The organism is Paenibacillus sp. MT124, from assembly GCF_058792755.1.
In genome coordinates, this window is the sequence record NZ_CM179500.1 from 3,917,033 (window position 1) to 4,032,375 (window position 115,343).

Here is a 115,343-nt window from a genome sequence, read left to right on the forward strand (position 1 = left end):
TGGTTTTCTCTGCTCGTGGTGGTTCGGGTTTGGCTAGTATTCCTTTAATCCGTTTCCATACACTCATACCCATTACTCCCGTTCGTTATCTTATAAACAAGCTGCAATAATTAATGCGCCCACGATGTGCAAGGCACCGGAGAACAAGCCATATCCGGTCTTCCCTTGCTGGATTCCTGTGTCCAAATCAAGATTGGCCCATGTGCGAATCATAAAGTGCACAACGCTCTCCAGAATAAGCAGGATGACAAATGAAACAACTGATACAAGCAGCGCTTCACCCAGATGACCCGCTGTCGAAATCGAAGTTGCAAGCACATACCCTTGAGCAAAGAGCTTCATGACCATCCGTGTCGTAACCGCCATGTTCCCTGCCTTAACTTCCGCAAAATCCTTATACTTCGTAAATAATGAATCCACATACATCAATACAAAAAGCAAAACCGAGCCAGATAATGTCCAGACCAGCATCGCCAAAATGTTCAAATCCATTTACACAGCCCCCACTTATCAACATGAACCGCATTTAAAAGCGAAGGAGAAACGCTGTCTCTCCTCCGCTAGTGAACCCTGCCTAAGATGCAAGGTTTAGTTCTTATTTTCGTACTGCTTCATGAGTGCCGCCAGTTCATCCTCAACGGCCTGATCCTTGCCAAGTTTCTCGAACTCTTCATCCAGTGATTTTCCTTTGGAAGACATTTCGTTGCTCGCTTCAGCCTGTGCTTCCATTTGCATCATTTTTTCTTCCATACGTTTCATGCCAGCACTAGCTGTGTCGGAACTAAATCCGTTCAGCGCTTTGTTGATTTCGGTTTGTGCTTTTGCTGCATTGTAACGCGCTACCAACGTTTCACGCTTGTTTTTCATTTGTGTCAATTGCTTGCGCATTTCATCCAGCTTGCCGCGCAAATTGTCTGCCGAAGCCTTGTTTTGATCATAGCTTGTTTTATATTCTGCCATTTTTACTTCAGCAGCTTTTTTCTCTTCCAGAGCCCGGCGCGCCAGATCCATGTTCTGTGCACGTGCTGCGGTATGAGCTTGCTCCTCACGTTTCTTCACCAATGCTTCCTGTTCCTCGAACAGCTGCTTGAATTTTTTCTCAATCGCGATTTGTTGAGCAACAGCCTTCTCTGCATCTTCCAGATCTTCCTGCATATCACGGATATATTGATCCGTCATTTTGATTGGATCTTCTGCCTTGTCAATAATGGCATTAATGTTAGACATCGTTAAATCACGCAAACGTTTGAAAATGGACATTATGGTATTCCTCCTAGTCGATATTACATCCTTGTATATAATCATACATACGTGGTAACTTTCATCCCGTTTCAATTTTACCAAAAAAAATCATAAAACACGATTCCGGGTCAACCAAAATCTACTATTTTATATCATTCACCAGGGTTAAATGGTCGCCCAGCAGCTTCTCCGCAGTCTGTACGATCTCATCGATCTGTACACGTGTAATGGCATCAAAATGAATGCCCATAATAACGGTTACGGTCACCTTGAGGGAATTTGCGGCCTTACGTGCAAGGCGCTCACATAATTCCTGTTCCTTATGCCCCGGAATATGGACTGCCGTTCCCACCACGCGTTCTCTTTCGGGATAAAAGGTCGCCACAGCCCCTATATGAGCTTTCCCACCCGTGATCAAAAATATCTTATCCTCTCCAGCTTCAATGACCTGCAAACGAACCGATTTCAAATCATACGTACTCATCCTAGTCCACCCATCCTTTGTGTGTATATGTAATGGTGGAATTATGAGCTTATCGACTGAATTGGACAATGAAACTTCTCACATTTATGCATAATGGACCATCACCGCGGGCATACCAAAGAGAACGCAATTTGACAAAGGAGGCTGTATCATGCGTATTCGCCTCATCGCATTCTCCATGTTGATCCTTATGTTTATGAGTGGAAGCTATTCACCTGGACAACTGCTGGCCAAACCCGTTCCAGAGAGCATGCCTGCTGCAAAGCCGGATCTATCTGAGGATGAACAACTGACACTCGGTCAGCTAAGGCAGAAATATGCCGATACGTTCAAGACCAATGGACCTTCAACCAGACAGGTAGCACTGACTTTTGATGATGTGCCTGATCCGCGCTTCACTCCGCAGGTATTGGATATTTTAAAGAAATATAATGTAAAAGCGACTTTTTTTATTGTCGGCAACCGGGCTGAGAAACATCCCGACCTCGTCAGACGGATCGTTAGGGAAGGTCACATTGTTGGGAACCACAGTTACAATCACCCTGAATTCAGTAAGCTGTCTTTGAATGCTTTTCGCAAACAAATTCTACATACCGGCGACATTATTCGTAAACTGACCGGGTATACACCTAAAATGATTCGTCCTCCATACGGGGACATTAATGAGAAACAGCTACAATGGGCCGCAAGACAGCAATACAGCATCGTCAACTGGAATGTGGATTCGCTCGATTGGAAAGGCCTCAGCAAAGAGCAAGTGAAGCAGAACGTTCTATCTGCAGTCAAGCCAGGCTCCATCATTCTTCAACACGCGGGCGGAGGCGTGGGCTCCAATCTGTCCGGTACCATTGGAGCACTTCCGGAGATTATAGATGAACTTCGATGCAGGGGCTTTAATCTGGTGACTTTGGACGAAATGCTGCAATTGCCAAAAAGCAAATAATACTCGGCTTCGTAAACCAAACACACAAGTTATAGAACTACCAATCTTGCGCGTTTTAATAAAGAAAAAGGGTACCCTTATTTCACGTTAATCGTGTCATAAAGGCACCCTTTTATTGGCGCTGATACTTATTTCAAGATATAAAGTTCAACATCCTGAAAACCAAATGTGCTCACAGACTTCTGGCTTCCAGGAATGAAAATATCAATCCGTTTCCCTTTGATCGCCCCGCCGATATCCCGGGCAGTAGCCACAAATGCCTGCTTAGGCAGCCCCGGATGGGAGTGACCTGTAACAAGAACCTTCGTACCCAGTGGGATCACACTAGGGTCTACTGCAATCGTGCCGAGTTCAAGTGGATTACCGAAGTAATCAACAGGACCCCATCCACCATTTTCGGAAGCGGCTGCAGAGTACGCTGTTGCTTTCACATCAATGGATTTACTGTAATCAAACGTTTTGCCCCAGGCCTGAACGACTTTATCATCAGCATTCACATCAAGGCTAGCTGTCGTAATCGTCTTAGCACCCGTCGAGCTTTTCGCTGCTGGAGCAGCTGAGGCCGTGTTTGCTTTTCCAGGAATCGTAATTTTCAAACCACCATAAATGTTGTAAGGTGAAATATCACTGTTTGCTTTAACCAGAGTGTTCAGTCCAACTCCATATTGTTTCGATAAGGTATAGAAGGTATCCCCCTCTTTGGCCACGTGAACAGAATCAGCGTGAGCTGGAACGGCCTGAATGAGCATTGCTGCTGTCAGCAGGGCTGTTGCTGTTTTGGCTATAGTTCTCTTCTTAATCATGGTCTTCCTCCCTCATTGTGCCTGCGAAGTTAGTTGTCGGATTCGGATGGAGGAAACCACCCTATAGGTCTCTGTTACATTCGTCTTGCGTTATGTACCCCTAATTCACCCCAAGCAGCGTGCGTTACAATCTTCCCCTCCACGGTCTGCATCATTACATCCTCCACACTTCCTCCTCAGGAAGTTTCGGCAGGAACAATATATCACAATTTTGTAACCAGGGTCCGTAGTAAATGTTACCAACTGTCTATAACAACACATTATGATGCTTAAAAAATAAGGATTTTTCTTAAAAAAGAGCGATCAAGCAGCTCTGGAACAATGACAGAAACGTTACTTTTACGACACTGGATCCTTATCCATGCACAAAAAAACAACCCTGCTAACGTGACGTGAGCAAGGTTGTTTAATTTCGTTTTTTTGTTCATTCTATTTAATCCGGTTCACTGACTGGATCATGCTCAAAGGCTATGACAAAACTTTACCGAGAAAGTCACGCGTACGTGGATGCTTAGGTTGACCAAATACTTCATCTGGTGTTCCCTCCTCCACAATTACACCGCCATCCATAAAGATGATGCGATCACCGACTTCACGGGCAAAGCCCATCTCGTGGGTAACAATAACCATCGTCATGCCGCCTTCAGCCAGGCGCTTCATAACGTCGAGTACTTCACCAACCATTTCAGGGTCAAGTGCAGACGTCGGCTCGTCAAACAGCATCACATGCGGCTGCATCGCAAGCGCTCTGGCAATGGCAATCCGCTGCTTCTGCCCACCAGACAGCTGACTTGGATAAGCATCTTTTTTATCCAATAGCCCCACGGTTTTGAGCAAGTCTGCGGCGATCTGCTTGGCTTCCTGTGCAGACTGCTTTTTGACTTTGATCGGGGCAATGGTAATGTTTTGCTCCACGGTTTTATGCGGAAACAGATTAAAGTGCTGGAACACCATCCCCATTTTCTCCCGCGTTGCATTAATGTTGTGTTTGGGATCCGTGATCGATACGCCTTCGAAATTAATTTCACCTGAAGTAGGCTGCTCCAACAGGTTAAGACAGCGAAGGAAGGTACTTTTGCCTGATCCTGAAGGACCAATCACGACAACGACCTCGCCCTTGCCAATTGAGACATCTATGCCTTTAAGTACTTCATTTTTGTCGTAGGATTTGTGTAATTGTCTAACGTCTATCACTTGCACTCAACTTCCTTTCCAGTCGACCCAGCAGCTTGGACAAAATGAATGTCAATACAAAGTATATGGCTGCTGCAATAAGGAACGGATTCATTCCTTGGTACGTAATGTTTTTGACTACACTTGCCTGATACATGATATCAACCATACCAATGACCGAGATAATGGAAGATTCCTTGATGATGGTTACGAATTCATTACCGATGGCAGGCAGTACAGCTTTGAAGGCCTGAGGCAAAATAATAAATCTCATGGCCGCGGCTCTACCCATCCCAAGCGAACGGGCTGCTTCCAGTTGACCACGGTCAACGCCTTGAATCCCTGCACGGAAGATCTCTGCCAGGTAAGCACCACTATTGATGGAAAGTGTTAAAATACCCGCCTGAAGAGGCGAGAACGTAATACCAAATGTCAAGGCAAGACCATAATAAATAATCATCAATTGAACCAGCATCGGCGTACCGCGTATGACTTCTACATATGCCGTACCAATCCACCGCAAAATTGCTGTATCATGCATTCGGAATAAACAAATGATCAAACCGATGATTACCCCGAAGATTACCCCAAGTGCTGACAATAGGAGGGTATAACCAACCCCCGTAGCATAGAAGCTTTTGTATTGCCAAAATACTTCAAAAATATTTGGCGATTTGACCTCACGGTCTGCCATCAATTGACTGGCTTCGGTTACCATCTGATCAATTTTATTTTCACTTTTCAATCGTTCAAGCGTACCATTAACGGCATTCAGCAATTCCGTATTGCCTTTGCGAATACCGATCGCTGCTGCTACCTGCTCTTCGTCCGGAACAGCAGGAGCTAGTCCGATCATATCATCCAGGTATCCTGCAGCAACGGTATCTTCAACGATTGCAGCGTTGATCCGTTTAGTTTGCAGTTGAAGCACAATGTCCGAGATTTTATCTAGAGACGTCAGCTTGGCTCCAGGAATCTTCTGTCCGATTGTTTCCTGAATCGAACCTTTTTGTGCTCCGATCTTTTCATTTTCCAGTTCAGCCATGGTTGGGTATTTGTCTTTATCCTCATTGCGAACCATGATGACTTGTTTCGATTTATAGTAGGTATCCGAGAAGTCGATACTTTTTTTGCGGTCCTCTGTCGGTGTCATGCCTGAAATAACGATATCCACGCGTCCACTCTGCAATGCAGGCAGAAGGCCGTCGAAACCCATATCTTCTATCACAAGTTCTACGCCCAAATCGGCAGCAATCTCTTTGGCAATGGCAATATCAAATCCGACAATCTCATCCTTGCCATTAATAACTTTATGGAATTCATATGGTGCAAAGTCGGCACTCGTGCCGAGAACCAATTTTTTACTGTCTGAAGTGCCCGTAGTTCCACTTGCCAGCGCCGAAGGAACGGCAGCTGTCAATAAAACGACAAAGGTCAACAGCATCATGGTGTAACGACTAATCAATTTCAACCCTGTTCTCCCCTTACAATACATTATGTGCTTCCTCATGTTGATGCCTGAGTCATTATAAAGTACAATGCATGATTATGCAATGAGTTTTCAACTTACAAATCCTGACTTGTTTCTGAAAAAACCAAGCAAACATGATATAATGACTAAATTATTTTCATTTTGCACGAAGGAGTTCACGATGACACATACCAAATCACAAATTTTGTCGGTTATTGATCAATATGCTTCCCGTTTTAAGGAGATTTCATCATACATTGGTGCCAATCCCGAACTCGGGAACGAGGAATACCTTGCTTCTGCCCGCCTAAAGGAAGAACTGATATTTCACGGTTTCGAAGTAGAAGCTCCCGTACTTGGATTGGATACGGCTTTTTTCGGCACCTACGCTGCTGCCAAAAAAGGACCAACCATAGCGCTGTTATGCGAATACGATGCACTTCCCGAGATTGGTCATGCTTGCGGCCATCATCTGATCTGTATGATGAGTCTGGGTGCTGCTGTCGGTCTAAAGTCCATTTTGGATGAAGTTGGAGGAACGTTAAAAGTATTCGGCACACCTGCGGAGGAAACTCGTGGCGCCAAAGTTCCAATGGCTGAAGCAGGTCTGTTTGATGATTGTGATGTCGCGCTAATGGCCCATCCTTATTATGCTTATGAGAAATCGGGCAGCTCTCTGGCCATTGATGCCGTGCAATTTGAATTCCACGGCAAATCCTCCCACGCCGCGGCCAGTCCGCATGAAGGGATCAATGCACTCGATGCCGTCATTCAAACCTTTAACGGTATTAATGCATTCCGCCAGCAAGTGAGAAGTAGTGTCCGGATCCATGGTGTTATTAATAGCGGTGGTCAGGCTGCCAACATCATTCCCGACTATGCTTCAGCCCAGTTTTACGTACGTGCCGCAACCAGAAAAGAGCTTAATATACTAACGCAGCGTGTCATACAAATTGCCGAAGGTTCTGCGCTCCAAACAGGCTGTCGTCTTGTGACTTCAAATTATGAAACGTCATATGATGAGATGGTAACCAATGAATCTTTATCTGCAACATTCACTGAAAACCTCATGGAACTCGGTATTCCACAAGAAGAGATCGTTAGCGGAGATGATCATGGCTCCATGGATATCGGTAACGTATCCTTACGCTGTCCTGCAATTCATCCTTACATTCGGGTCGTTGATGAGGTTCACACCCTGCACTCCATCGAATTCCGCGATCTGGCATTACAGGAACGGGCACTGGATGGCATGGTCTTGGGTGCAAAAGCACTTGCCACAACAGCTTATGATGTGCTAACGAAGCCTGAGCTGCTGCAAACGATTCGAACAGAGTTTGAACAGGCCCTACGATAATATAAGTTTTAAGTAATAGAGACAACCAAAGAGGTGTTCTCTACAGATTGAATGGACATCACCAGGTCTGCAGAAAACACCTCTTTTCTTTATTTTGCATACGTATATTCAAGCCTAACCTGGAGATGCTTGTGAAATGAAATCGATGAAAGTAATGAAAATTTTACTAATTATGTAAACCTTTTATGGTTCATTTGCTGTCTAGCTTGGTTATGTAATGCTATACTCATCTTGATACAGGAGGTGCCGTCATGCTGCTCGAAGCGATGTATCACGTTCCCCGTGACAAGTGGGCTTACGCCTACAACACGTCTACGATTCATCTGCGTGTACGTACGAAGAGAGATGATGTAGACTATGTGACTGCACTGACTGGTGATAAATATGATTGGGACGGAACCTACAGGGAAATTCAACTGGAAAAAGCTGCTTCGGATAGGATGTTCGACTACTGGGAGGCTGCGGTTAAACCCAAATTCAAACGACTTACTTATATTTTTCGAGTCACAGCGGGTCATGAAAATGTCTTTCTGGCCGACAATGGGATTCACCGCGATCCCCCTTACCCTACTGGAGGATATTACGAGTTCTCGTACATTCATGAAATTGATGTGTTTAAGGTTCCCGAATGGGCCAAAGAAGCTGTGTTTTACCAGATCATGACCGAACGGTTCGCCAATGGCAATCCAGACCTCAATCCCGAAGGAACTCAAGCCTGGGGAGGTACGCCCGAGCTGGATAACTACTTTGGCGGAGACCTGCAAGGCGTCCTCGATCATCTGGATGATCTAACCAAACTTGGCGTAAATGCTATATATTTCACCCCCCTCTTTCAAGCCAACTCCTACCATAAATATGACACCATTGATTATAAAAAAGTAGATCCGCATTTTGGAGATAATGATTTGCTCAAAAAAGTCACAGAGGAATGCCACCTGCGTGGTATCCGCGTTATGCTTGACGCCGTTTTTAATCATTGCAGTGAAGATTTTCCGCCTTTTCAGGATGTGCTGCAAAATGGAAAACAATCAAAGTATGTAGACTGGTTCCATATCAATGAATTTCCTGTCAGTATTAAGAACGGTATACCTACCTATGATACCTTCGGTTTTTATGGAAATATGCCGAAATTTAACACGGCCAATCCGGAAGTGAAAGCGTATCTGCTCGATGTCGCCGAATACTGGATTAAGGAGATCAAGCTCGACGGCTGGAGATTGGATGTAGCGAACGAAGTGGATAACCACTTCTGGCGAGATTTCCGCAAAGTAGTTAAAACGGCGAACCCGGAAGCCTATATTGTGGGCGAGGTTTGGAGTGATTCCCTGACATGGCTGATGGGTGACCAGTTCGATTCCGTTATGAACTACCCTTTTGCGGACAAGGTCTTGGAGTTTTTCTGCGGATCCATGGATGGCTACAACTTTGCCAATGAGATGGGGTCCCTCATTATGCGGTATCCCCAGCAAACCAACGAAGTGATCTTCAATATGTTATGCAGTCACGATACCCCTCGTCTGCTCTCCCGATGCGGTGAAGACAAACGGCGATTAAAACTGTCCGTTGTATTCCTGTTTACCTACATCGGTACACCGTGTATCTTCTACGGAGATGAAGTGGGCATCAGCGGTGAAGGAGATCCCGATTGCCGCAAATGTATGGAATGGGACCCTGCCAAGCAAGATCGGGAGCTCTATGACTTCTACCGGCTGATGATTGATCTGCGCAAAAGCAATGAGGCACTTCGCAAAGGGCGCTTCCGCTTCCTGAAAGCGGATCACAACGACCCCTGTATCGTATACGAGCGAATGGATGATCAGCTTCACTTTACCGTTTGGATGAATAACACTCCCGATGTACGCACCCTCTCTCACCCTATGGAGACCAGGGACTGGAGAGATGCACTTACCGAAGATCCGGTTATTCCCACAGATGGCATTATGAACATTAAGCTCGATCCTTACGGTTATCGAATTCTATACAGACAGCTAGATCCTTCATAAAGGAATCTCCTAATTCATCAGATCCATGCACCCTTCATCGATCTGGTGTTTAGGAGGTTTTTTTATGATAAATGCTAAACCTTGGTCCCCTTAATATTCCCATTGGCATCGACAGTGACTCTCCAGCGGGTGGAATTGGGTCCTGTCAGTACAAGGTCGTTCACCAGTTGGTAGACAGAACCGTTGTTGTCCTTAACCACATCAATCACGACGTTTTTTCCATTCGAAAAGGCGCTGGACCCGAATAAATATCGACCAGTGGCACTAGACGATACCAGCAGCACATTATCTTTGATAATGTTATTTTCCACAACCCGATTGGCATTATCAAAATGGACTGCCCACCAATTGCCATCATAGTTCATGCGATTGCCCGTTATAACACTGTTTGATCCACGAATTTTCAGTGATGTGCCTTTACCCGAAATGGAATTGCTTGTGAATGTCACATGATCATTAATGCTGACCATCCGGTCAGGATTGGTCGTGACAAAACCAGGCTGAATGATATTGCCGGTGGCGACTACCCCATTACTCAAGTCCATAGCAATACCTGCTTTGGCAATATAATTGCCTTTGATAATGATGTTTCCATCTGCAATGATCCCCCAATGATTGCCATTAGGAATCACGATATTATCGGAGATAACGCCAATATCCATGCCTTCAATCCCGTTATTGGTTCTTGCCTCAATGGCTGCTGTAGGATTCGACCTCAAAATGGTATCAATATAATTGCCCTGAATCACAAAAATATGGTTGCTCTCATCATTTGGGTTGAATTGGGAAGGGAGAAAGGAGACAGAAACTACAGAGCTGTTTCGAATATTACTGAAGAAGTTGGAAGTGACAAATGCGCCTCTAAAACCGATAAGTCCTACGCCAAAAGCTGTTCCAATCACACTGTTATCATGAATATGCAGGCTCCGGGCCCCTGTCTCGCCACCTTCATTGTTACATGTAATGCCTCCACCTACTTTGGGCACATTAGACCCTTGCTGGCCTGCTGTAAACGTAGTATAGTCTGCATCGGTTGACAATACGGGTGTATGAAGAAAGTTTGTCGTTACAAATACGTTCCAGGTTGCTTTAATGAGGATCCCATCACCCAAGTATCGGTAGCAGTCATTTTGGCTAATGATGACAAAGGCCAGATTGGTCCTCACTGCAATGGGCTCTTCACCCAAGTGGTGAAGCTTGTTGTTTCTAATGATAACATTTCTTGAAGGATTCTCCTGACTGGTTGAACCATTCACGCCAATGCCGTCCGTAAATTTGCTAATATCATTATTCTGCAATATGACATTGCTGGAATTCTCTACGTAAATGCCTGTTCTTCCTTTGGCCCATCCAGCCTGAGTTGTACGCCTTAACGTTAGACCGCTTACTTCAATGTGGTTGCTGTTCTCAAAGCGTAAACCCTGATCCGAAACTTCCAAGATGGCTCCCGGATGAGCTCTAATGGTTACCGCTTTTCCATTAAACGTATAAAACCATCCCGATTTTATGACTTTGTAGTGTCCCGGCGTGAATAGTAAAATATCACCTTCTTGCGCTGAGTCAAAAAAAGCTTTGATCTGTGCGGATTGGTCAGTTCCATCCCCCGGAGCGAAGTTTCTAACGTCAATGATATTTCCAGGGATAGAAGATTCAACTGCTGCAATATTCCCCAAAATCTGACTAAACATTGCGTTCATCTTGAGAGGATCAAATGTTTCATTCCCACCCCATGCCTCCAAATTCGGATTATAAGTGGAGGTGAAATTAATATGATTGGCCATTTTACCAACTCTCTTTCATCCCATTTTCAACCTCATTCACTTCATTCGACCTCTACAGGGCATCCAACATGGCTCCGGATTTATTCTGCAAAAAAGCCACAGTACGATATATACTGCGGCTCCGTGGTTTAATTATTATTTTGTATTCTCAACAGTAATGCTGCGATAAATGTCCATGTATTCATCAGCCGAAACATCCCAGCTGTAATCCCCGTTCATGCCATTTTTCACGATCTTCTTCCAGTGGTCGGGCTCACGATACAACTTCTCTGCACGACGGATCGTATTCATCATGTCATGTGCGTTAAAGCTGGTAAACGAGAAGCCGTTCCCTTCACCGCTGAACTCATTGTATGCCTGCACCGTATCGTTAAGACCACCCGTTTCACGGACAAGCGGCACACTGCCATATCGGAGTGCTAACAGCTGACTTATGCCGCACGGTTCAAACTTGGAAGGCATGAGAAATATATCACTTCCTGCATAGAAACGACGGGATAATCCATCGTTGAACTTGATTTGGGCTGACATTTTCAGTGGGTAACGATAGGACGCCTCCCGGAACCAATGCTCATAGGCAGGATCGCCAGTTCCCAATACGGCAAACTGGATATCGTCGTAGTACAACAGCTCATCCAATATGCGACAAACGAGATCAAGTCCTTTAGAGTCAACAAGACGGGTAACCATTACCATCAATGGTGCATCCGGACGGACAGGCAGCCCAAGCTCCTTCTGCAGCTCAATCTTGTTCTCCGTTTTCTTCGATAGGCTTGCTCTGTACTTAACCGGGATTTTGTTATCCGTCGCCGGATTGTAACTCTTGGTATCAATACCATTCACAATTCCGGTAAAACGTTCGCCTAGCGAGCTAAGCAAACCGTCCAAGCCATAGCCATAATAGGAAGTTTTCACTTCCTGTGCGTAGGTGGGGCTTACTGTTGTTACATGGTCTGAATAGACAATACCTGATTTTAGAAAATTGACATTCCCATAATACTCTGCGCCATCCATGGTGAAATATCGGTCGTCCAGTTCAAGCAGATCGCTGAATACCGAATGCGGGAATACACCTTGATACAACAGATTATGTATGGTGAATACGGTACGTATCTCACTATAGAATGGCTCATGTGCATAATGCGCCTGCAGCAGCAGCGGAATCATTCCCGCATGCCAGTCATGACTATGAAGCACATCCGGCTTGAAGTCCAGCAGCGGCAATACCTCGAGCACCGCGCGATTAAAGAAAGCAAATCTCTCCCCATCATCCATATACCCGTAGACACCGTCACGGCCAAAGTAATATTCGTTATCGACAAAATAAATCGGGATTCCGTCATGGACGAGCATTTCAATGCCGCAGTATTGTCTGCGCCAGCCGAGTGGAACATCGGTCACGATAACCGGCTTCATGGCCTCCTTATATTCGTCAGGGATCCCTTTATATTTGGGTAAAATGACACGAACATCTGCCCCAGCCTTTTTCAAGGCTTGAGGCAAAGCTCCAATAACGTCAGCGAGTCCACCCGTTTTGATAAATGGATGGCCCTCGGCAGCAGCGAATAAAAGTTTCACGCCTTTTTCCCCCTTTTTGATTTGGCAGTGGTCTTATTTGTATTTGTATTTTTGAGTGCTTTTGGTCTGACAGAAGCGACTTCATTTGCTGTCTCATCCGTTTTCCGACGTGTATTCTTTTTTAGAATAACCACGCTTAGCGGAGGCAAAACAATCTCCAGACTGTGGGGATGGCCATGAAAAGGAATCTTTTCGGTAGCTATCTGCATATCATTCAATATACCTGATCCCCCGTAATCGGGATGATCACTGTTCAGAACTTCGGCATACATACCGGGACGCATGACACCAATCCGGTAACGCTCCCGCTTGACCGGCTGGAAGTTAACAAGCACAAGGAGTGTATCCGCAGGTTTTTTTCCTTTGCGTACATATGAAATGACACTTTGGCCATGGTCATCCGGAGTGATCCATTCATATCCGTCCAGGGAATGATCAAGCTCCCACAAAGCTTTTTCGCTCAGGTACAGCTCAGACAGGTCACGTTCAAACTTGTGGAGTTTGCGGTGACTGTCATAATCCAGCAAGAACCAATCCAGTTCATCCTCATCTTTCCATTCAATAAACTGGCCAAATTCTCCGCCCATAAAGAGCAGCTTCTTGCCTGGGAAAGTCATGAAGTAACCTAAGAAAGCTCGCATGCCATCAAACTTTTGTTCGTACGATCCAGGCATCTTGTCCAGCAAGGACTTTTTGCCATGTACGACTTCGTCATGCGACAAAGGCAGCACATAATTTTCAGAGAAGGAGTAAACCACAGGAAATGTCAGCAAATGATGCTTCGACGGACGATCGTGGAAATCGGTTTTCATATAATCCAGCGTATCGTTCATCCAACCCATGTTCCATTTATAATTGAATCCCAGTCCGCCTACGTCCACAGGAGACGTGACCATCGGCCATGCACTGGACTCTTCGGCCATCATCAGCGCATAAGGATAGTACTTAAAGATCGTTTCATTGAGTTGCTGCAAGAAGGCAACAGCTTCTTTGTTTTCCAAGCCTCCGTCTGCATTGGGACGAAATTGGCCAGAATGCTTTTCAAAGTCAAGCCTTAGCATGCTGGTAACCGCGTCTACACGCAGACCATCAAAATGATACATTTCCATCCAATACAGCGCATTGGAGATAAGGAAGGAACGAACTTCCGGTTTCGAATAATCAAAGCTTAGTGTACCCCACCCTGGTTTCTCAGCCAGCAATGGATCTGCATATTCGAACAGCGGTGTGCCATCAAACAAACGCAGACCGTGGGCATCCTTGGCAAAGTGTGCAGGCACCCAATCAAGCAGTACACCTATTCCAGCCTGATGCAGTGTATCCACTAAATACATTAGATCCTTAGGACCTCCAAAACGGCTTGTCGGGGCGAAGAAGCCTGTACTCTGATACCCCCAGGAAAGGTCATAAGGGTGTTCACTGAGCGGCATCATCTCCACATGTGTGTATTTCATTTCTAATAAGTAAGGAACGAGCAGATCCGCGATCTCTCTATAACTGTATAAAGAGCCGTCTTCCTTGCGCTTCCATGTTCCGATGTGCATCTCATAAATATGTAAAGGCTTGTTATATACAGCCCTCTGTTTCCGTCTCCATGCACCATCGTTCCATTTGTATCCCTGGATGGAACTTGTAATGGAAGCCGTGCGAGGCCTAACTTCGGCGTGAAATGCATACGGATCTGCTTTCAGCAGTTCTACTCCGTTTTCCGTTAAAATACGGAATTTGTATAAAGTTCCTTCACTGATTTCCGGAAAAAAACGAGTCCAAAATCCAGAATCGGGTATCTTATATAAAGGTGCCTGTTCACCTTTCCAATCATTGCGGTCAAGAGCCAGCCCTACTTCTTTGGCATTTGGAGCCCAGACGGTGAAGCGATACCCCTGACGATGATCCTGAGTCTCAGGCTGTGCGCCTAATATTCGATAACTGTGATGAAGGTTTCCTTCATGAAACAAATAGATATCCTCCGGCGAAATGGCCGGATCTGCCAATGGTTGAATGGCCAAGAGATCACCTTCTTCCCCTAGAAAATAGATATAACGTTAATCATTACCCCATTCTAGCCAAGTTGAAAAGAAAAATGACGTGTTTAAAAAAATGTTGTAATTTTACAGGAATTTTACAGTATACATCGTTTCAACAGCACCACTTTGCGTTTATGTAAGTACTACACTGGACAAATATCTTGGGAGGGAAACGATTATGTTTAATAAAGATTGCATCGCTATGCTGTTGGCGGGAGGAGAGGGGAAAAGATTAGCCCCATTGACCTCAAGTATTGCTAAACCCGCTGTACCGTTTGGCGGGCACTACCGGATTATCGATTTTCCTCTCAGCAACTGCGTAAACTCAGGAATCGATACAGTTGGAGTATTGACGCAGTACCAAGCTGAATCTTTACACGATCACATTGGTGGAGGAGAACCATGGGGACATGGGAATTCGGAAGAGGCAGGAATCTCCCTGCTTCCATCTTATCATACAGGAAATGACGAATACTTGGGAACGGCGGATGCCATTTATAAAAATATCGACTATATTGACCAGCAAAACCCCGAAAATGTTCTAATTTTGTCGGGAGACCACATTTATCACATGAATTATCGCGACATGCTGGAATCCCATAAAGCCAATAAAGCGGTTGCGACTATTTCAGTCATGGAAGTTCCTTGGGATGAAGCACATCGCTTCGGAATTATGGCTGCGGATGAAAATATGCGTGTGACCGAATTTGCAGAAAAGCCAGCTGAACCAAAAAGCAACCTGGCTTCCATGGGGATTTACATGTTTAATTGGGAGTATCTGAAACGCCATCTTCTGCTGGATGCGGCTAACCCGAATTCCAGTCACGACTTTGGTAAAGACGTTATTCCTCAAATGCTTAATGAAAACAACTCTCTTTTCGTGTATAACTTCGATGGTTACTGGAAAGATGTTGGTACTGTAAAAAGCTTGTGGGATGCTCACATGGATCTGCTGCATAACGAAGAAAACTGGAGCCTGCACAAAGAACACTGGCCGATGTTTACTCGTGACTGGAAAACCAAATTAAGTGCTCACAAAGCTCGTCATTCCCGTGCTGAGCATGCCTCCTCCATGGTCCATGAGTCGTGCGCCATTGAAGGTCGTGCAGAGCGCTCAGTTATCTTCTGCGGTGCTGAAGTAGGAAAAGGTTCTGAAGTCAAAGACAGTGTTATTATGCCAAACGCCCGTATCGGTAGAGGTGTTCATATCGAACGTGCCATTATTGGTGAAGATGCCATTATCAAGGACGGCGCCATTGTCAAAGGCACTGCTGATGAAATTGTCGTTGTAGGCCCTAATGAGGTTGTATCTGCCAAACCGGCAGTCCGCACTCAGCCTGCACGTATTCTGAAAGAAGTATATGAGAAAACCGGTCGCTTGCGCGCTGGCGAACTCTCTTCATAATATACCAAAAAAGGCAAGCCGTTAATGGCTCGCCTTTTTTGGTGCATTCAGAATGTGTCTATGGTAATCGGGTGTTTATTCGCTTTTGCCTGTATCTGAATCCGGATTAATATGTTGTGACCCGCTTCCTTGTTGCGTTTCTGAAGCGAGTTCATTCACCTGATGCTCAGTTACGATCTCTTCTTCCGGCAAAGCGGGCAGTTCTATCGTGACGGTTGTACCCGATCCGAGTTCACTTTGTATCGTAATCGTTCCTTCATGCAGTTCCACGAGTTCTTGCGTAATGGCAAGCCCCAATCCTGTTCCACCATTCTGGTGATTGACCTGGAAGAATCGATCACGTACTTTGATGAGATGCTCCTCGCTAATCCCGATCCCGGTATCCTGCACAGCTGCTATGATCTTCCCGTCCTCTTCTTTTACCGACAGATAAATCCACGAATTTTCGTGTGAGAATTTAATTGCATTATCCACGATGTTCAGGAATACCTGCTTGAGGCGATTTCCATCACCATGCACGTTAAAAGCACGGGTCTCATCTGTGTCCAGCTTCAAATGTATTTGCTTTTGTTCCGCTTTGGCCCAAACGTTCAACATCGTTTCCTGCACAATCTCACGAATGCTGACCGTACCTTTGACCAGCTTCATCTGATTTTGCTGCAGTTTGGAGAAATCCAGCATCTCTTCAACCAGCCCGATTAAGCGTTCTGTTTCTTTCGAGATAATGCTCATGCCAATACGTGTCTCATCCGGATCATATCCGCCTGAATCCAGCGTTTCACTCCAGCCTTTAATGCTAGTCAGTGGTGTTCTGAGCTCATGAGAAATGGATGAGATAAAATCATCCTTGATCTGGTTACTGCGAACAATCTCATGAGCCATAAAATTCAGTGTGGATGCCAGTTCACCAAGTTCATGCTTATAGTTCCCTTTGACTCTGACATCCAGACGTCCTCTCGCCATCTGGGCAGATACCGCGGTAATATTGTTAATGGGACGGACGATGGAGTTCGCCATACCAATGCTGATAATCAGAACAATAGCCATAACGGCAATCCCGACGGCAACGGCAAGCAATCCCATGACAAGCAGCTTCGAGTTTACATTTTCGAGTGAAGTCAGATATCTAACAATGTACGTATTCTCCCCACCCAGATCAAGTTTGTGCGAAACGGCCATGACTTGCTCACCGGTGCCCGGTTGTCTGCCTACCCACCGTCCCGTATTGCCATTTATGGCCTGCATTATATCACTTGTCTGCATTACAGCCCGGTCAGACTCGAAGGCCGCAGAGCTGGCAAGAACTCGTCCATTGAGATCAAGAATTTCGAGCTCTGTGCTGGATAGTTCCAGGTTCGAAAGCAACTTCGACAGATTACCATTATCCGCATTATCCTCGCGGGCGATGGGCTCCAAAAAGTCTTTTGACATGGAAATATGAGAGCTGATGGTATTGTAGATACTCTCGTAATAATACCGCTGCACCGCAAGCATAAAAATAAATTCCACCAATAACAGAGCAAGCAGAACTACGAAAAAATAATGTAGTACGATCTGCCTGGTGATGCCTTTTTTAATCATTGCTCCCGGCCCTTCCATTTATAACCGTGACCCCATACAGTCTGCAGGTATTCAGGTTCGGAAGGATTATTCTCGATTTTCTGGCGTAAGCGGCGAATGTTCACATCCACAATTTTGGGATCTCCCATATATTCCTTGCCCCATACATGATCCAGGAGCAAATCACGGCTAAGTGGTGTATTCTCTTTTTCCAGGAAGAATTGAATAAGTGAAAATTCGGTTGGAGTCAATTCAATCAATTCATTTTGTTTTTTAAATTGTTTGGAGATCAAATCAAGAGAAAACGGCCCCGATTGGAATGTGACCTTAGCTGCAGTCTCCCGATGCACATTTACTCTGCGCAGCAAGGATTGAATTCGTGCGATCAGTTCAGTTGGGCTAAATGGTTTGCTTACATGATCGTCTGCTCCAACAGAAAGAGCATATACCTTGTCCTGTTCCTGAACCTTGGCCGTCAAGAAAATGATGCCCAAACGTTCATTGGTTTCACGGATGCGCCGACACACTTCAAAACCGTCAATTCCAGGTACCATGACATCAAGAAGAGCCAGGTCAATATCTGGTACAGTTTGCAAGATGCGAAGTGCTTCATGCCCATCTCCTGCTTCAAGCACTTCGAACCCGTTTCTCTTCAAATTGATAACGATAAAACTGCGGATGGATTCTTCATCCTCAAGAATAAGTACTTTACTCATTTAGTTCTCCCTTTCTGTTCAGCTGAGACATATTATCAAGTAATCCATCATTACTATCCTGCGCATTACGTGAAGCAATCACCCGGTCGTTTGTTCGGGTAATTTCTTTCCATCTCTTTCCTTTGTCCTGTTCCCACTGAGAAAGCGTGAAATATTTAATTTCACCCACGGTTTCATCCGTGTCAATCATTTTAAATCGAATATATTTTTCCTTTTCCGATTTGGTGTCGATTGTAATCTTGCCGTACCACTCAGGTTTTAAGTTTAAATGAAACAGATTGGCATCATCACGGTACTGGAATGAGACAAATTCCTTTCCATCCTTGCCATCCCATTGATAAAAGGTATAAAACCACATGCGGGAATCAAACACGTAATGTTCCCAGCCTTTTGGCGTTTCCTTTAGTCCAAACTCAATAATACCATCATTGTTGAAATCACCGCTTAAAATTTTGTCATCTCTATAGGTTTGATCAGGTGATTTGAAGGCATTTACCAGTTTGTTATCCTTCACATAGATCAGTTGTGAGAAAGAACTGCGGTCATCCAGCTCTGCGTCCAGCACAATACCCATCTTATCCTTGGCGATTTCTCCTCCAAGTGCATTGTAGATCTCTTTAACGGTATAATCGGTCTGCAGCCGATCAACTTCCTTAAAGCTGCCTTCGTCATACTGATACAACGCTACACTTGCAAACCCACTGTTATTTAGGGCTACAATGGCAAAATCGCTTTTTCCATCCCCATTCAGGTCCAGTGTGTTACCTTGCAGATCATCAATAATAAACTGGTTATAAGGTACTCCACCCAATACCTGCTCAAGTGCACCGCCATTATATGAATACGCCGTCAGTGCTTTTTGCTCTTGCAGACTCACACCGAGTATGATATCCGGGTTCCCATCGTTCGTGATATCCAACACTTTAAAGGATTGCAATTCACTTCCCGGAACGTCAAACGTCAGTTTCTTAACCCACGTATCTCCCTGTTCCTCCAGAAGCATGCCGTGGATACGCACATTCTCATTGGGTGTTTCGTAAAATACGATAGCTTCGCGCGTTCCGTCCCCGTCGAGATCTTCAACACGAATCATGCTGGTATTGTTCATGTCTTTGGGACGAATCAGATTGCTCTCTGGCGGCTGCTCCTTCTGAACAACGTAAAACAATTTTTGTTTGTCCGTGGACAGCATGGGTTTCTTCATCAAGCCCTTGGGGTCGCTTATGACCGTACATCCGCTAAGAACGGAGCCGAGCACCACCGTCACTGCTCCACACGCTAACAGGCGCCCCCATCTTGAGTTAAGCAATTTCATCACTCATTTCAATAGTTTAAATCATGTTTTTTTCCTTCTGTGTCAGTCTACGTCCACGTATATCAAAGGCAATCTTGCCTTCTGCAAGACCCCAGATGCGAGCTGCATGCTTCTCCGCCATCTCGATTGGTAAAACGGCAATAACGGTTGCCCGTTCCTCTTCGCATAGTTTCCGCAGTGTCTCAAGAACGGTATCGGCAGTATGTGGGTCAAGCCCAATTACTGGTTCATCCGCGAGAATGACTTTGGCCCCATGGGCGAGTGCACGGGCAATCGCTACACGCTGCTTCTCACCGCCGCTTAGTTTTTCTGCGGTTTGATGAGCTTTATCCAAAAGACCGAGTCCTTCAAGATAATCCATGGCACCCATATAATCATCGGAACGGACCATTCCAGTCACCATTCTCCACCAAGGCGTCTGACCAGACCGACCAATTAATACGTTTTTGAGTGCTGACTTTCTAGGATAGAGCTGAGGATTCTGTTCCAAGTATGCCCATTCACGCTTAATTTTCCGTTTGCCGGACCAGCCTTCTTTCAAAATTTCGACACCGTCAACCGTAAATCGGCCGCCATCCCATTTCTCCATCATGGCCAGGCACTTGAGCAGCATGCTTTTTCCGCTGCCGCTTGAACCGACTACTGCGATCATTTCACCTTGCTGCATATCAAATCGTATATCCCGCAGAACCGGAACACGGTCCGCTCCAACGGATTTACTCAAATTCTCAACTCTGATCATCGCGATGTCTCCTCTTGTCCATGTTTTTCCCTACTATATAGTGTACTCGGAAATGGACATCAATTTCCATGCGAACACCAGCTTCTATTTTAACACAGAATGAGAACTTGGTTTATGTTGGAACAGGACACCTGCGGCACCAAAAAGCAAATAAAAACAACCAAGCAGGATAAACATGCTCCCGGGTGAGATCCAATTGATCATCTGACCACCCAAATTCGGCCCCAGAATACTGCCTATCGTAAAATGGAACGAGGCCACGACGTTTGCTGCAGGAAGAAGTGCCTTTGGCAAAATATCTGCTGCATAGGCAAGTCCAAGCGAGAAAAAGGACCCTACCAGCCCACCTGCTACGGTCAGTAATACCAGCGTCCACCAGAAGTGAGTTCCGGCTACAGGTACCAGCATGAACATAACCCCGCCTGCAATACCAGCAGACATTAACACTTTTTTACGTCCAAAGCGGTCGCTGAGGATGCCCAGAGGCAGCTGCAGAAACAATCCTCCAATTCCCACAAACGGCAGTAAAGATGAGATCTGATTGGCGTCTAAACCAATCCGTAATCCATATACCGGAAAATTGCTGTTCATCCCGGCTTCCATATAGCCATAAAGTAGAGCCGGTATTAATGCATACCATGCCCAGGCCCAGCTACGACGGAATCGGCGTTCCGGAAGCTGACCATGCTCTGCTTTTTCCGGTTTGGTATCAGGAAGCTTCATTAATACAAGCAGGAGCACAGCCCCCATACAAACGAAAAGAACCCAGAACGGCACTGCCTCGCCAAATCCGAGCAGCTTGATGCCCAAAGGCCCGATACTGAAGCCAAGTCCGTAGGACATGCCATATGGGTGCCGTCACGAGAAGGACCCAGAGCTGAGCAGCATAATGTAAAGCACTATCGCCTATACCAACGACGAGACGAAGAATAAACCATATTTTAATATCCGGTAAATACGGAAAAAGAATCAGGGGAAACATAACAAATAGCAGGCCGCCGACAATCAGCTTTTTAAAACCAACCGCTCCGAGCAGCCGTTCAGCGACCAGAGTCATTGCAAAGGAACCTACATACAGCGCTGCTGCATTAAGGCCATTCAACCCTGGTGATACCCCTTTTTGCTCCAGAAAAATGGATAGTACGGGAAGCAATAATCCCTGGCTAATCCCTGCTACAACTATAACGATGATCAGGATGAAATAGTTGGATGTAGAATGTGATGATTTTGCGACATTAATAGATGACACGAATTTCATTCCTCCTGCGGACAACCAAAAGAAAAATCGCCATCGCTGACGACTTTTCGCATGTTATTCATATTCATATGATAAAGCGCTGCTTCACCGGTACATTTGCCCCGGACTTGAACATTATAGTGGACAACGCCCTGCAAAACAAGCCATAATAGTACATAAGTCGCTGCGTACATTTAGATGTGACGGGAGGATTCTGCATCGTTATGACTTATCATGTCAAGATTGATGTTTCACCGATATATGAAATGCTGAACAGTTTTCTTGTATATGTCACGAAAAAATGGATTCAACATCTGGATGTTGGACCCGAATGGATTCTTGAAGTGGAAGGCAAACTAAGTTCCAACGTACGTGCTGCTCTGGCACCTGCGTCGACTTGGCCTTTTGATGATTTTGATGTTTTGTTCGCATGGGCTGCCTACCGGACCTGCTCTTCAGAGAATCAGGATTTTCTTCATATGCTTGCGAGTCTGCCTGCAGAGGAATTGTTTGCACGTGTATCTCCTCTTCTGCCGAGTATTACTATAGAAGAAACAAATCGTATTCGGGACAGTTACGTGCCGCTTCTACGTCTCTGGGACCAGCATTACTGTCAGAATATAAGTGACGATTATCGCACCTGGCTGGAAGAAGACGCTCATGAGAAGCGAATTCTTTTGGAGAAAATGGGACCTGAACTGCTTATCGAATATGCTACAGCAGGTGTTATTGTGGAGCCAATGCCCGGATTAGATGAAGTGATTCTATTCCCCACAGTACATAACCGTCCGATTAATATTTACTGCTTCTACGAAGGCATGATGATTATGCAATACCCGGTTGATACTCCTGAAGAGAATGAAGATCAGCCGCCAACCTGTCTGCTGCGTTTTACACATGCATTGGCTGATCCCGAACGCCTTCGCTTGCTTCGTTACGTATCCGATGAGCCAAAGTCGCTTGCGGAGATGTGCGAAGAATTGAACAAAGACGAAGACATGGTTAAAGATCAGGTTATGGCGCTACGTGTCGCAGGTTTGCTGCGAACCCATCTGCTCGGCAGTAACCGCAAAGAGAAATACAGTATCCGGCCGGATGGCGTGTCTGAATTGAACATGTTCCTGGAATCCTATATTCGCATATAAATGAGGATGTAACTGGAGTTGCCGGCTGCAAGGAGTGATTTTGAAATGAACACGATTAAACAGCATATCATTTTCGATCTGGACGATACGCTCGTCTATTGCAACAAATATTTCAACTTAGTCCTCGGTGAATTCTTCGAGAACATGCAGGAGTGGTTTGACAAACATGCATTAACCGTTCAGGACATTCGTGATAAACAACTGGAGATTGACGTGACCGGTGTGAACCAGGTCGGATTCGCCAGTCACCATTTTCCACAGTCTCTTATTGATACGTATCGCTATTTCTCTCAGAAATATGCAAGAGCCACTTCCACTGAAGAAGAAACGTTCCTCACGAAGCTTGGCATGAGTGTATATGATCGGGAGGTTGAACCTTACCCTCATATGGTTGAAACACTGGAAAGCCTGCAATCAGCCGGACATGCCCTCTATCTGTATACCGGAGGCGAAACGGTGATTCAACAACGGAAGATTGATCAGATGAAGTTATCCGCTTATTTCGATGACCGTATCTATATAAGGCAGCATAAGAACGTCGAAGCCCTTGAAGGCATTTTATCTTCCGGCCCCTTCGACCGCAAAACAACATGGATGATCGGAAACTCATTACGCACGGATATTTTGCCAGCGGTTACGGCTGGAATCCACAGCATATATATCAAACAACCAAATGAATGGCAATATAACATTGTTGAACTTCAGCCCAATCCGGAGACTACGATGTACACTATCACCGCTCTCGAAGAGGTTCCGAAGATCATACATGAAAATATTCAACAACAGCAACAAAAAAGGACCCTTGGTTAAGGGTCCTTTTTTGCGTACATCGGTGATAATTATTAGTTCGTTCTTTATTCGATTCATTCGTTCACTCGATTCTATGACTCCTGCCTTTCAGCTGACAGCTTGCCCGAAGATTGATCCTGCAGGATGATCCGGGCCTTAACCGTACTCCCGTCCTTACGTTTGAAAGATAGCACCTGTGTGCTTCCTTTCTCAATTAAAGACTTTAACATCGTACTGGTTATTTTTTTGCCAACGTACTCTTTCCAGATGACAAACCCACAGCCTTCCTTAAACCGCGTACACCCATAGCCCTTTTTTCCCTCAATAATCTGACCGGTGCATCCCGGCGAGGGACAAGATGCCAAGGGCTCACGAACACCAGCATTTGCCGAGCTCGCAGATGCAGTCTTTGCTACTGAGACTGCTGTGTTACTCGATTTGGAGACAGATCCTGAAGACTGCCGTGATGATTTGGCAGCTGATGCTGCTGTTCTCGCTGTTGTTTTCGTTCCTGATTTTGAGGATTTTGCTCCCTTGCCTTTGCCACGTCCCCCGCGTGAATCTTCACCAAAGGCATCTGCAGGTGCAGGGGCTTGTACACGCACCTTATCAATGATGGACATGGTGAATTTCTTAACGTTCTCCATAAATTTGTCCTGACCGGCTTCCCCTTTGGAGATCTGATACAATCTTCTCTCCCATTGTCCAGTCATCTCCGGAGAGGTTAACAAATCAACTCCGGCTCGCCGAATCAATTCGATCGCTGTTCGGCCTTTTAACGTCAACTGCATCTTTTTCCCCTGCATCGTGATATAACCAACATTTTTGAGCCGCTCGATGGTTGCAGCTCGTGTTGCTGGCGTGCCCAGACCGCTGTCCTTCATGGCATCTCGCAGTTCCTCGTTTTCGATCTGCTTCCCCGCACTTTCCATCGCTTTCAGCAAAGTTCCCTCCGTATAACTTTTGGGAGGTTGGGTTGCTTTCTCCTTGAACTCGCTCTTGCTGCACTGCACTGGAAGCTCTGGCTGCACAGAGAACGACTTATCCGTCCATTCTTCGGATTCTTCTTCCTCATTATTGTTCTTCTTCGTTTTTTTCTTTCCCGAGCCATTCTGCTCTTGATCTGTAGAAGGCAGAACGACTTTCCATCCGAGTGACAGCAGCTCCTTCACAGAAGTTTTGAACTGATGCTGCTCAACTTCAGTCAGTACGGTATGCTGTTTATACTCTGCAGGCGGATAGAAATGAGACAAAAACCGTCTCACGATCAGGTCGTAGATGTTCTGCTCATCCTTCGATAAGGTACCTGGCCTTTTTAACGTAGGTAAAATGGCATGGTGATCTTCTACCCTGGAAGGATTGCAGACTCCCTTGTTATTCTTATGAACCAATTCAGGTTTTGCACCAATGGCCAGTTCACTATAGGGCCCATTCTTCAGCAGGTTTAATGTTTTGTGCATACCCTCAATATTCTGTTCCGTAACATAGTTGGAATTCGTCCGCGGATAGGAAATAACCTTGTGTTTCTCGTACAAGGCCTGTGCAATGTCCAGCGTCTTCTTCGCTCCGTACCCATACTTGGCATTGGCTTCACGCTGCAGCAGAGTCAGATCATATAGTCTGTACGGATACTCCTTCGTTTGCTTCGCCTCATACTTGGTAATATGTCCGGTCTTGCCCTTCACACTGCTCGCTATCGCTTCAGCAGCCTCCGCGTCTGTGAGCTTGTCTCCTTGGCGTAAACCTCTGTACTCTATACCCTCCTGACGGAACCATGCGGCGACTTCATAAAATGTCTGTGATTGAAATGCTTCAATCTCCATTTCCCGATCATAGATCAACGCAAGAACGGGTGTCTGTACACGCCCCACAGATAACAGCGCGTTATGCCGAGTCGTAAAGGCACGTGATGCATTCATGCCAATCAGCCAATCGGCCTCACTTCGGGCGCGAGCAGCATGAGTCAGATTTTCGAACTCTGATGCATCCTTAAGCCCGTCAAAGCCACGTTTAATGCTCTCTGCAGTCAGGTCCGAAATCCATAGTCGTTTAACCGGCTGACGCAGCTTCAACTGCTGTTGAATCAATGCAAAAATATACTGGCCTTCACGCCCGGCATCACATGCATTTACGATCGATGATGCTCGTTTGGCAAGCTCTCCAATGATCTTCAGCTGATCTTTTGTTCTGGGATTCGGCACGATTTTGAACTGATCCGGAATAATGGGCAGATCCGCAATATTCCATCGTTTGTATTTCGTATCATATGCATCCGGTTCAGCAAGCCCGAGCAGATGACCAATCGCCCAAGTGATAATATAATGCTCACCTTCAAGATAACTGCGATTGTTCTTGGCTCTTGGTTCTATGACGGCGGCAATGGTTCGACCCATATCAGGCTTTTCCGCTATAACCAATGTCTTCATCCGTCCATCTCTCCTCCTTCACCGTCTGCATGACGGCAAAAAGGGGCCTTCCGCCCACGGAAGCCCCTTGCTTCTGAATCCTATTATATCAGATTTTGATTCCGGGAGCATCCTCCGTGGAACAATTAGCCTGCAGCTTGTTCATTTATGGCCTGCTTTTCCCGGCATTCCCTGCATACACCCTGAAAGTCAAGACGATGATCCGTCACGGCAAATCCGTATTGACGTTCAATCTGCTGCTCCAGACGAAGCAACCCATCTTCCATAATTTCTTCCACGGTTCCGCACTCTGTGCAGATCAAATGATGGTGATGATGGGAGCCATCTGTACTCCGCAGATCGAAGCGTGCAGCACCATCTCCAAAATTTATTTTCTCTACAACCTGAAGATCACTTAGCAGCTCTAATGTCCGATATACGGTTGCCAGGCCGATCTCAGGAAACTGCTCCTTCACCAGCAGAAACACTTCCTCAGCACTGAAATGATCCTTTTCATGTTCAAGCAGCACACGTACCGTCACTTCACGCTGTTGTGTCAATTTATATCCTTTGTCTACCAATTGCTTTTTAATGTCAAATATTTGTTCTGAAATGGACTTCTCCCGGTTTCTTGCCATAGCTGTCGCACCTCCGGATTTAAATTCTCTATTTAACAATGTCATTTGTTATCTTATTTATAATTATTATAATCTAATAATAAATCTTTACGACTTAAAAAGCAATGCTATACCGCACACTAGCCCAAATTATTTGCTGTGCAATAGAGTTATGAAATAAAAAAACAACTCCCACTATAAGCGAGAGTTGTTTTTTGTATCACATCTTTTGTTCCGATATAATGTATGAAATTATTGCTTATTACAAATTAAGCAAGAACGGTGGCACCCATCAGGTATTTGTCTACTTCACGAGCGGCTTCGCGTCCTTCATTGATTGCCCACACAACCAGACTTTGTCCGCGACGCATGTCACCTGCAGCGAATACTTTATCCACATTGGTATTGTATTTGCCGTAGCGAGCTTTAACATTGGTCCGACGATCTGTCGCAAGTCCCAGCTGTTCAACCAGCGTTTGCTCCGGACCATCAAACCCGATCGCGATCATTGCCATTTGTGCCGGGAAAACGCGCTCTGTTCCAGGGATTGGCTGGTAGATCTTACGACCTGTTTCATCGACAATACGCTCGATTTGAATCGTATGCAGCTCTTTGAGGTTGCCCTCTTCATCTCCAACAAATTTGGTTGTCATGATGGAGAATTCACGCGGATCTTGCCCGAACAATGCTTTGGCTTCCTCTTGTGCATAGTCCAATGTATAAACGTTAGGGAATTGCGGCCAAGGGTTGTTAATACGATCACGTTCCATTGGTGCTTGGGTATGTGTACCAAATTGAGTTACGGTACGACAACCGTGACGGAGTGATGTAGCCACACAGTCCGAACCAGTATCTCCACCACCAATAACGATAACGTCTTTATCTTTTGCAGAAATGTAGTTTCCGTCCTCCAGGTTGGAATCCAGGTAACTTTTGATACTGCCATTCAGGAAGTCCATCGCGTAATGTACGCCTTTCAAGTCGCTTCCTTCAATATTGAACTCCCTCGGCTTCGTAGCGCCACCACACAGAACGACTGCATCATACTCGTCCACCAATTGCTGAGCAGGAATATCCTTGCCAATCTCGGTGTTTGTCACGAACTGAACGCCTTCCGCTTCAAGCAGATCCACACGACGCTGCACCACTTTTTTGTCCAGTTTCATTGTAGGAATACCATACATCAGCAAACCACCGACACGGTCCGAACGCTCATATACAGTTACCGTATGGCCTGCTTTGTTCAACTGAGCTGCCGTTGCAAGACCTGCAGGGCCAGAACCAACGACCGCTACGCGCTTACCTGTGCGTTTCTCCGGAGGTTGGGGAACCACCCAGCCTTCTTCGAATCCTTTTTCGATAATAGCTTCTTCAATCGTTTTGATGGTAACCGGCTGGCCGATCAGGCCAACGGTACAAGATCCTTCACATGGAGCTGGACAGACACGACCTGTAAACTCCGGAAAATTATTTGTTTTGTGCAGACGATCCAGCGCTTCTCTCCACAATCCACGATATACAAGATTATTCCATTCCGGAATCAGGTTATGCACAGGACAGCCCGACGTTCCGCCAATCATATCTATACCTGTATGGCAATACGGGGTACCACAATCCATGCATCGTGCACCTTGTGTTCTGAGCTCTTCTTCAGCCATATGTTTATGAAACTCTTCCCAATCCTTAATCCGCTCAGCCGGCTCCCTGTCCGCAGGCAGCTGCCGTTTGTATTCCATAAATCCAGTAGGTGTAGACATCTTACGTTTTCCCCCATCCGTTCTCGTCTTAATCCTTTCATTGGCATGGTTCTATATGAAATGGATTACTCATGCTGAGTTTTTTGTCTATTGTATCACAAAAACTTCTCAAAGATATTTCAATTATAGTAGCATTTCGACAACTGAATATTAAATGGATTATCCGCATAATTATTTGTATTTTATACATCATATCGTCAGGTTTACCTGTGGTCAATACCCTTATTTTGGAGCTGAAAATAATGATCAAAAGTCTGATCTAACGTTTATTATGTCGAAAAACAAAAAGAGCGTCATGTAAATGTGAGCTAATTTGCCATTAAATTCAGCAAGTCAACCCTACACACCTCCCAATTCCGAATATTCACTCGAATTTAGGGCTTTACAACGGTAAAAGCCCATAACTTTTATACTTTTTTACTAATTATGTTGAAAAGCTTAATTTTGAGCTCCAATTTCTCATGGTTACAAATGTTATATTCGTGTAAACCACAAATCATGGCAGAGGGCAACCTACATTTTTAAAAATAATAAAAAAAAGACGCTATTCACGAATATTTCGTCAATCAGCGCCTTTTCTATTTTTCATTTCCACACATCAAATTTCTAATGAATTATCAACTCTTACAGGTTAGCTTCAGCGTTTGCGTTCATAAAACTCAAACGTATAGGCGTACACATTTTTCTCATCCTGCTCGCCCTCAATCTGCTCCTTCAGCTCCCATTCGGACCAATCCACATCCGGGAAAAAGGTATCTCCCTCAAATTCCTCATGGATCCTGGTAACCACTAATCGGTCCGCCAGCGGGAGGAACTCACGGTATACCTGTGAGCCACCGATTACACATAATTCCTCTCCTTTGGTAGCCTCCAAACCTTCTTCAATGGAATGCACCACTTCTGCCTGCTCTACCTTGTAGTTCAGATCTCTGGTGACCACAATATTCCGGCGCTGCGGGAGCGGCTTACCACCAAAGGATTCCCACGTATTGCGACCCATAATAATCGTTTTATTTAACGTACGTTGCTTAAAAAAAGCCATATCTTTGGGCAATCGCCAGGGAATGGAGTTGTTCAAGCCAATAACACCATTTTCACCCATAGCCCACACAAGTTCAATACTCAAAATGCTACACTCCTTTTTCGAGTCTGCTTATACCGCAATTGGAGCTTTGATCCCCGGATGATGCTGATAGTTCTCAAACTCAAAATCCTCAAACTTATAATCAAAAATCGAATCCGGCTTACGTTTAATGATCAACTTAGGCAGCGCGAAAGGCTCTCGCTCAAGCTGTGTTTTCACTTGCTCCACATGATTGGAATAGATGTGCACATCGCCACCCGACCAGATGAAATCTCCCACTTCAAGGTCACACTGCTGGGCAATCATATGTGTCAGTAACGCGTAGCTGGCAATATTGAATGGCAACCCCAGGAATGTATCAACAGAGCGCATCGTAAGCATACAGGATAGTTTACCCTCCGCCACATAAAATTGAAACGCAAAATGACAAGGTGGAAGCTTCATGTTGTTAATCTCTGCCACGTTCCATGCACTTACCAGATGCCGGCGTGAATCCGGGTTATTTTTAATTGAATCGATAACTGCTGAAATCTGATCAATTTTCTCCCCGTTTGGTGCTTCCCATGTTCTCCACTGCGAACCGTAAACCGGGCCTAGATCGCCATTCTCGTCTGCCCAATCGTCCCAGATTTTCACTCCGTTTTCTTTCAGATAGGCAATATTCGTATCCCCACTTAAGAACCATAAAAGTTCATGAATGACGGATTTAAGATGGATTCGCTTCGTGGTTACAAGCGGAAAGCCTTCGGACAGATTATAACGAAGCTGTCTGCCAAACACCGATTGTGTGCCCGTTCCGGTACGATCCCCTTTATGAACACCGTTATCCAATATATCTTGTAATAAATCGAGATAGTTTTTCAAGTTGATTTCCCCTCGCATCTCTATATATGTTGCCACTCAGTTCCAGATTGGTCTGAGTACCATCGTGACTGATCATCTTAACAGTTTATCACACTGTGCACGATGGAAAAAGAGTTGAAAACACATTCAATTTTGCCCATGTTTACAACACAATGTACGTGATATAACTCTACGGAAGCCTTCAACACTCACAAAAAAGAGGCGAATAACGCGTTAGCGCTATTCACCTCTTGATTTACGTATGATGCCGGACGAGTCCGAAGCTTAGACGATATTAGCGGGAAATGATGTGGATCGGGTGACCCATAACCAGTTCCGCAGCTTCCATCACGATTTCGCCCAAAGTTGGGTGAGCGTGAATAGTCAGAGCCAGATCTTCCAGAGTAGCACCCATTTCGATTGCAAGACCAAGCTCAGCAATCAGGTTGGAAGCTTCCAGACCAACGATTTGGCAACCCAGTACAAGGCCGCTTTCTTCGTCAGCTACGATTTTCACGAAGCCTTCAGCATGGTTCAAAGATACTGCACGGCCGTTACCCGCATAAGGGAATTTACCTGCTTTAACTTTGTAGCCTTTTTCTTTGGCTTCTTTTTCAGTGTAACCTACGCTGGAGCACTCTGGATCTGTAAATACAACAGCTGGCATACATTTGTAGTCAACTACAGATGGTTGTCCTGCGATTGCTTCAGCAGCCACTTTACCTTCATAAGAAGCTTTGTGGGCAAGTGCCAAACCGGATACGATATCACCGATTGCGAAGATGTGAGGAATGCTAGTGCGGCCTTGGTGGTCAACTTTAACGAATCCACGCTCGTCAACGTCAACACCGATCAGGTCCAAACCAAGCTCACCATCCGTGTTTGGACGACGTCCAACAGTAACAAGCAGGTAGTCTGCAGTTACTTCTTTGGACTCACCATTTACGGAATATTTAACAGTTACATCTTTGTCCGTTTGCTCAGCACTTTCAGCTTTTGCACCCGTTACGATTTCGATGCCTGTTTTCTTCATGTTTTTAGCCACAAGGCTAGTCATGTCTTTATCGAATCCTGGCAGTACAGTATCCAAACCTTCGATGATCGTTACTTTAGCACCGAATTTGGAGTACATTTGACCAAGCTCAGCACCGATATAACCGCCACCGATAACGATCAGGCTTTTCGGTACTTCAGGCAGGTTCAATGCTTCTGTCGAAGACAGAATGCGTCCGCCAAATGGGAAAGGCTTCAGTTCGATTGGACGGGAACCTGTTGCAATGATTGCATTTTTGAATTTGTAACGCGGAGATTCGTGATCGTTGAATACACGCGCTTCGTTTTCGTTGATGAACATGCACTCACCGTTGAAAACTTCAACTTTGTTGCCTTTAAGCAAACCAGCTACGCCGCCAGTCATTTTCTTAACAACGCCGTTTTTGAATTCTTGAGTTTTGCCGAAGTCCACTTTTACGTTTTCAGCAGAAATACCGAATGCTTCACCGTGAAGTGCATTTTCATATTGGTGTGCAGCAGAGATCAGGGCTTTGGACGGGATACATCCACGGTTCAAACAAACGCCACCAAGCTCGGATTTGTCTACAATCAATACGCTTTGGCCCAGTTGAGCAGCGCGGATGGCAGCTACATAGCCGCCAGGACCCGCACCAATTACTAATGTGTCGATATTGAGAGAAGCGTCGCCTACTACCATATCTTACACCTCCATAACAAGCAGCTCAGGGTTAGCGAGCAGCTGTTTAATGTAGTTCATAAAGTTTTGTGCTGTTGCGCCATCGATGATACGGTGGTCAAAGCTCAAGGAAAGAGCCATTACAGGAGCTGCAACAACTTCGCCGTCTTTGATAACCGCTTTTTCGCTGATACGTCCAGTTCCGAGGATTGCAACTTCAGGGAAGTTAATGATCGGAGTGAAGAACATACCGCCAGCAGAACCGATGTTACTGATGGAGATTGTGCTTCCTTTCATTTCGTTAGCGCTCAATTTGCCATCACGGCCACGAGCTGCCAGATCACGAATGGAATCAGCGATCATCCAGATGGATTTGCGATCAGCATCTTTGATAACAGGAACGATCAAGCCGTTGTCTGTATCTGTTGCGATACCGATGTTGTAGTATTTTTTGTAAACAATTTCGTTAGCTTCTTCATCAATCATTGCGTTCAGAGCAGGGAATTGACGGGAAGCTGCAACCAATGCTTTAACGATGAATGGCAGATAAGTAACTTTCGTTCCTTTTTTCTCTGCGATTGGTTTCATGCGAGTACGGAAAGCAACCAACTCGGTTACGTCCACTTCGTCCATGATTGTAACGTGAGGTGCAGTGTAAGCCGATTTAACCATAGCATTGGAGATTGCTTTACGGATACCTTTGAATGGTACGCGCTCTTCTTCAAGGCGTTGGTCAGCTGCTGCCGCTGCTGGTGCTGCGGATTTTTTCTCTTCTTGAGCAGGAGCTGCGGAAGCTGCTGCGGATTGGCCGCCACCATTTTTGAAGGATTCAACATCTTCTTTGGTTACTTTACCGTTGTTTCCAGTGCCGTTAACCTGAGCGATGTCTACACCTTGCTCACGAGCAAATTTGCGCACGCTTGGAGTTGCCAGAACGTCCTTGGCAGGTACTGCCGGAACGCTGTTGTTGCCGCCTTCTTGAGCTGCATCCGAGCTGGAAGCTGCTGCAGAAGAACCACTAGTGTCAGCTCCGCCTTGAGCTGCGTCTTTCTCTTGTGCACCTTGGTCGCCAGCAGGAGCGTCGTCTTGCTCAGGCAGTTCGCCTTCTGCATCGATAACAGCAACTACTTCACCAACGTGACAGATTTGACCGTCTTTAGCGAATACTTCAGTAACTGTTCCGTTAACCGGACAAGGTACTTCTACTACCGCTTTATCGTTTTGTACTTCCATGATGATATCGTCGTCAGTTACTTTGTCCCCGACTTTGATGTGCATCTTGATGATTTCGCCTTCGTGAAGGCCTTCGCCTAGTTCAGGGAATTTGTATTCAAATTTAGCCAACTGAAAAACCTCCTTGATTATGTGCTCAATCCTGAAAACAACCCTTAGCTCCAAGAACTAACTGTTACTGCTAATGCAAATAACTGTCAATCAAGGGGCTAATGGCTGTTTACAGTGCAGCCTGTGCTGCGATGTGAATCACCATACTGCGCCTTGCGGCATGTCAGATGATCAAATTAGAAATTTACGACTTTGTTAACCGCAGCAACAATACGTGCTGGGTTAGGCAGCCATGTATCTTCAATTTGTGCGAATGGATATACAGTGTCCGGACCAGCCACACGCAGAACCGGAGCTTCCAGGTGAAGAATTGCTTTTTCATTGATTTGGGCAATGACTTCAGCTGCAACACCTGCGCTCTTTTGAGCTTCTTGTACAACAATTGCACGATTTGTTTTCTTAATGGAAGCAACAACGGTATCAATGTCGATCGGGCTGATCGTACGAAGGTCGATAACTTCAACTTTGATTCCTTGTTTTTCAAGCTCTTCCGCTGCTTTAACGGAAGTATGAACCATCATTCCGTAAGTGACGATCGTAACGTCGGAACCTTCACGAACAACGTTTGCTTTACCCAGTTCAACCACGTAGTCTTCTTCAGGCACTTCTGCACGGAAAGCGTGGTACAGGTTCAAGTGCTCCATGAAGAATACAGGATCGTTGTCGCGGATGGAAGCGATCATCAGACCTTTTGCATCGTAAGGGTTAGAAGGAACTACTACTTTAATACCCGGAGTTTGCGTGAGCAAACCTTCCAGAGAATCTGTATGCAATTCTGCCGCTTTTACACCGCCACCGAATGGTGTACGGAATACGATTGGAGAATTGTATTTTCCACCGGAGCGGAAACGCATACGAGCAGCCTGAACTACCATTTGGTCAAGTGCTTCGAAGATGAAACCTACGAATTGGATTTCAGCTACCGGACGGAAGCCTTGAATACCCAAACCTACAGCCAAACCACCAATAGCGGACTCAGCCAGCGGAGTATCAAATACACGCTCTTCGCCAAACTCTTTTTGCAGACCTTCCGTTACACGGAAAACGCCGCCTACATTACCTACGTCTTCACCGAAAAGCAGAACGTTAGGATCACGTTTCAACTCAACGCGAAGCGCATCACGGATTGCTTCTTTCATGTTCAATTGTGCCATTTGCTTCATTTCCTCCTTAAACATTGACAGTTCACATTTGAATTCATACATGTATACCGAGACACCAGAGCCGGCGCCGGATGTTTATGCTTTATCGGAAAAAACTTATTGGAAATCAGCTTTTTGCTCTTCCAAGTGCTTAGGCGTTTGTTCGAACATGCTGTCGATCAAGCCTGAAATCGTCATTTTCTCGGTTTTTTCCGCTTTTTTGATCTCTTCATTTACTTTAGCTTTTGCTTCTTCTTTCACACGAGCTGTATCTTCTTCAGTCCAAAGACCTTTTTTCTCCAGATACTTAGCGAAACGTGCGATTGGATCTTTTTCGCTCCATTCAGCCTCTTCTTCTTTTGTACGATATTTGGAAGCATCGTCAGAAAGGGAGTGAGGACGGAAACGGTAAGTTACCGCTTCGATCAATGTAGCGCCTTCTCCGTTACGTCCACGTTCAGCAGCTTCCTGAACCGCTTTGATAACAGCGAAGATGTCCATACCGTCAACTTTAACACCTTTGATACCTGCTGCTACCGCTTTGTGAGCGATGGACAGAGCTGCTGTTTGTTTAGCAAAAGGAGTTGTGATGGCATAACCATTGTTCTGTACGAAGAAGATAACTGGCAGTTTGTATACACCAGCGTAGTTCAGACCTTCATAGAAGTCACCTTCAGAAGAACCGCCATCACCTGTGTACGTAATAACAACTTGCTTTTGTTTCTTCAGTTTATAACCCATAGCAATACCCATTGCGTGCAGAATTTGTGCACCAATGATGATTTGCGGCATCAATACGTTAACGCCATCAGGAATTTGTCCACCATGTTGGTGTCCACGGGAGTACAAGAATGCTTGATAAAGAGGAAGTCCGTGCCACACGAGTTGCGGAATATCGCGATAGCCTGGAGCAATAAAGTCTTCTTTCTCAAGTGCAAACTCACTACCAACCATTGTTGCTTCTTGTCCAGATACTGGAGCATAGAAACCAAGACGACCTTGACGGCCCAGGTTTACTGCACGGTCATCCCAAGTACGGGTAAATACCATGCGGTACATAATTTCTTTTAATTGATCGTCGGAAAGTTTAGGCATCATGTCTTTGTTTACAATTTCGCCGTCAGGAGACAGCACGGACAGAGCTTCTACATCCTCCGTATACACTTCATAAGGAACCTTGCTCATTTTTTTCTTCACCTCAACAAAAAATTTGAATATCAAGTTCCGCTGTTATAATATTATTATACACCTGTTTCACTGCATACGTCAAAGATATCCGTAATTTTTTTATGTTTCCTTCCGGATTGTATGTATAACAGGGGCTTAATATTGGTATAACAGCATAATACATGATTGCGTGTTTGACCTATCCCCGCACCAGGTTAATCTTACCGTATTGCGCGGACGAATGCAAAAATAAACCGAGAAAGGTGACGTTTTATGACGGATTCCCGCTATTTGAAACGTACGATTGTAAAGGAAGAAATCGATAGCCGCTATCTTGGAGAGAAGCGCACACTTCGAATTTATCTTCCACCAGGCTATAACGAATTACTCAGCTACCCTGTCGTTTATTGTCAGGACGGCGAAGAATTCTTTAACTTTGGTCGTATTGCTACGACTGCCAACCGCATTATTCTGGATGAGGGTGCTGAACCTTTCATTATTGTAGGTGTTCAGGTTGATGTCTCCGTTCGAACCCAGGAATATGCTCCATTCGGTAATCGATTCAAAGCATATACCTCATGCTTTGCTGAAGAGATTATTCCCTTTATTGAAGAGAAATATCCGGTAAGACGCTCTCCACAGGAACGCGTTCTGGCTGGCGATTCCCTTGGTGGCAGTGTTTCATTGCATCTGGCCCTGCTCTATCCGGATCTGTTCACACGGGTGATCAGCATGTCTGGTGCCTTCTATTCTGCCTCCCAGGAAATCTATGCAGCTGAAGAAGACTTGTCCTGGCTTTCCATCTGGATGATCGTCGGTTTACAGGAAACTGCCTTTGAGGCAGATACCGGCACTTATGATTTTGTTCAGCTAAACAGGGACACACGTGATTTACTGGAAAAGCGCGGTGCTAACGTCTCTTATCGGGAAAAGGATGGCCATCATCAATGGGGATTTTGGCAAAAGGAACTGCCTGAAGCATTATTATATTTCTTGCAAGAGAACTAGTGTGCTTCATATTATAAGCGGCTGTATTGGCCGCTATTTTTTTCTTTTTTATTTGATAACGCTTACAAAAATCCTCTTAAAAAAAGCAGGAATCCCCTGCTTGTCTATAACCTCATTTTTGAAACGAATCCTGTACCTCTTAGGATTAGGCAAGAGAATGATCTTTTTGAATTTGCTCCAAAAGTACATTGCAACCCGCTTCTACCAGCTTGTACACTTCTTCAAAGTTACCTGTAAAGTATGGATCGGGCACTTCCCGAAGGGATTCATTCGGCAGAAGGTCCATGAATTTCATAATATCAGCCTCTGCTCCGCCAGTTATCTTACGCACATTGGCAACATTGGAATCATCCATGCAGACGATATAGTCAAATTGGTCAAAGTCAGCACTTCCGAATTGCCTAGCAGCCATGTTGGCATAGGAAATTTGGTACGAATCCAGCAGCTTGCGCGTTCCTTCATGCGGAGGCTTGCCAATATGCCAATCTCCTGTACCAGCCGAATCCACCTGAATCAGGTGCTGAAATCCTCTTTCCTCTATCTTGTGACGCAATACCGCCTCTGCCATAGGTGATCGACATATGTTACCAAGACAAACAAACAAAACACGAATCATGATTACTCCCCCTTGCTTAACGTACGCTTAAGCGCTGACTGTGAAGACTGTGATGGAACTGCTTCTGCGCTTACCAAGGAACGGCGAGGAAGCTTCCATTTATAATGTACAGAACACATCCGGAAAAATACAACTGCTGCAAAACATATCAACAGTCCCGCATTCGAGGTAAACCATCCCATACCTATAACAAATCCGGCTGTCATAGCCCATACCGCATAGATCTCGTCGCGGAGGACAAGTGGCTTGCGGCCTGCAAGCAAATCACGAATAATTCCTCCACCGATCCCCGTCAGTACTGCAGCAACGATTACCGCGCTGATGGGATGTCCCATATTAGCAGCATACAGTCCACCCTGGATGGCAAACGCCGCCAGTCCGATCGCATCAAATAGCGCTTCTGTTCTCTTCCAGTGACCGATCCACTTCAGAGGAAGCAAGAACGCTACAGCAACAGATACCAGTGCTAGCATAATTAGTCCACCCTGACTCCATAGCGTAGTAACAGGCACCCCAATCAGTACGTTACGAACAACCCCGCCACCGAAGGCGGTCACCAGCCCCAATACGAGCACGCCCAAGATGTCATATTCCTCTTCCATCGCTACGAAAGCACCAGACATTGCAAAAGCAACGGTGCCTATAATGCTGAACACTTCAAAAATGTGCAAGTCCAACCTGTTCAAACCTCACTTTTCAAGTCATCTCCATGTCGCTCTACCCATTGTATCCGCGAGGACTGAAATTGTGCAACCACATTTTGTGTTTTATACTGAGAGCATTCGCGAATACTGTGAAATGATGTTATACGTTCTACATTAATAGAAAGGATGAATGGAATGACTACGAAACGCATTGTGATTTTTACAGGCGGGGCTCTCTCTCCTCAATTTCTCAAAGAAATTAGACAGGATGATATGGTTATCGCTGCCGATCGCGGAGCACTGTATTTAATTGAACATGGCGTAAAGCCTCATATAGCAGTTGGAGATTTCGACTCGATTACAGAGCAGCAATGGCAAATGGTGCGTGAAAACAGTGAGCGCATGATCACGGTTGATCCTATCGCAAAAGATTGGACAGACACTGAAATGGCCTTTGAGACGGCACTAGACCACGAACCCACCCATATCCTGATGCTTGGAGCTACAGGCACTAGACTGGACCACACCTTGGCCAATGTACATATTATGGTTCGTGCCATGCAGCATCATATCGTCTGTACCATTCAGGACGAACACAACTATATGATGCTGACAACATCAAAATTAGAGGTGGAGGACCGGGGATATGAATACATTTCCTTACTCCCCCTCACGCCAGAAGTTACGGGTATTACATTAGATGGCTTCCTGTATCCTCTTGATCAAGCTACCATACGGATGGGACAATCTTTGGGGATAAGTAATAAACTCCTTGGAGCATCAGGAACTGTATCCATAGACAGTGGATTATTACTTATCATACAGAGCAAAGATTAAACCTATATCCACGATAGTTATTACGTTTTTGTAACCTGTAAAATGTACGGATTATAAGATCATAACTAGAAAAGACCCTTGATTATCAAGGGTCTTTTCTAGTTTTCTGTCCAAACATATAAGTCAACGATTAATTTTTTGACATTTTTAATTATTTTTTAATAAAGAAACCCAAACCTAGGCTGTACAAGGGATTATAGCGGTGTATCCAATTTCTAGGCTGTTACAAACCTGTTATACTCGCTTTAGCAACTTAACGAAAACGAATTTTGGAGGTAACAAACAACATGAAAACAAACATCTTAGTCCAAAAGGCCGTAACCGTCGGGTTGTGCGCTACATTAGGTTTTGGAGCTGTATTAATGACAAATGCACCTGTTGCACAAGCAGCAACTGCATCCGTATCTACTGGACAACAAATTGTAAACTACGGCAAAAAATTTACGGGAACACCATATAAATTTGGCGCGTCAACGTCCACTACGAAAAATTTTGACTGCTCTTCTTTTATGAAATATATCTTTAAGAAGTATGGTGTAGATTTGCCACGTACGTCTGTTAAACAATCCAAAGAAGGTAAGGCTGTATCGAAGGCTAACCTGCGTGTAGGAGATCTGGTATTCTTCTCGAGCGGTAGTCGTTCCACAGGTTCAAACATTACTCACGTAGGAGTATACGCTGGCAATGGCAAAATTCTGCACACTTACGGCTCTCCTGGTGTAACCATCTCGGATCTGAATTCCGGTACTTGGAAAAGAACATATATTAAAGCTCGCCGCGTACTGTAGTTATACTTTAACTTCTACTATAGACAGGCAGTTGGGACCGGATCTTGGATCCGGTCCTTTTATATTTACCCGGATTTCTCAGGATTACAAACAGGCGTATTTTGGTAACTTAAGGTCATATTGATGCTGGGAGTCATTCATTAACTGGTATGAAGCATGTAGCCGATGCCGCGTACGGTATGGATCAGTTTAATATCCCTACCTTTATCAACCTTAACACGCAAATGTTTAATATATACGTCAACTACATTGGTATCCATCGCAAAATCATACCCCCAAACTTCCCTTAGAATTGAACTCCGCGTACACGCCTCATTCACATGCCTGGCCAAAAATTCCAGCAGTTCATATTCTTTTGGTGTCAACATGAGGTATTCCCCTGAACGACTTACCCTGCGTGAACGCAGATTCACTTTAAGATCATGCACAACGATGACCTCCTCATCTGTTCGGGCTGCATTCGAGAAGACGCGGAGTAAATTTCGAATTCTCGCCATCACGATTTTCCACTGAAACGGTTCAACAATGACATCATTCGCGCCTTGATCAAGCCAAGCGACGATCTGTTCCGGGGTTGCCTGTGGTGTAATCACGATAATAGGAACGACGCCTTCCTTATACTCCATTAGCCATTGCAGTTCCTCCACAATTGAATTGTCGTGATCCTCATCCACTATGCCAATAATCATGCTGCAGCTTTCCAGCTGGGCGTCCTGTTCCTGATACAGTTCTTCCCATTTAATATCAAATACGGAGTAGCTCTCGGTACTTAACACTTCCTTAATCGAGTTCGTTCGGTCTTTGGCACCAATAAGTAAAATGGACGTTTTCATTTCGTTTCACCCGGCCTGTCTCAACCGCTGTCAAGGTGAATTCGCTTATCATTTCCACCTGGAGTACAGCAACCTATTGTTTGCTTAGCATGCCGTAAAACGAAAAAGTCCATTCCCCTATAGGGAACAGACTGTTGAATTTAATCATTTAGCCAAAATATCGATGTACGAGTGTACGAGCTTCTGCAGTATCTTTTGTGCCGTGAACCAGAACACGTCCATCCTGAAAAATAACCAATCGATGCAGCCCTGTCGTAAAAGAGATCAGGAACGGATTGACTTCAACGGGTCCTTCATCAAGTCTCCTCAGACGCTCAGCCGTATCTTGAAGATTCAGCTTCATCGAGCGAGAAGGACGAATCTGAACTGTATCCCTACCGCATAACACATCCGTTTTCTCCAGATTTGCAGCGGAAAGGTATGGATAGGAAGCGGTATTTCCGCAGGAAGGACAATCTGCTTTTTTGGCACCATCCACATTAATGGATATGTACTCATTCCGCCATACATCAAACGACAACAGCTTACGCCGCAGCGCACCTTCATTACCGCTAAGCAGCTTCATCGCTTCTGCTGTCTGGTTCGCCGTTACCATCTGCACAGCCTGGGGTATAATCCCCGATGTATCGCAAGTATCTCCACCGAGCGGTACCTCGCCAAGTAAACAGTTCAGACAAGGGGTATCCCCGGGCAGGAACGTATACGTGATACCATAACTTCCCACACACCCTCCATAAATCCAGGGAATGCGGTATTTCTGGGACATGTCATTAATCAGCAGCCTTGTATCAAAATTATCCGTGGCATCCATGATAAGATCTGCATTTTGAATGAGATCCTCCAGCTCGTCTGCACGGACATCCATCACCTTGCCTTCAATGACAACCGAGGAGTTGATATCGAGCAGGCGTTTTTCGGCTGCCATCGCTTTTGGCATTCGCTGAACTGCATCCTGTTCAACATAGAGCTGCTGTCGCTGCAGGTTGCTCCATTCCACATAGTCCCGGTCCGCAATGGTAATGTGTCCAATACCTGACCTGGCGAGCGTCTCTGCAATGCCGGTTCCCAGTGCACCGGCACCCACGATAACAACCCTGCTGTTGTTCAGTCTGCGCTGACCTTCTTTGCCAAGCGGAGCGTATCGTTCCTGTCTCGAATATCGATCACTTTGCTCCGTTGAATTTGTTTCTTCTATCATGTATGAACCATTCCTTCCGCCGGACTGCTGGCTGCCGCATAACGCTTAACGGGTATCATGCCTGCTTCATAAGCAAGTCTTCCCGCTTCAACTCCCATTCGCATCGCTTTTGCCATTTTAACCGGATCTCCCGAACCGGATACCGCCGTATTCAACAGCACACCATCCGCCCCCAGCTCCATGGCATATGCAGCATCTTTGGGGGAACGCAATCCGGCATCCACAATTACAGGAACAACCGCTTGCTCCATTATAATTTCCAGGTTGTACGGGTTGATAATGCCTCTTCCTGCTCCGATCGGTGAAGCTCCAGGCATGACTGCATGAACCCCAAGCAGCTGTAGCCGTTTGGCTAAAATCACATCATCCGAGATATAAGGCAGTACGATGAATCCTTTTTCCAACAGGATCTCGCAGGCCTTGTATGTTTCGATCGGATCTGGCAGCAGTGTGATCCCATCTCCGATCACTTCTACTTTTATCATATCACAAAGTCCTGAGGCACGGGCAAGTTCAGCGATTCGGACGGCCTCTTCTGCCGTGGAAGCACCCGCGGTGTTAGGGAGTAAAGTGAATCGCTTCAAATCGAGTGTATCCAGGAAGTGGCGTTTATCCCGATCTTCCAAGTTCAAACGTCGAACGGCAAAAGTCAACACTTCGGTTCCTGACGCTTCTACCGCTTGACTCTGTACATCCAAATCGTCAAATTTGCCCGTACCCAACAACAATCTAGAATGAAATGAATGGTGTCCTATCTTCAGCATGTTTTAACCGCCTCCCACAAAATGTACGATCTCAATTCGGTCTCCGTCTCTTAATACGGTGGATGCATGGTGTTCCCTCATCAAAATCTGACGATTTAACTCAACCACCACAGTTTTCACCTGCAAATTAAAGGATTGCAGCAACTGATCCACATGATTCAAATCGTCGTCAATGTTCATGCTCTGCCCGTTTACGATGATGTTCACTGCATAATCTCCTTTCTGCTCAAACGCTCTGGACGCAATTCATCAATGCCAAGCTCCTCCGAAGAATGGCCAGCCATCAAATCAGCCATCAGGCTGCCGGTAATTGCACTCAGTAAGATGCCGTTTCTGTAATGTCCAAACGCGGTATATAACCCGGGTATGCTTTTACAAGCTCCCAGATAAGGCAAACCGTCAGGGGTTGATGGTCGAACCCCTGCCCAGGCACGGATAAACTGGGCTTGCTGTATTCGAGGGACCCACCCTGCTGCGGATGCAAGCAGCTTTTGGATGCCTTCAACAGTAACTTCTCGATCTGAGCGTCCCGGTAAACTGGTAGCTCCGATCCAAACTTCGCCGTTTGCTTTGGGGACAATGTATACATTATCTGCATAAACCGTCTTGTCAGGTCTGTAATCTGCATCATGTTTCGGAAATTGTATTGCTGCAATTTCACCTTTTACGGGAAGAGTGGGCAGGTTAAGACCCACCTGCTTCAACATATCTCCACCTTGTAATCCAGCTGTGATAACCACATGTTTACACGTTAATCTTCCAATCGACGTTTCCACACCCTGGATTCCACTCGAATCCGCAGTTAGACTAACATTGTGTACACCTTCGATTACTTTAGCTCCCATTGTTTGAGCTGCTCCCGCATAGGCACGTGCCAAATTGACAGGGAGAAGTTCACTTTCTGAAGCCCTATATAGAGCCCCGAAAGTTTCCTTGCTTATCCATGGGGCTTCACGTTGAAGCTTTGAATGATCCCACCACATTTGCTCTGTAGGCAAAACTGTACTTCTTCTCGAATCGCTATACGTTTTCATCTCGGCTTCATTCCGAAATGGTGTAATAAATCCACTCTGCTGCAGGCCAATTTCAATGCCGCTTAGTAGTTCAAGCTGTTCTTTTTGCTGATACAGTCGTTTTCTACTTTCATATGCTAGCTTTGACATCACAGTAGTATGAAACGTCTCGCTGTCTGCAGCTAACATGCCCGCTGCCGCAGAAGATGTCTCACTTGCAATACGCACACGCTCGATTAAAATCACTTCTTTACCTCGTGAAGCTAGCTCATACGCGATGGCACAACCTATAACGCCGCCTCCCACAATAATAGTTTCCGCATGAAGCTTGCCACGAATATTTCCACGTATTTGGGTCGTACAAGCTGCTCCATTTCGGTAAAGGCTGCCACTTCGTCTTCGGCCTCTTGCTTCTCCGTTCAATCATTCACCTCCGTTATTCATTCTTTCTTTCTATCGTTCAATAGCCCACCTCAAGGCTGCTGCCGCACTTTCCGGATTATCACTGGTCCAGATCGAAGATATTACTGCCGCACCATTTGCTCCGGCTGCACGTACAGCAGCTATGTTTGCCGGTTCAATTCCGCCAATGGCAATTACGGGAATGGAAACAGCTGAGCATATTTCAGACAGTGCATCTATCCCTCTCGGCTTGATCCCAGGTTTACTGCTGGAGGAAAATACATGACCATAAAAGAGATAATCCGCTCCCCGTTCTTCAGCTGCTCTAGCTTCGTGAAGAGAGTGAACAGAGATACCGAGACGAAGTCGATCGCATTTGTTCAGGCTGCTGCCTTGAGTAGTCGCCATATCGGACTGACCCCAATGAATCCTCTCAATGAAAACATGTTTCTCCAACTTATTCAGCTCACATAGACCATTGATTACGATCCTGTCAGATGGAATTCCTGCGTTCAGCAAACTGTGAGCCCATTGAATTTTTTGTTCGGTGGTTAGATGTTTTTCCCGGATGTGGATATAGTCAAGCCAAGGCCATGCATCCGCTGCAATCTTCAGAAAACGTTGTTGATCCCCTACCCCTGGTGAAACAGCATGCAGTTCAAACGATAGTGATTTCACAGGTTTTTTAAAGGTATCCGTTTGGTTTCACCTTCCTTGCCGTCACAATATGTAAGCACAAAAAAGCCACTCCCGTAGGGAGTGGCCGCGATAACATGTCCAGTTAGTTAAATGAGCTTCACATGCCAGTTGTCAGGTATACAAGCTATTAAATCATAGCCCTGATATATACGAGATACCTTCATGTTCCACTTGTGAGCATTCACATTCGCTACAAAATCGAATATTAATTTGCCCATATCATTAACTAAAACGCGCCACTTCCCTACGCTGGTATAATCCAGATCAGGTGCAAAGGGTCCGGAATCGCATTATTCCATCTCAGCCGCATCGAGCGGCCCCCCTAGTGATCGTATGAAGTTGTAGCCTATGTTACCATAGTCACCTTTTTTTGTCACCGTTGATTTTCAAACTCATGTGGCTGAATGTTTTGATTGTAGAGCACTAGATTGCTCCGCAACAACTAGTTTTTCTCAGACCAGGCTTCAACGTCCCATGTCTTGGTGACCCAATCCTGATAAAATTCAGGTTCATGCGAAACGAGCAGCACTGTACCTTTAAACTCTTGTAAAGCTCGTTTTAGCTCCGCTTTTGCTGTTACATCCAAGTGGTTTGTCGGTTCATCAAACAGGATCCAGTTGCTTTCACGCATCAGAAGCTTGCACAAGCGAACTTTCGCTTGTTCTCCCCCACTAAGTGCACTCAGCGGACGAGTGATATGCTCGTTTTTCAAACCACAGCGGGCCAGATGCCCGCGTACTTCATTCTGAGTTAGATGGGAGAATTCGTTCCACACATCTTCAATTGGGGTAATGTTACCAGCCCGAACTTCTTGTTCAAAGTAAGCCGTTTCCAGATAATCCCCCAGGAACGTTTTACCGCTGATCGGCGGGATTTTGCCCAATATGGTTTTAAGAAGTGTCGACTTACCTACACCGTTACATCCAACAATGGCTATTTTCTCACCACGTTCAATGGTCATTGTCATCTTAGGCAGCAAAGGGTAGGAATAACCAATCTCGAAATCAATTCCCTCGAATACTGTTTTGCTGCTGGCACGGGCATCTTTGAATTTAAATGTCGGCTTTGCTGCTTCATCCGGGCGATCAATTCGTTCAATCTTGCCCAGCTGTTTCTCACGGCTTTTGGCACGTCCGGAAGTGGAGGCTCTTGCCTTGTTACGCTGAATGAAATCTTCCTGTTTCTTAATATATTCCTGCTGTTTCTCATAAGCGTCGATATGTTGTGCTTTTTGCATATCGGCCATTTCAAGAAACTTATTGTAGTTGGCAGCATAACGCGTCAATTTAGCAAATTCCAGATGATAAATGACGTTAACGACTTCATTCATGAACTCCGTATCATGTGAAATCAGGATGAATGCATAAGGGTAATCTTTCAAATATCGCGTTAACCATTCAATGTGCTCCACGTCCAGGTAGTTTGTTGGCTCGTCCAGCAAAAGAGCCGTCGGTTTCTCGAGCAACAACTTGGCGAGCAATACTTTGGTCCGTTGTCCCCCGCTTAGAGCAGCGACGTCACGATCAAGCCCAATAGCGGATAATCCGAGGCCATTCGCCATTTCTTCCACTTTTACATCAATCAAATAAAAATCGCCCTGCTCAAGCTGCTCCTGGATTTCACCCATTTCTTCCAGCAGTTTTTCAAGCTGGTCTGGGTCTGCATCAGCCATCTGGTCTGTAATGGCCATCATTTCTTTTTCCAGTTCAAGCAGGGGAAGGAAGGCATCTTTTAAAACGTCGCGGATTGTTTTGCCCGGAGTCAGCTTGGTATGCTGATCCAAATATCCGTAACGGACTTTTGGTGTCCACTCTACTTTCCCGCTGTCTTTCAGCAATTTTCCGGTCAAAATGTTCATTAAAGTGGACTTTCCTACACCATTTGCTCCGACCAAGCCTACACGCTCTCCTGCAAGTAAACGAAAAGATACATTTTTAAATAACGTGCGGTCACCAAAATTGTGACTGACGTTCTCCACTGACAATAAACTCATGAGATGAGGTTGCTCCTATCTATTTAACATTACTTTTTATTCGGTATTGTTGATACCGGTCAAGTTCTGAACTGAAACCCTATTTTAGCACAGGACCTGCCTTTTCTGAAAGCAATGTAGTAAGCGCAGCAGTCTTACTTAGTGAACAACCTTGTTTATGAAACAATTCCCCTCAAAATACCCCGCCGCCGCGGCCTGCTTCGCATCGGTAAAAACTTCTTCAGCTCGGAAGTTATTCTTACAAGTTGCTGGATAATAATACTTTATGCCGGTAGAAGGTTCTATCCCTCCAATGACTGCTGTTCTTTTAACCAACCTTCCTCCACCGATGGCATAGGTGTTTACCTTCTGGATCCCTACAGGCAAGCCTTGAATAAAGGCCATGATCCCCGTATCATTAATCGTATTGTACCAATCCTCCTGAGAAATAAGAGGCAAGGTAAACGTATAGGATATCCCGTTTCTTCTTGCAAACTCATTATGCCGATTAATGACTTCAGCGAGATTCTCCTGTACGCTCATGACGATGCGAGTTTGTCTGACCTGCTCAAACGAATCTGAATTTTGCAGCAATGGAATTCCACTAGTCGAAGCGAGTTCCCTTTGAAAACCTTCAATCCATTTACCCTGAACGGCATCATAAGCATAAACATAACCGTCAAGTGTAAAATTAATGCTGCTGCCGTCTGAATCTGAATATGTATAAGGCATTTTAGGACTCCATACCTGGTGGTACGAATCATCAATCTCACCAGTCATCTCCGCTTCCTTAGCTAAGATATAATAACCATCGTAATCCAGTACAACTATGGCCGGTATGTAATCAAACAGTGCTTGTATTGCCTCTGGATCGTCATGTATGCCCATATTTAAGGCCATCGTCTGAGTGAATGTCTGAAGCGCCAGTTCCTTATCTGCCTTTACGAATTTGGTGGAATCATATCCTGCTTCACTGTTTTGCTTCTCATTCTGATGCATTACGTTTCCCGCGTCCAATACAGCTGTTTGGAGGGCTGATCTATACCTTTGATTAAGAAGCTGAACTTCATCCGCATCATGGGTATTCCGAGAAACCATCCAAAAAAAGGGTAGAAATACGAGAACAAACACAATGGACAAATCAGTAATCTTCATTGAGAACCATGCCTCCATAAGTGGTAAACACTGCTGCCGCAGGAGCCGTACCATTCAGCCACTCGCGAATCAGCATGGCTGATGTCCGATTGGTATTTTTAAGTGTAATCGTGAAAAAGTCACCCACGGTCAGCGTGTATCTACGAAGCGGATCATCGGCTGCGTACGCGCCCGAGACAGGGAACATTTTTTCTAAAATTTGCGCTGAGTAATATGCATCCTGTACCGTCTCATATGTTCCTGTAAATGTACCTTGATCCATCGGATCCGTGTAATGAGGAACATATTTTTTGTGCAGATGCTCCATGGAAATATCATAAACATTGCCTGTTCGCGCCAGCTGTTCTTCAAATTCGGCATACATCCCAGGAGAAATGTAACCTTTCGTTCTGACTGAATCCACAAAGCGGGTAACCGTCTGATATGTGACCATTCGCGCTATATCGTCTTGTCGATCTGCCGTTTCCGCAGTCGGATATACATATAGCAGAAGTACTGCCAGCATAACTGCTAGCAGCTTGGATACAGCATTTATCAATTGATACTGGCCTCCCTCCAAAATGCAATTCGAAGCAATTCCCCGCTATCATCTCTCATAAACTCCGGTTTATAGGAAGCGGACACGTGAACAGGTATGGTCGCACTTCGGTTGATAAGCGGGTCTATCGTATACTTTTTCCCGTCAACCTGCACTTCCACCGCTGTACCCGTCATTTGTCTAACCGTATGTAACACCTCAGCTCCGCTGTAACGAAGGGGTTTGCTTATTCTTAATGTCGTATTTATTCTTCCTTCCATGTCTTCATTCGTGTGCACGCTGGAACTCAAAGCACTGGCCAATACGCTAACGCTTTGTTGTCCATATAGACAGGCTGTTACAAACAGGACAATTGCAGTACAAAACAACATGAGCTGCTGAGTATTCTGGGACAATGGAAACCAACTCCTGTCAGGATTGCTGGAAGATTAGTCCTCTCACCACATTTGATTTGTCTTTAACGATAACGGCCTTGAACTTTCCACTTGGGTTAACGTATTGATTGTCCTTTTCGCTCATCGTCTGATTAATACTGCCCACTTTGTTATCTGGAGCAACGACTGAACCGTAGTCCGCATTATTAATATCCTGAGAAATGTTCAACTCATTGCCATACCACTGACCACCCTTGTTTTTTCCTGTAATGACCTGGATACCAAATTGATCCTTGTCCGCATATTTTCGCAGTGCGTTAGTAACTTGGGAGCCACTGATCGTAGTCCCGTCATACACCGTAAATGCGGCCTGAGACAATTCTGTCTGAATGTCCGCAAAATTGTTTTGCGCTGTTTTGGTCGCCTCCTGAGCAGAAATAAACAGCAGCACTACAATCGTAATAAGGGCAATCGTCAAAAAGATCCCTGCGGCTACCTTTAAAGCACTTGAAGCATTATTCATGTTAAATCCTCCTAAGTTTTGATAAATAAATGTACATCAGCCTGAACGGGTTCAACCTGAACCGCTACAGCTTCTGAATTTGTTCATAATAAATGTTCATTTGCAGGAAGCTCATACCAACAAGCGGGATGACCAGATAGAGAAAAATAAGGGCATACATCGGGGTAAAGCCAATCATTCTGCCCCATGAGGCTTTTACATCTATCATTCTGGTATACTCCTGCTTCCGCTGATCAAAATAAAAAGTCATCATGCTGTCCAGATCATCAAACGCTTCACGAATCGATATTTTACCGAGTGCAAGCTGCAGTTTGTCCACCAAACGCTGAAATTCAGGCAACCCTGCATCCTCTTTCAGCTGCTCGAGTGCATTTTCTGGTCCATGTTCAAAGTGAAGCAGACATTTTTGAAGGGGTCGTTTGAAAATGACGGCAAAGCGATTAAGCCATTCCAAAATCTCTTCAACAGACATCCGGTCCATCTCACGCAAAATGAAGATCACCGTCTGATATTGGTAAATTTCGTGTTTCATGTCCATACTTCGCATTTTACGCTGGAACATCATGAGCCATATGGGCATGTAATATCCCGCCGCGCCGATAAAGATGGCAATCAGCAGCTCCCACCAGTGCAAATACTGCTTGTTGTATACTTCGAGCTTTTGAATAATGCGCAGACTGGTCTCAGTTTGTGTAGCAGAGTCTAGTGGGATGGAGGAAACCTGTTGTAACATGTTAAACACGTCATCATAACTAGTTCCACGTTTCATGCCTAACCGCTCCATTACCTCTCGGTCCAAAGCTGTTTTTTCTGCAGCCTGATTCAGTTCCGCTTCGGCCATTGCTCCAAACATGCGGTCATCTCTTACCGGATCGTATAGAACATGATTTCGTTCAATATGATGAAGCAGTAATATACAACCGATAGCCAGTGCAAAGGAGCACACAAACAACATCAGTCTGCGGATCGCCAGCCACTCGTATTTTAATTCAGCGCTGCTCTCCCTCATCAGCCTTACGGTCTGGGTATAATTTGTACTTCCTGGTTTAGCAGCAAACAACATGGCCAATTTACGAATGAATTTTTGGTTGTACAAAAAACGGTCCATGATGGAAGGTTTGTGCCCTGAGCGGAATCGCGTTTCATCGTAATGCTGAAGTCTCTGCAACAGCAAGTAGGCCAAAATTATGATGATATAGATGGATATTTTGGTTATGAATCCAAGCTTGCTGCGGTAAAACTCATCCATGGTCGGGAAACTGCCTCTCGCCCAGCGTTCAATGGGAGCCGTAAATAATACCGGAGCCAGCGCAATCATGTTTAATCCTTTTAAAAGGTAATCCAACTTGTCCCGCCGTAAAATTTCCAAATGAATTTCCTGAGTCAGGTTTCCCAAACCTTTCAGGTAGATTGAACCTTGAGCTCTGTTCTTGTCCCCAAACTCCATTACCATATAGGAGATGCCAGCAAAAGCCTTAAGAAATCGGTTGGGGGCTATCTCGTAATACCTTTCCAACGCTTCATTGGGATCTGGTGAAGTCAGTGCCTCATAGATTAGCAATACCTGATCGGCTGCTTCACCCACACCAGCTTCTCCAGCTTCATAGAGTGCTTCTTCGATCATCCCGTGCTGGTGGTATCGATGTCGAACGTCCGCAAACAGATCCAACATTTGGACTAGCAGACGTTTCTCTGTGCGATTCAGCCACAAGTCCACGACAAGACTATGGATTACGACAGCGCAAAGTACAGACAAAATGACGAAAGCAATACCTGGTTGCATGAAGAACAGCACAATACTAATACTTCCATATCCTCCCACAACAATCAGAACAACAGTCATGGTCATACGTCGTAAAGATGCTTCGTCTCCAACATGTCTGAATGAGATCCGCTTCTGAATTAAATAGATGTAAGATGCCAAAATCGGCACCCTCGTACCCCAGCGATAGGAGTGCAGCAGAAATGACCTTAACCGGACCGTTCGATTGGCAACAGGTGTTGTTGCTCCAGGAACTCTACCGCTTAAGCCCTTCCCCCTCTTTTGAAAGAATTGGAGAGTCAGGAGCGTAATCACGAGCCCGGAGACACATATACCCAGCAAAAGGATAAGCCACGATTTAGTTGTCATGCATATCACCCCAGTGCCGCTCAATAAACTGTTCAAACTGTGCAGCATCGTGCAATGTCATTTGGTCCCGCATATCCATGATGCAGCTAGGTGACAGGGGAGCGGTTACCACATATTCGCCATCCTTGTATTCAATGACATTCCGAAAAGCAAACCCTGCCCGTTCTTCCACACTGTCCACCTGATCAGCACGAGGCAGGCACTCTGTAATTCGCTCTATGTATCTGCGACCTTCAGGATCCTTTTTCATGTGCACATCAAAATTGATGACACTGACGACCTGTTCCTCAGCAATGTGCTCATGTTGAAACATGCCTGTTTTGAGCAAAGAGTTGCGGAGCGAGAATACCAGATCCCGGAATGTCTTGGCATGGTGGGTAAACAGAGTGAACAAACTCGCCACCTGCGACATTTGAATCATCCAGGCAGCAACCTCATCACTCGCAACCTCTCCCAGTATGTTGACTGTTCCATCTGTTTTTTTCTGCAAATCCAGTCCTTGTTGACCTGAAATATGTTCCGTCTCCCGAAAGCTCAAAATATTACGACGACTGTAGATTCGACGCAGCTGCAGCTCGAATGCCATTTCTTGTACACGCAGAGTGTATGAGGCATAGATATGCTTGACCATCGCCATCAGCAGCGTCGTTTTACCAGATCCCTGAGCACCAGTCACAGCTGTAATACGACTTCCTTTCATGAGGTACTTCAGTAATGTGATTGGCAGTTCGGCATTGCTGCCGGTTATTAATTGCTCAAGCGACGCATTGGGAATATCGAATTTCCGGACAAAAAACGCCCATGATTCTGCAAAAGGAGGCCGTACCACAACGACACGAGAGCCATCCTTCATTTCGTTAACCTTATATCCATTCGCTTCAGATAACTGACCAGGATAATTATATTTATAAATATTCTGACAAACCCTCTTCAGCTCCCGTGTACTGCCAAACGATAAAAATGAAAGATGGATCGACTTCCCCTTGTAAAAAATCCAAACACTCTCCATACCACTTAGCGGAACTTCAACGGGTGTATCCTCCAAGCCATCTTCTAACAGATCATTCCAGGAAGCCGGGTGCTTAACTCCGATATCCTGCATGGCATCCAGCATACCGCTAACCCCACCGCTAACCCCGTCAATTCGCTGGTCTCTGATTTCATCTACAACCGAGAAGCCTTTGTAATGCTGGTATATCCGCTGGACGATAATATCCGTTTTTTCTCTAAATCCGAGTTCACGGTACTCGCATTCAAATACATACCGGATATCTTCCTCGGAAACATAATATCCACCGCCGTCCTCAGCACCATCCTCCAATCGGAGTTTGCCCAGATCGTAAGTGTCAATCAAGCGTGACAAGGCATCGACGCCGAACTGCTGTCGGTACAGGTAAAAGACAATTTCAAACTGGTCTTGAACGGATAACAGCTCGGGTTCCGCAAAAAGGATGACTTCATCCACATTGGTTTTATTCAGACCTATGCTTCGAGTAAGTAAGTCAGCGATCAGGTTCTTTACATAGGTTTTGTCACTTATGCTGCCAGAGACGCAGCCTTTCAGCGCTTTTCTCATCTCGGCACGCTGATTGATTCTCCTGCGATATTCTTCTTCATGAAGACCGATATCCGCAAGCTGACTATGACTTAATTCATGCAGCGAGTTCTTCACCTGTTCAGTCAGCGTTCCAATCGTAAATGCCTCGCGTTCAGGAGTTCCTGCATTTTTTTGCCGATGGAATGATTTCGTTTTGATCCAGATGTATGTCAAAACAGCTATTACAATAAAACTGATCGCTATTGTATTCCAGAGCATTAGAGGTTCAGGCTCCCCTTTCCAGCCTTTTCAGAACAGTGCGCATACCTGCACCGTCCATAATCAGGCGAGCAAGTTCAGCCATACTGGCGGCCATGCTTCCTTTTCGAAGATCTCTACTGTCACTCAATCCTTCAAGCTGCAGATACGTAGCCGTATCCCTCCGATTCACAGCATCCAGAAATGCAGTCGTATAAGGCACAATAGATATGGATCCCTTGTAACGGAAACGTCGGCGAATGTTGTTAAGAGTTGCCCTTGCTTGCGGATCATACTTGTTGATGACAACATGCATGTTTTGATTACTTAAGTGATCAGGTTTGTTGTGTTCAAAAAACAATTCCAGATCACGCATATTTTGTGTCAAATTCACTACAACATAATCAGCTTGAGCCAGCAGAACGGTCGCATCCATTCCCTCACGGTCCACATCCAGCAAAACCATATCGTAGTACTCATTTGCCACTTCCAGCAGTGCTTTCAACGTTTCAATGTGTTCTTTGGGCGTACGTTCCATCTGGTTAATTCTTCCGGTCAATAAATCCAATCTATCCCGTAATAGCGGCTTCGCGTAATCCTTCAAATTATGCTTATTGAGGCTTCCGCTTATATGTAGTCGTTCTACTGCATCCCAACCACCCTCTTCAAATCTGAACAGACTGTCAGCCTGCCCTAATTCCATAGATGGAAGCGGTGCTTCAATACCACTGCCGACTGGACCTGTGTTCACTAATAAAACTCGGGTCCTGTATTGAAGTGCCATGGCGTAGGCGCTAATTATTGCACTGGACGTACTGCCCGAACCTGCAAAAGGACTCCAAAACAAAATGTTGCTCATGCTCTCATCCTTTCCGCTTCCTTTATCGCTCTTCGACTACGAACACTTTCCCATCCAGTCAATTGTTCGAACAAACGACATAGTGATTTCTTGTAGCTCCGTGACAAAGGCCCTAACCGCACCCGACGGTGATGTTCATTTTCCAATTTCACCGCAGCAGTCAGTTCATCCCATGGAAGTATCAAAGATTCGCCTGTCCAAACAAAAGGACTTCCTTCCAGATAGGCCCATAGGTAACGTTCTTCCAATTTGCAGTCAACTGCATTAATCAGAATGCGCTGAAATGAAAGCTCTGTTGGTAATGATTGCTCTTCAAAAAGCCGCCTCAACCAGCCTTTTCCTCGTTCCAGATTGTAACGTTCATAATCACTCACCCAGACTCGAATATCAGCCGTGAGCCATAATTCTCTAGAGGCGAAATGGGAGGTTTCCATGTCATACAGGACAAAATCATAGGATTCCAAACCTTCTCCACTAGCCTCCAGATGACTCTCAACCGCGGCCGAAGTTACAAAGTGACAGGCAATATCAAAACCCTCAAATTCGGTGATACGTAGAGCATGGTGTCCTTCTCCAACCCCGTACCCATACTTTTGTTGTAAAGTTCCGTCAACCAGTAACACCCGCTTGCCTGAAGTGGCTAAAATTTTGCACAGATATAACATAAGATCATTTTTTTCACATAATCCAGCGAAAATCCAAGTGTGCACGTGACACTCAACTCCTTCCTTTTATGCATTAATACGTTGTTATCAGCATTATATTTTTGCATTTCGAATGTCTATTACTCTCCTCCGGTCAACAGGTTTTTCTGTTCATCCGTATATGCGGAAGACTCCGTGGATTGATTGTTTCCATTTGTCGTTTGCTGATTGCTTCCTGATCCGTCATTCCATATGACTTCGTCCGAAATATTGTTAGAGCGAGGTCTGCTGTTATGAGAAACGGATGATTGTGCAACATCTTGCTCAACGCTTTGGGAGGGCGCTGTCATGGAAGCAGCCAGAGAGCTCTCAAGTGAACTCCGTACCTGTCTCGACAACTCCTGTTCTGCCCTTCGAACAATGTTCGGGTCACTTTCAAGCAGTTTCAGCACTTCACTATTGGCAGGGTACGTTGGAATTGCAGCTGTCTGAAACTGAGGCTCAACATACGTTAGTGCATAAATTGAAGCTTTATGTAAATAGGCATCTACGATTGCGCTGGACAGCGACAAAATCTCTTCCTCGGTCATGGTAATCCACAACGTCGCTTCATTCAGGCGCTCTACTTTCTTCTTGGACAGAAGGATATAGTCCTGACCTGTTGGAAATTGGATGCGAATGTCTATATTATCGCCTTGTGCAAGTGAAGTGGGTAATAAAACGACCTGCAGTTCACGATTTCTTAGATCTGGCGGTGCTGGCGTGTCTTCATAAACCATTTCGGTTGTTATGGCTGTTCCTTTTTTCAGTTCTATTTTGGCTACTTGCCCATCCATCTCTTTGGTGCTGGACCATAAATTACGTGGCGCTTGAGCATCAGGTATCGCGATAAGCTTAATATCCTGGGGTAAGATCGGTTCTCCTGCTTCAACGTCACGTACCGTTACCCAGCCTTGTGCTCCTGTGTTCCATTGCTGCAGCAGCTCAGCTTCTTTTTGTTCGTAAGCTGAAGCATACTGGGACTCCATTTCAGATTTGGTGTCATTCATTGTAATCACGTTGTAGATGACATATCCCCCGAATAATAATCCTACTGCTCCCGCACCGGTTAATCCGGCATAGATCATTTGTCGGCTTTGTTTTCTTAATTTGGACAAAAAAGGCTCTCCTTTCACAAGCTCCTCTAATCATGATTTTATTCTTCTTGCAAAAAACGAACGCTTCTTGGGCTGCTGCCCGATCAAATGATTCAATATCTGGGCTAATACCTTGTCTGTCTGAGAATCCCTATCAAAAGGATCAATGTGCAATGGAAGTCCGTACACACTTGATGTATTCAAAGTTCTACGTACACGTTGAACAGCATCTGTGGCTGCAAGCGGCAAACAATAAATCCATTTGTCTCTCGGATAACGATGATGCGAACGAACAAATGCATTAATCTCTGCCTGCTTCCACTCAGCACCTGAGCCCACAACAATAGGCAGGTCTGCTCTCAGAAATTCCTCCAGTCGATTCTGATCCTGACCACTACCCAGATCCATAACGATGAATTGGTAGCTGCCACCCAACAGAGACAAAATGTCTGCTCGTCCGGACTGCTTCCAATAGTGCACTCCGTCTACTGCAAACTGTCTTCCTGCCGATAATGGTTTCCCAGCTTGGGCAACTTGCTGAATCCTTGCAAACGATTGGGAGCGCGGCGACATCTCGATGACTGCCACCTTAAACTGTTGTCTCTCCAGGTAATGGCTAATGGCTATGGCGGTATGCGTCACCCCAACACCGGAAGATGCTCCTGTCAGAGCAATAACTCTAGTTCCACCGCTAATTGTCAATGTTGTCGAATCATTACTCTCCGTTATTCCAGGTCTTCGAAGCAGTTCTTTGCGGACTTCATCGGCAGATTGGAAGCGTTCCTCAGGGTTCTGTCTCAACAATCGCCGTACAACCGGAATGTAAGTGCGAGGTACATCACTGCGTATGGAACTTTCGACGCCTTGTATCCATTCTGTATATGTACCACCCGTCATGAGGTAGAGCAGCAGTGCTCCGAGCCCATACAAATCCGATCTGGCATCCGTCTGTCCGGTACCGTATTGTTCGGGAGCAGCAAACCCTGCCGTACCCAGTTTCACCGTATCCTCTGTATGCTGAGCCTTGAAGCTGCGAGCAATCCCAAAATCAATCAACCTGACTTCATGGTCTGGGGTTATCATAATGTTGGATGGCTTCAGATCGCGATAGATCACTGCTGGATTCAGACCATGCAAATAACTGAGCACGTCAAGTAATTGGAGCACAAAATCTGTCATATGATCGAGGGGAATCTTTCCGCGACATTGCTTGTGATAATCACTCAGTGTCTGACCTTCAATGTATTCCATTACCAGGTACGTGTAGCCCTCTTCATCCGGTACAAAAAAATCAACAATCAACGGTAATCTGGGATGCCTGAGTGAGGTCAAAAGAGCAGCTTCCGTCTCCATACTCGATTCATATGGTACCGTAGCAACACTTTCTTTTATTGCCCAGGTTTTACCTGGCAACTTCATATCTTCTGCCTTATATACGTGACTCATCCCACCTGTACCCAGTACGGACTCGATTCGATATCGTCCTCCCAGCAGGCTTCCGTGTTCCAGCCTCGCCGGATGTCTCATGTATAATCCTCCTTTCTGCATAACAAAAAAGGGAAAGCTTACCGAAGTGCAACAGTCCGGTTATCCGGACTTGTCCACCTCGGGATGCTTTCCCTTGGATTCATTATGGTTAATATTGGTATCATTATAGTATACGCCACAAGATGTTGTAAAGTAGTAAATTTAAAATCTTTACCCGCTTAATATTTAATCATATAAAGTGTTATTTCCTCACGATTGTGAAACAATTGTTTGGATCGTTGAATCTGCATTCGTGAACGCTCAAACGTGTCAATGACTTCCTTGATCAGCGCAAGTGGTTTTTTATGAAGCAATTTTACCGTAACAACCGCTGTTCCACCGGATTGAAGACTGTATAACAAGTCCGAAACGAGTCGGCTCATCAATTTGGGACTCCAGCTCATGTCACAGACAAGCAGATCAAATTCACCTTCACGGAACCGAACATCACCTGCATTCTTTTTCAAAAACGTAAGTTTGGGCGATTCCAGAAGTGTGGCATCCATTTTGGCCGGGTCCACTGCTGTGACTTCTAGTCCTCGTTCCAGCAGAAAGGAAGTCCAACCACCAGGGGCCGCACCAATATCAAGCGCCTTGTGAAACGATGCAAAATCGATGCCAAATGTCTGCTCTGCCTCAAGCAGCTTGAATTTGGCTCGTGAGATCTGGCCTTCCTCTTTTTGAAAGCGTACAGCTCCCCCGTTCCAGTCGGAAAGGTTCTGTTCAGGTCGTGATATGCCAGCATACAATGCATCATCTGCCGCAAACACAGAAATAACAGAGTCTGCATCACGAACAACCCACTCACAGCCTAGTGTATCCAGCTTTTCGGTCAACCATTGCTTCAATGAAGCGGCGTTCTCCAGCCAAAATGAACCTTCCGTTTTACGAACCTGTAATGCCACTTTGGTTCCGGTCAACTCCGTATGGTTTGTAATAAAGGCAATCAGTTTCTCCATCGCCTGATCAGAATCTTCCGTATTCTCCTGAAACTGAACAGGCTGAATGTGACGTAAAAACGTTGGATTTTCCTCAAGGAGTTTGATCGATACCTCTTCTTCTGTTACCGGTAAGCCGGCAAGAAGGACTTCACCCGGTACAAGTACCGTGCTCTTAACAGCACCAAATGTACGGCGCAGTTCTTCCTGAGCATAGGGTGCAAAGCCATGATTGGCTGTGCAGATAAAACGGGAGAAGTTCCCTTCTCCGCTAGACGACTGTGTACTCAACTTGTGTTACCCTCCAGAACGTACGCGAATCCATGGTCGATCGTGATCCCACTCAATGTCGACCGGAATGTCATACGTATGCATAATTGTATCCTGTGTCAAAACTTCATGTTTGTTTCCTGCCGCAGCAATACGACCTTCGCGAATTAATGCTACATGTGTAAATAAGGGCATGATCTCTTCTACATGATGTGTTACATATACTACTGTTATATTGCGCTGACGAAGTCGGTCGATTTCAGCCAACATTTTTTCCCGTTCGTACAGATCGAGTCCAGCGCACGGCTCGTCCATAATTAGTAACTTAGGGTCCGCCATCAGTGAACGTGCCAGCATGACTTTTTTTCGCTCCCCCTGGGAAAGTGTACCGAGCGGGTGATTAGCCAGTTTAGCGAAGCCCATGTCATCCAGAAGATTCAAGGCTCTCGTCTTCACTTCATCGGGAATGGTCTGATAAAAACGCAAAAAGGCAAATGCACCTGTCGCAACTACCTCCCAGACCGGATCTCGCAATGTCAGTTTTTCAATCAGCGTTTGACTGATATAACCAATCTCTTTTCTGACTTCACGAACGTCACATTGCCCATATAAGTTCCCCAGCACCTCAATACGCCCTTGACTGGGGAACATATATCCATTCATCATTTCCAGCAGCGTTGTTTTGCCTGAACCGTTACGTCCCAGAATGACCCAATGCTCGCCCTGCTCAATATGCAGATGAACGTCATCCAGGATCTGATTATCCTCACGGCGGAGAGAAACATGCTCCATCGAAATAATCCTCATTTCAGGACCGCCTTTCGAATTTCATTTAGCAGGTGCTCCACCGAGGACATTCGGTAAATCATTTTAGGTACCTCCTGCTCTCCATCAAACAGCATCACTGCAGGTACGCTTGAAATTTTAAACTGCTGCACAAGATCCGGAATATCATGAATGTTCATTTCAAATAATGTGTTCTCAGGCAACAAATGCTCCGCGATTTCCAGCATTCTTCTCGCTGCAGCACAAGTACCGCATAAAGGGGTGTAGATAAATACAGCTTGAGGAATACCTTCCCACACACCGCGCATCAAAAGCTTCGAATGAATGGGCTTCATCAGCTAAGCTCTCCCGCAGCAACCCGAAGCATAACCTCACCTGTCATCGGACCGTTGTGTACCTTTACAGTGTCAGGTTTATTGGTATATAACAATTCGTACATCTGACGTTTGCCATACATGCTGGAGGTGTGTAAATAAATTTCGCGCGGAAACAGCCCTTCCCGTACAATGGCAGCTGCAACTTCTCCACCATTAGGCGAATCCGGACCCAATTCATAATCCAGGGACAGGATATCCACGTCACCTTCCCTGAGCAGCATCAGACATTCTTCAGCATTGGTAGCCAAGACAAATCCCTTGGGACATGACCGGTAATCATCCAAGAAAACATGCATACGACCACTCCTCTCCCCGTTTACAACCAGGAACGCATGACCTCAATATCATCTTTGTGCGTCCCATCCTCACCTGTCTCGGTTTCCAACACAACGACAGCCCGTTGGAACTCAGGTGAACTCAACAATTCTTGCATCGCTTTGCTTCCTATAAATCCCTGACCGATTCGCGCATGTCGATCCTTGCACGAGCCGGAAGCATATTTGGAATCATTAAAATGCACAGCAGCAAGTGCATCCCAGTACCCAAGCTGTCTGCCTTTCTGAAGCATATCCTGTTCACTATTGCTGTGCCACATCCCTGAAGCAAAAGCATGACATGTGTCAAAACAAAAAGCAATATGCTCCGGATATTGGCTCAGCTTGCGAATCTGAATCATTTCTTCCATGGTCGTGCCCATTGAACCGTGGTCACCTGCCTGATTTTCGAGCAAGATCTTTGCCTCTCCATTCCAGTCTTCCAAAACCGTATCCAAACAATGAATGAGATTCTGATATCCTTCAAGCGGCTGATCACTCTTAAGATGACCAAAATGAACAACCGTTCCTACTGAACCGCACACATCTGCAATGTGCAGATCATTCCTTATGGAAGCTACGGTAGCATGAAACCCCGCCTCTCCACGGGTCATGCCCAAAGCCGGATTCGTCGGATAGGGTGAGTGTGCAATGGACGCAATGCCATTCTCCTCACACCACTCCCGGCACAATTCAGCATTTTTAAGGTCAGGATCTTTCAAACCAAGGCTGCGGGGGTTCTTCGGAAAATATTGAAATGCCGTTGCCCCCATCTCATATGCCCTCTTGGCTGCTTGTAAAAATCCACCTCTCGTGCTGACGTGTGCGCCGATTCCGTAATTAGGCCTCATGCTGACAATTCGGACAGAAGAAAGCCTTCTTCCCCGTAATTTCCACTCGTGCAATCGTGCCTCCACAACGTGGACAGCTTTCCCCTTCGCGATCATATACCCTACATTGCTCATCAAAACTTCCTGTTTTCGTGTCCCCTTGCATCAGCGGCATTTCCATATAACCACCCTCCGAAGCTGCTTCACGGAGCACCGACTGCATAGAACGGAACAAACGCTCTGTGAGTTCTGGTGAACTGGCGATGTTCTGTGTTTTGGAACTAGGTCTCAAACCTGCAGCAAAAGCAATTTCATCCGAGTAACAATTGCCGATACCAGCAATAATGTGCTGATTAACCAGGGTCGTTTTGAGCGTTCCGCGGCGTCCTTTCAGCAATGAAGCAAAACGCTCAGGATTCATGCGTCGATCAAGTGGCTCAGGTCCAAGATCGGCCATGGCTTCTTCCGTTTCCTTGGATGTAAGCAGGTGCAAATAACCCAATCGGAGTCCACTAAAGAACAAGATATGATCACCAAATTGAATCTCAACTTGTGTCGACCGATCGGGACGATCTGCCTCAGTCCCCCAGTAAATCATGCCTCCCAGCATGAGATGGAGCACCAGTCGTTTACCGTTTGCCAAATGGAAAATAAGATGCTTCGCCCGGCGCTCGACAAAAATAATACGATTGCCTGTAAGTTCGCGCGTAAATTCCTCTGGCTCTTTATTGATGGATTTTTCCCGATTAACGACAACACCAGTAATAGGTAAATCAAGTATTTCTGCGGACAATAATGTCCGGTAGTTTTCCATTTCCGGCAGTTCCGGCATCTGTATCTATCCCTTCTTGGATGCTTGGCTCGCTTGTTGCGACAGCCACTCAATCAGTTTATGCAAATCATCAAACACATGATCAGGACGTATCTTGGTCGCGCTAATATGAGTGTCCATATTTTCTTTCGTTGTGACTCCGGTCAATACGAGCAATGTCTCGCATCCAGCTGCTGCTCCTGCTGCAATATCTGTACGCATATTGTCCCCGATCACTGCCACTTCATCAGCCCTTAAATTTAATCGATCAATCGCTGACTTCATAATAATGCTGGAAGGCTTGCCGATTACAGTTGGTGAAACACCTGTAGCCGCTTCGATCGCAGCACCAATGGTACCCGCTCCTGGAGTCAAGCCATCATCAGAGGGGAGCTGCAGATCTGGGTTGGTCAGAATTGATTTTGCTCCATCATTAATCCAGCGCAGTGCCTTGGTTAGTTTTTGGTAGGAAAATTCTCGGTCAATGCCTTGAATGACGTATTCCGGCTTTTCTTCCGTCCTTTGCAATCCTGCTTCATCGATAGCCTGAAGTAAACCAGCTTCTCCAATGCAGGCAACTCTTGCCCCAGGAGATTCTTCAGCTACATATTCAGCAGCAGAAACTGCAGAAGTACAAACTTGAGATGCTTCCGCTGGAATTCCCATTTCGTTCAAGTGATCTGCTACTCCTTGCGGAGTACGTGAAGAATTATTTGTTACAAATAAATAAGGTACTGCCTGTTCATTCAGTGTCTGAATAAGCTTGTCTGCCCCATCAATACGATGTCTGCCATGATAGAGTGTTCCATCCAGATCGATTAGATAGGCCTTAATCATACAGAGCACTTCCTTTCTTTTAGACCATTAACAATTCATGTCCTTAATTACATTTTGATGTTTTTTGATCCATAGCTATGTATTTCAAAAATAATACGGGCTTGCTCGTATGAGCACGCAACACGTCGAACCGAATCGAACCCAGACGTTTTCACTCGCGCGCCTTCTGTACAAGCTTGTCATTTCCTGCGCTTTCCCGGAAAATAATTTGGTTCATTTCCCTGCTCATATTGCCCATCCTACACGCTTTCCGATCAGATTGCAAAAGGGACCTCAGGGCCTTTCCCCTTCAGTCCCGCCTGAATTGCCGTCTTTAAACGAACATTTTTTGAAGTCCAACTGCCTTAATTATAACTGAGATCCATTCTGATGATGAATGACAGGAATTAACTGATGCTCATTCGCCAATCTGGAGTTGGGAAAAACGGCCTTTGCCTCGTCCAAAAGGGGCTGCAGCTGTTCATCATCCTTATAACGAGAGCTAAAATGAGTCATAATCAATTCTCCAACATCTGCTGCTCTGGCCGCCTCAGCCGCTTGCTTAGCAGTGCTATGATAGTACTCATGAGCGGTATCTGCCAAATCGTCCATAAATGTTGCTTCATGTACAAGTACATCTGCATGCTTAGCGAGGGGCAATACATTTGCACACGGTCGTGTATCTCCCAAAATGGTTATCACTTTGCCGCGTTTGGGAGCTCCTAATACATCCTCCGGACGAACAGCTTTGCCGTCATCCAGGGTAATCGTCTCACCGCGTTTAAGACGACCAAAAAGAGGACCCGGCTTCAAACCATACTCTGCCAGCTTGGCTTGATCGAGACTGCCTGGACGATCCTTTTCCGTAATTCGGTAGCCGTAGCTGTCGATCCGATGTTCCAGTAAAGCAGACTCTACAATGAAGCTCTCGTCTTCAAACAGCAAACCACCTGTATGCTCAACAATCTTCAACTCATAGTTAATCCGAGACTGACTTAACTCCATTACGGTTGTAATCATACGTTCTGTCCCAGGCGGTCCATAAACCGTAAGGGGTGTAGTCCCCCCCTGGTAAGCCCTGCTCGAAAGCAGGCCGGGAAGCCCGAATACATGGTCCCCATGAAGATGGGTAACGAAGATTTTCTCCAATTTACTCAGTTTTAGCGGTGAACTCAAAATTTGGTGCTGGGTTCCTTCCCCGCAGTCAAACAACCACAAAGCTCTTCGCTCATCCAACATGCGGAGCCCAATGGAAGTTACATTCCGCTGCAGTGTAGGTACACCAGCGTTAGTTCCCAGGAAATATAGTTCCATCCGGATTGCACCTCTTTCTGTTGCCAGCAAAAAGCCTCCGACGATGCGGAGGGCTCTGCCTGACCTCTTATTGACTATGCTTTTTCAACATTAAAATATTTGGCTTGCGGATGACTGAACACCATCGCGGATACGGAAGCTTCCGGCTCCATCATGAAGCCTTCCGTCAGTTCCACACCAATATCCTCAGGCTGCATCAGCTTGAAGAGTGGCCCCTGATCTTCCAAATCCGGACAAGCCGGATATCCAAATGACACCCGTATGCCTTGGTAACGCGCACCATGACGCTGTTTCATGGTCATGTTCGCCGGATCCGGGAAGCCCCATATATCTCTCATCATATGATGCACTCGTTCAGCTAATCCCTCAGCCACTTCAAGCGCTACAGATTGCAGAGCATGTGATCGAAGGTAGTCCCCTTGCTCCTTCCATGCCGTGGATAGTTCACGAACACCGTGACCGGCTGTTACAACCATGAATCCAACGTAATCCATTTCTCCGGATTCCACAGGCTTCAGGAAGTCAGACAGGCACAGGAACGGTTCAACCTTTTGCCGCGGGAATGTAAAGGTATGCAGAATATTGCTTGTATTCTCGGGATCGTAAATGATGATGCTATTGCCGCTGGATTGTGCTGGGAAGAAGCGATACATCGCATGTGCCTGGATAATTCCATCCCGGACTGCTTCTTGCATAATTCCGTCTACAACCGCTTTGAGATCGGTAGCTTTGGGATCACCCGAAGCGAGCAGCTGCTCCACAGAACCGCGAAGGCCAAGATGATGACCAAGCAGCATCTGCATGTTTACATACGGCAAAATGTGCGACAATGGATAATTACGCAGCGTGTGCCGCTCAAGATCCGGAGGAACAAGAACAGGATTGTCGATTGCGATATCCGACCGCTCTACTCGCGTAAGCTCCGGTAGCGGTTTAACCGCTTCTGTGCTGGACGCATCCGCTTCTTTTTCAGCCTCCATCTCCAGCTGCATGGCTTCACGGGAAACCGGGTTCATCAGCTTGTTAGCCAAATCCAGACCGTCCATCGCGTCCTTTGCGTATACAACCATTCCGTCATATTCAGGACGAATCCGGTTCTTGGTGAATTTGCGCGTAAGTGCTGCTCCGCCCACCATGATAGGTACGTCGATACCCGCTGTACGCAAATCTTGCGCGGTGACAATCATCTGCTGTGCCGATTTGACAAGCAAACCGGATAAGCCGATAGCATCCACTTTTTCTTCTCTATATGCTTCTATGATTCGTTCTGGTGGTACTTTTATACCCAAATTAATGATTCGGTAACCGTTATTGGACAGGATGATCTCCACCAGGTTCTTCCCGATGTCGTGCACATCACCCTTAACTGTTGCCAGAATGATTTTGCCTTTCACAGATGTTTCATTTTTCTCCATGAATTGTTCCAGATAAGCAACTGAGGCCTTCATTACTTCCGCACTCTGCAGAACCTCGGCAACGATCAGCTCGTTGTTGTTAAACAGTCGGCCTACTTCTTCCATCCCCTGCATAAGTGGCCCATTGATGACTTCAAGCGCTGAGTATTTGGCAAGAGCCTGTTCCAAATCTGGCAACAATCCCTCTTTGCTGCCTTCGACAACATAAGAGGCGAGACGCTCTTCTAATGAAAGATTCGAAATTTTCTCTTTCTTCTCAACCTTTTTGTTCCGGAATGCCGCTACGAATGCAGCGAGTGTTTCGTCATTCGTATTATAGAGCAGCTCTTCCGACAATCTGCGTTCTTCTTCAGGGATGGAAGCATAACGTTCCAGCTTCTCCGTGTTTACAATCGCGTAATCGAGTCCTGCCTTCGTACATTCATACAAAAAGACAGAGTTTAGGACTTCCCGACCGGCCTCAGGCAATCCAAATGAGATGTTGCTGATACCAAGAATCGTATGACACTCAGGCATAGCTTCCTTGATAACCCGAATCCCCTCAATGGTTTCCTTGGCAGAACCAATATACTGCTCATCCCCGGTGCCAACAGGGAACACCAAAGTATCAAAAATCAGGTCCTCAGCCTTCAATCCATACTTGTTCACCAGCAGATCGTATGAACGCTTGGCAACCTCCAATTTATCTTCCCGACTAATGGCTTGTCCACGTTCATCGATGGTACCCACTACAACGGCTCCGCCATATTTGTGGATAAGAGGAGTTACAAGCTCGAATTTCTCTTCCCCATCCTCAAGGTTAATGGAGTTAATTATCGCTTTACCTTGAGAGTACTGAAGAGCAAGATCGATGACCTTTGCGTCGGTTGTATCAATCATCAGCGGAACTTTTACTTTTTTGACGACCAGTTCGAGGAATTTTTCCATATCCTCAGCTTCTTCGCGGTCCGGGTCCTGCACACAAACGTCGACAACATGTGCTCCATTTTTCACCTGAGCGCGTGCAATTTCCGAAGCTTCCTCATATTTCCCTTCAACGATCAGGCGCTTGAATTTCCGAGATCCAAGCACGTTGGTCCGTTCACCAACCATATATGGACGATTATCCTGCTCTATATATACGGGATCGATACCGGATAATGCTGGCGGATGTGTTCCGTTCATTTCTCTTGGGGGGTACTTGGCAAGCGTATCACGCATCGCCCGAATATGTGCTGGAGTTGTACCGCAGCAACCTCCGGCAATGTTTAACCATCCCTGTTCGGCAAATGCTCCAATTTTCTGAGCGAGTGAATCAGGTGATTCATGATAATTACCATTTTCATCAGGTAGACCTGCATTCGGATAACAGCTGACTGCTACTGAAGCCATTCCGGAAAGAGAACGGATGTGGTCACGCATAAATTCCGGGCCTGTAGCACAGTTTAGTCCCACTGAAATTGGGTTAAGGTGTTCTAGGGATATATAAAAGGATTCGATGTTTTGACCCGCAAGGGTTGTTCCCATCGGTTCAATTGTCCCTGAAATCATCAAAGGGAGCTTAATTCCGCTCTGCTCGAATGCTTGCTGGATACCTATGCTGCCTGCTTTGACATTAAGGGTATCCTGCGAAGTTTCAAGCAGTAGCGCATCAACGCCTCCCTCAATTAAAGCGAGCGCTTGCTCGGAATAACTGTCGATGAGCTCCTGAAACGTTACGCCGCCCGTAACCGAGAGCGTCTTCGTTGTTGGTCCCATCGCACCTACCACATACCGTGGGGACTCTGGAGTCGAGAACCGATCTGCCGCAGCTCTCGCAATTCGAGCAGCTTCGAGGTTAATCTCGCGGGCACGATCCTGGATATCGTATTCGGCCAATACAACCGAAGTAGCTCCGAATGTATTGGTTTCGATTAAATCTGCACCAGCTTCCAGATATTCTTCATGAATGCGCTGGATGAGTTCTGGACGTGTAAGTACCAACATTTCATTACAGCCATCCAGATCCTCTCCGCCAAAATCTGCACCAGTGAGATCAACTTGTTGAATCATGGTCCCCATCGCACCGTCGAGGATTAATATTCGTTGTTTTAATGCATCATGTAGACTAAGCTTATCCAATAACTTCACCCCCGCAAAACGTTAAATCTTAGTTTAACAGAAACTTACTTATTGTGAAAGATCGGTTTTATTCAGCTGTATGGCGGGTTTCAGACGATTAAGGTCGAATTTGCGAATCGACAAAAAGGTAGACATCCGATATAATATCTATTAAACCAAGTGGAAAAGAGGGAAAGAACATGGCTGAAATTGTGATCAGAAATACGAACGAACGTATCACTGGAGACGAAAATGTTCGAAATTTCTTGGACAAATATGAAGTGCTCTATGAAAAATGGGACGCATCCAAATTAAGTGCTGAATTGCAAAATAACTTTGGATTGACTGATGATCAGAAAAACCAGGTCTTGGAAACCTTTGATTATGAAATCAAAGACCTCGCTGCACGTCGCGGATATCAAATCTGGGATGTCATCACCCTCTCCGAACAAACGCCAGATATCGAAGAAAAATTGGCCAAGTTCGAGGAAATCCACACACATGCCGAAGATGAAATCCGTGCCATTGTCGCTGGTAAAGGGATCTTTGTTATCAAAGGTACTGATGATGTAGGTTACTTTAATGTAGAATTGTCTCCTGGAGACGTCATTTCCGTACCCGAAAACACTCCGCATTTCTTCACTTTGATGGAGAACAAGCAAATTATTGCTGTCCGTCTCTTTATCGAAAAAGACGGCTGGGTTGCTGACCCGTATCCGGATCCTACGTTCATTAAGCAGGCCTAATCTTATATTACGGATATCGTTCATTCAACAAACCCCTGTCCATTTGAACAGGGGTTTGTTGCGGTTTGGATCAATATACAACATTAGATGGATTATATAAAATAATGTGGATACTTTGCTTTGACCGTCTCCTGTTCAACGACGACAAGTCTAAGGTGAGCTTCCATCACCTTCATCGCTTGTTCTGTTTGGCGCTCCTTGATGAGCTGGTAGATTTCCTTGTGTTGGGAGATAATAATTTCGGAATTCATGTCTTCGGACAAGCGAAGGATACGCAGACGATTAAACGGAATGTTAAGCTGCTGGAGCATTTTCCACGTTCTCATTTTTCCAGTTCCCTGAAACAGGATCTGATGAAACTCCTCATCCAGTTCAAACAGTCGATAGAAGTTATTCTTATCCATGCACACTTCCTGCATGGCGATATTGGTTTCCAATCTGAATTTGAATTCTTCTGCAAATGAGGCACACGCCAGCGCTACAATTTCCTTTTCTATTTTTTCTCGCATAAATCTGCCTTCTTCCACATGCTCCAGATTAATATGTGAGACGATTGTTCCACTCTGCGGGATAATATCCAAAAGTTCCTCTTCAGCAAGCTTCATAAAAGCTTCACGAACGGGTGTTCTGCTAACCTCAAGTTCATCCGCTATTTCTTTCTCTGAAATCTTCGTACCAGGTTTAAGCTCAAGGTGCAAAATTCTTTCCTTTATCAGCTCATATGAATAAGCCCGGGTCGAACCTCTAATCTTTTGATTAAGTGACATGCCTTAACCTCTTCCTCTCAGCCGTATTCATTCATCTTAGCATAAATTGCCGTTTCACTAAAATGAGCTCAGCGAAACGGCAATCGATTAAACTTTGTCTATCATGCTATTGCTGTTTGTTCTCTTTATACTTTTTGTACGTATCGTTGGAAATCTGCAAGTACTGAGACAACCCTTGTCCTTCCAGCTCCTGTACAAATGCATCGAACTCGTCAAGACTGCGTTCGCCCAGAATAAATTTAAGTGTATTTTGGTCCGAGTAGTCCTTAAGTGGAGTACTAAGCAATGTTACCTGCTCACGGTCAATGTCTGAGTACGGAATCGGCGGTTCAGCAGGAATAACTTCCTTGGTATCCTTCATGTCCTGCTGGAATTTCAATTCTTCTTCACTAAACATGGAGTGCAGCAGATCCGTTGTTCCACCATAAGCAAACACGCCACCAGAGAAACCGTAATCAATACGCAGATCTTTTGTGCCTTTAGGATTCAATCCATTATAGTTCACATCATCCGCAAGCTTGCGAACCCCATCCTGTTTCGTGAAGGTCTCTCCTTCAACTCCCCATTTGGCAAACTCCTGTCCTTCATCACTGTAGTATAACCAGTCAATAAATTGCATTGTTGCTTTGAAATTTTCACTATCTTTGATTTTACCGGAAATCATGACACCGTTTTCAAGTCTTGATCCAGACATTAATTGTCCTTTCGGACCACCGGGAACCGTAATTTTAGCAATGGAGAATTTTCCTTCACCCAACGTTTTATTCATATCATTGCGATGCAGCACTAACGTTTGAGAGTTACCGTTAATGATAAACGACTTGCCAGAGACAAATTTTTGTGTCGCTTGATCATCATCTTGAGTGAAACTTTCCTTGTCCAGCAATCCTTCGGACACCATTTTGTTGAAGTAAGTCAGCATTTCTTTGTACTCAGGAGTAGTGGATGTATATACGAATTCATCCTTGTCTTCCTTATACGTAAGACCATTGCCGAAGCCCCACCCGCCCTTGGTTCCAAAACCAGCAGCCGCAATATTCAACGTACTGTTAAATTCAAATCGGTCAGAGAACGGAATCGAATCTGGGTAGATCTCTTTCAACTTCTTGGCAGCATCATATAGTTCATCCCAAGTTGTTGGGATAGGAATGTTGTTTTCCTCGAAGACATCCGTTCTAACAATCAGTGTATAGTCTGGCCATACTTCTTCATGCAAACCAGGGAGAACATAATACTTCCCGTCTTCCTGACGGAGACCCTCCAGTTCATCCTCAAGTCCCCATTTCTCTATCTTGTCCTTGAAATTAGGCATCAAGTCAACATAGTCACTTACGGGTAATATGGCTCCAGAAGATACGAAGGCAGATTCTTCACCCGGATAGGTTTTAGGGATTACGAGAGGTGCATCTCCCGAACTGATCAAAAGAGATCTTTTTTGCGGATAGTCAGACATCGGTACAATGGTAGGATCCAAGGTCACACCCGTCAGCTCGGTGATTTTTTGGAAAAGCAACCAATCTTTCTTATATGGATATGCTGGCTGATCACTATAAAGTATGGATAAGTTGAATGGCTCCGAGGCTTTAAACGTTTCACCCACTCCGTAGGACTCCATAGCCCCTTTGGATTCAGGTTCGGCCTTCTCGGTTCCCGCTCCGCTGCTGCATGCTGCCAAAACAACACTCATCATTGTTGCCAAAACCATCTTGCCTACAAGCTTGCGTGGTCTCTTTTTCATTCCATTGTCCCCCTGCATGTGGTTTAGATTGGCCTTGCGTCTAAGAGATGTTAACTATATGCACTTGGAATTACTGCTTGACAGATCCCAACATGATACCGGTTACAAAGTATCTTTGCACAAACGGATAAATCGTAAGGATAGGCAGAATTGTAAGTACCATCGTTACCGACTTGATATTGGCTGAGATTTGAGTCAAATTATCAGCCGACGCTCCAGCAGAAGCTCCTCCTGTTGCACCTGCAATCATGTTCCGCAAATAAATGGTCACAGGGAACAGTTCCTTTTTGTCGAGATATAGGAATGCCGGGAACCATGAGTTCCAGTGTCCCACTGCGTAGAACAGAACCATTGTAGCCATTACAGCCTTACTTAGCGGCAATATGATACGAAGTAAAATACCATATGTGTTTAAACCGTCGATGGCTGCTGCTTCCTCCAGCTCCTCAGGCATGTTTTCGAAAAATGATTTCATAATTAACATGTTATAAATGCTGATTGCTCCAGGTACAACTAATGCCCACATCGTATTGTTCATGCCAAGGGAATTAATCAGGACATAGTTTGGAATCAATCCGCCACTGAAAAACATGGTGAACACGGCAAACATTGTCCAGAACTTGCGTCCCATTAATCTCCTTTTAGAAATCGCATACGCGAATATGGTTGTCATAAACATGGATATCAACGTACCTACCACGGTGTAGATAACTGTATTTTTATAATTGGTCCAGAACATGCTGTCACGCGAGATGGTCTTATAGGTTTCCACATTGAACCCTCTCGGGATGATACTGACTTTCCCGGAATTGATATAGGATTCGCTACTGAAAGATTGTGCTACGACATTCAGGAACGGATAGAGTGTGACGAATACCACGAGCAGCAAAAAGATGGCGTTGAACACTTTGAACACTTTGTATGATTTTGATTCCTGCATGTTGCCCCTCCTTTACCACAAGCTTCGTTGTGTTAGTCTGCGTGAGATTGCATTTACCGAGAATACCAAGATCAGTCCGATGAGTGATTCGAATAACCCAATCGCAGTAGCGTAACTGAAGTTGCTGGATTGCAAACCTACACGATACAGATAAGTGGAAATCACGTCTGATGTATCATAGATAAGCGGATTGTAAAGGAGGAGAATTTTCTCAAATCCGACAGCAAGAAAATTACCCATATTCAGAATTAACAATGTAACAATCGTTGGCAAAATGCCTGGGATGGTTACATGGATCGTCTGTTTCCAGCGATTAGCACCGTCAATCCGTGCAGCTTCATACAAAGAATCATCGATTGTTGTTAATGCGGCAAGATATAAAATGGCTCCCCAGCCCATGCCTTGCCAAATTTCAGAGGTTATATAGATCGTTCTGAACCATTCGGCGCGCTGCATAAAAGGAATGTTGTCTCCAGTAAAGAATGCAACCAAGCCATTAATGGATCCATTCACTGCCGTAAGTTGCAAAATCATACCGGCTACGATAACGATCGATAAGAAATGCGGCAGATAGGATGCAGTCTGAACGAACTTTTTGAAGCGTTTACTTTTTACTTCATTCAAAAGCAGAGCAAAGATAATGGGAACCGGGAAAGTGAAGAGTAATGCAAGCCCACCTAAAATGAGTGTGTTCCCAAATACTTTCCAGAATGTAGGGTCCTGAACGAACATCTGAAAATACCTTAACCCAACCCAGGTTTCACCAAAAATGCTGCCTCCGGGTACAAATCTTCTAAAGGCAATCACATTACCAATCATGGGCCCGTATTTAAAAATTATCAGATAGATCACTGGAAGTATTAATAGTGAATACAGCTGCCAATCTTTGCGGAGTAAGGCTCCAGCCGTTCTCAACCTGCTTTCTTTGCGTAATGAGGTCATCGTAAGCGTGGTTTTAGCAGTTTCTGACTTCATATCTGATTCACTCCGATCAAATAAACTTGATAAAATTAAAAGTACTTCATGACAGCTCCCATCTTCACTTCTTTCTATCGAAACCCTTTCAGAAATTTCACCCCCACTGCATACTAAATATTTTGAATGTAAGCGATATCAATTTAAAGTAGTTTAATGGATACACTTAGGTACAGATTGTTTTCTTATTGCTCAATCTCATAAATACCTGTTGTATTCCAAAAATTAATATTTCCCAAAACTATGTAAAGCGCTTACAATATACATAAAAATAATAAAGCAATAACTTCTGATTCCATGACCTGGATATGCCAAAAGAGTACTGCTTTTAAATGATTCCCATACTAGTCATACTAGTATGTTAGTTACATTTTAAAACAGCAGTCCCAACATTACAATACCTTTTTTTATTATTTTTGATATTTCTTCACTACACAGTTGTTTGAAAGTTTCAACCAGATCAAAAAAACATTGATAACCCATGAATGATTTTGCATCGTTCAACGAGGTTATCAATGTTTTAAAATGCACTATTGTTCAATTCTGAAATAATCAGAAATTAGCAATAATACGATCTAATTCTGATAAGTGCTTAATCTCATGATCAGGTACATACGACTCCGAGTTCACTTTGTTCTCACGATTAATCCAGACAGACTGGATTCCTGCTGATAAAGCTCCGCGGATATCCGTCGTGAGTTTATCTCCAACCATCAAGCCTTCTTCTGGTTTTACTCCAAGTTTGCTGAGCGCATGTTCAAAGATTGACGGATCCGGTTTTCCCTTTCCAAAAGTACCCGAGATGATGATCTCATCGAAGAAAGGAGCCAGTTCAGGCACACCATCCAACTTCTCTTGCTGCAGAGCAGGACAACCATTCGTCAAGAGCAACAGTTTGAATTTTCCCTGCAAGTGACGCAAAGTGTCCATTGTTTCTTCATATACATGAGGTCTGGATCTTCGCTCTGCTCCAAATTGCGAAGCAAGACGTTCGGCCAAATCTTCACGATCCACTCCCAGCTTCAATAAGCCACGACGCCAGGACTCCTTACGATATACAGGGGCAAGCTGCTCCAATTGACGGAATTCCGGCTGGTCACCGCCTGTAAAATTAGCCCATAGTCCTTCAAACGGATTGATACCAATCATTTTGGTGAATGCATAGGTTTCATAGGATTCATATAGACTACGAGCTTCATTACGAACAGCTTCTTCCAATGCCTCAGCATCGACGCCGGTTTCTTGTGAAGCAAGCAGGCAAGTTTCGTGGAATGCTTCTCGCACACTGCGTTCATCCCACAACAAAGTATCATCCAGGTCGAACAAAATCGCTTTTAATGCCATTCCGATCATCTTCCCCTTTGTGAATAATTACTTTTTCTCGTCTGTTTCTACAGTAATCTGATGTGCTTTAGCAAATTTCAGAAGTCGTTCAGAGATGGCATCTGTGTCATAGCGGTTCAACAGTTTAGTGAACACCCATCTTTTGCCACGGCTGTTATGTTCGATAACTACCGTTCCCTGTTCGAATCTAAACTTAACGATGTCATCTACTCCAATGGAGCGTTCCCGATTCCCTTTGGTTGTTATAATCCGGTTGCTCCCGATTTTGATGTAAGGACGGCGAAGCATAAAAATTACAGCCAAAAATACATACAACAGCATCGTAACCCAGTCCCATGTTGTCATTGGAGCTTTAACAAGAAATGTGCTCATAAACAGATACAAAAACGCAAGTCCAATGAGGAAAATAGGAAACAGAAGACTGCGTCCTTTGAAAATGTCCTCACCGGGCGTACCCGAAATCGGTTGACCATTTTTTTTACGCTGCTGATTCAACTGCTTTGAATTTTTCCGAACCGTTCTCTCGAACGAACGAGCCATGAGAATCCCCCTTATGTCATCTTTGTATCGGCTTACAAAATTCGCAAACCGACATTCCCCCTATAAATTTGCATTCTCAAAATAAAAGGAAGAAACCTAAATATCATTACGATATCTTTAGGTTCCTTAGTGTTTGAGTTTGCCTTGGTGGCCTTGATCGTTCTCATCATCTACAATTTCAATGGACTCCAGTTGCTGTCTGAAGTTACTGCGGATGTTGTTTAAGTAAATTTCTCTAAGTTTAGCACGTTCGGCAAGTTCTTCCTCTGAAAGTCCAGTGGACTTTTGTTTACGAGCCAATTCATTGATGCGTGCTACCAGGCTATCTATATCCAAGCTTGTCCCCTCCAAAAATACAAAGTCATACTAACTTTGACATGATCGAGGCTGCTTGTCAAGGTTGCTACTTACTCGCTCAACTGAATCGTGGTTTTAAGGGGTAAACTGAGGCAAAGTTAGGACTTGTCCAGCTTGAATTGAAGTGGTTTGAAGCTGGTTTACTTTCTTTATTGCTTCTATATATACACGTGTATCCATATTTTCCGGTTTATGTTCCAAAGACAAGCTCCACAATGTCTCACCCTGGGATACTGCTATTTTGCTGCCGGGAAGAACATTGTTCTCGTCTCCTGCAAACACAGTCAATACAGTGCTGCAGCCAATAAATATGATTAACGATGCCATAATCAATTTCAACATCCATGTTGGCATCTTGGCTTCTGCAAACCATTGTTTAATGTTACCTATGTTAGACTTGACCGCTTCCGAATTCACCGGTTCGTAAATACTTTGATAAGTTGAATATCTCATATTAATCGTCCTCCAAACGTTTGTTCCTATCTGTTAAAATCAATATAACACGAACACTTGTTTTGTACAACAGATTTTTAGAACAATTGTTCGCTTTATTTTAAACTCCAAATTTCCCGTAAATCTCTAGGTGAATCCAACTCGTTTTTTTACTATTGTTAGATTTGAAGGACTATATGAGTAAAAGACTCAGAAACATTGATTTTATCGGATTTATTTAGAACTTATGTTTGTACGAACGGAGGTTCTATGTTATAATTTTCCCAAACGTTACTAAAATGGGGTTGATACGGTATGTCGAAGATATCCAGCAGGCAGCAAGCTATTCTGGAGTTTATACGTAATGAAGTCCGGTTGAAGGGATATCCTCCTTCCGTACGTGAAATTGGTGAAGCGGTTGGACTGGCTTCCAGTTCTACGGTTCATGGACATCTGGACCGTTTGGAGAAGAAAGGTCTCATTAGACGTGACCCTACTAAACCAAGAGCCATTGAGTTGTTAAGCCAGGAGGAATCAGAACACTCCCATCAGTTTGCACACAGTGTTGCTCGCATTCCTGTTGTAGGTAAAGTTACTGCAGGGGTTCCGATTACCGCAACAGAGAACATCGAGGATTATTTCCCGCTACCGACACACTATGTTGGAGAACAGAAAGTATTTATGCTCTCTGTTGTTGGTGACAGTATGATCGAAGCAGGAATCGTTAACGGAGACTACGTTATCGTACGCCAGCAGCAAACGGCAGATAACGGAGATATTGTCGTTGCGATGACAGAAGATGATGAAGCTACAGTTAAAACATTCTACAAAGAGAAAGACCACATTCGTCTTCAGCCTGAGAATGCAACATTTGAACCTCTTCGTTTAAAACATGTTAGCATTTTGGGTAAAGTGATTGGCCTTTTCCGTGATATTCACTAGTCTTTCTTCCAACAGCAAGTCAGCTGAACTGTAATGACAAAAAGAGGTTGCCCTGTTGAACAGGACAACCTCTTTTTACATGCTAAATTTCTACTTCGTTAATTCCATTTCTTATCGTTTGAGAATGCTTTTGTGATGTGAGAACACTTCAAAGCTTTGCTGACCATGATATGACCCCATACCACTCTCACCTACACCGCCAAAAGGTAAATAATGTGAAGTCATATGAGACAATGTATCATTAATGCACCCTCCACCGAAGGACACTTGATCCAAGACCTGATTCTGCAGCTCCTCATGCTGCGTGAACAGGTACAGCGCCAGCGGTTTGGGACGGCGCACAATCTCAGCGAGCAGAGGATTAAGATCATCGTAAGTCATTACCGGCAGAATGGGACCGAATATCTCTTCTTGCATAACAGGTGACTGCCAATCCACATTTCCTACCAAGGTAGGTTCAATCAGCAGCTGATCCCGATCAGAGCGACCACCAATCAGAGCATGACCCTCTTCTAAGAATACAGACAGTCGATCAAAGTTACGTGTGTTGACGATATGCGGAAAATCAGGATTTTCCATGACATCCTTACCGAATTTATCTTGAATCTCCTCACCAATCTCTTCAAGGAGTTTATCGTGTACGTCCTGATGTACAAGCAAGTAATCCGGAGCAACACAGGTCTGACCCGCATTCAGGAACTTGCCACGGACGATCCGCTGAGCTGCCAACTTCAAATTTGCGTCTTTATGAACAATTACAGGGCTTTTACCACCTAATTCAAGCGTTACCGGCGTAAGGTGCTCTGCTGCTGCCTTCATAACGATGCGACCCACACCCGTGCTTCCTGTGAAGAAAATATAATCAAACTTCTCTTTCAACAAGGCAGTGCTCGTTTCGACTTCACCTTCCATGACAGCTACATATTCCTCAGGAAAAATATCTGTGATCAGGTCATACGTCAGACGTGACACTGCCGGCGTTAATTCAGAAGGCTTAATAACAGCACAGTTACCCGCTGCAATTGCACCAATCAATGGACCAAATGCCAGTTGGAACGGATAGTTCCATGGCGCAATAATGAGAGCAACTCCATAAGGTTCTGGATAGATCATGCTTGTACCATCAGGTATAACAGAACTTGTAGGCACTGCTCTAGGAGCCGCCCATTCCTTAAGGTGTTCCAGTGCAAAATCCAGTTCACCCAAAACGATGCGAATCTCAGAGTTATAGGCCTCTGTTTCCGATTTATTTAGATCAGCATGAAGTGCGTCCAATATCCGTTGCTGATATTTCTCTATGCCTTGTCTTAATTGCTGAAGAGCATGAATCCGATACTCAATATTTTTAGTTTGTCCTGTATAAAAGAATGCCCGCTGTCTTGCAACGAGTTGTTTCGCTTGTTCCATATTAACATCTCCAATTAATGTTTTAAAATTAAATTGCTAAAAATATATTTGAATTATATCTTGTTTATATGAAATTATCAACATATTAAAATATCTGTTATCAGGAAAATATGTATCTTCTCTCTTACTATTATATGTATACTATTCAATGCTGGTATTTTTTTAGAAAACTACTCACTTTTGTCCCCTTATGTAATTCATCAAAAAAAGCCCTTGGCACTATTGCGCCAAGGGCTTTCCTTATTAGTACAACGTGATATATTGATCGCGTTCCCATTGGTGGACTTGTGTACGGTACATATCCCACTCAATTTCTTTCAGCTCGTAGAAGTGAGCCAGGGCGTGATCGCCAAGTGCATCACAGATGACTTCGCTGCGGATCAATTCGTTCAATGCTTCTTTCAGATCAGCTGGCAAGCTTGGAATGCCTTCTTCCACACGCTCTTCTTCTGACATAATGTAGATGTTACGGTCAATCGGAGCTGGTAAGGAAAGCTCACGTTTGATTCCGTCCAGACCTGCTTTCAATAAAACAGCCAAAGCCAAGTAAGGGTTAGCAGCCGGATCCGGGTTACGAACCTCAACACGTGTACTCAGACCACGGGAAGCTGGGATACGGATCATTGGGCTACGGTTACTGGCGGACCATGCTACATAACAAGGGGCTTCATAACCTGGTACAAGACGTTTGTATGAGTTCACAGTTGGGTTAGTAATTGCTGCAAACGCACGCGCATGCTTCAGCGTTCCAGCCATGAAGTGACGTGCAGTTTTGCTCAGTCCCAGCTCGTCCGACTCGTCAACGAATGCGTTGGCACTGCCTTGGAACAACGATTGGTTACAGTGCATACCGGAACCGTTCATACCAAACAGCGGTTTCGGCATAAAGGTAGCATGTAGACCATGCTGACGTGCAATCGTTTTAACAACGAGTTTGAACGTTTGGATCTGGTCTGCTGCTTTTAGAGCATCAGCATATTTAAAGTCGATCTCATGCTGCCCTGGAGCTACCTCATGGTGGGATGCTTCGATCTCAAAGCCCATTTCTTCAAGTGTGATAACAATGTCACGACGACAGTTTTCACCAAGATCCGTAGGCGCAAGGTCGAAATATCCACCTTGGTCATTCAGTTCGTTAGTCGGGTTTCCTTTTTCGTCTGTTTTGAACAAGAAGAACTCTGGTTCAGGACCGACATTGAAGGAAGTGAATCCCATTTCTTCGGCTTCCTTCAGGTTTCGTTTCAAGATGCCGCGTGGGTCTCCAGGGAATGGGTTGCCATCCGGCAAATAAACATCACAAATTAGGCGAGCTACACGGTTCTCAGCTACCCAAGGGAAAATCAGCCAAGAATCGAGATCCGGATAGAGGTACATGTCGGATTCTTCAATACGCACATAACCTTCAATGGAAGAACCATCAAACATCATTTTGTTATCCAAAGCCTTGGTCAATTGGCTTACAGGAATTTCAACGTTTTTGATAGCTCCAAGCAAGTCGGTAAATTGCAATCGAACGAATCGTACGTTTTCTTCTTTAGAGATGCGGAGAATGTCTTCTTTTGTATAACTCACGATACCTCTCCCTTTCTTTTCTGCTTATTTGGCTTGCATGTTATATTTGTACATTAGAAAGTTCCACGGGTCAAGGAGTCTGCCATCACAACTGCATGATTTCCCCTCACTCGCCAAGTTATGCGAACTTACTTTTTATTAAAAAATCGGGAAAGCTCTCCCTGAATGAGAGATACTTGTCCAGGTCTCTTACCCGAAACAAGCTGTTGCTTCAATAAACGGTGCAGCTGTGTATCCGACAGTTCTCTGCGCTTCACTTCAGTATCTGCGGTGATGACTGTCGCTTCTTCGGATTCCTTGGATACCGGATTCATAACCTGCTTGATGCCGGCAATATTAACACCTTTTTCGATCAAAGCCTTGATCTCCAGCAATCGTTCTACGTCATTAAAGGAAAACAAACGTTGGTTACCTGACGTTCTTGCCGGTACAATCAAGCTGTGCTGCTCATAATATCGAATCTGACGAGCGGACAGATCCGTAAGTTTCATAACAATACCTATCGGGAATAAGGCCATATTTCTGCGAATTTCGTCACCCATGTTCATCAACCTTCCAGTCATCTATTCTTCACCCTATTGTACATTTAGTTATTACTAAGTGTCAATGACGTGTTAGATAAACTCACAATAATTTACGATCTTTCATTGTCTGCAGCGCCATCAAAACGCCATATTTAACATGAGAGTAGGTTAATCCCCCCTGCATGTAGCCGATATATGGCTCTCGAATAGGCGCATCCGCTGACAACTCCAGGCTTCCGCCCTGTATAAACGTACCTGCCGCCATAATGACGGGATGTTCATAACCAGGCATGTCCCATGGCTCAGGAACGACATGACTATCCACTGCAGCAGCCCGCTGAATTCCCTGTACAAAAGCGATCAGATGCTCCGCGGAGGAGAACTGCACAGCTTGGATCAAATCTGTTCGTGTCTCATTCCAAGCAGGTTTGGTTACAAATCCCGAAGCAGCAAACATTGCAGCGGCAAAGGTACTGCCCTTAATGGCTTGTCCCACAATTGTCGGCGCCATGTAAAGTCCCTGGTAGATCCCCCGGGTCGTTCCCAACATGGCACCAACCTCACCACCTATGCCAGGTGCAGTCAAACGATACGCTGCCAGTTGAACATATTTTTCCTTCCCGCATATGTAACCCCCGGTTTCAGCAAGGCCTCCGCCAGGGTTTTTAATTAGTGAACCTGCCATCAGATCTACCCCGACCTCTGTCGGTTCGCGTTTCTCCGTAAATTCGCCATAACAGTTATCCACGAACACGATAACATCTTCTTTGATAGCCTTTACCCGTCTTACCATATCAGCTATCTCATCAATACAGAAGGAAGAACGCCAGTCATATCCACGTGAACGTTGGATACCGATGACTTTGGTTGAAGCAGTAATATTCCCTTTCACTGCGTCCCAATCGACACTTCCATCTGCCAGCAAAGCGGTTTCACGGTATCCAATACCAAAGTCCCGAAGAGATCCGGTTCCATCTTCCGGACTTCCAATGACTTTGTGCAATGTATCATAAGGTTTACCTGTGATGTATAACAACTCGTCACCTGGGCGCAGTACGCCAAAAAGAGCGGTAGCTATCGTATGTGTACCTGAAGCAAAATGGGGACGAACCAACGCAGCTTCTGCACCAAATACGTCCGCATATACTTCATCCAGCACTTCCCGGCCACGATCGTTATATGCATATCCCGTTGAACCGGCAAAATGAAAATCACTGACTTGTTTGCGTTGAAACGCATCAATGACCTTCCACTGGTTGTAATCCGTAATACCGTCAATCATTTTCATCTGTTGTTCAATCTGGGCCTCAACTTGTTGTTGCAGCTCCACAATCTTTGTATCCAAGCTTGCCATCTTACTTCATTCCCCTTCATTGCACTAATCTAACGCATAATATCGATTATCGTGTCAACTTACCATACCAATATGTCATGTATATTACAATTCAATGAAATCTTCAAGTAAATAACCGAATTTTTCATATTCCCCTTTTTGCAGCTCAACTTGATAGATCACATCGTTTTCTTCAAATGTTGTTTCAACAACATCTCCAACCTTATAAAGAACGGATGTAAGATCGCCCCGCTCTGCAGGAATACGGAAGCGCTTCGTATCCCCCGTCAGCTCTTCCTGAATTCGCTCCCGAATCTTCAGCAGGTCAGCCTCTTCCAGTGCACTTACCTTCATATGGTCTTTGTCCAAAGGAAGCATTTCCAGCTGCTCCGGTGTACATGCATCTTTTTTGTTATAGAGCACCAATTGAGGCTTGTCGCCAGATCCGAGCTGCTGGAGAATGTCGTGTACAGTTCTCATCTGATCTTCCCTCATTGCAGAGGATGCATCTACAACATGCAAAATCAGATCAGCTTCGTTCACTTCCTCCAATGTCGCACGGAAAGCGGCAATCAGATCATGTGGAAGGTTTTGAATAAACCCTACGGTATCCGTAAGTACAATTTCTTTACCGCTTGGAAGCTCCATCGTACGTGAAGTTGGATCCAACGTAGCAAACAGCTGGTCCTGAATATATACATCAGCGGCAGTTAATTGTTTAAGCAATGTGGATTTACCTGCATTCGTATACCCTACAAGTGCAACCTGTACAATGCCAGTCTTTTTACGACGCTCGCGATGAAGTTTGCGGTGGCGTGTAACCTCTTCCAAGTGCCGTTTCAGATCATCAATGCGACCCCGGATATGACGGCGATCCGTCTCCAGCTTGCTTTCCCCCGGTCCACGTGTCCCGATTCCCCCTCCAAGCCGTGAAAGGTTTTTGCCATGACCCGATAATCGCGGAAGCAGATAGCTAAGTTGGGCCAATTCGACTTGAATGATACCTTCTCTCGTATTTGCACGTTGAGCGAAAATATCCAGAATCAACTGGGTACGGTCGATAATTTTGAGATCCAGTGCCTCTTCCAGGTTACGAACCTGAGCTCCAGACAGCTCTTGATCAAATATCGCTGTGGTCGCGCCTAATTCCTCTGCAATCGCACGTAGCTCCTCCACTTTACCTTTTCCGATAAACCACTTCGTATCCCGGGTTTCACGGTTCTGGGACAATACACTCAGCACCTCAACACCTGCGGTCTCTGCAAGCTTCACCAATTCCTCTAAAGAGTACTCCGGATTAATGCCTGACCGCTTAACTTCATCTGTAATCAAACTAACTAAAACGGCGCGGTCTTTCTTAACCTGATCTGTATCATGGGTAACTGTCATATTCAATATGTCCTCCTTATCAAACTCAGCTTCATCTATTACGGTTATTGTTCCCTCATAGCGTACTTTAAGCCGAACCGGTTAACCCGGCCGGCTGCTCCAAAAAAACCATTATCGCTTACTTTCGCTCAAACTTCAAATCCTCTGTTCGAATCGTCATCAGTTCCAATTTTCCCGGACTGCCCTGGGTATACTGTTCCAGCAATCGTACCGCCTGATGACGTATGGACCGCTCAATTGCATTTCGAACGTACCTAGCATTGCTGAAGGCATGCAGAGATTCATTTTTTTCCTGCAGCAAATGCTGCTTCAACTTCAGGATGGTCTGTGGCATTAAAATATAATCTCGCTCTTTCGCCATAATCTCTGAAATCTGTATCAATTGATCTATACTGTAATCCGGAAATTCAACCTGGATAGGAAATCGGGATGGTAATCCCGGATTGGTTTGCAGAAAGAAATCAATTTCTTCTGAATACCCTGCCAGGATCAAAATGAATTGATTTTTATGATCTTCCATGGATTTTACAAGTGTATCAATAGCTTCCTTGCCAAAGTCCTTCTCGCCACCGCGAGCCAAGCTGTATGCCTCGTCGATAAACAAGATGCCTCCAAGTGCCTTCTTCACCAGATCGCGCGTTTTCTGGGCCGTATGCCCAATGTACTCTCCGACCAGATCGGCCCGCTCCACCTCAATAAGGTGCCCTTTGCTGAGCACACCCATCTTTTGAAACAGCTTTGCCACAATCCGTGCAACCGTTGTTTTCCCGGTCCCTGGATTTCCTTTGAAAATCATATGATACACATGTGCTCCACTGATCAGGCCTGCCTCAGAACGCATCTGGGCTATTTGTAAAAACGCATAGATTTCAAATACGAGATCCTTGATATTTTCCAGCCCAACCAACTGCTCGAGCTCACCTTGAATTTCTTGAAAGTGGCTGTGCTTGGCTAATCCCTTTACTGCCTGAAGTGGTGTCTCCTCTTCCTTCGCCAACATCTGAGGCTCTTGGTTACGCAATACAACATTAATTTGTCTGGATGGTCTGCCTCCCGGTTGCCCTCCTGCAGCCATGACCCGTCCGTTCATTCGCCATCACCTCTATTTTATCGGGCTGATCTCTCCTGATTATTAATGTATTCTATCAGATGCTCCAATATTAGAAGGATGGCGAAGTAATTCTCTGCTTGGTCAAAACTCAGATTTGAACGTTTTTGCGAAACTCCCCGTTCTCAAACAAGGTTTGCCGATGCTTCAATGATAGCTGAAAATAAGGAAACACATGCGCATCAATGGCATGCAGCAATTCCTTGGCCGTTCGGTTAGCCAGATCATAATCGCCGGTTGTAATATGCTTACGCGAGAGGGCGTCTTCAAGCTCATCTTCATCCAGCAAGAATACCTCTCCATCTTTCAGGACGACGACATCGAGATAGAGATCATCAAACCAGGGAACCCCCTGATCCGTGATGCCCTGGCTTCGACAGGTATCAATGTACCATTCAACGATCCGTTCCTGATCGTCAAACATGGCTGTCACCACGAAATGCTCTCCCTTTGGGTAATACTGCAGCCATGAATACCCTTTATCTGCGATGCAAAACGTACTCCCCCCATAGGTTTTCCACAAGGGTTCTTTCAAATCCTGTATGGTATACAACGTAATGTAACCTGTAAAAACTTTGGATTGTACGAACCGGCATGTAAATTGTCGGTTCGTAATCCGGCGCCAGTTCGCGCGGTCCCCGAATTTCCGTTTCATACGAACCCCTCTTTGCCGACTACAGGCCCTTGACCTGTTCTCATATTGGTGAACACTGAATAACGTCCGCACAGCCGATTCCATGACTTACGAATCAGTTTTGCACAACGTATTACGATAGCTACAGCTTACCATATTTAAGTTATACACTCAAAATTAAGCTTTGCCTCACCAATTAATCGATATGAATGGAGTTAAATTATCGCTGTCTAAAACAAAAAACCTGCTTCACCGATCATACGGGAAGCAGGTTAAGAACTGCGATAATGATATTTAGTTAGAGTTAACCATCGTTTCCGGTCTGTGTTTCAACCGAACCATCATTTTCACCTGTGTTGCTTTCTGTTCCGGCATCCGGCGGAACAACTTCACCAGGAGTCGTAACCGAACCTTCGCCGGATCCATCATTATTCCCACCGGGATCTGTGGTTCCCGTTCCAGGGGATGTATTTCCATCACCAGACTGGCCGTTTCCTTGCCCCGGTCCTCCATTGTTACCATTACCGTTTCCATTACCGTTACCATTATTGCCATTGTTTCCATTACCATTTCCGTTGTTACCGTTGTTTTCACCCGAATTCCCATTATCCGGTGAACCGTTATCCGGATTCTCGGTACCAGGCTGTTCCGTGCCTGGATCCGTTCCTGGATCAATTCCTGGGTCTGTACCCGGTTCTGGTTCCACTGGTTCGATCTCCTGCGCCTCAATCATAAGTGAGATCGTATTGGACGGATCCGTTTCAAGTCCAGAGGCCAGATCAAAGGCAGTAACATAATACTCGTATGTCAGGCCTGGAAGTGCACTTAGATCCTGTGCACTAGTCGATCCCACCGAATCAATCAGATGGGTGAATTGCGCTTCGGACGTCTCTTTCCGATAGATCCGATATTGAGTATTCGCGTCTCCTGTTCCTGTCCAGTTAAGCGAAACCGTCTGAGAATTCGGATCATACGCCCCGCTTAATCCACTAACCGATAATTGCGGCTGCTCCGGCTGCGTTTCTTCCGGTGGTGGTGCCTGTGCACCTTTAGGTGCTTCAAAGTCCTTTACAGGTACACCCTTCAGTGCATCAGTCATGACTTTTGCAAAGAAAGCAGCAGATAGCTTACTGCTGTTTTTGAGCATATGGGTTGCGTCCGGATTATCATATCCCATCCAGACTGCAGCAGTCCATTCAGGTGTATATCCGACAAACCATACATCACGGTTTGCGCTGTTGCCAGCGATGCCGCTCTGCACCGTACCGGTTTTACCTGCTACCGGGCGATCCAGTCTTGCTGAACGTCCTGTACCATCATTGACTACGTTTTGAAGCATCTGTGTCAATGCGTATGCATTTTGTTCACTCATGACACGTGTCGTGTCTGACTTGTCATGTTTGTATACGGACTTATCCGAGCTGTCCTTGATCTCCTTGATCGAGTAAGCCTCTTGATATTCACCGAGGTTGGCAAATGCACTATAAGCTTGTGCCATCTCAAGGGTATTTGTACCTTTGCTCAGACCACCCAGAGCAATCGCGAGGTTTTTATCCTCATCTGTAAGCTGAATGCCTACACTCTTGGCAAACTGTACGCCTGTATTTACACCTATTTTATCAAGCAGCCACACGGCAGGAATGTTCTCCGACTTCGTGATGGCCTCGGTCATACTGATGGTTGAAGAGTATCCATGCAAGTTTCCCGGGCAATAATTGCCAAAGCACTGCTTCTGATTGCTCAGCGGCGAATTGGCGTTATAGTCCCCAGACTCCAATGCAGGCGCATACGATACGATGGGCTTGAATGCCGATCCCGGTTGTCTACGGCTCTGTGTTACCCGGCTGTACCCCTTCGTTTGATAGTCACGTCCACCCAAGAGAGCAACCAGACTACCATTTTCATGGTTCATGATAACCATGGATCCTTGAACCTTCTGGTCGTCTTTGCTTTCCTCAAATAAACTGTCATCCGAGAAGGCACTTTCCATGGCCGTCTGCGCCTGAGCATCCATGGTTGTATAAATCTTGTATCCACCGATGTTCAGATCATCTTCTGTTTTGCCTGTTACCCGTTCTGCTTCACGAAGAACATAATCAATAAAGGCTTGATATTTTTGCTCTTTCTCCGGTGGTGTATAATCGTAATCCACCGCTTTGGCTTCATCCATTTCTGCCTTCGTGATGTAGCCTTGTTCGTACATCAGCTGCAGCACCACACCGCGGCGTGCTTTGGAATCGTTCGGATTGCTCAGCGGGTTATAGGCGGATGGCCCTTTAGGCATCGCTGCGAGCGTGGCAATTTCCCACAGATCAAGATCCTCAAGCTTATCCTTGCCAAAGTAAAATTCCGATGCAGCCTTAATACCATAACGCTGATGACCGAAGAAGATTCGGTTCAGATACATTGTGAGAATCTCGTCTTTTGTGTACTTGCGCTCCAAAGCCATCGCAATGGATACTTCCGTCGCTTTCCGGAAGAATGTTTTGTCACGGGACAGGAACATGTTTTTCGCAAGCTGCTGGGTTAGCGTACTGCCCCCCTCAACCATGGAACGGGCCATGATGTCTTTTAAAGCTGCACGTCCGATGGACCAGATATCCACACCCTGATGCTCATAGAATCGTCTGTCCTCTGTTGCCACAAAAGCTTCCTTTACCAATTCGGGAATCTCATCTTCATCAACGGGTTCCAGCTTCTGAATCGACAGCTCCCCCATTAATTGGCCATTGCGATCATATACTTTCGATGTCTCATTAATTGTTGTTTTGTCCATGTTGGCTGTAAGCAGCCGCTCACCACTGACCATGATGAACAGATAACCGCCAAGTGCACAAAAGATGGCGATTGCCATAGTGAAAAACAGTGTCCACCCAACGCGTTTACCCGTAATTTTTTTCTTTTTAGAGGTCTTAGGCTTCGCTTTCTTGGGTGACTTGTTATTGTTGTTGCGATTGTTAGACCTCGACAACGGATCGTTTGGCATGTTACCTCCTGACTCCCTTTCGGTTGCTCAATTTCTATTTGCCTGTATAGGCTAATGCTTATCATAACCCTTTTTTGCCCGGAATGAAAAGAACAACCCTTGTTAAGGTTGCTCTGCTTCAATTCCTATACTTGTAGACGAAATGGTTGTAGAAAAGGTTTCGTAATTTTTTAAGCTTCGCCGCTGTTATCCTGCTGCATCAGCGATACGCTGCGTTGCGGCGTGAACGTGGAGATGGCGTGCTTATAGACCATTTGCTGGCGTCCGTCGCTGTCAATGACGATCGTAAAATTGTCAAATGCCTTGATCGTTCCACGGATTTGAAAGCCGTTGGTCAGATAGACCGTAGCAGGAATGTTTTCTTTCCGCAGTTGGTTCAAGAACGTATCTTGGATGTTGATGGACTTGTTCATTAGCCGTACCCCCATTGGTTCATTTGAATTCGTGTTTAAGATAGTATTCAATATCGCTGAGTAGCTTTCGTGCTATTATATCATGAACAGTTTCATATAATCCACAAAAACCCCTGTCTACTAATTTGCATCTCGGAATCAGCCTGACGTGCAGTTAGAAGACTTATCCATTATACACCGCTTGTCTAAAATGCAAAAGAGGGACAAAATCATCGTTTTAGAGCGCTTTATTCCTGCCGTTCCTGGCCAACCAAAGGGTTCGACAAAGCTTTCGTTAGCGGAATTTTCTGCCGTTCCTTTCGATCATGAATCAGCATTTTCAGGTATGTATTGGTATTGGACAGAACGATAATTACCCAAATTAGGGCAATAAGACCTAGAATGGCAACGGCAACTCCGAATAATCCGGAAAATAATAGATATAAGCTCGTTCCTCCACTATCACTTGAGTCCATTAAAGCTCCTCCTTTCTCTTTGGAACACACGGTTCATCATTTTGATGTTGTTATGTGTTTTCATTTTATTAAAAATGTTATTTTTTTACAATAATTTTATTGATTCAATTCCTTTATTTTCTCTGTTTTGCACTCAAAATAAAAAACCTCTACTCTTTTTTTGAAATCAAGAGATAGAGGTTCAAACGTCCCATAGGGGACCTATTTCACACGTTTCGCAATCACTTGAACTTTTGATGAATTAATGCACATACCCTCTCATAGTTCCCTGCGAAATCTTCGGTATCTGTCATATCCACCCATTCAATGTCCTTCATATGCCGGAACCAGGAAAGCTGGCGTTTGGCAAAGCGGCGGGTATCCCTCTTCAGCCATTCCACCGCAGCATCCCAGCTGACTTCGCCTTGAAGATACGCCGCAATTTCCTTGTATCCCAGTCCCTGCATGGAGATATGGCCTCTGGCCACACCGCGTTCCAGCAGCGACTTCACTTCTTCTACCAAACCTTGCTCAATCATCAGGTCAATACGTTCTTCAACCCTGGCGTAGAGCTTTTGACGATCCATTGTTAAACCTATAATACTCAGATCGTACGGGGATTCTTTCTTCTGCGACGCCAGTTGTTCAGATAACTTCTCCCCTGTCAGGTGGTAAATCTCAAGAGCCCGAACAATTCGCCGCTGGTCGTTCACATGCAGCCGTTCCGCACTAATTGGATCGATTTCCCTCAGCTTGTCATGCAGCGCATGAGCACCGTGTAACTCCGCATAGCGGAACTGTTCCTCCCGAAAGGCCTCATCCGACCCGCTTTCCGAGAATTGAAATCCGTAACAGACCGACTCTACATAGAGACCGGTTCCCCCAACAATAAAGGGCAGCTTACCGCGATCCTGTATTTCACTGATCAGCCGGGTACAGCTCTCCTGAAATTCTGCAACCGAATATGGATATTCCGGTTCATGAATATCAATGAGATGGTGGGGCACTCCTTTCATCTCTTCACGGGTAATCTTGGCCGTCCCGATGTCCATTTCACGATACACCTGCATCGAATCTCCCGAAATAATTTCGCAATTAAACGCTTGTGCGAGCTCGATACTCATCCTTGTTTTGCCTACTGCTGTTGGTCCAACCAGTACAAGCAGTTTAGGTTTAGCTTCCGCTTTCAACATTTATCACTCCGTACAGTGTTTTTGCATTGGCGCGATCCAGCACCTCGAATCCGAGCCTCGTAAACTCCGCGCTGCCGCGCTTTTCTTTCATCACAACCCGTTTGCGGGCTACCCGTTTGGCCTCCATGATACTTTGAATATCCAGTGCATGGGAGTTTGCATAATCCCGCAAGGGCTGAATCGCACTTGAATCCATCATCGGTTCGCGGAACATGGGGTCGAAGTAAACTGTGTCGCAGCTTCGATCCGGCATAGAACGAAGAAGATCCAGATGATTGGCATGTCTTAATTCAATTCTGCGAAAGGCTTCATCGACTTCGGGCTGATTACTCTCGTAATAGGACATCCCCTCAACCAACAGTGTATAGAGCTGCAGAGAGCTCTCACAAGCAATAACCTTTCCCTGCTTACCTGCTGCGACGGAGAACACAAGCGCATCCGTACCTAATCCGGCTGTACAATCAATGATGGTATCTCCTTCAAGTACGGCTCCCGCTTCCAGCATAGGATCAGGTTCTCCCCGCAATACACGCTTCGCGCGTACGAATCCCATGCTTGGATGAAATTCAAGCTGCGGCGCATTCTTGCGATACAAGCGCGCCTTGCCTTGAAGCACGACCAGGATTTCGTTAACGCCATAACGTTCAATCAGCTTGGGCAATGACTTTTTATTGCGCGGCACATAGGTGCCACCCGTCTTTTCCGCGAGCTTGCGCGCGCGTTCCACAAGCGAAGGCGCCTCTGTATCACCGGTTGTAATATACATAACTTCCTCCTAAACAGCTACATGACCCTTTTGAACAACTTCTCCAGATCATAGGTTGAAAATGAAACCACTATCGGTCGCCCGTGTGGACAAGTGTAAGGCTGTCTGCAGGAACCGAGTCGCTGAATTAGCGTCTCGGCTTCCTGTTCTGTCAGCTTCTGATTGGCTTTAATCGAGGCTTTGCATGAGCACATGATGGAAGCAGCTTCCCGCATTTTCCCCACATCTATGCTGCGCTCGCTGAGCACCCATTCAGACATTTCCTCAATAATATCCTTCTCGTCCCCTTTGGGAAACCAGAACGGATGGGAGCGTACACGAAACGTCTGTCCACCGAAATGCTCCAGATAGACTCCAGCCTGTTCAAACCAGGCCAGCCTGGACTTGAGTTTTTCCGTCTCTGACGGTGTAAATTCCAGCGTGATCGGCAGCAAAAGCTCCTGTGATGCTTGAGCCGGATTACCAAACTTTTCATAATAATATTCATAATTCACTCGCTCATGAGCGGCATGCTGATCAATCAGATAGAGGCCGTCTTCATTCTGGGCAATCAGATACGTACCGTGATGCTGACCAATCAGGCTGAGCTCCGGAAACGCCGGCATCGTTGCATCCGACTTCACCGCTGCTGCCAGCTTCGCAGTATCAGGTAAACCTGAACCCTTCCAGCTGCGTTCCATATTGGAACGATTAGAAGCTTGATATGACGGCCGGTTTTCTCTAACTGGAGCATTCATGTTGGTTGGTCGATATGTCGGCGCTGCGTCCTGAGTTGGCACCTTGCGTTCATCTGCCTGAACCCGCTCATCAACAACAAGGGCTGCTTGAAACGGATTTATCGGGTTGAGCTGATCTGGCGGTGGAGCGTCCGGCAAGGGAGGTACCTCTGAAAAGAGTTCCGCAGCCTGTCCCGGTTGAATATCAGCGGGGGCATCCAGATCGTCCTCTTCCATGGCCGTGTTTCCTGGCACAACGGTGTTATTCTTTTTGGGCTGTGCACCATCATCTTCTATCGCTGGCTCATCCTTGTATGGTCCACGCGGAAACAGAAACTGTTCCTGTATAAATGAACTGTCGTTCCCACGTCTGATCTGCTGTTTGGTCACTTGGGGTATAAGCACTTCCTGCCGCAGTATTCCCCGTACTGTCGTTTCAATAAATTCGTACAACTCGGCTTCCTTGCTGAACCGCACTTCCAGTTTTGCCGGATGCACGTTTACATCTACGAGTGAAGGATGCATCTCAAGCTGCACCACAACAAGCGGGAATCGATTGATCGGCAGTAACGTGTGGTACGCTTTAAGAATGGCTTGATTAAGACCATAATTGCGAATAAATCGACCATTCACAATCGTTGACATGCCGCCCCGATTAGCACGTGTCCATTCCGGGAGACTGATTAATCCACTTACCCGATAATCCAGATTCTCGCCTTGGATGGGCAGCATGGCTTTGGCTGCACTCGTACCGTAGATTGCTGCCACCACCTGAAGCAGGTCGCCGTTTCCGAGCGTCTGCAGCAGCACATTGGCATTATGCCGCAGCGTAAAGGAAATATGCGGATGAGACATAGCCATCCGGTACAGCACGTCCGAGATATGTCCCAGCTCGGTTTGGATCGTTTTCATATATTTCAGGCGGGCAGGAGTATTATAAAATAATTCTTTGACAACAAACTCTGTCCCTTGAGGTGAAGCAGCATCCTCATGTGTACACAGTTTGCCACCCTCAATCACAATCCGCCGCCCCCGGCCGTCGTCTACGCTAGCCGTTAGCACTTCGACCTTGGAGACAGCCGCGATACTCGGCAGAGCCTCTCCCCGAAAACCAAGACTTGTGATCTGGAAGAGATCACGCCCGTGTGTAATTTTGCTCGTTGCATGACGATAGAATGCTGTTTCCAGATCCTCAGGCTCAATGCCTGAACCATTGTCTTTCACACGAATGCTGAGCAATCCGCCCTCTTCCACGGAAACTTCAATTTTGGTAGCCCCAGCATCCACGGAATTCTCCAGTAATTCCTTAACAACCGAAGCAGGCCGTTCAACCACTTCACCTGCTGCAATCTGGTTGGCAATATGTTCGTCAAGGACATGTATTTTCGCCACAGGTTTCCCCTCCCATCATATCAGGATAATTGCTGTGCCTTTAACTTAAGCTCGTTCAATAATTGCATCGCCTGCAGAGGCGTCATATTCATAACATCAATGTCTTTCATGTTGCGTATAAAATCTCGCGCGGGTTTGTCCACAGCGACCACATCATCGGGCTTGCTTCCCACGCCCGGCTCATCATCACCGAATATCGACAGCTGGACAACGTCCTGTGGTTTGGAACCAGATCTATTCTTATTACCTCGCTCCTTGAACGATTCGCTCTCCACGTAAGTCACCGTATCGGGTACCGAAACCACAGCTTCCTCTCGTATCACTGTGGCACTTTCGGCATTTTCCATTCCAGGTGTATTATTGTAGTCCGATCCCGGAATGCGGCTTCCCTTCCCAGCAAACTCACTGCCGACCGCCACCTGTGCAGCCGCATGTTCGAAGCCGTGCAGTAAACCATTCGCTCGTTCAATAATACTATCCGGCAGACCGGCAAGTCGTGCGCAGTATATACCATAACTGCTGCTGGCAGCACCCGGAATCAACTTGCGCAAGAAGTTCACTTTGTCCCCGCTCTCCTGTACGGCCATGGAGTAGTTTGCCAGCTTATCCAGACTTTCTTCCAGGTGAGCCAGTTCATGAAAATGCGTCGATACGAGTGCTTTACAGCCTATAATGTCGTGCACATACTCAATGACGGATTGGGCAATAGCCATCCCCTCGCTTGTTGACGTGCCCCGGCCCAATTCATCGATAATGATCAGGCTTCTCGGCGTTGCTTTGTCCGTCATTACCTGAATATCCGCCATCTCCACCATAAACGTACTTTGACCGCCAATCAGATCGTCTGCTGCCCCAATTCGTGTGAAGATGCGATCCATGATTGGTACCTCTGCCTGACCTGCAGGTACAAAACAACCGATCTGCGCCATGATTGAGATCAGGGCAACTTGTCGCATATACGTACTTTTCCCAGCCATATTTGGACCAGTAATCAGAAGAATCCGTGCTTCTTCCTTTTTCATTGCGGTGTGGTTGGCGATAAAGGCACCATCCCTCATAACAGCCTCCACCACAGGATGACGTCCTTGTTCCACAACAAAGTCATAACCATCTGTCAGTGTTGGTCTAACAAAATTCCGCTCTGCACTGATTACCGCGAAGGATTGATACACATCGATCTCCGCAACCTGTTCAGCCAGTTTTTGCAGTCTTGCAATTTCCTGATTCAACCGATCCCTCAGCTCAGCAAATAATCCGTATTCAATATCGACCATTTTGTCCTGTGCTTCGAGAATCAATGTTTCTTTTTCCTTAAGCTCCGGCGTAATGTAACGTTCTGCATTAGCCAACGTCTGTTTTCGCTCATAACGGCCTTCCGGCAAGGAGGCGAGATTGGACTTCGTAATTTCGATATAATAGCCAAACACCTTGTTGTAGCCGATTTTCAGGGAGCGGATGCCCGTAGCTTCACGTTCTTTTGCTTCCAATTCAGCGATCCATTGTTTGCCATTCACCGATGCTTCCCTTAGTTCGTCCAGTCGTTCATGGTAACCTTCACGGATTAATCCTCCATCCCTTACGGAAACAGGAGGCTCGTCCACAATGGCACGGCCAATGGCATCCCTTAAGTCACTACAGTCATCCATCATCTCCGCAATATTCTGCAGCGTGGTAGAAGAAGACTCTGCACAATACTGGCGCAGTCCGGGTATTTTATCCAGCGACAGCTTAAGTGCGTTCAAATCGCGCCCGTTGGCATTCCCAAAAGCAATCCGCCCCACCAGTCGTTCCAGATCATAAATGTCCTTCAGTTCAGCACGCAAATCCTCACGCAAAATAAACTGATTGTATAGTGTGTCCACTGCTTCTAGTCGCTCATTAATTTTCCCTTTTTGAAGTAAGGGTTTATCCACCCACCGCCGCAGCATCCGCGCACCCATAGATGTCTCCGTTCTGTCCAGCAGCCAGAGCAATGAGCCTTTTTTGGAACGCTCACGAACCGTTTCCACAAGTTCCAGATTACGTCTGGTGAATGGATCCAGAATCATGAAGTGATCCGGCTCGTAAGTCGAGATTTGTGTCAATTGCCCCAGAGAACGTTTCTGCGTTTCACTCAGATAAGAGAACAGTCGTGCAACACAAACTTGACGTTCAGGCTCCAGTCTTGCCCATGCAGCTTCACCGAATTGCTGCCGAACGAGATCTTCCTTGCTTTTGGTCCAGGGCGTGTATACAACAGGTCTCCCAATTGGTGAAGATTGCGCAGCGACGGTATCAAGAAGAGACGCATCACCGACTACTTCGGAAGGTTCGTAAATGCCGATCTCGTCCTTCAGCCATTCCTTGGAATATGGCACGGACGTCACGTACAATTCACCCGTTGACAGATCACACGCTGCCAGCGCCAGTGTATTTTGGTTTCCTGTCAGGCAGACCATATAATTGTTGGATTTGTCGCCAAGAGTCTTGCCTTCCATCACCGTTCCAGGCGTGATAACACGTACAATCTCCCGGCGTACCATGCCTTTTGTTACGGTTGGATCTTCCATCTGCTCACAGATGGCAACCTTGTATCCTTTTTCAATCAGACGCTGTATGTAATTGTCCGCCGAATGATAAGGCACACCGCACATCGGAATTTTCTCTTCCCCACCGCCTGCGCGTGCAGTCAGCGTAATTTCGAGCTCACGTGCTGCATTGACAGCATCATCGAAGAACATCTCATAGAAATCACCTAATCTAAAAAAAAGAAAAGCGTCTTGCGCTTCGGCCTTCACTTGCAAATATTGTTGAATCATTGGCGTATACTGAGCCATGAATATCCTCCATCCGTTCCTATGTTGTCAGGAAGAGTCCCTGCCCTAGAAGGAACAATAAGGCGGTCAGGCACATCTTCGTGCCTCCGCCTCATGTTTCGGCCACCTGCCGCTTCCTTCACAGACCAGTGTCTGCATGTCTTCCATAGCTGTAATCAGATCCAAAATTGACTTACTTTCTATTATAACAAAAAAACATCTACTCTTCATGAACCTGCACGAATATTCCAGACTTTGCGAATGTCCCGGCTCTCATCCCACGTCTTCCCTTCTCTCAGGTGACGTATGAGCGGAGCTGCATACTTTTCATATCTTGCGTAGTCCTCCAAGCCGACCAGATCTTCCAGAAGCGCTGGAATGTATTCCTTCATTCGTTCCCGGTCTCCTTCGTAAAAGGCAGCATGCACGGTTGTGTTCATCAAAGGACGAAGTGGAAGACTGGTGTAGGAGGCGGCAATAAGACCTGCGAGAGCGACCACTCCTTTGGCAACGAGTGGAGAGATCAGGAAGCTGGGCAGTGTTCGATATTCGAATCCACCATAGTGCTTCAATCGAAAATCACCCAGTGCCCCGTACCTTGGACGCCTGCCCGAACCACGCGGGTCCTGCAGAAACGCAAGCGGAAGGGCCAGATAATTGTCAAGCACACGCAGCAAATCCCCGTTAAGCGTCACTCCGCTGAAATGAACATGTCCCCCGAGCGGCAATCCACGCTGCGGCATTCCCCCAGCCTGCCAAATGAGCGAATGGTCGGTTATGCTGCGGGATGCCAGGTCGAAAGCTTTAAGTAAATGAGTTAGCAGCTCTCGCGGTTCCGAACTGGGGGCAGGACGAAGTTCAGCAACCGGATAGATCCGCCTCCCCCCGATGGTCACAGAATCGCAGCCTACCATTCCTGTGCGTCCGAGAAACCTTGAAGCAGGAATAATTTTGGACTCCGGCATCTGCACGAGTAGAAACTCCGGGTCCATTCCAAGCACGGGCGTTACTTTATTCTGACTTTCCTCATCCAGTTGAGACTGCAGCTGCTTCCAGCCTTCCCGGTACATGACAGATAGATCTGTCATGCCCTTCCACGGACGCGGGTCAATTGAAACAACAGTGCACCCGTTTTTTCCCGAAGCTTCCAGCCGTACGGCGCCGTGATCCAGTCCAAGGGTATATAAGGTTTTAACAGCGAGCCGTTCGATTCGTTTGAACAGCGTCGAAGCCGCTTCCCGGTCCAGTACGCTATCCTGTGCACTGCCCATGCCGCTCGTATCCCGCCGTTTAATCCGAAGTGCGTACAGGCAGCATATCTCTACATCGTAACGTACTCTCAGGCCAGGCTCCCTTTTTTGCCTGTCACGTGAGGCAAGCACTTCAATGCCGGCTCGCTCCAATCGTCCTGCCCGTTCTCCCGCCGACATGCGTTCGTAACGTTTAACCGCTTGCTCTGCCTCTTCCATTACATTCATTCGGTCCCTCCTTTCCATCGCCCAAAAAGAAAAAAGAGGGCTTGCGCCCTCTTCACTGCCGCTTGCGGCGCATATAATACCTTAGCTAAGGATACAAGAGACGAAGAAATTACAGTTCCTCGTCAAGCAGGTCCGGATCAAGATCATCATAATCTTCATCCGTGCTGCCAAAGTCATAATCCTTGTCTTCGTAGTCTCCGCAACCATCTGTGCATACCTTCACGCATACTTTGGTTTCGGCAACCAGTTCAACAGCGAATTCCCGTTCTACCCGGATAATTACGCTGCCTCCGCCTGCGGATACAGTGGCTTCCACACAGCTTGGTTCCTGCGTTGCATCCGCAGATACCTCTACTGTGGAAGCCCGGTGTTTCGGATCCAGGTAAGACAAAGGTACATGTTCTACATACGACACCGTTTCTTTGGCTACATCTGTCTGGGAATTTTTGTCATAGGAATACCAGATGTTGATATCGTAAGTACCAATAACTTCAATTCCGTCCCCCGCTGATACGGCTTCATATTGGTGGTTGATAATCCAAGCCCCCAAAATACTGGTCGGACCATTAGGCGGAGTCACGGTATGTGTTACGGTAGAGAACTTACGACCTTTGCCGCAGATCGCCTTCGTGATGATCTCTCTACATTGATGTTTATGACTCAATGACATCTTTAAACCTCCTCCATACAATCATTCACTACAAGTGTATGCAGGGCATCCGTCTAGGGTGACAACTATTTTCTATTATTCGTTTGTAGATTGGGACCGGTCCGTAATCGGCGACGGTGCTTTGTCCTTTTTCGCAATTTTCAGATACAGCGCGAGTTCCCGGCACAGCTGGAGAATCGCAGAACGAATCTCGAATTCTTCCCTTGTATCTGGCAGCTCCATTCGCCTGAATTCTTCCTGCACATTTGCGAGAAGTTTTTCGGTTCGTCCAGTGTAAGACTCTGTGAGCACATCCTGACTGAGCTGGTCAAACAGCTCCGACACCATTTCGGCGTGTGGCATCTTCTGATAAATTTGAGATACCAGATGCATCATATGCTGAATGGAGTCCAGCTGGGTTTTTCGCATGTAAAAGTATACGCTCCATTCTTCGTTCGGATGAATGACCTGATTCTCCAGTGAACGCTTGGCTGCTTCAATGCCTCCAAGAACAGCCTTGTCCGCTTCAATCAGTTCCTTCCCTGCCCAGACCTCATTCGGATTACGAAGAGTCGCAGCAAACTCCTTGAAGATCACGGAGAATAGTTCATCAATCCTTTTGCGAATCTGAAGCATTTGCGGGTCCGCTGCCGGCATATATGCCAGATTAACGACCATTGCAGAACCCAAACCAATCAGTAGCAACCCGATTTGCACCAAAATGACTTGAACGTCCATCTCCCCGCCACTGAAGACACGAAAGACCACGACAGACCCCGTCACAATGCCTTCCTTGAATCCGGCCCGAACAATTACCGGAAACGCAATCAGTATGTACACGGCCAGAACCCAATAATGGAAGCCTAGAAAGTGAAAAAGTACACTTGCAAACAAAAGACCTACCACGGAAGCAAAGAATCGCGCCGAAATCGTGCGAATGCTTCTTTTTCTCGTAACATCGACACCCAGAATGGCTAGCAAGCCTGCCGATGTTGGCCCGGGCAAGCCGCACCAGTCCGCAATCAGCACAGCCATCAGTGCAGCAATTGCGGTTTTAATTACTCTAAAACCCATTTCTCATTACCTCTCCTCTAAGCTGCTTATCTGTCCAAGCCAGCTCTTCGTCCCATCCGGATGAATGCATGTCCTGCTTCATACCTCTAACCAATCTGCGTTAGCCTGGTTCTGCAATACGTAGTATTACACACCCTTAGGCAAACCATTTCCCGTTTTACAAAAAAAGAAGCTATTGAAGGGATGCATGGACATATGCAGTCACATCAAAATCAATAAACGGCATCAACCGACATGCCCATGCATGCCGGTCACAACATCGCGTCCCGGATATGGGACGCTGGCAATTTTGATTTGATGCGGGCGGAAGACATATAAGTCCCTAATCTCCAATCTCCGCATACATGAAGGACTGCACGGAATATTCGTATTAGTATGGTACTTGATTTTTGGTTAGCGGGCAACGTGACACCCCTTGTGAAATTGTATACATAACACGATCTAGCAAGCTCTATTAACCTTTTTCATGGCACTACCTGCGACCTGCCAGCAGTTTTTTCTCTACGTACACCACAAGCTGATACATCGCTGTAGCTACGGCCGCGATAATAAGCAGGCTCGATAATATCAGGGTAAAATTGAAGACCTGAAATCCATAGATAATCAAGTACCCGAGCCCCTGTTTGGCAACCAGAAACTCACCCACAATTACACCGACCCAGGCCATGCCCACATTTACTTTCAATGTAGAAACAATCGCGGGAAACGAAGCCGGCAGGACAACTTTGGTAAAAATCACGGACCTGTCGCCACCGAACGTACGAATGACCTTGATATAATTGCTGTCCACTTCGTTGAAACTGTTGTACACAACCAAGGTCGTAATGATCACCGTAATGGACAACGTAGTCATGACAATAGCCGTAAAGCCCGCACCGAACATGACGATGAAGATGGGGCCGAGTGCCACCTTTGGCATGCTGTTGAATACGACCATGTAGGGATCAAGCACTTTGGACAAAAAAGGAGACCACCAGATCAGGACCGCAAGCAGCGTTCCGACAAGCGTCCCCAGCAAAAAGCCAACTGCCGTCTCCCCAACGGTGACTGCGACATGGATCCAAAGTTCACCACTGGCGATGTCCTTGCCGATCTGGGCAAAAACTTTGCTCGGATAACTGAACAGCAGCACATCAATCCAGCGCAGCCTGCCCGCCAGCTCCCATAACAAAAACATGCAGACCAGCAGGGACAGCTGAACCGCAAGTACCTTGCGGCGCCACTCAGCAACCTGCTTCATGTGGCCCTGGTGCAGTTTCTGCATCCATTCATCACGGCGCATTTCCTGCTTCTCTCTCGTCTGATTCACCCGTTCTTCTCACCTCCTCCGGACTGTTCCAGTTCGCTCCATAACGCCTGAAAAAGCTCATTAAAACCTTCCTGTTCCCTTGCGTAGAAGGGCTGGGATTTCCGAATGGCTTCCGGAATGATAAACTCTTTCCGAATTCGTCCAGGATTGCGGTCCAGCACAATAACGCGGTCACTCACTGCAATCGCTTCGGACAGGTCATGGGTGACCAGCACCGAGGTTTTTCCCGTTTCCTTGAGCGTATCTGACACCAGATCCTCCAGCTGCAGCTTGGTCTGGTAGTCCAGTGCAGAGAATGGCTCATCCAGAAGCAGCAAGGAAGGATCGGTTGCTAGCGTCCGCACGAGCGCGACACGCTGCCTCATGCCCCCAGATAGTTCGGAAGGATACAAATTGTCTGTTCCAGCAAGGCCCATCTCTGCAAGCAGCTCGCTTGTTCGTTTACGACTCCGTTCATCCAGCCTGCCCGTCAATTCAAGTCCGATCAGTGCATTGTCCAAAATGGTACGCCATGGAAACAGATAGTCCTGCTGCAACATATAGCCAATCTGGGCAGAAGGACCTTCAACCAGTTTCCCTTTAACATTCACCTCTCCCGCGGTTGGCGTGAGCAGCCCGGCGATGATGGACAACAATGTCGTTTTGCCACACCCGCTCGGACCAACAAGACTGACAAATTCGCCTTGTTTAACCTGAAGGCTCAGGTCTTCGATGACCAATGAGGCTTCACGCTCATTGACATACACTTGCGAAATCCCTTCCAGTCTAATCACCGTATCGGATTCAGGCATGGCGATCACTTCCTTTCCTGAATGCCTGGTTATTTCACAGATGTTGCTTGTTCCGCATAGGTGTTATCGACAATCGCTTTGGAATCCACCCGTTGTTCGAGTTCTCCAGCCGCACTCATGACGTCCAGCAGATTGTTCCATTCTTCATCATCAATAATCGGATCTGTTGCATACGTCCCCTGCTCTTTATAGCGATTAATACTACTTACGAGAATGGATTGATCAATGTCTTTAAAGTAAGGGAGGATGACCTCGGCAATCTCTTCAGCCGAATGGGAATCTACCCAGACCTGTGCTTTGTGCAGCCCATTTGTAAATTTCTGTACCATTTCCTTGTTGTCGTTGATGTAGCTTTGTTTTGTCATGAACACCGTATAAGGCAAATGTCCACTCTCCGTTCCAAACGATGCAACGACCTTCCCGCGGCCTTCCTGTTCAAAGATGGACGCCTGTGGTTCAAACAGCTGTACATAATCTCCGGTCCCCGACGCAAATGCAGAAGCAATGTTGGCAAAATCGACATTTTGGATCAATTCCAGATCATTCTGCGGATCAATGCCGTGTTTGTTCAACGTGAATTCTCCAGCCATTTGCGGCATACCGCCTTTTCGTTGACCGAGGAAAGTAGATTGTTTGAGCTGATCCCAATTGAAGCTGCCTTCCGCACTCCGTGCGAACAAAAATGTTCCGTCTGTCTGGGTTAGCTGGGCAAAGTTAATGACCGGATCTTCCGCTCCCTGCTGATAGACGTAGATAGATGTCTCTGCTCCGACCAAGGCAATATCCACGGAGCCCGCGAGCAAGGCAGCCATCGTTTTGTCACCACCAGCCGTTGTCTGGATCTCGACCTCCAGTCCCTCTTCTTCAAAAAAACCTTGAGCTACGGCTACATACTCCGGTGCGTAAAATACCGAACGCGTCACCTCGCCAATCGTAATTTTCGCTTCGTTTTTCTCTCGGTTGCAGCTCGTGAGCGCTACAATGATAATCAGCAATATAACGATGGCACGGATGAACCAGGGCGTGTATTTCATGCTGTTTCCCTCCTTCGCTGGTTTCAGCAGTTTCTCTCTACTATGAATATGCCGCTGCCCATCAAAAGGTTAAGAACTTGCACACCAAAAAAGAGCCGGGCATATGCCCGGCTCTCTCTAGTACCTGCTTCGTGTTATGTGATTATACAACTACAGTTTGTAAATCTCGGTATACTTTGCTTCCAGATAGTCCGCCAGATAATCCGGGTTTAATTCCTCACCTGTCACAGCGAGAATCAATTCGGATGGAGTACGGCTCTTGCCGTAACGATAAATCTTGTCCGTTAACCATTCCTTGATTGGTATCAGATTGCCTTCAGCAATATAAGAGTCAAACTCCGGCAGTTCCTGGCGCAGCGTATGTAGAATCTGAGCGGCATACATATTGCCGAGTGAATACGATGCGAAATAACCAAAATCGCCACCGGACCAGTGAACATCCTGAAGCACACCTACACCATCGTTTGGAGGAACGATGCCCAAATATTCTTTGTACTTGGCGTTCCAGGTTTCCGGCAAATCCTTGACTTCCAGTCCCTCATTGAACAGCATTTTTTCAATCTCATAACGAATGATAATGTGCAGATTATACGTCAGCTCGTCTGCTTCAATTCGAATCAGAGAACTTTCGACGCGGTTGATCGCACGGTAGAAATCTTCCAGAGCCACATCGCTCAATTGCGGAAAATGCTGCTGCAAGTCTTGATAATAGCGAGTCCAGAACGGACGGCTGCGGCCAATCATATTTTCCCACAGACGGGACTGGGATTCATGAATACCCATCGACGTTCCTTCAGCCAGAAGGGTACCTGCCAGACTTTCGTCAATATTTTGCTCATATAGCGCGTGTCCGCCTTCGTGCAAAGAACTGAATACCGCGCTCGTCACATCATCCTGCAAGTAATTCGTCGTGATTCGCACATCCCCCGGGTTCAGTCCTGTCGCGAACGGATGAACACTCTCATCCAGTCTTCCGGCATCAAAGTCATAACCCATTTGTCCCAAAATGAATAAACTGAATTTTTCCTGTTGATCCTTATCAAACAGCTGGCTTAAGAACTCCGTATTCGGCTTGTTTTCGGAAGCATTGATCCTTTCCTGCAGCGGCACCAAACGTGCTTTCAACCGGGCAAATACCGCATCTACTTTCTCTACGGTCAGATCCGGCTCATACATATCAAGCAGCGTATCATAGCGTGTGTCTTTCACACCCCAGTAGTCGATGAACTCCTGTTTGAGTTTCACGATCTCTGTCAAATACGGAGAAAAGCCTTCAAAATCGCTGTTATGCTTGGCATCTTCCCATGCCGTTTCCGATTTGGCCGTGAGCACCGTATATGCTTGAACCTTCTCGGGCGGGACGGATTGGCTCCGGTCGTATTCCTTCTGGCAATCCAAAACCAGACGACGATTTATATCTTCAAGTTGATTCAACACCTCTGGTTTTGTCAGCGTGTCCAAATAGGTTTTCATCTCAGCCGAAGTTTGAAGCTTGAACGCTTCGGTAGATAACATGCCGATGGTTTCCGAACGAGTCGGAACGCCTTTCTTCGGCGCACCAGTGCGCAGATCCCAATGAAGCAAACCAATGGCTTCGTGATAACTTTTGATTTTGCGGGCCAAATTAAGGAATGATTCCAGATGTTTCAGGGTTTGTTCTTCCATTGTTATCGTTCACCTCTCCAAAAAAAGTTTAGACTCCCTATTGATGATACTTTTTGCAATGCGTATAATCAACTTTTAACAGAGGTAAATGGCTTGATTCTTATTTATAAGATATCGTGCCGTTTGCTGACCGTGGTATAATCAAGGGCAGGGCTTAGGACAAGCTGCATACCGATGCAAGCAGCCGTGCTCATCGTATTGGATAACAGGAGGCAATGGACATGAACAACATTCAAGAGATTTTGGCGTACAACAAATCATTTGTCGAAACAAAAGAATACGAAAAGTATACGGCCGGTAAGTTTCCAACTAAAAAAATGGCAATTATCACATGCATGGACACCCGTCTGGTGGAACTGCTGCCAAAAGCGATGAATTTGAAGAATGGTGAGGTTAAAATCCTTAAAACTGCAGGCGCCATTATCTCTCAACCTTTCGGTTCTGTTATGCGAAGCGTGCTTGTAGCTATCTATGAGCTCGGGGCAGACGAAGTTGTTGTTGTCGGTCACACCGAGTGCGGTATGGCATCTTTGCAAGCAGACACCATGATTGGTCACATGGTTGACCGCGGCGTATCCAAGGAAGTCATAAATGCTCTGGACAACTCCGGAATCAATTTGAACAATTGGCTTCGAGGGTTTAACAGTGTTGATGAAGGGGTAAAACATACTGTAGGAGTCATCAAAAATCATCCTCTGTTTCCACAGGGAGTACCCGTTCACGGCATGATTATCGATTCCTCCACAGGCCAGCTTGAGCTTGTAGTTGAAGGGTACGAGTAACAGGCATCTCTCTAAATGGTTTTGGGTGCGGACCTCAGGGTCCGCACTCTTTTTTTGTCTAAATTGAGGCAGTTATGCTGTCAGGTTGTCAAACCATACAGTTTCAGTGTACACTTTTATGAAAGCGGTCATTGTTGGCAATATCCATTGTTTTCACTGGCCTAGCCCTAATATTAAGGAGACATGTGCATGAACATACTTTCCTACGGATTGCTCGGGCTGCTTACCCGCGAGGAGTCGTCTGGTTACGATCTGATGCTGAAAATTCAGCCTCATTGGCAAGCCAAACACAGTCAGATCTACCCGCTCCTGTCCAAGATGGAAAATGATGAACTATTATCTTCCCGCTGGGTGCAACAGTCTGACAAACCGGACAAAAAAATGTATGCAGTCACGGAAAAAGGTATTGAGAAGCTGCTCGGATGGATGATCACTCCTGTTACCGCTCCGGTAACGCGTGACGAGTTCAATTTGCGGATTTTGTGTGTCGGCATTGCCGAAGATGGGAGCATGAGACGCATTCTGAATGAGCGCAAAAACTGGTTTATGGAGCGCATCCGTTATTTCGAGGATCTGAAGTCCCGCATCCCTCAGGATAACCTCCGCGTAGGCAGCCGGGAATTTGGGAGCTACATTTTAGTTCAAAAGGGATTAATGAATGCCCAGACCGGCCTGGAATGGTGCAACTGGGTGACGCAGCTGCTCGATGGTCAGGCAGCCATTCAGGACCCTTGTCCGATTATTTCGGAAAATTAAACAAAATTTGAAACGTTCCTGCTTTTTGACCGTATTACATGAGTAAGGCCCATTTTTAGGGCTAATCACACAATTTAATCGGGGGGTTACGATCTTTACAATGAAGAAAAAATTTGGAATTAAACATCTGATGATGGTTTTTATGGCTTTCACTCTGTTGTTCGCAACAGTTGGCGTAGCAAATCCGGATTCTGCTGATGCAAGACGTGGTGGCGGTTTCAAGTCAGGTACGAAAAGTTATACCAATACACCTAAGAAATCCGATAATAATGTGAGCCAATCGAACTCGAACAAATCGGGTACTGGTGCAGCTGCAACGAACCGTGGGGGATTCTTCGGCGGTGGCGGTGGATTCATGAAAGGCATGATGCTGGGTGGTCTGGCAGGTATGCTGTTCGGCGGATTGTTCGGCGGCATGGGAGCCCTCGGAAACATTCTTGGATTGCTTGTCAACGTTGCTGCAATTATGCTGATCGTGATGCTGGCAATGGCACTCTTCAGAGCGATCACGAATCGCCGTAAACCGGCTGCAGATGGTCGTTATGACCGCCGCAACGATCGTGATGATGATGACCGCAACAGAAACGGACGGTACTAATCGTTATGGTTCTAAGCATGGATGAGATTGTTAATGCAATCTGTCTTCACATGGCTGAACGCAAAGGTGTGCGCCCGACCGATGTCAATGTTGAACTGAGCTGGGAAGAAGATACGGGATACTCCGCTGAAGTCTGGATTCAAGGCCGTAGTCAATACTTGGTTGAATCCAACATGATAGAAGCGATCCTGCGCTACTTGCATAGCGAATACAACATCCGGGCTTACCGTGAAAACGTCAGGCTTGATCTGGACGAAGAGATTACAGCCATTGTGAATCAATAATCAGATCAATTATTTGCGGATGAATTGTTAAAGGGCCGTCTCCCTAATGTCATTGACATTAGTGGAGACGGCCCTTTTGTTTACCTTAAGAGTTATGAATATCCTGGGAATTTAAACTAACGTTGTTCTTCCCTAGATATTCATGATACGGTACGTTCCTACTTCAATTTCACAAGGCTGTAGTTCTTCTTGCCTTTACGAATAATGATGAACTTGCCACCAATCGCATGCTCCGCAGACACTGTGAATTCCAGCTCTGTAATCTTCTCTCCGTTCATAGAAATCGCACCTTTGGTGACATCCTCACGGGCTTGGCGTTTCGATGGCTCAAGGCCCAGATCCACCAGCCAGTCCACGATGTTTTTGGCTTCGCCGTCAGTTTCAAATGTCGGCATTTCCTTGAAGCCCTGCTCGATCTCATCGGCTGTCAGGGAGCGAATATCTCCACTGAAGAGTGCTGCGGTAATACGTTTAGCTTGCTCCAGCATCTCTTCGCCGTGAACGAATTTTGTCATTTCTTCGGCGAGTGCCTTCTGCGCTTCACGTTTGTGCGGCTCAGTCTCTACCTTTTCAGCCAAAGCTTCAATCTCCTCTTTGCTCAGGAAGGTGAAGTATTTCAGGTATTTGATGACATCGCGATCATCCGTGTTCGCCCAGAACTGGTAGAATTCGAATGGTGTCGTTTTGTCCGGATCCAACCAGATTGCACCGCCCGCGGTTTTACCGAATTTTGTACCATCGGCTTTGAGCATCAGAGGGATCGTCAAACCGTATGCTCTTGCTTCAGATCCTTCTTTTTTGCGGATCAGATCCAGACCGCTCGTGATGTTGCCCCATTGATCCGAACCACCGATTTGCAGCTGCACATCCTCGTTTTGGAACAGGTGATGGTAATCCAGAGACTGCAGGATCTGGTAGGAAAACTCGGTGAACGAGATTCCGCCTTCCAATCTGCTTGCCACGACATCTTTAGCCAGCATCGTGTTAAGATTGAAGTTTTTCCCGTAATCACGCAAAAACTCGATGACGTTAATTTGATGGGTCCAGTCGTAGTTGTTTACCATGCGAACCTGGTTGTCGCCTTCGGTTACAAACAATTTTTTCATCTGTGCTGTCAGCTTATTGACGTTCTCTTGGACCTGTTCCAGTGTTTGCAGCGAACGCTCGGATTGACGTCCACTTGGGTCACCAATTGTACCCGTTGCCCCCCCAATCAGGATTACCGGACGATGTCCCGCTAGTTGAAAACGTTTCAGCATCATGAACGGAATCAGGTGACCGATGTGCATACTGTCTCCAGTAGGGTCAACCCCACAGTACAAGGATATCGACTTGGTTTCGGTCAGCTCACGCAGCCCCTCCGCATCCGTCTGTTGGTTTATGGCGTCACGCCATTCAAGTTCATCAATAATATTCAACCCAAACAACCCCTTTCTCTTCTAATGGTTCTTCAGTCATGGACTACGTTAATGGTTAAAAATACAGATCTGAGCAGCTTTTTTGGACACAAAAAAATCGTCTCCTTGTCTTCACTAGACATAGGGACGATTATCATAACCGTGGTACCACCCAACTTGCATGAACAGATGCTTACGCATCATCCACACCGCTTTTGGCAATATATCGTTTGCCCATTCCGCTTGGCATTACCCAAGTACTCCAGAGTGTAATTCGCAGCCCTTGTATGTATCAGGTTCCATCAACCCCTGACTTTCTGTAACAGGGACAAAGCCGCTACTGCGCTCCATCAACGTAATTCATGTATTAGATTATAGCCAGTATAGCCGAACGTTCAACCCATTGCAAGAGCCTGTATTTAATCTGCTCACCGTACAGCAAAAGAGACTCTGATCTTTTATACTATGCCTCTATATTCAGCTTCCTATGATAATGCGTGTATGCCTTCTCCGCAATTTGATCCTCGTTATCCCACAATCGCTGATCCAGAGTATCCAACCTTAGTTCCTCTTCTGTCGTGAGTAAACGGGGAATGTCCCATAATGCTGTAAGCCGTTCATCATCCGCTAAATGCTCTATCAAGTTATACTGCTCTTGAATATTGCCCAGCACCTGGTTCGCACCAATCGTATGTAATGCCCGCAAAACATGAAGATATGCTTCTTCTCCCCAATTGCAGAAAAATTGAATGAACCCACCGTTATATACGTCTACTTCCAACAGCCATAGGGCTGCAATCTCCTGTTCCTCGGATGTGAATCCCGACCATCCCTGTTCTTGTTTGTTCTTTTTGTCTACAAACTTCAACGCATAATCATACCATACATCATTAATATCTTGATTAGTCATGCCCTTCATCCCTTCCCCTAGGCTGCATGCTCTCCAGTTCATGGCGTTTACCGGTTTGATGCCAGTGCAAATAGGGTTCTCCCAATTGCTGAAAAGCGTTCGTTACGTTGCGATCCATTTCCTGTATCACTTCGCTTGTGTATTTCAAATGAGTATTGATATTATCAACATCATATTTTTTCAACATCTCCACATGCACCGTGGTAAAAATAATATCCTCCAGCAGCCAGTAGATAACCATCTCGGTCTGCTTCAACTTTTTCTCCAACATGGGCATTCCACGTTCATAGATGGTGACGATATAGTTTCCACTTTCCATTTCAACATAAGGCACACCTTCCCATTTGAAAGGCTCCAATAGACGGTTAACATATGTATTGCTCTGTTCCTGGTCAAAGTCTGTTAGGGATAAAAGTTCAAGCAGCTTGACTGCTAATTCCTGTTTGGTTAAAACATCTGACATCGCAGCTCACCACCTGTAATTCATTTAAATTGCATTCCCCATGACATGATCATGAAAAAGCTGCCGGTGGCAGCTTCTTCGTGATCACCAGGTTGCTTGTACTCGCAAGGTACCTATTGCAACTCATGATTGTATTTTTTAATCTGAAATGTTCAATCTGAATGCTGAATCTGCACTCCCATCAGGTTCCGCAAAATGTCCGATAAGATGGATCACAGGTCGCCGGCAATGTGGCGTATTCTTCCTGTTCCGGTGTATGTGCGTAAGGTTTCCGGAGAACGGCTAGCAGCTGATTCATTACGCTATAATCCCCATCATTCTCTGCCCGTTCAAGCGCCTCTTCCACTCTATGATTCCGTGGGATGATTGCAGGGTTGCTGCTCTTCATCAATTGCTCTACAGCCTCTTTTGATTCAGACTGCCGGCCCAGTCTAACTTTCCAGCGTTCGTTCCATTCCACAAATTCCGGTGCTTCGTTCAGATTCGAGTTCTCCCACTTATCAAAAGTTAAAGCTAAGAACGTATTCGTGAAGTCCGCCGATTGCTTTTCCATCAGTTCCAGAAGATCTTTCATCAGCGTTTCATCTTCGTCCTCTTCTGTCAATAATCCCAGCTTGGCACGCATGCCGGATAACCATTCTTGATGATACTGCTCCGAAAATTGGGAAATGGCATCCTGTGCAATCTGTATGGCCACATCTTCATTATCATGCAGCAGCGGCAGCAATGTCTCCGCAAGACGAGCCAGATTCCAGCCCGCAATATAGGGTTGATTGCCGTAGGCATAACGGCCTTGCGTATCGATTGAACTAAAAACTGTAGCCGGATTATAAGCATCCATAAAAGCACAAGGCCCGTAATCTATCGTTTCTCCACTGATGGCCATATTGTCCGTATTCATGACGCCGTGTATAAATCCAACATTCTGCCATTTGGCGATCAGTGAAGCCTGTCGTTTGATGACTTCCCGGAGGAAGTTCAAATAACGGCTATGATCTATAGGAATGTCAGGAAAATGCCGTTCCAGCGTATAGTCCGCCAGTGCTCTCAGTTCCTCTACAGTTCCCCACCTAGCTGCATACTGAAAGGTTGCCACGCGGATGTGACTGGAGGCCACTCGGGTTAATATGGCACCCGGCCGTTCAGTTTCACGAATAATGCTTTCTCCAGTCGTTACTACCGCCAAACTTCTCGTAGTAGGGATACCCAGTGCTTCCATGGCTTCGCTAATAATATATTCACGCAGCATCGGTCCAATCGCCGCCCGACCATCCCCTCCACGGGAGTATGGCGTTCTGCCCGAACCTTTGAGCTGAATGTCCACCCTCTCGCCCTGTGGCGTGATCTGTTCACCCAGCAGTAATGCCCGTCCATCACCAAGCATGTTGAAATTGCCAAACTGATGGCCTGCGTAAGCTTGAGCCAGAGGCTCGGCTCCAGGCGGAATTTCATTGCCTGCAAAGATTGCTGCCCCTTCCTCGCTGTTCAGCGTTTCAGCATTCAGTCCGAGGCTGGCCGCAAGGGTTTCATTTAAGATGACAAGCTCAGGTGACTGTACCGGTACTGCACCCTGACTCGTATAAAAGGTCTGCGGCAGCCGGGCATAACTATTGTCCAAATTCCAGCCTGCGCCTAACTTATCCTTTTCCATGTGCACTCCACTCCTTTTCCTCAACAAAGGAATTCCTCTGTTTGTATTCATGTAGCCTGTGTGAACCAATGCTCATTTATGTAGTCGCATGGAATTTCGAAATGATGAACATATCATATGTTCATAAGGAAACTTTAGCATATTTGTAGGGTGTTTGCATTTTTCATCGTGTAGGGCAGCCAAATAAGCCCACAAGGTATTCATTTAGGAAGAAGGATATTTTCCACTCTTTCCAGCAATGAATTTTATGTGGGCTTACTCGTTTAATTCGCTATTATTCAGTTAAGATGGAATCAGGTATGTGCCTCCTGAGTCCCCGCTACAGGCTGAACAGGCAAGCTTTCCTTTTTGAAACCAAGATTGAAAAAGATATTAAGCAGAATCGCTGACAGACTTCCTGTAATAATACCATCGCTCACAATGATCCGAATGCTTTGTGGCAGCTGGGCAAACAGGTCTGGTACGGCTGTGACACCAAGCCCGAGCGAAACCGAACAAGCGACGATCAGCAGGTTGGACTGCTTGCCAAAATCGACGGTTTGCAGCATTTTGATTCCAGAGGATACGACCATACCGAACAGAACCACTGTCGCACCGCCTAATACTGCACTTGGGATAATGGTTGCAAATGCCGCTACCTTCGGAATGAGTCCGAGGAAGACCAGTATGCCTCCGGCTGCAACCACGACATTTGTTGTTTTCACCTTGGACAATTGAACGAGCCCGACATTCTGCGCGAATGTATTGTATGGAAAGGCATTAAATATACCGCCAAGTACAAAAGCCAAGCCCTCTGCACGATAACCGCGAGCCAGATCCTTCTCATTGATGGGCTGATCGCAAATTTTGCTCAAAGCCATAAACACACCCGTTGACTCGATAATCACGACAGTACCTACGATGATCATTGTAATAATCGGGCCAAGCTCAAATGTTGGCATTCCGAAATAAAAGGGTTGTGGCAAGTGGAACCATGATGCTTCCTGTACAGGAGAGAAATTCACTTTTCCCATGAGGGCCGCAATGAGAGTTCCTGCGATGATGCCAATCAGGACGGCAAGAGATTTAACGAAACCCCGCGCATACCGGTTCAGTACCAAAATAAAGAGCAGTACTCCGAAAGAAAGTGCCAGATTGTCCAAGCTTCCGAAGTTCTCACTGTTTGCCCCGCCAGCCATATTCTTAATACCGGTAGGAATAAGTGCTAGACCGATAATGGTTACCACGGTACCAATAACAACGGGAGGGAACAGCTTGACGATTTTGCTGAAAAATACGGCACAGATGACGATAAATAAACCGGCTGCTATGATGGACCCATAAATGGCTGGAATACCATACTGAGATCCGATGGCGATCATGGGCGTAACTGCTACAAATGAACTACCGAGTACTGCTGGCAAACCAATGCCCAGATACTTTCCCTTCCGAGCCTGCAGCCACGTTGCAATACCGCATGTGAGCAGGTCAATGGATACCAGATATGCCAGCTGCTCTGCAGTCAGATTCAAAGCTCTTCCCACGAGTAAAGGTACCAGAATAGCCCCGGCATACATTGCCAATACATGTTGAATCCCCAGTGAAAAAATTCTCATCTTTTTTGTTTCGTTCATCCGCGCTCGCCCCCGAAATTAGAATCAACCTATCGCACTGAATAATCATGTTATGTTGATTCACATTATATAAACTATTTCGAGAACTTCCATGATACATGACCGAGAATTGTTACAGGAGATAAAGAGATCGTATCTTTTTGGGCAAACGAAACAAAACACCTGATTTTGAGTGTAATATTATTTAACATCTCACTACATTTTTACTGAATATCAGGAGAAAAGAAAAAAGCCAGCACCACATGTGCCAGCCTGCTGTTCAATCGCTTTAATCATGATGGACATTTTCATTGGAGGTATCAGGGCTTCTAGGTGGCTAATTGGGAAGCGATGTAGGCCCATCCCTCCTCCACACTCCGGAACACCCATCCGGCAGATTCGATTCCATCTTTACTGCCAACCCCAAGCAGAAGTGTTCTGACCGCTTCTTCAGATTTTGGTCCAACGGTAAGCGCAAGCGGAAATGGACGGTACCGGGAGATCTCACTACCTACGTCAAAAACAAGATCCAACTCATCTCCCCAATCATACTGCATGTCCGACAGATCAATAACGAGCCCGTCCGGCCTCCATGCTTCCAGTACAGCTTTGCCGATTGCACTCATATAACGGGCATCCGAATTGCCGCTACTGCCAAACCCGTAGACACCTATAAATTTCAAAATCATGATCTTTCTATAGGAATTCTCTAACACGCTCCCGATTCGAACTTCGTACTCCAGGTCGCTTAAATCTTCCAAACGATATGTTCTGGTATTTATACTCATACTTAGTGTTCTCCTACATGACCTGTCTTATTTCGAAGGGATCGGAAAGTCAGTTACAATAACATTCTCTACCCATCCGTTAAGCGAAGCTACAAAGGCCTGATGCGCAGGATGCGGACCATATGCACGCAAGGCTTCTTGGTCTTCAAACGTCACTCTTAATCCAAGCGTGAATCCCTGAATATGATTCGTCTCTTCTGTTACATTGATTCCGGCAGTCAGATCGATGATCCCAGGAATCTCGTCCTGTAAGGCGAGCAATTGTGAGACAAATTCCTGCTGTTTTGCCGGGGTAATTTTATCGTTGAATTTAAATACCACCAGATGTTCGAACATGAAATTCCCTCTCCCTCATTACAAAATATTCATTTACGACATAGTTCAGATTCTATAGGTTTTTTCCATATGTTTCAATCCAGGCTCCTGATTCTGCTTCGCACTTTAAAGGAAAAGAGGTGCGTTCAAAGCCAGACTGTCGCTGACCTGACGCACCTCTTCGCAGGCACGGTGACGTAAAACGCGCTTAGTGCCTTAACGCTCTGCTCTGAACATGGTGAAGAAGCTTCTCCAACCATGCAATGTTGCTCTCAATCGTGTGATAAGCATGATCCCTCATCAGCCACAGAGCATCCATCAAATCCTCACTTACCTCGATCTCCTCCGGTTTCTGCTCGTCAATATAATCGAGTTTTTTTCTTTGTTTCACGATGATATCTTCAATAAGGTATGCAATCTTCTGATTATCCACCTTATCCAGATTAACCAGCGCTGCATAAAGGGACTGAATGGTCGTGAATTTCTGAAACACTTTATAGATGCTCTCTTCCAGCGCGAGCCGCCCTTGATCGGTGATCCCATACATCGTTTTGTCTGGTCTATTCTCACTCTGAATCGTTTCAATCTTCTCGATTAGACCCTTCTTATGCAGCACTTCAAAATTGTAATAGATCGTCCCTTCCGTAATTCTAGCCTCGGTCTGATCCAGATGTTTGCCTATTTGCTTTTTAATATCATAGGGATAACAATTCCCTTCACTTAAAGCACCAAGAATAAATATTTGAATTGACATGTGACTGCCCCCATTCTGCTCTTACCAAGGGCACAGCTTCTTACAAATTCGCCTGAGCCCTTTTATTACTTATTTTATACGATAGCGGGCTGTTGTGAAGACTCTTGCAGCGGATTGGTTTGCTTGGCATGTTTGAAAAGGTGAATCGCTGCATTGAGAACGAAAGCGACCAGTCCAACCAGCGCTAATCCAATGGCGTAATGGGCCGTTCTGCCACCGCCGAAAAGAATATTGTAATCCAAATGCGTGGAATAGAACATCGGCGTGATCTGACTCACGAATTTGAAATACCCAGGCATCATTTCGGTTGACATGGACGTACCGTTGGCAATGGATTGACTAAGCACGAATACCATGTTGATCAGCATACCTCCTTGACCGAGAAGCATGATGAAGATACTTGTAAACTCAATCGACACGAATAATTGCAGACTGTGCACCAGCCACATTTTCAGAAACACCTCCACCCCGTATCCTTGAACCATGAAGTAGATGCCTACTCCAACCAGAGGAGCAATCAGGGAAATGAGCAGGTTCGCCCCCCGCAGGGCAAAAAAGGCTTTCCATTTTCCCATTTGTGCACGCAGCTGCTGCATTCCTCCCACGCTCTGCATGGCATAGATCATAGCTCCAACATAGAGCGCCATCGTGATAAACATCGGTGCCATCTGATTTTGCATACCGGCAGGCTGCGGGTTGCTCATGACGATATTGGATGAGACCTTGCCCGTGGTTGATTCCACAATCTGTTTGGATTGATCCGCAGGAACCTGCATTCCGTTCAATACCGCTTCGAAGCTTTGAGCCTGAACCTGTGCGCTGATCTGAGCGGTAATTTCTGCTGCTGCACTTTTCATCGAACTGGTAATGGTGGTTGGGTTAGACTCATTAATCAAATATTCCAGCTGCGCTTTGCCGCTCTGTTCAGACAGTTTCTCCGTAAAGTCACCAGGTATACGTATCACCATATGAATATCACGGTCTTCCAGACCCATCTTCGCCTGTTCCAGCGACTCATCGGTTACGATATGGAACGGGAGCTGCTCTTGCAGCTTCTGAACAAATTCAGTACCGGATTGTTGATCCTCATTAACGATGGCCACCGTAAGATTCGTTACGTTTTTGGGGATCGCGCTATATCCGGACATGAAAACGGTCAGCATCACAATCTGATAGAACACAATCATGAATATCCCCGCTTTGACTCCCTTATGTTTCAGCATACTCTTCACTCTCTACTCCACCTTATTATTATAATTTAAATTACTTGAATTAAAGTACTCTTGTTTGTTATATTTGTCAATGACCCCAACTAAGGAGGTAAGATGAATGAAGAAGAGTACGATTATATCTCTGTCTGAAATCACGAAATTCCAATCGAAAGAAGAAGAGTTTAGCCCTTATCGTTGGTATCGCCACATGCTCAAACAGGAACCTGTCGTTTACAATGAAGAGACGGATTCCTGGCATGTGTTCAAGTACGACTTGGTCAAAACCGTATTGAATGATCATGAACATTTCTCCAGTGTAAGAGAAAGATCGATTGTGAACGTGGGGTATTCAAGTGAGGGAGAAGGTGCGGACAGCGAGCACCATATTCCGGACAAGCTGGATATTCACAACGTCGATCCTCCGGAACACCGCAAGCGAAGATCATTATTAGCAAGTGCATTTACCCCAAGAAGTCTCAAACTTTGGGAGCCGCGCATTCAAGCCGTAGCAGACGAGTTAGTCGCGGAATTTTCTCAGCTTCCCGAGGTCGATATTGTACAGGCCTACACAAGTATGTTTCCAGTAATCATCATGTCTGATCTGCTTGGCATTCCTTCCAAAGACAGGCTCTTATTTAAGAAATGGGTAGATATTCTCTTCATGCCAACAACGGATGCAACCTTTAGCCATATCAATGAAATGAAGAAAATTGCGGGTCAGCAATATTTCGAATACCTTTACCCTTTTGTTGTGTCCAAACGAACGAATCTTGCCGAGGACATTATCTCGGACCTGATCCAGGTCCAAGTGGATGGTGAACATTTTACGGATGAGGAAATTGTACGTACCACCATGTTCATTCTGGGCGCAGGAATAGAAACCACCAGCAACCTGTTGGCCAACTCCTTCTATGCGCTGCTCTATGATCAGCCTAAACTGTACACGGAGCTGAGAGACAATCCAGAGCTGGTTGGAAATGCAGTGGAAGAAATGCTGCGGTACCGTTTCCATATCAGTAAAATGGACCGCATGGTCAAAGCGGATACTAACCTGCTTGGGGTTGAACTCAAAAAAGGAGACGCCATCGTAGCCTGGATGAGTGCAGCCAACATGGATGAGGACATGTTCGAGGATCCATTCACATTGAATATTCATCGTCCGAACAATAACAA

105 protein-coding genes, 1 pseudogene, 2 riboswitches and 1 other annotated feature (2 of these 109 running past the window's edge) are annotated in these 115,343 nt (G+C 45.8%); of the genes and pseudogenes, 16 read left to right on the plus strand and 90 right to left on the minus strand.

Annotated elements, in window-relative coordinates; all coding sequences use genetic code 11:
* The 4 genes from AC3RCI_RS17585 to lpdD all read right to left on the minus strand — a co-directional run.
* A protein-coding gene (locus AC3RCI_RS17585) for a DUF4178 domain-containing protein (protein WP_095357418.1) crosses the window boundary here: on the minus strand, nt 1-67 show its start. It extends 440 nt beyond the left edge of the window; the window shows 67 of its 507 coding nt (coding positions 1-67); its start codon is at nt 65-67; the stop codon falls past the left edge of the window.
* A 23-nt stretch (nt 68-90) separates the two neighbouring features.
* A complete protein-coding gene (locus AC3RCI_RS17590) occupies nt 91-492 on the minus strand; it encodes a DUF350 domain-containing protein (protein ID WP_095286503.1) in 402 nt (133 codons plus the stop codon).
* A gap of 96 nt (nt 493-588) precedes the next feature.
* The gene (locus AC3RCI_RS17595; RefSeq protein WP_095286502.1) at nt 589-1,260 is read right to left on the minus strand and encodes a PspA/IM30 family protein; all 672 of its coding nucleotides are present in this window, start codon (nt 1,258-1,260) and stop codon (nt 589-591) included.
* Nucleotides 1,261-1,384: 124 nt separating this feature from the next.
* Nucleotides 1,385-1,726, minus strand: a complete 342-nt coding sequence (gene lpdD / locus AC3RCI_RS17600; protein ID WP_492525803.1) for a prenylated flavin chaperone LpdD — start codon at nt 1,724-1,726, stop codon at nt 1,385-1,387.
* A gap of 151 nt (nt 1,727-1,877) precedes the next feature.
* Between lpdD and AC3RCI_RS17605 the strand changes: the two genes are divergently transcribed.
* Complete coding sequence (locus AC3RCI_RS17605; RefSeq protein WP_336781957.1) at nt 1,878-2,669, plus strand: polysaccharide deacetylase family protein; 792 nt, start codon at nt 1,878-1,880, stop codon at nt 2,667-2,669.
* A gap of 128 nt (nt 2,670-2,797) precedes the next feature.
* Here AC3RCI_RS17605 and AC3RCI_RS17610 read toward each other — a convergent pair whose 3' ends face one another.
* The 3 genes from AC3RCI_RS17610 to AC3RCI_RS17620 all read right to left on the minus strand — a co-directional run bounded on the left by AC3RCI_RS17610 (nt 2,798) and on the right by AC3RCI_RS17620 (nt 6,092).
* On the minus strand, nt 2,798-3,472 hold the full coding sequence (locus AC3RCI_RS17610) for a 3D domain-containing protein (RefSeq protein WP_336781958.1): 675 nt from the start codon (nt 3,470-3,472) through the stop codon (nt 2,798-2,800).
* A 2-nt stretch (nt 3,473-3,474) separates the two neighbouring features.
* A riboswitch (cyclic di-AMP (ydaO/yuaA leader) is annotated at nt 3,475-3,674 on the minus strand.
* A gap of 266 nt (nt 3,675-3,940) precedes the next feature.
* Nucleotides 3,941-4,666 (minus strand): amino acid ABC transporter ATP-binding protein, encoded by a 726-nt coding sequence (locus tag AC3RCI_RS17615; RefSeq protein ID WP_153978998.1) that lies wholly within the window; start codon nt 4,664-4,666, stop codon nt 3,941-3,943.
* Nucleotides 4,653-6,092, minus strand: coding sequence for an ABC transporter substrate-binding protein/permease (locus tag AC3RCI_RS17620; RefSeq protein ID WP_419720037.1), 1,440 nt, complete (start codon nt 6,090-6,092; stop codon nt 4,653-4,655). The genes AC3RCI_RS17615 and AC3RCI_RS17620 overlap by 14 nt, the downstream gene beginning before the upstream one ends.
* A gap of 205 nt (nt 6,093-6,297) precedes the next feature.
* On the opposite strand from AC3RCI_RS17620, the gene AC3RCI_RS17625 reads away from it, so the two are divergent.
* Both AC3RCI_RS17625 and AC3RCI_RS17630 read left to right on the plus strand, forming a co-directional pair.
* The gene (locus tag AC3RCI_RS17625; RefSeq protein WP_336781960.1) at nt 6,298-7,473 is read left to right on the plus strand and encodes a M20 family metallopeptidase; all 1,176 of its coding nucleotides are present in this window, start codon (nt 6,298-6,300) and stop codon (nt 7,471-7,473) included.
* 251 nt (nt 7,474-7,724) lie between these two features.
* Nucleotides 7,725-9,476, plus strand: a complete 1,752-nt coding sequence (locus AC3RCI_RS17630; protein ID WP_336781961.1) for an alpha-glycosidase — start codon at nt 7,725-7,727, stop codon at nt 9,474-9,476.
* Nucleotides 9,477-9,550: 74 nt separating this feature from the next.
* Here the strand turns inward: AC3RCI_RS17630 and AC3RCI_RS17635 are convergent, their stop codons facing one another.
* The 3 genes from AC3RCI_RS17635 to glgB form a co-directional block, all read right to left on the minus strand.
* Nucleotides 9,551-11,257: a right-handed parallel beta-helix repeat-containing protein gene (locus AC3RCI_RS17635; protein ID WP_336781962.1), complete on the minus strand. Its 1,707-nt coding sequence runs from the start codon at nt 11,255-11,257 to the stop codon at nt 9,551-9,553.
* A gap of 135 nt (nt 11,258-11,392) precedes the next feature.
* Nucleotides 11,393-12,835, minus strand: coding sequence for a glycogen synthase GlgA (gene glgA / locus AC3RCI_RS17640; RefSeq protein WP_492525804.1), 1,443 nt, complete (start codon nt 12,833-12,835; stop codon nt 11,393-11,395).
* Entirely contained in the window at nt 12,832-14,844 is a 2,013-nt protein-coding gene (glgB, locus tag AC3RCI_RS17645; RefSeq protein ID WP_492525806.1) for a 1,4-alpha-glucan branching protein GlgB, read from the minus strand. Before glgB ends, glgA begins: the two co-directional genes overlap by 4 nt.
* Nucleotides 14,845-15,040: 196 nt before the next feature.
* Between glgB and AC3RCI_RS17650 the strand changes: the two genes are divergently transcribed.
* Complete coding sequence (locus AC3RCI_RS17650; protein ID WP_492472484.1) at nt 15,041-16,267, plus strand: glucose-1-phosphate adenylyltransferase; 1,227 nt, start codon at nt 15,041-15,043, stop codon at nt 16,265-16,267.
* A 75-nt stretch (nt 16,268-16,342) separates the two neighbouring features.
* On the opposite strand, the gene AC3RCI_RS17655 is transcribed toward AC3RCI_RS17650, so the two are convergent.
* The 5 genes and pseudogenes from AC3RCI_RS17655 to AC3RCI_RS17675 form a co-directional block, all read right to left on the minus strand.
* Nucleotides 16,343-17,848 carry a sensor histidine kinase gene (locus tag AC3RCI_RS17655; RefSeq protein ID WP_336781966.1) on the minus strand — a complete coding sequence of 502 codons (1,506 nt, stop codon included), beginning with the start codon at nt 17,846-17,848 and terminating at the stop codon, nt 16,343-16,345.
* Nucleotides 17,845-18,543 carry a response regulator transcription factor gene (locus AC3RCI_RS17660; protein WP_095286490.1) on the minus strand — a complete coding sequence of 233 codons (699 nt, stop codon included), beginning with the start codon at nt 18,541-18,543 and terminating at the stop codon, nt 17,845-17,847. Before AC3RCI_RS17660 ends, AC3RCI_RS17655 begins: the two co-directional genes overlap by 4 nt.
* Nucleotides 18,536-19,852 (minus strand): hypothetical protein, encoded by a 1,317-nt coding sequence (locus AC3RCI_RS17665; protein ID WP_336781967.1) that lies wholly within the window; start codon nt 19,850-19,852, stop codon nt 18,536-18,538. Before AC3RCI_RS17665 ends, AC3RCI_RS17660 begins: the two co-directional genes overlap by 8 nt.
* A gap of 22 nt (nt 19,853-19,874) precedes the next feature.
* Nucleotides 19,875-20,600 carry a phosphonate ABC transporter ATP-binding protein gene (locus AC3RCI_RS17670; RefSeq protein WP_127536731.1) on the minus strand — a complete coding sequence of 242 codons (726 nt, stop codon included), beginning with the start codon at nt 20,598-20,600 and terminating at the stop codon, nt 19,875-19,877.
* An 84-nt stretch (nt 20,601-20,684) separates the two neighbouring features.
* A pseudogene (locus AC3RCI_RS17675) lies at nt 20,685-21,858 on the minus strand (MFS transporter).
* A 203-nt stretch (nt 21,859-22,061) separates the two neighbouring features.
* Here AC3RCI_RS17675 and AC3RCI_RS17680 point away from each other — a divergent pair.
* Nucleotides 22,062-22,982 carry an ArsR/SmtB family transcription factor gene (locus AC3RCI_RS17680; RefSeq protein WP_127536729.1) on the plus strand — a complete coding sequence of 307 codons (921 nt, stop codon included), beginning with the start codon at nt 22,062-22,064 and terminating at the stop codon, nt 22,980-22,982.
* 45 nt (nt 22,983-23,027) lie between these two features.
* Nucleotides 23,028-23,792, plus strand: a complete 765-nt coding sequence (locus AC3RCI_RS17685) for an HAD family hydrolase (RefSeq protein ID WP_492472481.1) — start codon at nt 23,028-23,030, stop codon at nt 23,790-23,792.
* A 71-nt stretch (nt 23,793-23,863) separates the two neighbouring features.
* On the opposite strand, the gene AC3RCI_RS17690 is transcribed toward AC3RCI_RS17685, so the two are convergent.
* From AC3RCI_RS17690 to pdhA, 9 genes are all read right to left on the minus strand, one after another.
* Nucleotides 23,864-26,197, minus strand: coding sequence for a type IA DNA topoisomerase (locus AC3RCI_RS17690; RefSeq protein WP_492525808.1), 2,334 nt, complete (start codon nt 26,195-26,197; stop codon nt 23,864-23,866).
* 125 nt (nt 26,198-26,322) lie between these two features.
* Entirely contained in the window at nt 26,323-26,814 is a 492-nt protein-coding gene (gene fur / locus AC3RCI_RS17695; protein ID WP_281280768.1) for a ferric iron uptake transcriptional regulator, read from the minus strand.
* Nucleotides 26,815-27,062: 248 nt separating this feature from the next.
* A complete protein-coding gene (locus AC3RCI_RS17700) occupies nt 27,063-28,550 on the minus strand; it encodes a glutamate synthase subunit beta (RefSeq protein WP_095286483.1) in 1,488 nt (495 codons plus the stop codon).
* Between the two features lie 637 nt (nt 28,551-29,187).
* Nucleotides 29,188-29,676, minus strand: a complete 489-nt coding sequence (locus AC3RCI_RS17705) for a dihydrofolate reductase (RefSeq protein ID WP_127536727.1) — start codon at nt 29,674-29,676, stop codon at nt 29,188-29,190.
* 27 nt (nt 29,677-29,703) lie between these two features.
* Nucleotides 29,704-30,498: a thymidylate synthase gene (gene thyA / locus AC3RCI_RS17710; protein ID WP_095286481.1), complete on the minus strand. Its 795-nt coding sequence runs from the start codon at nt 30,496-30,498 to the stop codon at nt 29,704-29,706.
* 274 nt (nt 30,499-30,772) lie between these two features.
* A complete protein-coding gene (gene lpdA, locus AC3RCI_RS17715) occupies nt 30,773-32,188 on the minus strand; it encodes a dihydrolipoyl dehydrogenase (protein ID WP_095286480.1) in 1,416 nt (471 codons plus the stop codon).
* A 3-nt stretch (nt 32,189-32,191) separates the two neighbouring features.
* Nucleotides 32,192-33,511, minus strand: a complete 1,320-nt coding sequence (locus AC3RCI_RS17720) for a dihydrolipoamide acetyltransferase family protein (RefSeq protein ID WP_095286479.1) — start codon at nt 33,509-33,511, stop codon at nt 32,192-32,194.
* A gap of 176 nt (nt 33,512-33,687) precedes the next feature.
* Complete coding sequence (locus AC3RCI_RS17725; RefSeq protein ID WP_153979015.1) at nt 33,688-34,665, minus strand: alpha-ketoacid dehydrogenase subunit beta; 978 nt, start codon at nt 34,663-34,665, stop codon at nt 33,688-33,690.
* A 105-nt stretch (nt 34,666-34,770) separates the two neighbouring features.
* Nucleotides 34,771-35,838 (minus strand): pyruvate dehydrogenase (acetyl-transferring) E1 component subunit alpha, encoded by a 1,068-nt coding sequence (gene pdhA / locus AC3RCI_RS17730; protein WP_095286477.1) that lies wholly within the window; start codon nt 35,836-35,838, stop codon nt 34,771-34,773.
* Nucleotides 35,839-36,093: 255 nt separating this feature from the next.
* Between pdhA and AC3RCI_RS17735 the strand changes: the two genes are divergently transcribed.
* A complete protein-coding gene (locus AC3RCI_RS17735) occupies nt 36,094-36,828 on the plus strand; it encodes an alpha/beta hydrolase (RefSeq protein WP_336781971.1) in 735 nt (244 codons plus the stop codon).
* A 145-nt stretch (nt 36,829-36,973) separates the two neighbouring features.
* On the opposite strand, the gene AC3RCI_RS17740 is transcribed toward AC3RCI_RS17735, so the two are convergent.
* Complete coding sequence (locus tag AC3RCI_RS17740; RefSeq protein WP_336781972.1) at nt 36,974-37,444, minus strand: low molecular weight protein-tyrosine-phosphatase; 471 nt, start codon at nt 37,442-37,444, stop codon at nt 36,974-36,976.
* Nucleotides 37,445-37,446: 2 nt separating this feature from the next.
* Nucleotides 37,447-38,115: a trimeric intracellular cation channel family protein gene (locus AC3RCI_RS17745; RefSeq protein WP_095286671.1), complete on the minus strand. Its 669-nt coding sequence runs from the start codon at nt 38,113-38,115 to the stop codon at nt 37,447-37,449.
* Nucleotides 38,116-38,283: 168 nt separating this feature from the next.
* On the opposite strand from AC3RCI_RS17745, the gene AC3RCI_RS17750 reads away from it, so the two are divergent.
* Both AC3RCI_RS17750 and AC3RCI_RS17755 read left to right on the plus strand, forming a co-directional pair.
* A complete protein-coding gene (locus AC3RCI_RS17750; RefSeq protein WP_336781973.1) occupies nt 38,284-38,925 on the plus strand; it encodes a thiamine diphosphokinase in 642 nt (213 codons plus the stop codon).
* A gap of 287 nt (nt 38,926-39,212) precedes the next feature.
* Nucleotides 39,213-39,713 carry a C40 family peptidase gene (locus AC3RCI_RS17755; protein ID WP_095357394.1) on the plus strand — a complete coding sequence of 167 codons (501 nt, stop codon included), beginning with the start codon at nt 39,213-39,215 and terminating at the stop codon, nt 39,711-39,713.
* A 140-nt stretch (nt 39,714-39,853) separates the two neighbouring features.
* On the opposite strand, the gene AC3RCI_RS17760 is transcribed toward AC3RCI_RS17755, so the two are convergent.
* From AC3RCI_RS17760 to metH, 26 genes are all read right to left on the minus strand, one after another.
* Nucleotides 39,854-40,546 carry a winged helix-turn-helix domain-containing protein gene (locus AC3RCI_RS17760; RefSeq protein WP_492525810.1) on the minus strand — a complete coding sequence of 231 codons (693 nt, stop codon included), beginning with the start codon at nt 40,544-40,546 and terminating at the stop codon, nt 39,854-39,856.
* 148 nt (nt 40,547-40,694) lie between these two features.
* A complete protein-coding gene (locus AC3RCI_RS17765; RefSeq protein ID WP_336781975.1) occupies nt 40,695-41,744 on the minus strand; it encodes a ThiF family adenylyltransferase in 1,050 nt (349 codons plus the stop codon).
* On the minus strand, nt 41,741-42,508 hold the full coding sequence (locus tag AC3RCI_RS17770) for a thiazole synthase (RefSeq protein ID WP_336781976.1): 768 nt from the start codon (nt 42,506-42,508) through the stop codon (nt 41,741-41,743). Before AC3RCI_RS17770 ends, AC3RCI_RS17765 begins: the two co-directional genes overlap by 4 nt.
* Before the next feature lie 3 nt (nt 42,509-42,511).
* Entirely contained in the window at nt 42,512-42,715 is a 204-nt protein-coding gene (thiS, locus tag AC3RCI_RS17775) for a sulfur carrier protein ThiS (RefSeq protein WP_336781977.1), read from the minus strand.
* Nucleotides 42,712-43,944, minus strand: a complete 1,233-nt coding sequence (thiO, locus tag AC3RCI_RS17780; protein ID WP_492472475.1) for a glycine oxidase ThiO — start codon at nt 43,942-43,944, stop codon at nt 42,712-42,714. The genes thiS and thiO overlap by 4 nt, the downstream gene beginning before the upstream one ends.
* Nucleotides 43,945-43,974: 30 nt before the next feature.
* The gene (locus AC3RCI_RS17785; protein WP_336781979.1) at nt 43,975-44,601 is read right to left on the minus strand and encodes a thiamine phosphate synthase; all 627 of its coding nucleotides are present in this window, start codon (nt 44,599-44,601) and stop codon (nt 43,975-43,977) included.
* A 245-nt stretch (nt 44,602-44,846) separates the two neighbouring features.
* A riboswitch (TPP riboswitch) is annotated at nt 44,847-44,956 on the minus strand.
* 108 nt (nt 44,957-45,064) lie between these two features.
* Complete coding sequence (locus AC3RCI_RS17790) at nt 45,065-46,615, minus strand: ABC-F family ATP-binding cassette domain-containing protein (RefSeq protein WP_095286466.1); 1,551 nt, start codon at nt 46,613-46,615, stop codon at nt 45,065-45,067.
* A gap of 138 nt (nt 46,616-46,753) precedes the next feature.
* Entirely contained in the window at nt 46,754-47,749 is a 996-nt protein-coding gene (locus AC3RCI_RS17795) for a hypothetical protein (protein WP_492525812.1), read from the minus strand.
* Nucleotides 47,736-48,287: a hypothetical protein gene (locus tag AC3RCI_RS17800; protein WP_336781981.1), complete on the minus strand. Its 552-nt coding sequence runs from the start codon at nt 48,285-48,287 to the stop codon at nt 47,736-47,738. The genes AC3RCI_RS17795 and AC3RCI_RS17800 overlap by 14 nt, the downstream gene beginning before the upstream one ends.
* Nucleotides 48,284-48,682 carry a hypothetical protein gene (locus AC3RCI_RS17805; protein WP_336781982.1) on the minus strand — a complete coding sequence of 133 codons (399 nt, stop codon included), beginning with the start codon at nt 48,680-48,682 and terminating at the stop codon, nt 48,284-48,286. Before AC3RCI_RS17805 ends, AC3RCI_RS17800 begins: the two co-directional genes overlap by 4 nt.
* 16 nt (nt 48,683-48,698) lie before the next feature.
* Complete coding sequence (locus AC3RCI_RS17810) at nt 48,699-49,184, minus strand: ABC transporter permease (protein WP_095286462.1); 486 nt, start codon at nt 49,182-49,184, stop codon at nt 48,699-48,701.
* Nucleotides 49,185-49,248: 64 nt separating this feature from the next.
* On the minus strand, nt 49,249-51,315 hold the full coding sequence (locus AC3RCI_RS17815) for a hypothetical protein (protein ID WP_492525814.1): 2,067 nt from the start codon (nt 51,313-51,315) through the stop codon (nt 49,249-49,251).
* Nucleotides 51,305-53,131: an ATPase, T2SS/T4P/T4SS family gene (locus AC3RCI_RS17820; RefSeq protein ID WP_336781984.1), complete on the minus strand. Its 1,827-nt coding sequence runs from the start codon at nt 53,129-53,131 to the stop codon at nt 51,305-51,307. Before AC3RCI_RS17820 ends, AC3RCI_RS17815 begins: the two co-directional genes overlap by 11 nt.
* 7 nt (nt 53,132-53,138) lie before the next feature.
* A complete protein-coding gene (locus AC3RCI_RS17825; protein ID WP_492525816.1) occupies nt 53,139-53,969 on the minus strand; it encodes a CpaE/TadZ family protein in 831 nt (276 codons plus the stop codon).
* Nucleotides 53,966-54,679: a hypothetical protein gene (locus AC3RCI_RS17830; protein ID WP_492525818.1), complete on the minus strand. Its 714-nt coding sequence runs from the start codon at nt 54,677-54,679 to the stop codon at nt 53,966-53,968. Before AC3RCI_RS17830 ends, AC3RCI_RS17825 begins: the two co-directional genes overlap by 4 nt.
* A 74-nt stretch (nt 54,680-54,753) precedes the next feature.
* Nucleotides 54,754-55,770, minus strand: a complete 1,017-nt coding sequence (locus AC3RCI_RS17835; protein ID WP_492472470.1) for an SAF domain-containing protein — start codon at nt 55,768-55,770, stop codon at nt 54,754-54,756.
* Between the two features lie 30 nt (nt 55,771-55,800).
* On the minus strand, nt 55,801-57,276 hold the full coding sequence (locus tag AC3RCI_RS17840; protein WP_492525820.1) for a serine/threonine protein kinase: 1,476 nt from the start codon (nt 57,274-57,276) through the stop codon (nt 55,801-55,803).
* Nucleotides 57,277-57,455: 179 nt separating this feature from the next.
* Nucleotides 57,456-58,505, minus strand: coding sequence for a 23S rRNA (cytidine(2498)-2'-O)-methyltransferase RlmM (locus tag AC3RCI_RS17845; RefSeq protein WP_336781989.1), 1,050 nt, complete (start codon nt 58,503-58,505; stop codon nt 57,456-57,458).
* 6 nt (nt 58,506-58,511) lie between these two features.
* The gene (locus tag AC3RCI_RS17850) at nt 58,512-59,285 is read right to left on the minus strand and encodes an ATP-binding cassette domain-containing protein (RefSeq protein WP_154894359.1); all 774 of its coding nucleotides are present in this window, start codon (nt 59,283-59,285) and stop codon (nt 58,512-58,514) included.
* A gap of 2 nt (nt 59,286-59,287) precedes the next feature.
* Nucleotides 59,288-59,605, minus strand: coding sequence for a thioredoxin family protein (locus AC3RCI_RS17855; protein ID WP_154893801.1), 318 nt, complete (start codon nt 59,603-59,605; stop codon nt 59,288-59,290).
* Nucleotides 59,605-59,943: a cyclic-phosphate processing receiver domain-containing protein gene (locus tag AC3RCI_RS17860; RefSeq protein ID WP_095286453.1), complete on the minus strand. Its 339-nt coding sequence runs from the start codon at nt 59,941-59,943 to the stop codon at nt 59,605-59,607. Before AC3RCI_RS17860 ends, AC3RCI_RS17855 begins: the two co-directional genes overlap by 1 nt.
* Before the next feature lie 20 nt (nt 59,944-59,963).
* Nucleotides 59,964-60,812 carry a deoxyribonuclease IV gene (locus AC3RCI_RS17865; protein WP_336782078.1) on the minus strand — a complete coding sequence of 283 codons (849 nt, stop codon included), beginning with the start codon at nt 60,810-60,812 and terminating at the stop codon, nt 59,964-59,966.
* Entirely contained in the window at nt 60,802-61,623 is an 822-nt protein-coding gene (locus AC3RCI_RS17870) for an Fpg/Nei family DNA glycosylase (RefSeq protein WP_492525822.1), read from the minus strand. Before AC3RCI_RS17870 ends, AC3RCI_RS17865 begins: the two co-directional genes overlap by 11 nt.
* A 6-nt stretch (nt 61,624-61,629) precedes the next feature.
* Nucleotides 61,630-62,439, minus strand: a complete 810-nt coding sequence (locus AC3RCI_RS17875; protein WP_336781992.1) for a TIGR01457 family HAD-type hydrolase — start codon at nt 62,437-62,439, stop codon at nt 61,630-61,632.
* 348 nt (nt 62,440-62,787) lie between these two features.
* Complete coding sequence (gene rnz, locus AC3RCI_RS17880; protein WP_492472466.1) at nt 62,788-63,732, minus strand: ribonuclease Z; 945 nt, start codon at nt 63,730-63,732, stop codon at nt 62,788-62,790.
* Nucleotides 63,733-63,806: 74 nt separating this feature from the next.
* On the minus strand, nt 63,807-67,247 hold the full coding sequence (gene metH, locus AC3RCI_RS17885) for a methionine synthase (RefSeq protein WP_336781994.1): 3,441 nt from the start codon (nt 67,245-67,247) through the stop codon (nt 63,807-63,809).
* A gap of 179 nt (nt 67,248-67,426) precedes the next feature.
* Here metH and AC3RCI_RS17890 point away from each other — a divergent pair, with 179 nt between their 5' ends.
* Nucleotides 67,427-67,972, plus strand: coding sequence for a cupin domain-containing protein (locus AC3RCI_RS17890; RefSeq protein ID WP_095286447.1), 546 nt, complete (start codon nt 67,427-67,429; stop codon nt 67,970-67,972).
* 92 nt (nt 67,973-68,064) lie between these two features.
* Here the strand turns inward: AC3RCI_RS17890 and AC3RCI_RS17895 are convergent, their stop codons facing one another.
* The 8 genes from AC3RCI_RS17895 to AC3RCI_RS17930 form a co-directional block, all read right to left on the minus strand.
* Nucleotides 68,065-68,739: a GntR family transcriptional regulator gene (locus tag AC3RCI_RS17895; protein ID WP_336781995.1), complete on the minus strand. Its 675-nt coding sequence runs from the start codon at nt 68,737-68,739 to the stop codon at nt 68,065-68,067.
* Nucleotides 68,740-68,845: 106 nt separating this feature from the next.
* Nucleotides 68,846-70,477 carry an ABC transporter substrate-binding protein gene (locus AC3RCI_RS17900; protein ID WP_492525824.1) on the minus strand — a complete coding sequence of 544 codons (1,632 nt, stop codon included), beginning with the start codon at nt 70,475-70,477 and terminating at the stop codon, nt 68,846-68,848.
* A 70-nt stretch (nt 70,478-70,547) separates the two neighbouring features.
* Nucleotides 70,548-71,417, minus strand: coding sequence for a carbohydrate ABC transporter permease (locus AC3RCI_RS17905; protein WP_127536699.1), 870 nt, complete (start codon nt 71,415-71,417; stop codon nt 70,548-70,550).
* Between the two features lie 12 nt (nt 71,418-71,429).
* Entirely contained in the window at nt 71,430-72,359 is a 930-nt protein-coding gene (locus tag AC3RCI_RS17910; RefSeq protein ID WP_371859930.1) for an ABC transporter permease, read from the minus strand.
* Between the two features lie 585 nt (nt 72,360-72,944).
* On the minus strand, nt 72,945-73,736 hold the full coding sequence (locus tag AC3RCI_RS17915; protein WP_354483492.1) for an HAD family hydrolase: 792 nt from the start codon (nt 73,734-73,736) through the stop codon (nt 72,945-72,947).
* Nucleotides 73,737-73,763: 27 nt separating this feature from the next.
* The gene (locus AC3RCI_RS17920) at nt 73,764-74,276 is read right to left on the minus strand and encodes a hypothetical protein (protein ID WP_095286441.1); all 513 of its coding nucleotides are present in this window, start codon (nt 74,274-74,276) and stop codon (nt 73,764-73,766) included.
* A gap of 126 nt (nt 74,277-74,402) precedes the next feature.
* Nucleotides 74,403-74,612 carry a DUF896 domain-containing protein gene (locus AC3RCI_RS17925; RefSeq protein WP_193722806.1) on the minus strand — a complete coding sequence of 70 codons (210 nt, stop codon included), beginning with the start codon at nt 74,610-74,612 and terminating at the stop codon, nt 74,403-74,405.
* Between the two features lie 96 nt (nt 74,613-74,708).
* Nucleotides 74,709-75,086 (minus strand): LysM peptidoglycan-binding domain-containing protein, encoded by a 378-nt coding sequence (locus AC3RCI_RS17930; RefSeq protein WP_336781997.1) that lies wholly within the window; start codon nt 75,084-75,086, stop codon nt 74,709-74,711.
* A 294-nt stretch (nt 75,087-75,380) separates the two neighbouring features.
* Here AC3RCI_RS17930 and lexA point away from each other — a divergent pair, with 294 nt between their 5' ends.
* Nucleotides 75,381-76,007, plus strand: a complete 627-nt coding sequence (gene lexA / locus AC3RCI_RS17935; RefSeq protein ID WP_056689962.1) for a transcriptional repressor LexA — start codon at nt 75,381-75,383, stop codon at nt 76,005-76,007.
* Between the two features lie 111 nt (nt 76,008-76,118).
* Here lexA and AC3RCI_RS17940 read toward each other — a convergent pair whose 3' ends face one another.
* From AC3RCI_RS17940 to AC3RCI_RS18040, 21 genes are all read right to left on the minus strand, one after another.
* Nucleotides 76,119-77,414 carry an aldehyde dehydrogenase gene (locus AC3RCI_RS17940; protein ID WP_492525826.1) on the minus strand — a complete coding sequence of 432 codons (1,296 nt, stop codon included), beginning with the start codon at nt 77,412-77,414 and terminating at the stop codon, nt 76,119-76,121.
* Nucleotides 77,415-77,657: 243 nt separating this feature from the next.
* A complete protein-coding gene (gene glnA, locus AC3RCI_RS17945) occupies nt 77,658-78,986 on the minus strand; it encodes a type I glutamate--ammonia ligase (protein WP_095286437.1) in 1,329 nt (442 codons plus the stop codon).
* 128 nt (nt 78,987-79,114) lie between these two features.
* Nucleotides 79,115-79,528 carry a MerR family transcriptional regulator gene (locus tag AC3RCI_RS17950; RefSeq protein ID WP_095286436.1) on the minus strand — a complete coding sequence of 138 codons (414 nt, stop codon included), beginning with the start codon at nt 79,526-79,528 and terminating at the stop codon, nt 79,115-79,117.
* 82 nt (nt 79,529-79,610) lie between these two features.
* A complete protein-coding gene (locus tag AC3RCI_RS17955) occupies nt 79,611-80,864 on the minus strand; it encodes a methionine gamma-lyase family protein (RefSeq protein WP_492474028.1) in 1,254 nt (417 codons plus the stop codon).
* Between the two features lie 84 nt (nt 80,865-80,948).
* Nucleotides 80,949-82,232, minus strand: a complete 1,284-nt coding sequence (gene hflX / locus AC3RCI_RS17960; protein ID WP_127536693.1) for a GTPase HflX — start codon at nt 82,230-82,232, stop codon at nt 80,949-80,951.
* 118 nt (nt 82,233-82,350) lie between these two features.
* Nucleotides 82,351-83,322: an AAA family ATPase gene (locus AC3RCI_RS17965; protein ID WP_154893792.1), complete on the minus strand. Its 972-nt coding sequence runs from the start codon at nt 83,320-83,322 to the stop codon at nt 82,351-82,353.
* Nucleotides 83,323-83,431: 109 nt separating this feature from the next.
* The gene (locus AC3RCI_RS17970) at nt 83,432-83,995 is read right to left on the minus strand and encodes a ribonuclease FAU-1 family protein (protein ID WP_095286432.1); all 564 of its coding nucleotides are present in this window, start codon (nt 83,993-83,995) and stop codon (nt 83,432-83,434) included.
* Nucleotides 83,996-84,278: 283 nt separating this feature from the next.
* Nucleotides 84,279-86,960: a PBP1A family penicillin-binding protein gene (locus tag AC3RCI_RS17975; protein ID WP_492525828.1), complete on the minus strand. Its 2,682-nt coding sequence runs from the start codon at nt 86,958-86,960 to the stop codon at nt 84,279-84,281.
* Nucleotides 86,961-87,130: 170 nt separating this feature from the next.
* On the minus strand, nt 87,131-87,373 hold the full coding sequence (hfq, locus tag AC3RCI_RS17980; RefSeq protein ID WP_017687918.1) for an RNA chaperone Hfq: 243 nt from the start codon (nt 87,371-87,373) through the stop codon (nt 87,131-87,133).
* Between the two features lie 227 nt (nt 87,374-87,600).
* Nucleotides 87,601-87,828 (minus strand): hypothetical protein, encoded by a 228-nt coding sequence (locus AC3RCI_RS17985; RefSeq protein ID WP_492525830.1) that lies wholly within the window; start codon nt 87,826-87,828, stop codon nt 87,601-87,603.
* A gap of 221 nt (nt 87,829-88,049) precedes the next feature.
* A complete protein-coding gene (miaA, locus tag AC3RCI_RS17990; protein WP_492529939.1) occupies nt 88,050-88,997 on the minus strand; it encodes a tRNA (adenosine(37)-N6)-dimethylallyltransferase MiaA in 948 nt (315 codons plus the stop codon).
* Nucleotides 88,981-89,766, minus strand: coding sequence for a class I SAM-dependent methyltransferase (locus tag AC3RCI_RS17995; protein WP_183518952.1), 786 nt, complete (start codon nt 89,764-89,766; stop codon nt 88,981-88,983). The genes miaA and AC3RCI_RS17995 overlap by 17 nt, the downstream gene beginning before the upstream one ends.
* A 17-nt stretch (nt 89,767-89,783) precedes the next feature.
* Nucleotides 89,784-91,874 (minus strand): DNA mismatch repair endonuclease MutL, encoded by a 2,091-nt coding sequence (gene mutL / locus AC3RCI_RS18000; protein WP_492525832.1) that lies wholly within the window; start codon nt 91,872-91,874, stop codon nt 89,784-89,786.
* Between the two features lie 20 nt (nt 91,875-91,894).
* Complete coding sequence (gene mutS / locus AC3RCI_RS18005; RefSeq protein WP_492474024.1) at nt 91,895-94,690, minus strand: DNA mismatch repair protein MutS; 2,796 nt, start codon at nt 94,688-94,690, stop codon at nt 91,895-91,897.
* A 206-nt stretch (nt 94,691-94,896) separates the two neighbouring features.
* On the minus strand, nt 94,897-96,147 hold the full coding sequence (locus AC3RCI_RS18010; protein WP_492525834.1) for a putative amidoligase domain-containing protein: 1,251 nt from the start codon (nt 96,145-96,147) through the stop codon (nt 94,897-94,899).
* 109 nt (nt 96,148-96,256) lie between these two features.
* Entirely contained in the window at nt 96,257-96,817 is a 561-nt protein-coding gene (locus AC3RCI_RS18015) for an outer spore coat protein CotE (protein ID WP_095286426.1), read from the minus strand.
* A gap of 75 nt (nt 96,818-96,892) precedes the next feature.
* Complete coding sequence (locus AC3RCI_RS18020) at nt 96,893-97,870, minus strand: aromatic acid exporter family protein (protein ID WP_153979061.1); 978 nt, start codon at nt 97,868-97,870, stop codon at nt 96,893-96,895.
* 472 nt (nt 97,871-98,342) lie between these two features.
* Nucleotides 98,343-99,134, minus strand: a complete 792-nt coding sequence (locus AC3RCI_RS18025; RefSeq protein ID WP_492529941.1) for an ABC transporter permease — start codon at nt 99,132-99,134, stop codon at nt 98,343-98,345.
* 41 nt (nt 99,135-99,175) lie between these two features.
* Nucleotides 99,176-99,970 carry an ABC transporter ATP-binding protein gene (locus AC3RCI_RS18030; protein WP_492525836.1) on the minus strand — a complete coding sequence of 265 codons (795 nt, stop codon included), beginning with the start codon at nt 99,968-99,970 and terminating at the stop codon, nt 99,176-99,178.
* Nucleotides 99,971-99,999: 29 nt separating this feature from the next.
* Nucleotides 100,000-101,004, minus strand: a complete 1,005-nt coding sequence (locus AC3RCI_RS18035; RefSeq protein ID WP_492525837.1) for an ABC transporter substrate-binding protein — start codon at nt 101,002-101,004, stop codon at nt 100,000-100,002.
* 150 nt (nt 101,005-101,154) lie between these two features.
* Nucleotides 101,155-102,669, minus strand: coding sequence for a carboxypeptidase M32 (locus AC3RCI_RS18040; protein ID WP_492525839.1), 1,515 nt, complete (start codon nt 102,667-102,669; stop codon nt 101,155-101,157).
* A 221-nt stretch (nt 102,670-102,890) separates the two neighbouring features.
* Between AC3RCI_RS18040 and AC3RCI_RS18045 the strand changes: the two genes are divergently transcribed.
* From AC3RCI_RS18045 to AC3RCI_RS18060, 4 genes are all read left to right on the plus strand, one after another.
* Nucleotides 102,891-103,451: a beta-class carbonic anhydrase gene (locus AC3RCI_RS18045; protein ID WP_336782007.1), complete on the plus strand. Its 561-nt coding sequence runs from the start codon at nt 102,891-102,893 to the stop codon at nt 103,449-103,451.
* 189 nt (nt 103,452-103,640) lie between these two features.
* Nucleotides 103,641-104,207 (plus strand): PadR family transcriptional regulator, encoded by a 567-nt coding sequence (locus AC3RCI_RS18050; protein ID WP_095286420.1) that lies wholly within the window; start codon nt 103,641-103,643, stop codon nt 104,205-104,207.
* Between the two features lie 100 nt (nt 104,208-104,307).
* Nucleotides 104,308-104,805: a hypothetical protein gene (locus tag AC3RCI_RS18055; RefSeq protein ID WP_095286419.1), complete on the plus strand. Its 498-nt coding sequence runs from the start codon at nt 104,308-104,310 to the stop codon at nt 104,803-104,805.
* Between the two features lie 5 nt (nt 104,806-104,810).
* The gene (locus tag AC3RCI_RS18060; protein WP_095286418.1) at nt 104,811-105,089 is read left to right on the plus strand and encodes a YxcD family protein; all 279 of its coding nucleotides are present in this window, start codon (nt 104,811-104,813) and stop codon (nt 105,087-105,089) included.
* A 158-nt stretch (nt 105,090-105,247) separates the two neighbouring features.
* Here the strand turns inward: AC3RCI_RS18060 and tyrS are convergent, their stop codons facing one another.
* From tyrS to AC3RCI_RS18105, 9 genes are all read right to left on the minus strand, one after another.
* Nucleotides 105,248-106,507 carry a tyrosine--tRNA ligase gene (gene tyrS / locus AC3RCI_RS18065; RefSeq protein WP_095286666.1) on the minus strand — a complete coding sequence of 420 codons (1,260 nt, stop codon included), beginning with the start codon at nt 106,505-106,507 and terminating at the stop codon, nt 105,248-105,250.
* A 119-nt stretch (nt 106,508-106,626) separates the two neighbouring features.
* Nucleotides 106,627-106,849, minus strand: a binding site (T-box leader).
* Nucleotides 106,850-106,949: 100 nt separating this feature from the next.
* The gene (locus AC3RCI_RS18070) at nt 106,950-107,396 is read right to left on the minus strand and encodes a DMP19 family protein (protein ID WP_336782010.1); all 447 of its coding nucleotides are present in this window, start codon (nt 107,394-107,396) and stop codon (nt 106,950-106,952) included.
* Nucleotides 107,389-107,859 carry an Imm63 family immunity protein gene (locus AC3RCI_RS18075; protein WP_492525841.1) on the minus strand — a complete coding sequence of 157 codons (471 nt, stop codon included), beginning with the start codon at nt 107,857-107,859 and terminating at the stop codon, nt 107,389-107,391. The genes AC3RCI_RS18070 and AC3RCI_RS18075 overlap by 8 nt, the downstream gene beginning before the upstream one ends.
* Before the next feature lie 181 nt (nt 107,860-108,040).
* The gene (locus AC3RCI_RS18080) at nt 108,041-109,510 is read right to left on the minus strand and encodes a protein adenylyltransferase SelO (protein ID WP_492525843.1); all 1,470 of its coding nucleotides are present in this window, start codon (nt 109,508-109,510) and stop codon (nt 108,041-108,043) included.
* A 293-nt stretch (nt 109,511-109,803) separates the two neighbouring features.
* Nucleotides 109,804-111,123: a solute carrier family 23 protein gene (locus tag AC3RCI_RS18085; protein ID WP_154893779.1), complete on the minus strand. Its 1,320-nt coding sequence runs from the start codon at nt 111,121-111,123 to the stop codon at nt 109,804-109,806.
* 308 nt (nt 111,124-111,431) lie between these two features.
* Nucleotides 111,432-111,890 carry a hypothetical protein gene (locus tag AC3RCI_RS18090; protein ID WP_336782013.1) on the minus strand — a complete coding sequence of 153 codons (459 nt, stop codon included), beginning with the start codon at nt 111,888-111,890 and terminating at the stop codon, nt 111,432-111,434.
* A 27-nt stretch (nt 111,891-111,917) separates the two neighbouring features.
* Nucleotides 111,918-112,226 (minus strand): Dabb family protein, encoded by a 309-nt coding sequence (locus AC3RCI_RS18095; protein WP_336782014.1) that lies wholly within the window; start codon nt 112,224-112,226, stop codon nt 111,918-111,920.
* Nucleotides 112,227-112,413: 187 nt separating this feature from the next.
* Entirely contained in the window at nt 112,414-112,959 is a 546-nt protein-coding gene (locus AC3RCI_RS18100; protein ID WP_336782015.1) for a PadR family transcriptional regulator, read from the minus strand.
* Between the two features lie 74 nt (nt 112,960-113,033).
* Nucleotides 113,034-114,182 carry a YhgE/Pip domain-containing protein gene (locus AC3RCI_RS18105; RefSeq protein ID WP_492529943.1) on the minus strand — a complete coding sequence of 383 codons (1,149 nt, stop codon included), beginning with the start codon at nt 114,180-114,182 and terminating at the stop codon, nt 113,034-113,036.
* Between the two features lie 106 nt (nt 114,183-114,288).
* On the opposite strand from AC3RCI_RS18105, the gene AC3RCI_RS18110 reads away from it, so the two are divergent.
* On the plus strand, nt 114,289-115,343 hold the 5' portion of the coding sequence (locus AC3RCI_RS18110) for a cytochrome P450 (protein WP_492525845.1). Its footprint extends 199 nt past the window's final position; 1,055 of the gene's 1,254 nt are visible here — the first part of the coding sequence; it begins with the start codon at nt 114,289-114,291; its stop codon lies off the right edge, out of view.

Coding starts and splice junctions, on each gene's coding strand:
- AC3RCI_RS17920 (WP_095286441.1), bottom strand. CDS start 74,276: ATGGCTCGTTCGTTCGAGAGAACGGTTCGGAAAAATTCAAAGCAGTTG.
- AC3RCI_RS17905 (WP_127536699.1), bottom strand. CDS start 71,417: ATGCAGGAATCAAAATCATACAAAGTGTTCAAAGTGTTCAACGCCATC.
- AC3RCI_RS18050 (WP_095286420.1), top strand. CDS start 103,641: ATGAACATACTTTCCTACGGATTGCTCGGGCTGCTTACCCGCGAGGAG.
- AC3RCI_RS18100 (WP_336782015.1), bottom strand. CDS start 112,959: ATGTCAATTCAAATATTTATTCTTGGTGCTTTAAGTGAAGGGAATTGT.
- rnz (WP_492472466.1), bottom strand. CDS start 63,732: ATGGAACTATATTTCCTGGGAACTAACGCTGGTGTACCTACACTGCAG.
- AC3RCI_RS17755 (WP_095357394.1), top strand. CDS start 39,213: ATGAAAACAAACATCTTAGTCCAAAAGGCCGTAACCGTCGGGTTGTGC.
- AC3RCI_RS18060 (WP_095286418.1), top strand. CDS start 104,811: ATGGTTCTAAGCATGGATGAGATTGTTAATGCAATCTGTCTTCACATG.
- AC3RCI_RS18025 (WP_492529941.1), bottom strand. CDS start 99,134: ATGCAGAAACTGCACCAGGGCCACATGAAGCAGGTTGCTGAGTGGCGC.
- AC3RCI_RS17930 (WP_336781997.1), bottom strand. CDS start 75,086: ATGAGATATTCAACTTATCAAAGTATTTACGAACCGGTGAATTCGGAA.
- AC3RCI_RS17610 (WP_336781958.1), bottom strand. CDS start 3,472: ATGATTAAGAAGAGAACTATAGCCAAAACAGCAACAGCCCTGCTGACA.
- AC3RCI_RS17940 (WP_492525826.1), bottom strand. CDS start 77,414: ATGGAACAAGCGAAACAACTCGTTGCAAGACAGCGGGCATTCTTTTAT.
- AC3RCI_RS17895 (WP_336781995.1), bottom strand. CDS start 68,739: ATGTCACTTAATCAAAAGATTAGAGGTTCGACCCGGGCTTATTCATAT.
- lexA (WP_056689962.1), top strand. CDS start 75,381: ATGTCGAAGATATCCAGCAGGCAGCAAGCTATTCTGGAGTTTATACGT.
- AC3RCI_RS17685 (WP_492472481.1), top strand. CDS start 23,028: ATGAACACGATTAAACAGCATATCATTTTCGATCTGGACGATACGCTC.
- AC3RCI_RS17750 (WP_336781973.1), top strand. CDS start 38,284: ATGACTACGAAACGCATTGTGATTTTTACAGGCGGGGCTCTCTCTCCT.
- AC3RCI_RS17870 (WP_492525822.1), bottom strand. CDS start 61,623: ATGCCGGAACTGCCGGAAATGGAAAACTACCGGACATTATTGTCCGCA.
- AC3RCI_RS17970 (WP_095286432.1), bottom strand. CDS start 83,995: ATGAAACGGAAATTCGGGGACCGCGCGAACTGGCGCCGGATTACGAAC.
- AC3RCI_RS18015 (WP_095286426.1), bottom strand. CDS start 96,817: ATGTCATTGAGTCATAAACATCAATGTAGAGAGATCATCACGAAGGCG.
- AC3RCI_RS17595 (WP_095286502.1), bottom strand. CDS start 1,260: ATGTCCATTTTCAAACGTTTGCGTGATTTAACGATGTCTAACATTAAT.
- AC3RCI_RS17840 (WP_492525820.1), bottom strand. CDS start 57,276: ATGAGACATCCGGCGAGGCTGGAACACGGAAGCCTGCTGGGAGGACGA.
- AC3RCI_RS17890 (WP_095286447.1), top strand. CDS start 67,427: ATGGCTGAAATTGTGATCAGAAATACGAACGAACGTATCACTGGAGAC.
- AC3RCI_RS17965 (WP_154893792.1), bottom strand. CDS start 83,322: ATGAACGGACGGGTCATGGCTGCAGGAGGGCAACCGGGAGGCAGACCA.
- AC3RCI_RS17650 (WP_492472484.1), top strand. CDS start 15,041: ATGTTTAATAAAGATTGCATCGCTATGCTGTTGGCGGGAGGAGAGGGG.
- AC3RCI_RS18010 (WP_492525834.1), bottom strand. CDS start 96,147: ATGAATGTAATGGAAGAGGCAGAGCAAGCGGTTAAACGTTACGAACGC.
- AC3RCI_RS17635 (WP_336781962.1), bottom strand. CDS start 11,257: ATGGCCAATCATATTAATTTCACCTCCACTTATAATCCGAATTTGGAG.
- AC3RCI_RS17875 (WP_336781992.1), bottom strand. CDS start 62,439: ATGATTAAGGCCTATCTAATCGATCTGGATGGAACACTCTATCATGGC.
- AC3RCI_RS18040 (WP_492525839.1), bottom strand. CDS start 102,669: ATGGAAGAACAAACCCTGAAACATCTGGAATCATTCCTTAATTTGGCC.
- mutS (WP_492474024.1), bottom strand. CDS start 94,690: ATGGCTCAGTATACGCCAATGATTCAACAATATTTGCAAGTGAAGGCC.
- AC3RCI_RS17605 (WP_336781957.1), top strand. CDS start 1,878: ATGCGTATTCGCCTCATCGCATTCTCCATGTTGATCCTTATGTTTATG.
- AC3RCI_RS18020 (WP_153979061.1), bottom strand. CDS start 97,870: ATGGGTTTTAGAGTAATTAAAACCGCAATTGCTGCACTGATGGCTGTG.
- AC3RCI_RS17765 (WP_336781975.1), bottom strand. CDS start 41,744: ATGATAGAAGAAACAAATTCAACGGAGCAAAGTGATCGATATTCGAGA.
- AC3RCI_RS17725 (WP_153979015.1), bottom strand. CDS start 34,665: ATGGCACAATTGAACATGAAAGAAGCAATCCGTGATGCGCTTCGCGTT.
- AC3RCI_RS17770 (WP_336781976.1), bottom strand. CDS start 42,508: ATGCTGAAGATAGGACACCATTCATTTCATTCTAGATTGTTGTTGGGT.
- AC3RCI_RS18080 (WP_492525843.1), bottom strand. CDS start 109,510: ATGGAAAAGGATAAGTTAGGCGCAGGCTGGAATTTGGACAATAGTTAT.
- AC3RCI_RS17860 (WP_095286453.1), bottom strand. CDS start 59,943: ATGCATGTTTTCTTGGATGATTACCGGTCATGTCCCAAGGGATTTGTC.
- AC3RCI_RS17680 (WP_127536729.1), top strand. CDS start 22,062: ATGACTTATCATGTCAAGATTGATGTTTCACCGATATATGAAATGCTG.
- AC3RCI_RS18075 (WP_492525841.1), bottom strand. CDS start 107,859: ATGTCAGATGTTTTAACCAAACAGGAATTAGCAGTCAAGCTGCTTGAA.
- AC3RCI_RS18055 (WP_095286419.1), top strand. CDS start 104,308: ATGAAGAAAAAATTTGGAATTAAACATCTGATGATGGTTTTTATGGCT.
- pdhA (WP_095286477.1), bottom strand. CDS start 35,838: ATGAGCAAGGTTCCTTATGAAGTGTATACGGAGGATGTAGAAGCTCTG.
- AC3RCI_RS17690 (WP_492525808.1), bottom strand. CDS start 26,197: ATGAAGACATTGGTTATAGCGGAAAAGCCTGATATGGGTCGAACCATT.
- AC3RCI_RS17760 (WP_492525810.1), bottom strand. CDS start 40,546: ATGAAAACGTCCATTTTACTTATTGGTGCCAAAGACCGAACGAACTCG.
- AC3RCI_RS17975 (WP_492525828.1), bottom strand. CDS start 86,960: ATGCCAAACGATCCGTTGTCGAGGTCTAACAATCGCAACAACAATAAC.
- hflX (WP_127536693.1), bottom strand. CDS start 82,232: ATGACAGTTACCCATGATACAGATCAGGTTAAGAAAGACCGCGCCGTT.
- lpdD (WP_492525803.1), bottom strand. CDS start 1,726: ATGAGTACGTATGATTTGAAATCGGTTCGTTTGCAGGTCATTGAAGCT.
- AC3RCI_RS17790 (WP_095286466.1), bottom strand. CDS start 46,615: ATGAGTTTATTGTCAGTGGAGAACGTCAGTCACAATTTTGGTGACCGC.
- AC3RCI_RS17625 (WP_336781960.1), top strand. CDS start 6,298: ATGACACATACCAAATCACAAATTTTGTCGGTTATTGATCAATATGCT.
- AC3RCI_RS17660 (WP_095286490.1), bottom strand. CDS start 18,543: ATGAGTAAAGTACTTATTCTTGAGGATGAAGAATCCATCCGCAGTTTT.
- AC3RCI_RS17795 (WP_492525812.1), bottom strand. CDS start 47,749: ATGAAGATTACTGATTTGTCCATTGTGTTTGTTCTCGTATTTCTACCC.
- AC3RCI_RS17740 (WP_336781972.1), bottom strand. CDS start 37,444: ATGATTCGTGTTTTGTTTGTTTGTCTTGGTAACATATGTCGATCACCT.
- AC3RCI_RS17865 (WP_336782078.1), bottom strand. CDS start 60,812: ATGAGGCCTAATTACGGAATCGGCGCACACGTCAGCACGAGAGGTGGA.
- AC3RCI_RS17810 (WP_095286462.1), bottom strand. CDS start 49,184: ATGAATAATGCTTCAAGTGCTTTAAAGGTAGCCGCAGGGATCTTTTTG.
- AC3RCI_RS18045 (WP_336782007.1), top strand. CDS start 102,891: ATGAACAACATTCAAGAGATTTTGGCGTACAACAAATCATTTGTCGAA.
- AC3RCI_RS17815 (WP_492525814.1), bottom strand. CDS start 51,315: ATGACAACTAAATCGTGGCTTATCCTTTTGCTGGGTATATGTGTCTCC.
- AC3RCI_RS17590 (WP_095286503.1), bottom strand. CDS start 492: ATGGATTTGAACATTTTGGCGATGCTGGTCTGGACATTATCTGGCTCG.
- AC3RCI_RS18070 (WP_336782010.1), bottom strand. CDS start 107,396: ATGACTAATCAAGATATTAATGATGTATGGTATGATTATGCGTTGAAG.
- AC3RCI_RS17670 (WP_127536731.1), bottom strand. CDS start 20,600: ATGATCAGAGTTGAGAATTTGAGTAAATCCGTTGGAGCGGACCGTGTT.
- AC3RCI_RS17620 (WP_419720037.1), bottom strand. CDS start 6,092: ATGATGCTGTTGACCTTTGTCGTTTTATTGACAGCTGCCGTTCCTTCG.
- AC3RCI_RS17910 (WP_371859930.1), bottom strand. CDS start 72,359: ATGACCTCATTACGCAAAGAAAGCAGGTTGAGAACGGCTGGAGCCTTA.
- AC3RCI_RS17995 (WP_183518952.1), bottom strand. CDS start 89,766: ATGTATATTACAACCGGTGATACAGAGGCGCCTTCGCTTGTGGAACGC.
- AC3RCI_RS17700 (WP_095286483.1), bottom strand. CDS start 28,550: ATGTCTACACCTACTGGATTTATGGAATACAAACGGCAGCTGCCTGCG.
- AC3RCI_RS17915 (WP_354483492.1), bottom strand. CDS start 73,736: ATGGCATTAAAAGCGATTTTGTTCGACCTGGATGATACTTTGTTGTGG.
- AC3RCI_RS17820 (WP_336781984.1), bottom strand. CDS start 53,131: ATGCTCTGGAATACAATAGCGATCAGTTTTATTGTAATAGCTGTTTTG.
- AC3RCI_RS18095 (WP_336782014.1), bottom strand. CDS start 112,226: ATGTTCGAACATCTGGTGGTATTTAAATTCAACGATAAAATTACCCCG.
- AC3RCI_RS17825 (WP_492525816.1), bottom strand. CDS start 53,969: ATGAGCAACATTTTGTTTTGGAGTCCTTTTGCAGGTTCGGGCAGTACG.
- AC3RCI_RS17855 (WP_154893801.1), bottom strand. CDS start 59,605: ATGAAGCCCATTCATTCGAAGCTTTTGATGCGCGGTGTGTGGGAAGGT.
- AC3RCI_RS18035 (WP_492525837.1), bottom strand. CDS start 101,004: ATGAAATACACGCCCTGGTTCATCCGTGCCATCGTTATATTGCTGATT.
- AC3RCI_RS17630 (WP_336781961.1), top strand. CDS start 7,725: ATGCTGCTCGAAGCGATGTATCACGTTCCCCGTGACAAGTGGGCTTAC.
- lpdA (WP_095286480.1), bottom strand. CDS start 32,188: ATGGTAGTAGGCGACGCTTCTCTCAATATCGACACATTAGTAATTGGT.
- AC3RCI_RS18090 (WP_336782013.1), bottom strand. CDS start 111,890: ATGAGTATAAATACCAGAACATATCGTTTGGAAGATTTAAGCGACCTG.
- AC3RCI_RS18030 (WP_492525836.1), bottom strand. CDS start 99,970: ATGCCTGAATCCGATACGGTGATTAGACTGGAAGGGATTTCGCAAGTG.
- fur (WP_281280768.1), bottom strand. CDS start 26,814: ATGGCAAGAAACCGGGAGAAGTCCATTTCAGAACAAATATTTGACATT.
- AC3RCI_RS18105 (WP_492529943.1), bottom strand. CDS start 114,182: ATGCTGAAACATAAGGGAGTCAAAGCGGGGATATTCATGATTGTGTTC.
- AC3RCI_RS17735 (WP_336781971.1), top strand. CDS start 36,094: ATGACGGATTCCCGCTATTTGAAACGTACGATTGTAAAGGAAGAAATC.
- AC3RCI_RS17900 (WP_492525824.1), bottom strand. CDS start 70,477: ATGAAAAAGAGACCACGCAAGCTTGTAGGCAAGATGGTTTTGGCAACA.
- AC3RCI_RS17955 (WP_492474028.1), bottom strand. CDS start 80,864: ATGGCAAGCTTGGATACAAAGATTGTGGAGCTGCAACAACAAGTTGAG.
- AC3RCI_RS18085 (WP_154893779.1), bottom strand. CDS start 111,123: ATGAACGAAACAAAAAAGATGAGAATTTTTTCACTGGGGATTCAACAT.
- AC3RCI_RS17950 (WP_095286436.1), bottom strand. CDS start 79,528: ATGGGTGACGAAATTCGCAGAAATATGGCCTTATTCCCGATAGGTATT.
- AC3RCI_RS17655 (WP_336781966.1), bottom strand. CDS start 17,848: ATGATTAAAAAAGGCATCACCAGGCAGATCGTACTACATTATTTTTTC.
- hfq (WP_017687918.1), bottom strand. CDS start 87,373: ATGAACAAGTCCATCAACATCCAAGATACGTTCTTGAACCAACTGCGG.
- AC3RCI_RS17985 (WP_492525830.1), bottom strand. CDS start 87,828: ATGGACTCAAGTGATAGTGGAGGAACGAGCTTATATCTATTATTTTCC.